General features: G+C 60.7%; 85 protein-coding genes, 13 pseudogenes and 2 riboswitches (2 of these 100 only partly in view). Of the genes and pseudogenes, 41 read left to right on the top strand and 57 right to left on the bottom strand.

Features of this window, described 5'->3' with window-relative positions; all coding sequences use genetic code 11:
- The 3 genes in view from JTY93_RS14090 to JTY93_RS14080 are tightly spaced (at most 49 nt apart) and all read right to left on the bottom strand, a layout consistent with a single transcriptional unit that may run on beyond the window.
- A protein-coding gene (locus JTY93_RS14090) for a MalY/PatB family protein (protein WP_205480120.1) crosses the window boundary here: on the bottom strand, window positions 1-902 show its 5' portion. The gene continues 247 nt to the left of window position 1, outside the view; the window shows 902 of its 1,149 coding nt (coding positions 1-902); the start codon lies at window positions 900-902; its stop codon lies beyond the left edge, outside the window.
- A 49-nt stretch (window positions 903-951) separates the two neighbouring features.
- Window positions 952-1,632 (bottom strand): Crp/Fnr family transcriptional regulator, encoded by a 681-nt coding sequence (locus JTY93_RS14085; protein WP_205480122.1) that lies wholly within the window; start codon window positions 1,630-1,632, stop codon window positions 952-954.
- Window positions 1,633-1,679: 47 nt separating this feature from the next.
- Window positions 1,680-2,567 (bottom strand): LysR family transcriptional regulator, encoded by an 888-nt coding sequence (locus JTY93_RS14080; RefSeq protein ID WP_205480124.1) that lies wholly within the window; start codon window positions 2,565-2,567, stop codon window positions 1,680-1,682.
- Between the two features lie 107 nt (window positions 2,568-2,674).
- On the opposite strand from JTY93_RS14080, the pseudogene JTY93_RS14075 reads away from it, so the two are divergent.
- A pseudogene (locus JTY93_RS14075) lies at window positions 2,675-3,542 on the top strand (DMT family transporter).
- 267 nt (window positions 3,543-3,809) lie between these two features.
- Here JTY93_RS14075 and narL read toward each other — a convergent pair.
- The 4 genes and pseudogenes from narL to JTY93_RS14055 form a co-directional block, all read right to left on the bottom strand.
- Complete coding sequence (narL, locus tag JTY93_RS14070; protein ID WP_029291304.1) at window positions 3,810-4,457, bottom strand: two-component system response regulator NarL; 648 nt, start codon at window positions 4,455-4,457, stop codon at window positions 3,810-3,812.
- Window positions 4,454-4,705, bottom strand: a pseudogene (locus JTY93_RS14065) (ATP-binding protein); the annotation flags it as partial. The gene narL and the pseudogene JTY93_RS14065, both read right to left, overlap by 4 nt.
- A pseudogene (locus JTY93_RS14060) lies at window positions 4,700-4,876 on the bottom strand (cupredoxin domain-containing protein); the annotation flags it as partial. The pseudogenes JTY93_RS14060 and JTY93_RS14065, both read right to left, overlap by 6 nt.
- Entirely contained in the window at window positions 4,877-5,407 is a 531-nt protein-coding gene (locus JTY93_RS14055) for an iron transporter (protein WP_205477074.1), read from the bottom strand. It abuts the pseudogene before it with no gap.
- A 176-nt stretch (window positions 5,408-5,583) separates the two neighbouring features.
- Between JTY93_RS14055 and JTY93_RS14050 the strand changes: the two genes are divergently transcribed.
- Window positions 5,584-5,793 (top strand): DUF3079 domain-containing protein, encoded by a 210-nt coding sequence (locus JTY93_RS14050; protein WP_205477073.1) that lies wholly within the window; start codon window positions 5,584-5,586, stop codon window positions 5,791-5,793.
- 269 nt (window positions 5,794-6,062) lie between these two features.
- On the top strand, window positions 6,063-6,275 hold the full coding sequence (locus JTY93_RS14045; RefSeq protein ID WP_205477072.1) for a PLD nuclease N-terminal domain-containing protein: 213 nt from the start codon (window positions 6,063-6,065) through the stop codon (window positions 6,273-6,275).
- 202 nt (window positions 6,276-6,477) lie between these two features.
- Here the strand turns inward: JTY93_RS14045 and JTY93_RS14040 are convergent.
- Together JTY93_RS14040 and JTY93_RS14035 are read right to left on the bottom strand one after the other, a co-directional pair.
- Window positions 6,478-7,363, bottom strand: a pseudogene (locus JTY93_RS14040) (alpha/beta hydrolase).
- A gap of 74 nt (window positions 7,364-7,437) precedes the next feature.
- A complete protein-coding gene (locus JTY93_RS14035) occupies window positions 7,438-8,607 on the bottom strand; it encodes a GGDEF domain-containing protein (protein WP_205477070.1) in 1,170 nt (389 codons plus the stop codon).
- Window positions 8,608-8,790: 183 nt separating this feature from the next.
- Here JTY93_RS14035 and JTY93_RS14030 point away from each other — a divergent pair, with 183 nt between their 5' ends.
- A complete protein-coding gene (locus tag JTY93_RS14030; RefSeq protein WP_205477069.1) occupies window positions 8,791-9,387 on the top strand; it encodes an NUDIX hydrolase in 597 nt (198 codons plus the stop codon).
- A 96-nt stretch (window positions 9,388-9,483) separates the two neighbouring features.
- On the top strand, window positions 9,484-10,071 hold the full coding sequence (locus JTY93_RS14025) for a LysE family translocator (RefSeq protein ID WP_169997791.1): 588 nt from the start codon (window positions 9,484-9,486) through the stop codon (window positions 10,069-10,071).
- Window position 10,072: 1 nt separating this feature from the next.
- On the opposite strand, the gene JTY93_RS14020 is transcribed toward JTY93_RS14025, so the two are convergent.
- The 11 genes from JTY93_RS14020 to gloB all read right to left on the bottom strand — a co-directional run bounded on the left by JTY93_RS14020 (window position 10,073) and on the right by gloB (window position 25,284).
- Window positions 10,073-10,894 (bottom strand): AraC family transcriptional regulator, encoded by an 822-nt coding sequence (locus JTY93_RS14020; protein ID WP_205477068.1) that lies wholly within the window; start codon window positions 10,892-10,894, stop codon window positions 10,073-10,075.
- A gap of 104 nt (window positions 10,895-10,998) precedes the next feature.
- Entirely contained in the window at window positions 10,999-13,467 is a 2,469-nt protein-coding gene (locus tag JTY93_RS14015) for a TonB-dependent siderophore receptor (protein WP_205477067.1), read from the bottom strand.
- Window positions 13,468-13,727: 260 nt separating this feature from the next.
- Entirely contained in the window at window positions 13,728-14,696 is a 969-nt protein-coding gene (locus JTY93_RS14010) for a FecR domain-containing protein (RefSeq protein WP_205477066.1), read from the bottom strand.
- Window positions 14,693-15,223, bottom strand: a complete 531-nt coding sequence (locus JTY93_RS14005; RefSeq protein ID WP_205477065.1) for a sigma-70 family RNA polymerase sigma factor — start codon at window positions 15,221-15,223, stop codon at window positions 14,693-14,695. The genes JTY93_RS14010 and JTY93_RS14005 overlap by 4 nt, the downstream gene beginning before the upstream one ends.
- Before the next feature lie 219 nt (window positions 15,224-15,442).
- Window positions 15,443-17,053: an ABC transporter ATP-binding protein gene (locus JTY93_RS14000; protein ID WP_029291366.1), complete on the bottom strand. Its 1,611-nt coding sequence runs from the start codon at window positions 17,051-17,053 to the stop codon at window positions 15,443-15,445.
- Window position 17,054: 1 nt separating this feature from the next.
- Complete coding sequence (locus tag JTY93_RS13995) at window positions 17,055-18,074, bottom strand: ABC transporter permease (protein WP_032861222.1); 1,020 nt, start codon at window positions 18,072-18,074, stop codon at window positions 17,055-17,057.
- 1 nt (window position 18,075) lies between these two features.
- Window positions 18,076-19,149 (bottom strand): microcin C ABC transporter permease YejB, encoded by a 1,074-nt coding sequence (locus JTY93_RS13990; protein ID WP_057436807.1) that lies wholly within the window; start codon window positions 19,147-19,149, stop codon window positions 18,076-18,078.
- Window position 19,150: 1 nt separating this feature from the next.
- The gene (locus tag JTY93_RS13985) at window positions 19,151-20,989 is read right to left on the bottom strand and encodes an extracellular solute-binding protein (RefSeq protein ID WP_205477064.1); all 1,839 of its coding nucleotides are present in this window, start codon (window positions 20,987-20,989) and stop codon (window positions 19,151-19,153) included.
- On the bottom strand, window positions 20,986-22,815 hold the full coding sequence (locus JTY93_RS13980) for an extracellular solute-binding protein (protein ID WP_205477063.1): 1,830 nt from the start codon (window positions 22,813-22,815) through the stop codon (window positions 20,986-20,988). The genes JTY93_RS13985 and JTY93_RS13980 overlap by 4 nt, the downstream gene beginning before the upstream one ends.
- 190 nt (window positions 22,816-23,005) lie before the next feature.
- On the bottom strand, window positions 23,006-24,418 hold the full coding sequence (locus JTY93_RS13975) for a lytic transglycosylase domain-containing protein (RefSeq protein WP_205477062.1): 1,413 nt from the start codon (window positions 24,416-24,418) through the stop codon (window positions 23,006-23,008).
- Window positions 24,419-24,516: 98 nt separating this feature from the next.
- A complete protein-coding gene (gloB, locus tag JTY93_RS13970; protein ID WP_205477061.1) occupies window positions 24,517-25,284 on the bottom strand; it encodes a hydroxyacylglutathione hydrolase in 768 nt (255 codons plus the stop codon).
- Between the two features lie 65 nt (window positions 25,285-25,349).
- On the opposite strand from gloB, the pseudogene JTY93_RS13965 reads away from it, so the two are divergent.
- Window positions 25,350-26,109 (top strand): annotated as a pseudogene (locus JTY93_RS13965) (class I SAM-dependent methyltransferase).
- 84 nt (window positions 26,110-26,193) lie between these two features.
- Window positions 26,194-26,646, top strand: coding sequence for a ribonuclease HI (rnhA, locus tag JTY93_RS13960; protein WP_029291380.1), 453 nt, complete (start codon window positions 26,194-26,196; stop codon window positions 26,644-26,646).
- Window positions 26,647-26,689: 43 nt separating this feature from the next.
- Here rnhA and JTY93_RS13955 read toward each other — a convergent pair whose 3' ends face one another.
- Entirely contained in the window at window positions 26,690-26,995 is a 306-nt protein-coding gene (locus tag JTY93_RS13955) for a DUF2388 domain-containing protein (RefSeq protein ID WP_205477060.1), read from the bottom strand.
- Window positions 26,996-27,194: 199 nt separating this feature from the next.
- Here JTY93_RS13955 and dnaQ point away from each other — a divergent pair, with 199 nt between their 5' ends.
- From dnaQ to JTY93_RS13940, 3 genes are all read left to right on the top strand, one after another.
- A complete protein-coding gene (dnaQ, locus tag JTY93_RS13950) occupies window positions 27,195-27,935 on the top strand; it encodes a DNA polymerase III subunit epsilon (protein ID WP_169997881.1) in 741 nt (246 codons plus the stop codon).
- 195 nt (window positions 27,936-28,130) lie between these two features.
- A complete protein-coding gene (ldcA, locus tag JTY93_RS13945; RefSeq protein WP_205477059.1) occupies window positions 28,131-30,386 on the top strand; it encodes a lysine-specific pyridoxal 5'-phosphate-dependent carboxylase LdcA in 2,256 nt (751 codons plus the stop codon).
- Window positions 30,387-30,406: 20 nt separating this feature from the next.
- Window positions 30,407-30,958, top strand: coding sequence for a GNAT family N-acetyltransferase (locus JTY93_RS13940; RefSeq protein WP_205477075.1), 552 nt, complete (start codon window positions 30,407-30,409; stop codon window positions 30,956-30,958).
- Window positions 30,959-31,168: 210 nt separating this feature from the next.
- Here JTY93_RS13940 and JTY93_RS13935 read toward each other — a convergent pair whose 3' ends face one another.
- Together JTY93_RS13935 and JTY93_RS13930 are read right to left on the bottom strand one after the other, a co-directional pair.
- Window positions 31,169-32,068, bottom strand: coding sequence for a LysR substrate-binding domain-containing protein (locus JTY93_RS13935; protein ID WP_205477058.1), 900 nt, complete (start codon window positions 32,066-32,068; stop codon window positions 31,169-31,171).
- Between the two features lie 92 nt (window positions 32,069-32,160).
- A complete protein-coding gene (locus tag JTY93_RS13930; protein ID WP_029291392.1) occupies window positions 32,161-32,385 on the bottom strand; it encodes a hypothetical protein in 225 nt (74 codons plus the stop codon).
- 227 nt (window positions 32,386-32,612) lie between these two features.
- On the opposite strand from JTY93_RS13930, the gene JTY93_RS13925 reads away from it, so the two are divergent.
- On the top strand, window positions 32,613-33,170 hold the full coding sequence (locus JTY93_RS13925; protein ID WP_205477057.1) for an NADPH-dependent FMN reductase: 558 nt from the start codon (window positions 32,613-32,615) through the stop codon (window positions 33,168-33,170).
- A gap of 84 nt (window positions 33,171-33,254) precedes the next feature.
- Here the strand turns inward: JTY93_RS13925 and JTY93_RS13920 are convergent, their stop codons facing one another.
- Together JTY93_RS13920 and JTY93_RS13915 are read right to left on the bottom strand one after the other, a co-directional pair.
- Complete coding sequence (locus tag JTY93_RS13920) at window positions 33,255-33,749, bottom strand: DUF934 domain-containing protein (protein WP_169997759.1); 495 nt, start codon at window positions 33,747-33,749, stop codon at window positions 33,255-33,257.
- Window positions 33,733-35,391: a nitrite/sulfite reductase gene (locus JTY93_RS13915; RefSeq protein ID WP_205477056.1), complete on the bottom strand. Its 1,659-nt coding sequence runs from the start codon at window positions 35,389-35,391 to the stop codon at window positions 33,733-33,735. Before JTY93_RS13915 ends, JTY93_RS13920 begins: the two co-directional genes overlap by 17 nt.
- 453 nt (window positions 35,392-35,844) lie before the next feature.
- Here JTY93_RS13915 and JTY93_RS13910 point away from each other — a divergent pair, with 453 nt between their 5' ends.
- Window positions 35,845-36,924: an ABC transporter substrate-binding protein gene (locus JTY93_RS13910; RefSeq protein WP_205477055.1), complete on the top strand. Its 1,080-nt coding sequence runs from the start codon at window positions 35,845-35,847 to the stop codon at window positions 36,922-36,924.
- 6 nt (window positions 36,925-36,930) lie between these two features.
- Here JTY93_RS13910 and JTY93_RS13905 read toward each other — a convergent pair whose 3' ends face one another.
- Window positions 36,931-37,146: a DUF2970 domain-containing protein gene (locus JTY93_RS13905; protein WP_205477054.1), complete on the bottom strand. Its 216-nt coding sequence runs from the start codon at window positions 37,144-37,146 to the stop codon at window positions 36,931-36,933.
- Between the two features lie 133 nt (window positions 37,147-37,279).
- On the opposite strand from JTY93_RS13905, the gene JTY93_RS13900 reads away from it, so the two are divergent.
- From JTY93_RS13900 to JTY93_RS13890, 3 genes are all read left to right on the top strand, one after another.
- Window positions 37,280-38,446, top strand: a complete 1,167-nt coding sequence (locus JTY93_RS13900; RefSeq protein ID WP_205518868.1) for a dermonecrotic toxin domain-containing protein — start codon at window positions 37,280-37,282, stop codon at window positions 38,444-38,446.
- A gap of 158 nt (window positions 38,447-38,604) precedes the next feature.
- Window positions 38,605-39,237, top strand: a complete 633-nt coding sequence (locus JTY93_RS13895) for a DUF6543 domain-containing protein (RefSeq protein WP_205518867.1) — start codon at window positions 38,605-38,607, stop codon at window positions 39,235-39,237.
- Window positions 39,179-44,389 (top strand): NEL-type E3 ubiquitin ligase domain-containing protein, encoded by a 5,211-nt coding sequence (locus tag JTY93_RS13890; RefSeq protein WP_205518866.1) that lies wholly within the window; start codon window positions 39,179-39,181, stop codon window positions 44,387-44,389. The genes JTY93_RS13895 and JTY93_RS13890 overlap by 59 nt, the downstream gene beginning before the upstream one ends.
- Window positions 44,390-44,657: 268 nt before the next feature.
- On the opposite strand, the gene metH is transcribed toward JTY93_RS13890, so the two are convergent.
- Window positions 44,658-48,368 carry a methionine synthase gene (gene metH, locus JTY93_RS13885; protein ID WP_205477052.1) on the bottom strand — a complete coding sequence of 1,237 codons (3,711 nt, stop codon included), beginning with the start codon at window positions 48,366-48,368 and terminating at the stop codon, window positions 44,658-44,660.
- Between the two features lie 165 nt (window positions 48,369-48,533).
- Between metH and JTY93_RS13880 the strand changes: the two genes are divergently transcribed.
- Window positions 48,534-50,825: a fatty acid cis/trans isomerase gene (locus tag JTY93_RS13880; RefSeq protein WP_205477051.1), complete on the top strand. Its 2,292-nt coding sequence runs from the start codon at window positions 48,534-48,536 to the stop codon at window positions 50,823-50,825.
- A gap of 86 nt (window positions 50,826-50,911) precedes the next feature.
- A complete protein-coding gene (gene nfuA / locus JTY93_RS13875; RefSeq protein WP_205518865.1) occupies window positions 50,912-51,496 on the top strand; it encodes a Fe-S biogenesis protein NfuA in 585 nt (194 codons plus the stop codon).
- A 330-nt stretch (window positions 51,497-51,826) separates the two neighbouring features.
- On the opposite strand, the gene cobM is transcribed toward nfuA, so the two are convergent.
- From cobM to JTY93_RS13855, 4 genes and pseudogenes are all read right to left on the bottom strand, one after another.
- Entirely contained in the window at window positions 51,827-52,573 is a 747-nt protein-coding gene (cobM, locus tag JTY93_RS13870; protein WP_205477050.1) for a precorrin-4 C(11)-methyltransferase, read from the bottom strand.
- A gap of 82 nt (window positions 52,574-52,655) precedes the next feature.
- A pseudogene (locus JTY93_RS13865) lies at window positions 52,656-53,061 on the bottom strand (cobalamin biosynthesis protein).
- Window positions 53,058-53,759 (bottom strand): CbtA family protein, encoded by a 702-nt coding sequence (locus JTY93_RS13860; RefSeq protein WP_205477048.1) that lies wholly within the window; start codon window positions 53,757-53,759, stop codon window positions 53,058-53,060. The pseudogene JTY93_RS13865 and the gene JTY93_RS13860 overlap by 4 nt, the downstream one beginning before the upstream one ends.
- Before the next feature lie 11 nt (window positions 53,760-53,770).
- On the bottom strand, window positions 53,771-53,959 hold the full coding sequence (locus JTY93_RS13855; RefSeq protein ID WP_169995310.1) for a CbtB domain-containing protein: 189 nt from the start codon (window positions 53,957-53,959) through the stop codon (window positions 53,771-53,773).
- A 95-nt stretch (window positions 53,960-54,054) separates the two neighbouring features.
- Window positions 54,055-54,257, bottom strand: a riboswitch (cobalamin riboswitch).
- Window positions 54,258-54,428: 171 nt separating this feature from the next.
- Between JTY93_RS13855 and JTY93_RS13850 the strand changes: the two genes are divergently transcribed.
- Window positions 54,429-54,722, top strand: a complete 294-nt coding sequence (locus tag JTY93_RS13850) for a M10 family metallopeptidase C-terminal domain-containing protein (RefSeq protein WP_205477047.1) — start codon at window positions 54,429-54,431, stop codon at window positions 54,720-54,722.
- 196 nt (window positions 54,723-54,918) lie between these two features.
- Here the strand turns inward: JTY93_RS13850 and JTY93_RS13845 are convergent, their stop codons facing one another.
- Window positions 54,919-55,425 (bottom strand): hypothetical protein, encoded by a 507-nt coding sequence (locus JTY93_RS13845; RefSeq protein WP_205477046.1) that lies wholly within the window; start codon window positions 55,423-55,425, stop codon window positions 54,919-54,921.
- 219 nt (window positions 55,426-55,644) lie between these two features.
- Window positions 55,645-55,845: riboswitch (cobalamin riboswitch) on the top strand.
- 93 nt (window positions 55,846-55,938) lie between these two features.
- On the opposite strand from JTY93_RS13845, the pseudogene cobW reads away from it, so the two are divergent.
- The 4 genes and pseudogenes from cobW (at window position 55,939) to JTY93_RS13825 (ending at window position 62,586) form a co-directional block, all read left to right on the top strand.
- A pseudogene (gene cobW, locus JTY93_RS13840) lies at window positions 55,939-57,001 on the top strand (cobalamin biosynthesis protein CobW).
- A gap of 3 nt (window positions 57,002-57,004) precedes the next feature.
- Window positions 57,005-60,765 (top strand): annotated as a pseudogene (gene cobN, locus JTY93_RS13835) (cobaltochelatase subunit CobN).
- Window positions 60,766-60,925: 160 nt separating this feature from the next.
- Entirely contained in the window at window positions 60,926-61,924 is a 999-nt protein-coding gene (locus JTY93_RS13830; protein WP_205477044.1) for a magnesium chelatase ATPase subunit I, read from the top strand.
- Window positions 61,925-61,956: 32 nt separating this feature from the next.
- Window positions 61,957-62,586, top strand: a pseudogene (locus JTY93_RS13825) (vWA domain-containing protein).
- A 230-nt stretch (window positions 62,587-62,816) separates the two neighbouring features.
- Here the strand turns inward: JTY93_RS13825 and JTY93_RS13820 are convergent.
- Window positions 62,817-63,765 (bottom strand): annotated as a pseudogene (locus JTY93_RS13820) (DUF1853 family protein).
- A gap of 154 nt (window positions 63,766-63,919) precedes the next feature.
- On the opposite strand from JTY93_RS13820, the gene JTY93_RS13815 reads away from it, so the two are divergent.
- The 8 genes and pseudogenes from JTY93_RS13815 (at window position 63,920) to JTY93_RS13780 (ending at window position 72,275) form a co-directional block, all read left to right on the top strand.
- Window positions 63,920-64,810 (top strand): NAD(+) kinase, encoded by an 891-nt coding sequence (locus JTY93_RS13815; RefSeq protein ID WP_205518864.1) that lies wholly within the window; start codon window positions 63,920-63,922, stop codon window positions 64,808-64,810.
- Window positions 64,807-65,782, top strand: a pseudogene (locus JTY93_RS13810) (metallophosphoesterase). Before JTY93_RS13815 ends, JTY93_RS13810 begins: the two are co-directional and overlap by 4 nt.
- Window positions 65,779-66,648 (top strand): rhomboid family intramembrane serine protease, encoded by an 870-nt coding sequence (locus tag JTY93_RS13805; RefSeq protein ID WP_205477220.1) that lies wholly within the window; start codon window positions 65,779-65,781, stop codon window positions 66,646-66,648. Before JTY93_RS13810 ends, JTY93_RS13805 begins: the two are co-directional and overlap by 4 nt.
- Before the next feature lie 30 nt (window positions 66,649-66,678).
- Window positions 66,679-66,939, top strand: a complete 261-nt coding sequence (locus JTY93_RS13800) for a YeaC family protein (protein WP_029291449.1) — start codon at window positions 66,679-66,681, stop codon at window positions 66,937-66,939.
- On the top strand, window positions 66,936-67,766 hold the full coding sequence (locus JTY93_RS13795) for a DUF2797 domain-containing protein (protein ID WP_205477221.1): 831 nt from the start codon (window positions 66,936-66,938) through the stop codon (window positions 67,764-67,766). The genes JTY93_RS13800 and JTY93_RS13795 overlap by 4 nt, the downstream gene beginning before the upstream one ends.
- Window positions 67,767-67,779: 13 nt before the next feature.
- On the top strand, window positions 67,780-70,437 hold the full coding sequence (gene pepN, locus JTY93_RS13790) for an aminopeptidase N (RefSeq protein WP_205477222.1): 2,658 nt from the start codon (window positions 67,780-67,782) through the stop codon (window positions 70,435-70,437).
- A gap of 88 nt (window positions 70,438-70,525) precedes the next feature.
- Window positions 70,526-71,632, top strand: coding sequence for a cell division protein ZapE (zapE, locus tag JTY93_RS13785; protein ID WP_205477223.1), 1,107 nt, complete (start codon window positions 70,526-70,528; stop codon window positions 71,630-71,632).
- A 151-nt stretch (window positions 71,633-71,783) separates the two neighbouring features.
- Window positions 71,784-72,275 (top strand): GNAT family N-acetyltransferase, encoded by a 492-nt coding sequence (locus JTY93_RS13780; protein WP_205477224.1) that lies wholly within the window; start codon window positions 71,784-71,786, stop codon window positions 72,273-72,275.
- A gap of 385 nt (window positions 72,276-72,660) precedes the next feature.
- Here JTY93_RS13780 and JTY93_RS13775 read toward each other — a convergent pair whose 3' ends face one another.
- The 3 genes from JTY93_RS13775 to JTY93_RS13765 all read right to left on the bottom strand — a co-directional run bounded on the left by JTY93_RS13775 (window position 72,661) and on the right by JTY93_RS13765 (window position 75,061).
- On the bottom strand, window positions 72,661-72,882 hold the full coding sequence (locus tag JTY93_RS13775; RefSeq protein WP_205477839.1) for a hypothetical protein: 222 nt from the start codon (window positions 72,880-72,882) through the stop codon (window positions 72,661-72,663).
- A gap of 150 nt (window positions 72,883-73,032) precedes the next feature.
- Window positions 73,033-74,778, bottom strand: coding sequence for a phosphoethanolamine transferase CptA (locus JTY93_RS13770; protein ID WP_205477838.1), 1,746 nt, complete (start codon window positions 74,776-74,778; stop codon window positions 73,033-73,035).
- A 133-nt stretch (window positions 74,779-74,911) separates the two neighbouring features.
- Window positions 74,912-75,061: a DUF6026 family protein gene (locus JTY93_RS13765; RefSeq protein WP_222936214.1), complete on the bottom strand. Its 150-nt coding sequence runs from the start codon at window positions 75,059-75,061 to the stop codon at window positions 74,912-74,914.
- A 279-nt stretch (window positions 75,062-75,340) separates the two neighbouring features.
- Between JTY93_RS13765 and gnd the strand changes: the two genes are divergently transcribed.
- From gnd to JTY93_RS13750, 3 genes are read left to right on the top strand one after another with little or no spacing between them, the layout of a single operon-like run.
- The gene (gnd, locus tag JTY93_RS13760) at window positions 75,341-76,321 is read left to right on the top strand and encodes a phosphogluconate dehydrogenase (NAD(+)-dependent, decarboxylating) (RefSeq protein WP_205477837.1); all 981 of its coding nucleotides are present in this window, start codon (window positions 75,341-75,343) and stop codon (window positions 76,319-76,321) included.
- Window positions 76,318-77,841, top strand: coding sequence for a glucose-6-phosphate dehydrogenase (gene zwf, locus JTY93_RS13755; protein ID WP_205477836.1), 1,524 nt, complete (start codon window positions 76,318-76,320; stop codon window positions 77,839-77,841). The genes gnd and zwf overlap by 4 nt, the downstream gene beginning before the upstream one ends.
- Window positions 77,838-78,662 carry an HAD family hydrolase gene (locus JTY93_RS13750; RefSeq protein ID WP_205477835.1) on the top strand — a complete coding sequence of 275 codons (825 nt, stop codon included), beginning with the start codon at window positions 77,838-77,840 and terminating at the stop codon, window positions 78,660-78,662. Before zwf ends, JTY93_RS13750 begins: the two co-directional genes overlap by 4 nt.
- Here JTY93_RS13750 and nhaB read toward each other — a convergent pair.
- Together nhaB and JTY93_RS13740 are read right to left on the bottom strand one after the other, a co-directional pair.
- Complete coding sequence (gene nhaB / locus JTY93_RS13745) at window positions 78,650-80,152, bottom strand: sodium/proton antiporter NhaB (protein ID WP_205477834.1); 1,503 nt, start codon at window positions 80,150-80,152, stop codon at window positions 78,650-78,652. The two genes, JTY93_RS13750 and nhaB, sit on opposite strands and share 13 nt — an antisense overlap.
- Window positions 80,153-80,368: 216 nt before the next feature.
- Entirely contained in the window at window positions 80,369-80,635 is a 267-nt protein-coding gene (locus tag JTY93_RS13740) for a hypothetical protein (protein WP_205477833.1), read from the bottom strand.
- A gap of 341 nt (window positions 80,636-80,976) precedes the next feature.
- Between JTY93_RS13740 and JTY93_RS13735 the strand changes: the two are divergent.
- Window positions 80,977-82,303 (top strand): annotated as a pseudogene (locus tag JTY93_RS13735) (sigma-54 dependent transcriptional regulator).
- Between the two features lie 77 nt (window positions 82,304-82,380).
- Here the strand turns inward: JTY93_RS13735 and fapF are convergent.
- The 7 genes from fapF to JTY93_RS13700 all read right to left on the bottom strand — a co-directional run bounded on the left by fapF (window position 82,381) and on the right by JTY93_RS13700 (window position 88,395).
- Window positions 82,381-83,682, bottom strand: coding sequence for a fibril amyloid transporter FapF (fapF, locus tag JTY93_RS13730; RefSeq protein WP_205477831.1), 1,302 nt, complete (start codon window positions 83,680-83,682; stop codon window positions 82,381-82,383).
- A gap of 49 nt (window positions 83,683-83,731) precedes the next feature.
- Entirely contained in the window at window positions 83,732-84,478 is a 747-nt protein-coding gene (fapE, locus tag JTY93_RS13725; protein ID WP_205477830.1) for a fibril amyloid subunit FapE, read from the bottom strand.
- Window positions 84,479-84,515: 37 nt separating this feature from the next.
- Window positions 84,516-85,196, bottom strand: a complete 681-nt coding sequence (fapD, locus tag JTY93_RS13720; protein ID WP_205477829.1) for a fibril amyloid maturation endopeptidase FapD — start codon at window positions 85,194-85,196, stop codon at window positions 84,516-84,518.
- A 61-nt stretch (window positions 85,197-85,257) separates the two neighbouring features.
- On the bottom strand, window positions 85,258-85,959 hold the full coding sequence (fapC, locus tag JTY93_RS30285; protein WP_511218634.1) for an amyloid-like fimbrin subunit FapC: 702 nt from the start codon (window positions 85,957-85,959) through the stop codon (window positions 85,258-85,260).
- A gap of 115 nt (window positions 85,960-86,074) precedes the next feature.
- Complete coding sequence (gene fapB, locus JTY93_RS13710) at window positions 86,075-86,623, bottom strand: fibril amyloid subunit FapB (RefSeq protein WP_169995356.1); 549 nt, start codon at window positions 86,621-86,623, stop codon at window positions 86,075-86,077.
- Window positions 86,620-87,078: a fibril amyloid chaperone protein FapA gene (gene fapA, locus JTY93_RS13705; RefSeq protein WP_205477828.1), complete on the bottom strand. Its 459-nt coding sequence runs from the start codon at window positions 87,076-87,078 to the stop codon at window positions 86,620-86,622. Before fapA ends, fapB begins: the two co-directional genes overlap by 4 nt.
- A gap of 318 nt (window positions 87,079-87,396) precedes the next feature.
- Complete coding sequence (locus tag JTY93_RS13700) at window positions 87,397-88,395, bottom strand: FecR family protein (RefSeq protein WP_205477827.1); 999 nt, start codon at window positions 88,393-88,395, stop codon at window positions 87,397-87,399.
- 151 nt (window positions 88,396-88,546) lie between these two features.
- Here JTY93_RS13700 and JTY93_RS13695 point away from each other — a divergent pair, with 151 nt between their 5' ends.
- Window positions 88,547-88,816 (top strand): PepSY domain-containing protein, encoded by a 270-nt coding sequence (locus JTY93_RS13695; RefSeq protein WP_205477826.1) that lies wholly within the window; start codon window positions 88,547-88,549, stop codon window positions 88,814-88,816.
- An 11-nt stretch (window positions 88,817-88,827) separates the two neighbouring features.
- Here JTY93_RS13695 and JTY93_RS13690 read toward each other — a convergent pair whose 3' ends face one another.
- Window positions 88,828-93,933, bottom strand: coding sequence for a DUF6543 domain-containing protein (locus JTY93_RS13690; RefSeq protein ID WP_205477825.1), 5,106 nt, complete (start codon window positions 93,931-93,933; stop codon window positions 88,828-88,830).
- A 181-nt stretch (window positions 93,934-94,114) separates the two neighbouring features.
- Here JTY93_RS13690 and JTY93_RS13685 point away from each other — a divergent pair, with 181 nt between their 5' ends.
- Window positions 94,115-95,146 carry an Ldh family oxidoreductase gene (locus JTY93_RS13685; RefSeq protein ID WP_205477824.1) on the top strand — a complete coding sequence of 344 codons (1,032 nt, stop codon included), beginning with the start codon at window positions 94,115-94,117 and terminating at the stop codon, window positions 95,144-95,146.
- 39 nt (window positions 95,147-95,185) lie between these two features.
- Here the strand turns inward: JTY93_RS13685 and JTY93_RS13680 are convergent, their stop codons facing one another.
- Window positions 95,186-95,506: an ElaB/YgaM/YqjD family protein gene (locus tag JTY93_RS13680; protein ID WP_057436701.1), complete on the bottom strand. Its 321-nt coding sequence runs from the start codon at window positions 95,504-95,506 to the stop codon at window positions 95,186-95,188.
- Window positions 95,507-95,670: 164 nt separating this feature from the next.
- Here JTY93_RS13680 and JTY93_RS13675 point away from each other — a divergent pair, with 164 nt between their 5' ends.
- A complete protein-coding gene (locus tag JTY93_RS13675) occupies window positions 95,671-95,922 on the top strand; it encodes a hypothetical protein (protein WP_205477823.1) in 252 nt (83 codons plus the stop codon).
- 72 nt (window positions 95,923-95,994) lie between these two features.
- On the opposite strand, the gene JTY93_RS13670 is transcribed toward JTY93_RS13675, so the two are convergent.
- Genes JTY93_RS13670 through JTY93_RS13660 form a run of 3 tightly spaced genes read right to left on the bottom strand, consistent with a single transcriptional unit; the run spans window position 95,995 to window position 98,452 of the window.
- Window positions 95,995-96,543 (bottom strand): GNAT family N-acetyltransferase, encoded by a 549-nt coding sequence (locus tag JTY93_RS13670; RefSeq protein ID WP_205477822.1) that lies wholly within the window; start codon window positions 96,541-96,543, stop codon window positions 95,995-95,997.
- Between the two features lie 5 nt (window positions 96,544-96,548).
- Window positions 96,549-97,016 carry an LEA/WHy family protein gene (locus tag JTY93_RS13665; RefSeq protein WP_205477821.1) on the bottom strand — a complete coding sequence of 156 codons (468 nt, stop codon included), beginning with the start codon at window positions 97,014-97,016 and terminating at the stop codon, window positions 96,549-96,551.
- Between the two features lie 8 nt (window positions 97,017-97,024).
- On the bottom strand, window positions 97,025-98,452 hold the full coding sequence (locus JTY93_RS13660) for a nucleobase:cation symporter-2 family protein (protein WP_205477820.1): 1,428 nt from the start codon (window positions 98,450-98,452) through the stop codon (window positions 97,025-97,027).
- Window positions 98,453-98,686: 234 nt separating this feature from the next.
- On the opposite strand from JTY93_RS13660, the gene JTY93_RS13655 reads away from it, so the two are divergent.
- Window positions 98,687-100,312 carry a methyl-accepting chemotaxis protein gene (locus JTY93_RS13655; protein ID WP_205477819.1) on the top strand — a complete coding sequence of 542 codons (1,626 nt, stop codon included), beginning with the start codon at window positions 98,687-98,689 and terminating at the stop codon, window positions 100,310-100,312.
- 458 nt (window positions 100,313-100,770) lie between these two features.
- Here the strand turns inward: JTY93_RS13655 and JTY93_RS13650 are convergent, their stop codons facing one another.
- The 5 genes from JTY93_RS13650 to JTY93_RS13630 all read right to left on the bottom strand — a co-directional run bounded on the left by JTY93_RS13650 (window position 100,771) and on the right by JTY93_RS13630 (window position 105,913).
- Window positions 100,771-101,748: a 2-hydroxyacid dehydrogenase gene (locus tag JTY93_RS13650; RefSeq protein ID WP_205477818.1), complete on the bottom strand. Its 978-nt coding sequence runs from the start codon at window positions 101,746-101,748 to the stop codon at window positions 100,771-100,773.
- Window positions 101,748-103,046, bottom strand: coding sequence for an MFS transporter (locus tag JTY93_RS13645; RefSeq protein ID WP_205477817.1), 1,299 nt, complete (start codon window positions 103,044-103,046; stop codon window positions 101,748-101,750). The genes JTY93_RS13650 and JTY93_RS13645 overlap by 1 nt, the downstream gene beginning before the upstream one ends.
- Before the next feature lie 60 nt (window positions 103,047-103,106).
- Complete coding sequence (locus JTY93_RS13640) at window positions 103,107-104,051, bottom strand: sugar kinase (protein WP_205477816.1); 945 nt, start codon at window positions 104,049-104,051, stop codon at window positions 103,107-103,109.
- Entirely contained in the window at window positions 104,044-104,826 is a 783-nt protein-coding gene (locus JTY93_RS13635) for a sugar phosphate isomerase/epimerase family protein (RefSeq protein WP_205477815.1), read from the bottom strand. Before JTY93_RS13635 ends, JTY93_RS13640 begins: the two co-directional genes overlap by 8 nt.
- Window positions 104,827-104,893: 67 nt before the next feature.
- Complete coding sequence (locus JTY93_RS13630; RefSeq protein ID WP_275899783.1) at window positions 104,894-105,913, bottom strand: LacI family DNA-binding transcriptional regulator; 1,020 nt, start codon at window positions 105,911-105,913, stop codon at window positions 104,894-104,896.
- 226 nt (window positions 105,914-106,139) lie between these two features.
- Between JTY93_RS13630 and JTY93_RS13625 the strand changes: the two genes are divergently transcribed.
- The 3 genes from JTY93_RS13625 (at window position 106,140) to JTY93_RS13615 (ending at window position 112,783) form a co-directional block, all read left to right on the top strand.
- Window positions 106,140-108,125, top strand: coding sequence for a hypothetical protein (locus JTY93_RS13625; RefSeq protein WP_205477814.1), 1,986 nt, complete (start codon window positions 106,140-106,142; stop codon window positions 108,123-108,125).
- Between the two features lie 184 nt (window positions 108,126-108,309).
- Window positions 108,310-110,313 (top strand): hypothetical protein, encoded by a 2,004-nt coding sequence (locus tag JTY93_RS13620; RefSeq protein ID WP_205477813.1) that lies wholly within the window; start codon window positions 108,310-108,312, stop codon window positions 110,311-110,313.
- Window positions 110,314-110,644: 331 nt separating this feature from the next.
- On the top strand, window positions 110,645-112,783 hold the full coding sequence (locus JTY93_RS13615; RefSeq protein ID WP_240344449.1) for an autotransporter outer membrane beta-barrel domain-containing protein: 2,139 nt from the start codon (window positions 110,645-110,647) through the stop codon (window positions 112,781-112,783).
- Window positions 112,784-112,842: 59 nt separating this feature from the next.
- Here JTY93_RS13615 and JTY93_RS13610 read toward each other — a convergent pair whose 3' ends face one another.
- A complete protein-coding gene (locus tag JTY93_RS13610; protein WP_205518863.1) occupies window positions 112,843-113,484 on the bottom strand; it encodes a DUF1345 domain-containing protein in 642 nt (213 codons plus the stop codon).
- 156 nt (window positions 113,485-113,640) lie between these two features.
- Window positions 113,641-115,343: pseudogene (locus JTY93_RS13605) on the bottom strand (multidrug efflux RND transporter permease subunit); it runs 1,392 nt beyond the window's last position.

The raw sequence follows: 115,343 nt of genomic DNA, 5'->3' as shown, positions 1-115,343 counted from the left end.
ACGGCATCCAGCAGGTAGTCGCGGTTGCCTTGCAGGTACGTGACCAACGCCTCCAACCATTCCCCACATTGGCTATACGCCGCCCAAGTGGCTTCCAGGCCCAACGGGCTGACGCTATCGACCATGCCGCAGCGCGCCTTGTTGAAGCGTTCGCGGATGAGCGGATCCTGGACGATGGCAAAGCAGGTCTTCAGACCAGCGACGTTGTAGGCCTTGCTGGCCGACATCAGGGTGATGGTGCGTCGCGCGATCTCTGCACTCAACGAGGCGGTAGGGATATGCCGGCGCCCGTCGAAGCACAGCTCGGCGTGGATTTCATCGGAGACAATCAGCGCACCTGTATCCAGGCAGGCGTTGGCCACGGCCAGCAATTCCTCGCGGGCAAATACCTTGCCCAGGGGGTTGTGGGGGTTGCTCAACAGCAGCGCGCCGGCACCTTTCAAGGCCTGGCGCAAGGCGGGCAGGGGGGTGAGGTATTCGCCCTGATCGCTCAGTTCGAAGGGCACTTCGATCTTCGGCAGGTTCCAGTTGCCCGCCGCATGGCGCAGCGGCGCGTAGTTGGGAGTTTGCAAAACCACCGACTGGCCCGGTTGGACAAAGGCATGCAAGGCCATGTTGAAGCCCGGCTCGACACCCGGCAGGAACAGCAACTCATCGGGCTGTACCCGCCAGGCGTATTTGTGCCACAGGTCGTTGATAATCGCCTCGCGCACTGCTGGGCGGGCGACGCTGTAGCCGAGCATCTGCTGGTCCAGGCGCGCGTGCAGGGCTTTGAGAATCGCCGGCGGGGCGGCGATGTCCATGTCGGCAATCCACATGGGCAAGACGTCTTCGGGGTAGCGGCTCCACTTGGTGCTGCCGGTGCCGAGGCGAGGGTAAATCGTGTCGAAATCAAAGCTCATGGGGGCGCTCGTGTCAGGAAGGCGGGCGAACAATGGCGTCGATTCTAAGTCAGCCGGCCTGATAGGTCATCAATTGCTCCTCGCACAGGATGCGGATCGTGCGCCGTTGCACCTCGATCAGGCCGGCGTCTACCAGCCGATGCAGAATCCGCGAAAACGTCTCCGGCTGAATCCCCAGTTTGGAGGCCACCAGACGCTTGGGCACCTGCAGCACCACATCGCCGCTTGCCTGATCGCGCTCCTGGACCAGGAAGTTGATGACCCGGCGACTGGCATTGGCCAGGCTCAGGGTATCGATGTCCTTGAGACGTTGATGCAGGTGGAGGCTCATGGTGCCGAGGATTGCCAGGCAGATCTGCGGCTGGTCCTCCAGGGCCTTGCGGTAATGATGGCCCTCGATGCTTACCAGCACGCTGTCCTTGAGCGCCGTGGCACTCACCGGGTAGGCCTTGGCCTGGCTGAACAGCAGGGCTTCGGCAAAGGTCTGGCCAGGGCGAATGACTTCCACCAGATGCTCCTGGCCTTCACCGGTGACCCGGTGCAACTTGATCTGGCCACTGACCAACAGGAAAAACCGCTCGGCAGGATCGCCCTGATGCATCAAGGTCATGTGCCCGGGCAGGCGTTTGAGATTGGCCAGGGTGCAGACGTCCTGGAAGATTTTTTCCGGCAATGGGCTGAACAGATGATGCCGGCGCAGGGTTAAAACGATGGATGGGTGGGTCAGCATGGCGTACCTCCGCTCCCCCCCATGGTAGGGCGCAAGGCTTGCCGGGCCTATGCCTCGTTGGAGGTAGACCCGAGGAGGCAGTGATCGCGCAGCAGTGCCGAAAATGCATCCCGGGCCGGATGGCAGCCTGTGTTGGCATGCCAGTAAAACCGGTTGTCGATGCGTGTCAGTTCCGCGAACTCATGGCCTTGCCAGTTGGCGCCCTGACGATATTGCTCGTAGATCCCCCGTGGTACCAGCGCGGCGCCGCTGCCGGCGCTGACACAGCCGATAATCGTACCGTAGCTGGCGATGCTGACGATTGACGCGACTTGGCCGTGGCGTGACAACCACTGCTCCAGTGCCAGGCGATACGGGCAGCCGGTCGGCCACATAAACAGGGTCAGGCCCTGCAAGTCCGTCACAGCGCGCACCGGCCCCAGGGACTTGGGAGCGATCAGCACCAGGTCTTCGCTATACAGCAGCGTGCTTTCCAGCCCAGGGCGTTGCACATCCACGGCGACAATCGCCGCATCCAGCCGATGGTGCTGGATATCATCGAGCAACTGCGACCAGGTGCCGGTGCTCAACGCCAACGACACTTGGGGATACAGCGCGTGATAGCGCGCCAGCAACTGTGGCAAGCGCCCGGTTGCACTGGACTCGATAGCGCCGATGCGCAGCCGCCCATGGGGCGCACCACCGGGGGCGACGGCACGCCGGGAGGCTTCGGTCAGGTCGAGGATTTTCGTCGCGTATTCGATAAACACTTCGCCGGCGGGGCTGATCCGCAGGCCCCGGCCTTCGCGCAGGAACAGCGCGACCCCGAGCTCCTGCTCCAGGGACTTGAGCCTTGCTGTGATATTGGACGGCACGCAATGCAGCTTTGCGGCTGCGCGGGCAATGCTGCCCAGTTCGTAGACCGTCTTGAACATACGCAGTTGGGACAGTTCCATGGTTCACCTGAAGTGAAGAGTGGGCTCAGTTTAAGTCACTTTTTTCAGGGCTTGGGTTTTCTCATACTTTTGCCAGGCCGCGCCTGTGTGCTGCCACGTCCTTGAGAATGCTCATGCCCCACGCAAAAGTTGTCCTGGCGACCCTCTTCGTCATCCTCTGCTGGGCGTATTCGCCTGTCGGCATCCATATCGCTTTGCAGGCTTATGCGCCCGATAACCTGGCGTTGCTGCGGTTTTTGATCGCCTCCGTATTCATGGCCGGTGTGGCCTGGATAAAAGGTATTTCCCGGCCCCGACTGCGGGATTTGCCTTTGTTTGCGGTGCTGGGATTGTTTGCAGTGACGCTGCACCACATCGCCCTCAATTACGGCCAGCGCGGTGTGAGTGCCGGCGCTGCCAGCGTCCTGGCGCAATCCACACCATTGTTCAGTGCGTTACTTGCCAGCACGCTGTTCAGGGAGCGGATCAGCGCCTGGCAATGGTGCTGCGTGCTCGGCGGGCTGTTCGGCGCCGGGGGTGGTGGCGGTAGGGGATCGCGGCTGGGGCGAGCTGGATGGGCATGGGGTGTTGATCCTGCTGGCGGCGGCGTCCTGGAGCCTGTATTTCGCCCTGCAAAAGCGTTACTCACAGCGCTATGACGGACTGACAATGGTGTGTTTCACCCTCTGGTCAGGTACGGCGTTGCTGCTGGTGTATCTGCCAGGATTGCCGGGGGAGTTGGCCCAGGCTTCGGTCTCGGTGAACCTGGCAGTGCTGGTGCTCGGCATCTTTCCCAGTGCGCTGGCATACCTGGCCTGGGCTTATGTACTGACGCATAGCCAGGTCAGTCGGGCAGCGATTGCGCTTTATCTCATACCGCCGGTGGCGATGCTGATGGCATGGGTGATATTGGCGCAGCGGCCTTCGGTGATGGTGATCGTGGGGACGGTTATTGTTTTGGCGAGTGTGGGGGCGTTGACGGTGAAAGTGCGCTAATGCAACGCCAGAGCGCGCAGCTGCATTCCCCTGTAGAAGCTGACTTGCCAGCGATCACCATAGGTATCTACACAATTTTGCTGCAACGCCTTAATCCAGGCAGATAGGGCTGTTGTGGCGAGCGGGCTTGCCCTCGCGCTGGGCTGCGAAGCAGCCCCAATAAGCCCGCCGCGTTTCTTCAGATAAACCGCGATAGCCGGGTTTAGGGCGGCTTCGCCGCCCAGCGCGGGGCAAGCCCGCTCGCCACAGGTAATACACAATCAAACCCTACCCAGCCTGGCGTAAATGCTCCATCGCCCACACCGCAGCCTCCACCCGCGAGCGCAACCCCAGCTTGTGCAGCAGGTTCTTCACATGCACCTTCACCGTGCCCTCGGTAATCCCCAGCTTGTGCCCGATCACCTTATTGCTGTAACCCCCGGCGATGGTCTTCAACACCTGCCGCTCGCGCTCGGTTAGTTCAACCGCGGCGTGGGGCTGGGGTGAGCGCAGGGCCTGGGCCAGCACGCGCGTCAGGCCTGGGCTGATCACCAGGGCGCCGTGCAGGGCATCGCGGATGTACTGGATCAGCAGTTCCGGCTCCATGTCCTTGAGCAAATAACCGTTGGCATCCAGGCGCAGGGCGTCGCGGATGTCGTCTTCGGCGTCGGACACGGTAAACAGCAAGACCTTGCCGCCATAGGCCATGGCGCGCAGGCGGCGCAGGGTTTCCAGGCCGTTCATTTGCGGCATGTTGTTGTCCAGCAACACCAGGTCCGGTTGCAACGATTCGATCAGCCCCAGGGCTTCCTCACCATTGCCGGCTTCGCCCACCACGTGCAGGTCATCTTCCAGTTCGAGCATCTGGCGCATGCCGTGGCGCATCATCGGGTGGTCGTCGACGAGCAGGATACCGTGGCGGTGTGGGGTGTTCATGACAGGCTACCTTGTTGTAAAGACTGCCCGAGGAATTCCGGGCGAAACAGCAAATGTACCCGCGTGCCTTGGGGCTCGCGGGCCGAAATATCCAGTTGGCCGTGCAGGCTGCGGGCGCGCTCGTCCATGATGGTCAGGCCGTGGTGTTCGCGTTGGTCCACCGGCTCGCTGAAGCCGCGGCCGTCGTCTTCAATGCTCAAACTCACGGTTTCGCCGTGCTGGCGCAGTTGCAGCCAGGCGTTCTCGGCCGGGCCTTGGCCGATGTTTTTCAACACGATCTTGAAGCGCTGGCCGGCCGGCACCTTGAGCTGCGCCGGGTTGAAGTGGCCATCCTGCAGGGTCAACTCATAGGTCGGCAAGGGCGCTGCCAGGGCCGCGCCACCGGCCAGCAGGGTGAAAAAGGCGAGGGCGCGGCGCATTCAGTAGCCGCCTTTCTTGCCAATCCCGGCGTAGACGAATTCGTAGTGCACCTCGCAACGCTCGAACCAGGGTGCGACTCCGGTTTCCTTGTCGGTATGCCGGCCCAGTGAGCCATGGCCGCTGGGTGGCATCACGCTGAAAGTCAGCTGGTACTTGCCAGGGCCCAGCAGCTTGACGTTATCGCCGTAGTGCGGCCCGTCGTTGGCCACCATGGCGTGGAAATCACCGCTGATCGGGCTCGCACTGCCTTGCTTCTGCAGGCGGAACGATACGTGGAGGTAGGGCACGAAACTGCCTTCCTGGAAGCCCTGTTGATTGTCGGCGGTGGCGCGGATATCGGCCTCCAGATGCACATCCGAATCGGCGGTGGCGCGCATCATGCCCGGAGGAGCCATCTCGATCGGTTGCAGATAGACCGCGCCGACTTCCAGGCCGGGGCACATTTGTGGCTCGCCGATCGGGTACTCTTTGGCGACGGCCGCGCCAGTCGACAACAGCAGGGCCAGTGACAGCGTGAAGGGGATACGCATGGGTGCTTCCTGGCAGGGCAAATGAGAGTTCGAGTCTAGAAAGCTTTGCTGTAAATAATAATGATTCCTGTCAAGTTTCCAGGGCTATACCCGCAACCATTCTTGACGTTGGTCAAGGCTGTGGGCGGGCGGCGGCCTTAGGATCAAATCACCGCCCACTGCCGTGGAGCCTGCTCATGGCCAAGCCATTCCCGCTAAACCCCAAACACCCCGAACGTATCTGCTGGGGCTGTGATCGTTACTGTGCGACTACTTCACTGGCCTGCGGCAACGGTGCCGACCGCACCATGCATCCGGCTGAAATGATTGGTGAGGATTGGTACCTGCATGGGGATTGGGGGATTGAGTTACCGATTGCCACAGACAAGCTGCCAGAAGCTAGCTGACTGTGGGAAGTGGGCTTGTTGTGGTTGAGGGGCGGTTTGTGGCGAGGGGGCTTGTCCCCTGCTGGGCTGCGCAGCAGCCCCAATAGCACCACCGAGGTGTGTCAGTTAAACCGAGGGTGCAGGTTTTGGGGCTGCTGCGCAGCCCAGCGAGGGACAAGCCCCTCGCCACAACAAGCGCTCTCGCCACGGGTCTGAGCAGCCTTTGGTATTTTTTCTGAACCCTCGCGTTCACCCCTGGCCCTAAGGTGTATGACCTCAGGAGGTGAACCATGCAAATCGAATACGTCTGGATGATTTTGGCCACGCTGTTGGTGTTGGTGGAGTTGTGGGCGATCAAATGTGTACTGCGCAGTGACAGCCGAGCCGAAACCAAAATGCTGTGGGTTGTGGTGATTGTCTTTGTGCCGCTGCTGGGCATGATTCTGTGGGCGGTCACCGGGCCCAAGGCGATTGCCAAGGAAAAGGCGGGCGTGATCCGGTGAGCCATCAGCGTAAAAAAACCGTTTAAATGCAAAAAGAGTTGTCCACGAAAACCGTGGGTATCTCTGTGGATAACCTTGCGTGGCCCCGGCAGCACTGGCGATTCGACCTGCGATCAATATTTGATCAGGAACCTTTGCAAGCCTTTTGGCGCGCGGCTTGCGCTTGACACGCGTCGCTCCAACCGGTGCCGGATTCAGCGCTCTACAGCAAACCCTGGAGTGCCTGGCGATAGCTGCGGCCGCCCAGGCTCAGGCTGTTGTTGTGACTGGCCCCCGGTACCAAGAGCAAGTGCTTGGGTTCTTGCGCGGCATCAAACAATTGTTGGCTGAAACGCGGTGGCACGTAGCGGTCATCCAGGCCATGCACCACCAGCAAGGGCATGTGGATATCGGCGATCTTGTCGATGGAGTCAAACTTCTGTGACAGCAACCAACGCACCGGCAGCGAGGTGTTGGCCACCGCCGCCGCGACATCGGCCAGGGAGGTAAAGGTGGACTCGATCACCAGGCCACGCACCGGTGGGGGGCCGTTGTTCGGCGGCGGCCTGCTGGCCCAGTTCGGCGGCCAGGTCGATGGCCACGGCGCCGCCCAGGGAGTGGCCGTAGATCAGGCGCTTGTTCGGGTCGGGTTGCAGCAGTTGGAAGCGCTCCCAGGCCACCCGCGCATCTTCGTAGACACTGGACTCTGATGGCAGGTCGCCCCGGCTTTGGCCAAACCCTCGATAGTCGATGGCCAGCACCGAGTAGCCCTGGGCATGCAATTGCTCGATGCGAAACAGTTGGCCGGTAAGGTTCCAGCGCACGCCGTGCAGGTAGAGGATCGCCGGCGCGTCCTTTTTCGCCGCCGGCCACCACCAGCCATGCAGGCTCTGCCCGGACTTGAAGCTGGCCGGCTTGAGCTCGAACTCCTGCACATCCCTGGGCAGGCCGCGATACCAACTGGCCGTGCCGGGCTCGATACGAAACACCAGCTCTCGCTCCTTGTGCTGCAACACATTGCACCCCACCGGCAGGCCGAGGATCAGTAGCGCCATGCACAGGAGGGGCAGCCAGCGTAGACGCAAGCGTGAGAGAAAACGTGAGGACATGGAGGTTCCAGGACAGGAGCAAAGCAGGTTTTTTACCAGATGCCTTGCCAGTGAAGGGAATATTCAGACCGCCGTCAGGGGGCGATTGCTTGCAAAGTGTTACAGGCCGTTTGTACGCGGTTGCGCCCCTGATCCTTGGCGCGATACAGCGCCTGGTCCGCCTGGGACAGCAGCCGCGACAGGTCGTGGCACGCGGCGGTGCTGGTCACCACCCCGATACTCACACTGAGGAAACCCGGGGCCAGCAGGTCCAGCTCGGCGAACCGCTGGCGGATACGTTCGGCCACCTGCACGGCGCCTCGTTCATCGGTATCGGCCAGCAGACAGGCAAACTCTTCGCCGCCGATGCGCGCAAACAGATCATGCTTGCGCAAGATCGACGAGGTCAGTTGGCTAAAGGCAATCAACGCTTGGTCGCCCATGGGGTGACCGAAACTGTCGTTAAGACGCTTGAAGTAGTCGAGGTCACACAGCAGCAATGTCACCGGCTTGCCGCGTCGCTGACTGTCAGCAAGCAGTTGCTCTCCGTGCAGCATGAACGCCCGGCGATTGCCAATGCCGGTCAACACATCGCTGAATGCGGCAGCCTTGAAGTTGAGTTCAGCGCGCTCCTTGACCATCGCCAGGGTGACGTAGGCGATGCCGATCGCGTACAGCATCGATTCGAACAACATGAACGAAAACAGCTGCACTCCGTCGTGCATCACTGCGTTCGGGTTCTTGACCTGCATACCTGGATCGACCACGGCGCGCACGCAGTAAAACGTCGTATGAAAGAGCATCAACACCATTGCTGGCAGATAGGCCACTTCCAGCTGTCGGCGATGGCGCCACAACTCCAACGCCGACAGCACGCCGTAGCTGGCGGCCACCAGCGAGTACAGGGTTACCCGGCTGGACATCGAGCCATAGAATTGCGGCACCAGGCACATCAACAGCCACAGCGCGGGGCCTGCGAGGATACCCGGCAGGTGTGGCTTGCCGTGGACGAACAGGCGCATGGCTGTCCAGTTCATGGCGGCACTGAGCAACAGCACCACATTGCCCAGCACCAGCGCGACAAAATCCATGCCCACGCCGCGCACCACGATCAATGCAGTACCGAGGGACGCCAGCAATAGCATCACCCCCAGATAGCCCAGGGTAGGCTCCCGCACGCGATGCCAGGCGTGGACGGTAAGCAGGCCCATCAGGCAGAAAACGAAGACCGCGACCATCAAGAGCGTCGGTATGTGCAGCATCATGTCCTTGACCCCGCAAGATGCACTGTCGAGATAACCCCGTCAGACACCCGCCAAAGCGGTCATCCGGTGCAGAAAGGGCGCAATTGTAGCCGGATAATGCCTATCAATGCTGGCCTAAGGACAGCTTGACGCTAGCCAGACGTCCCCGACATGCTGCGCCCCCTGCGACCAAAAGGACCTGCCATGGACAACAGCCCCGTACGCATCACTTCCGAAGAGCTGCTCTCGGACAACTGGTACCTGCTGAAAAAGTACCGCTTTGACCTGCGTCGCCGCGATGGCAGTTGGCAAGCTCAGACGCGGGAGGTGTATGACCGTGGCAACGGAGCGACCATCCTGCTGTACAACACCTTGCAGCGCACGGTGTTGCTGATTCGCCAGTTCCGTATGCCGACTTTCGTCAATGGCCATGATGGCTACCTGATCGAAACCGCGGCAGGCCTGCTGGACAACGCCAGCCCCGAGGAACGTATCCGTCTGGAAACCGAGGAAGAGACTGGCTACCGCATCGGCCCTATCGAAAAAATCTACTCGGCGTTCATGAGCCCCGGATCGGTGACCGAACGCATTCATTTCTTTATCGGTGAGTATCAACCCGGCGACCGCGTGAGCGAGGGCGGTGGGCTGGCGGAGGAAGGCGAGGATATCGACGTGCTGGAGCTGGGCTTCGACGAGGCTATCGCCATGGTTGCGCGCGGTGAGATTGTCGACGGCAAGACCATCATGCTCCTGCAATACCTGGAGCTGCGGTTGCTCAAGGCAGCCCTGGCTGGAATGTAGGAGCGGTTCCTACAGGGGCATTTTCTTCAATACCCATGGGCTACAGGAACGTAGCGTACAGGCCCTGTCCCCCTGTGATTACAAAAAGGAAGTGCAATGAGTTTGATCATGTCCATGGCCGCCTTCGCCCTGGCGACCTCTATCACCCCCGGCCCCGTCAATATCGTCGCCCTCGGCTCGGGGGCGCGCTTTGGTTTTGTGGCCAGCCAGAAACACGTGGCGGGCGCGGCGCTGGGGTTCACGTTGTTGCTGGTGTTGATCGGCCTGGGCTTGCACGAATTACTGATGCGCTGGCCGGTCCTGACCCAGGGCATCCAGTGGGGCGGGGTCGTATTCCTGCTGTACATGGCCTACAAGCTGGCGATCGATGACGGCCGGTTGAATGCACAAGATGCGGCCGTTGCGCCGTCGATGCTGTATGGCGCGGTCATGCAGTGGCTCAACCCCAAGGCCTGGCTGGCATGTGTCGCCGGTATGGGCCTGTTTGCGGCCGACGGCGAAGCCACGCGGGTCTGGCAACTGGCGGCGGTGTACCTGGTGATTTGCTATTTGTCGGTGGCGTGTTGGTCGTATGTGGGCACGTTTTTTCGGCGTTACCTGAGCAATGCGCGGGGCATGCGCCTGTTCAACCGGGCCATGGCGCTGTTGCTGGTGATCAGTGTGGCGTACCTGTTGCTGGGCTGATTCAGCCGCGATATTGCCCCGGTGTGGCTGCCAGGTGCTGCTTGAACGTGCGCTGGAAATGCGCCTGGTCGGCAAACCCTGCGGCCAGTGCCACATCGGCGATCAACTGGCCGCTGCGCAGTTGCTGGCGGGCAAACTGGATCCGCTGGTTGACCAGGAAGGCATGGGGCGTCATGCCGTAATACTGCTTGAATGCGCGGATCAGGTACGACGGCGACAATTGCGCGGCCTGGCAAATATCTTCGAGCTTCAGCGCCTCGGTGCACTGTTCGCGGATGTACTCGGCGGCGCGCTCCAGCTTGTGATTGACCTCCCGTACCACGGTTGCCGCAGGGTTCAGGCGCAATTGCACGTCACTGAAAAAACTCACCACGGCGCTGTGTTTATGCAGGTGTTCGGCCTGTTCGTCGATCAGCACGGCGTACAGTTCGAGCAGGCCGGCAAACAGCTGCGGATCATCGGTATGGGTGGTGCTGAAACGGCGAAAGTCCAACTCGCTGGCAAACCCCAACTGGTGTTGCAGGTCGGTCAGCCAGGGCGTGTCAATGTAGAGCATGTGATACGACCAGGGCTGGTCGTCGATAGGGTTGCAGGCGTGCACGTCGCCGGGGTTCATCAGCACCACGGTGCCGGCGTGGATATGGAAGGTGTCTGCGCCATGGATATACAGGCTCTGCCCGGCGGTGATCGCGCCAATCGAGAAATGGTCGTGGGCATGCCGGGTATAACAGACCTTGCGCCCATCATCGATGGTACGCGCTTCGATAAACGGCAGGCTGGCATCACGCCAGAAGCGCGGGGCGGCCAGGTCGGGCAGCGACATGATGGCAATCTCCAATGGGCCTTGTAGGGCCTCGATGATTACACATAAATACGCCGCCGACCTTATGTAGGCGCCGGCAAGCCGGCTCCTACGTTTGTGTTGGGTTAGAAGTCCCAGCGCGTGGCCAATTGCAGGCTGCGCGGTTCGCCGTAGAAACCGGTGCCGAAGTTGCCCAGGCCTGTGTAGTACTTTTTGTCGAAGGCGTTCTTCACGTTCAACGTGGTGCTCAAGTGCTCGTTGAAGCGATAGCGTGCCATCAGGTCCACCAGGTAGTAGCTGTCCTGGGTGATGCGCGCGTATTGGCCGAAGTTGACCGTGTCATTGGGGTTGGGCTGGAACACATTGCCGAAGAACTCGCTCTGCCAGTTGACCCCGGCACCGATCGTCACCTTGTCCAGAGCGCCGGGCAGGCGATAGGAGTTGAACAGGCGCACTACTTGCTGCGGCGTGGTGGTTTGCAGGACCGAGCTGTAGACGTAGTCGTCGTTGGCATCGCGGGTGTGCTGGTAGGTGTAGCCGGCCGAGACATTCCAGCCGTCGAGTACTTCGCCGGCCAGTTCAACTTCAAAGCCCTTGGTGGTGGCGCCGGCAATCGGGCGGTAGATCGAGTCGCTTTCAAAGCCCGAGACGTATTGCGCGACATTGTCCTGTTCGATACGGAACGCGGCGAAGCTGGCATTCAGGCGGCCGTCGAAAAAGGCCGCTTTGAGCCCGGCTTCGTAGGTGTCGCCTTCAATCGCGTCAAGCAGCTTGCGGTCTGCGTCCTTGCTGTTCTGCGGGCGGTAGATCTTGGTGTAGCTGCTGTACACCGACCAAATATCGTTGAGGTCGTAGACCACCCCGGCGTAGGGCGTTACCACGCCGGTCTGCTTGTAACTGGTGCGCGCATCGGTGGCGGTCGGATCGTAGAAATCCGTGGTGTCGTTGTTGCTGAAATTACTCACGCGGGTGCCGAGGATCACCGACAAGTCATCGGTAGGTTTCAGGCGGGTCGCCAGGTAGGCGCCGGTCTGGCGCTGCACGATGTCATTCTGGCCGCTGCGTGGAATGTTCGGTTTGGCGTATTCGCCACGCCAGTCATAGATGCTGCCGCCCACCGGCGGGTAGACCGAGCCGTAGACCGGCACGTCCTGTTTGGAGCGGGTCGCCATAAAGCCCATGATCAACTCATGCTCGCGGCCAAGCAGGCTGAACGGGCCGCTGAGGTTGACGTCGAGGGTGTTCTGCACCTGGTCGCCCTTGTACTTGCCCATGAACATGTACATGCCTTCGCCGGTGACCTGGTCCGGGTTGCCGCCGCTGGCGGAGGCGAGCAGGGTGTCGTGCTGGCTGCGCTTGCGGTCCAGGCTGACTTTCAGCGACCAGTCGTTGGCGAGTTTTTGCTGGACCGAGGCGAAGATCGTCTGGTTCTGGAAGTCGCGGCGGCTCCAGTCGGCGGCCGGGTTGAACGAGCGCGAGAAGTTCGTGCGATTGCCGTTGCTGAAGTACATCGGGAACCCGGTCCAACTTGCACCACGGGAGCGGGTGTCCTGCTGGTCGATACCGAAGGTCAGCAGGGTGTCGGGGGTGAGATCGGCTTCGAGGATGCCGTAGGCGATGTCCTTGGTGTTCTGGTAGTGGTCCAGGTAGGACGAGCGATCCTGATAGACCCCGACAAAACGCCCGCGCACATTGCCCGACTCGGTCAGCGGCCCGGAGATATCACCTTCGGTGCGGTAGTTGTCCCAGGAGCCCACGGTGCCGGTCACCGAGGCCTTGAATTCCTTGGTGGGCTTTTTGCGGATCAGGTTGACCGTGGCCGATGGATCGCCCGAGCCGGTCATCAGGCCCGATGAACCCTTGATGATTTCCAGGTGGTCGTACACCGCCATATCGGTGCTGGTGGTGCCGTAGTCATACACGCCGTCATAGGTGGAGTTGACGCCGTCGTATTGGAAGTTGGTGATCGGCAGGCCCCGGCTGGAGAATTCCCAGCGCTCGCTGTCGTAGTTCTGCACGCTGACGCCAGGGGCGCGGCGCAGGGTGTCGGCAATGTTGTTGGAGCCCTGGTCATCCATCTGCTGGCGGGTGATCACGGTGACCGACTGTGGGGTCTCGCGGATCGACAGTGGCAGGCCGGTGGCCGAGGCCATCGAGCCGGTGGTGTAGGAGTGGCTGTCTTCGGTGGTGGCCCCCAGCGCCATGCCGGAAATAGTGGTGGCGCCCAGTTCCAGTTCGCCGGTATTGAGCGGCGCAAGTTCCAGCACGTAGCCATTGTTGCCTTGGGGCCGGGCCTGCAGGCCGCTGCCTTGCAACAAGCGTTGTAAACCGGTGGCCGAGGTGTAGCTGCCGCTCAGGCCCGGGCTGGTCTTGCCCGCCGCCAGGCTATTGTGGCCGGCGATGAAAATCCCCGACTGTTCGGCAAAACGGTTCAACACGCTGACCAAAGATCCTGCGCCGATGCTGTAGCTGCGGGCGGTTTCCTGAGTCGACGGCGTTTCTGTCGCCTGTACGGTAAGTGGGCCCAGGCAGAGCAAGGTAGCGGTGATGGCCAGCGCCAGAGGGCGCAGCGTGAAAGCAGCGGGTTGCGACATGGAAGGTTCCCTACGGGTTCGGCGAATGTGAAAGCGTCTGTTGGGTTAACCGAACGAACGTTGAAAAGGGGAACTGGGGGAACCGATTTTTTTTGGCGGAGTTGGTGCGGTGAGAGGGCAGTCGCGCAAGCTTTTGTGGCGAGGGGGCTTGTCCCCCGCTGGGTTGCGAAGCGACCCCAAAAATGGGTCTGCTACGCAGTCCAACGGGGGACAAGCCCCCTCGCCACGACAGCCCCCACAACAGCCTGGCAGCCCGGTCATCAGGTGGGGTGGATTTTCGGTCCGACGCTGACCCACCACGGCATCACTTTGTCTACCTGGATCGGCAACGCCGCCTCCAGCAGTTGCAACGCGTGCTCGCTGTCCTTGAGGGGGAACGAACCCATCACCGGCAGATGAGCCACTGCCGGGTCGCACCCCAGGTGCCCGGGGCGGTAGCGGTTCAGTTCGCTGATCAATTGACCCAGGGGCAGGTTGTCTGCCAATAGCACGCCCCGGCTCCAGGCTTCGCGGGTGGCGGATGCCGCAACGGTGCTGCGGATCGTGCGCCGATCGAACACCGCCTGTTGCCCTGACTCGATAATGCGCAGCTTTTGGCTGTCGGCAGTACGTACTTCTACCCGGCCGTCGAAGACGTTGAGGGTGGTGTCGTGCTCGCCTTGCAGCACGCTGAAGCGGGTGCCCAGGGCACGCAGGCGGCCGTGGGTGGTGTCGACCAGGAACGGGCGCTGCAGGTCCTTGGCGGTATCGATCAGTACTTCGCCAAAACGCAGGTGCAACAAGCGTTGGTGTGCGTCGAAGCGCACGTCCATGGCGCTCAAGGCGTTGAGCCAGATATGCGTACCATCGCCGAGCAAAGCGTCGCGGATCTCACCGCTGGCTGTGGCGTAGTCGGCGCTCCAGCCGCCGACCACCCGGGGCAGGGCGGTGCCGCGCCAGGTGCCCCAGGCCAATGCCGAACCTAAACCCAGCACCAGTAGCGTCTTGAGAGTTTGCCGTCGGGTACCGCGCAGGGCCCGGCTGGCGCCGATGGGCTCGTCGGTCAGGGGCGCAAAGCGCTGGCTGACGCGCTCGACGTACCGCCAAGCCGCCTGATGCTCTGGGTTCTGTCCAAGCCATGTCTGCCAATGCTGTTGTGCCTGGTTGCCGCCCTGAGGGTCTTGCAGGCGCACATACCATAGGGCTGCCTGCTGCAAGCTGGCGTGACTGAGTTTTGCGCTGGAGTTCATTCCACCAGCAACCCGTCGAGTTCGGCTTCCAGCACCGCGCAGTGCAACAGCGCCTGGGCCATGTATTTTTTCACCATGCGCTCGCAGACCCTCAATTGCACGGCGATTTGCTTGTAGGTCAGGCCATGCAGTTGCGCCAGCAGGAAGGCGTCGCTGACCTTGCGCGGCAGGCGCGCGAGCATGGCGTCTACCTCGTACAGGGTTTCGACGATGATCGCCCGCTGTTCAGGTGATGGCTGCAGCGCTTGCGGGCGGTCGGCGAGGCTTTGCAGCCAGGCCTGCTCCAGTTGGCGGCGGCGCCAATGGTCGATGCACAGGCCCCGAGCGATGGTCGCCAGGTACGAGCGCTCGCGCACTGCATCGGCCTGCTCGGGTGGGCGTTTGAGCACGCGGATAAAAGTGTCTTGCGCCAGGTCGGCCGCATCCCAACGATTGCTCAGGCGCCGGCGCAACAGGCCGAGCAGCCAGGAGTGGTGGCTGCCATAGAGCTGACTGAATGAAGCGGGGGAAGTCGACACAATATCCAACCGGCGCAGAAGCCATGACGTGAATAGGAATTGGTCGCGATTAAATCAAAGGCCTGCGGGCAGCGCAAATGATATTGGTTTGCTTTTGCGAAAGACTTTGCCTGCAGATCTGCACAGATCAAATGTGGGAGCTGGCTTGCCTGCGATAGCGGTGTGTTGCCTGACCCACCGCTCTCGCAGCCTCGCCGGGCGAGACAGCTCCCACAGGAACCTCCTGAATCAGATGCGAGAGGTCGGCACCAGGAACGCGGCCTCCAGCAACTGCCGGGTATAGGCATGCTGGGGAGCGGCGAAGATGGTCTTGGCATCGCCCTGTTCCACCACCTGGCCTTGCTTGACCACCATCAACTGATGGCTCAGGGCTTTGACCACCGCCAGGTCGTGGCTGATAAACAGGTAGGTCAGGTTGTACTTGGCCTGCAGGTTGCGCAGCAGTTCTACCACCTGGCGCTGCACCGTGCGGTCCAGGGCCGAGGTCGGTTCATCCAGCAGGATCAGGCGTGGCTTGAGCACCAGGGCGCGGGCGATGGCGATGCGCTGGCGCTGGCCGCCGGAGAATTCGTGGGGGTAGCGGTGCCGGGTCTGCGGGTCCAGCCCCACTTCCTTGAGCGCGGCGATAATCGCTGCTTCCTGCTCCGCTGCCGTGCCGATCTTATGGATGCGCAAGCCTTCGCCGACGATCTCGCTCACGCACATGCGCGGGCTCAGGCTGCCAAACGGGTCCTGGAACACCACCTGCATTTCCCGGCGCAATGGCCGTACCTGTTGTTGGGTCAGTTGGTCCAGTTGCTGGCCTTCAAAACGGATCCCGCCCTTGCTGCCGATCAAACGCAGGATCGCCAGGCCAAGGGTGGACTTGCCGGAGCCGCTTTCGCCGACGATGCCCAGGGTCTGGCCCTGGGGCAGGCTGAAGTGGATACCGTCCACGGCCTTGACGTAATCGACGGTGCTGCGCAAGAAGCCTTTCTTGATCGGGAACCAGACCTTGAGGTCGTCGACCTCCAGCAACGGCGGGCCAATCGCGTTGCTGGCCGGCCCGCCGCTAGGTTCGGCGGCCAGCAGTTCCTGGGTGTACGGATGCTGCGGGGAACGGAACAACTCCTCACAGGACGCCTGCTCGACAATGCAGCCGCGCTGCATCACACACACGCGGTGGGCAATGCGCCGCACCAGGTTCAAGTCATGGCTGATCAGCAGCAGCGCCATGCCCAGGCGCGCCTGCAACTCCTTGAGCAGTTCGAGGATCTTCAACTGCACGGTCACGTCCAGAGCCGTGGTCGGCTCATCGGCGATCAGCAGTTCTGGCTCGTTGGCCAGGGCCATGGCGATCATCACCCGCTGGCGCTGGCCGCCGGACAATTCATGGGGCAGGGCCTTGAGGCGCTTGTGCGGCTCGGGGATGCCCACCAGCTCCAGCAGCTCCAGGGTGCGCAGGGTCGCGGCCTTGCCGGTCAGGCCCTTGTGCAGGCCCAGCACCTCGTTGATCTGCTTCTCGATGGAGTGCAGCGGGTTCAGCGAGGTCATCGGTTCCTGGAAGATCATCGCAATGCGGTTACCGCGAATCTGCCGCAAGGGTTTTTCTTTCATGGTCAAGAGATCCTGCCCGGCATACCCGATCGTGCCGGACGGATGCCGCGCCAGGGGGTAGGGCAGCAGGCGCAGGATCGAGTGGGCAGTCACCGATTTGCCGGAGCCGCTTTCGCCGACCAGGGCCAGGGTTTCACCACGGCGGATATCGAAGCTGATGTTTTCCACCACGCGCTGATGCTGCTCGCCGGTGACGAACTCGACACTGAGGTCGCGGACTTCGATCAGATTGTCCTGGTTCATCTCATTTCCTCGGGTCGAAGGCATCGCGAGCGGACTCGCCGATAAACACCAGCAAACTCAACATAATCGCCAGCACCGCAAAGGCGCTGATGCCCAGCCACGGTGCCTGCAGATTGGATTTGCCCTGGGCTACCAGCTCGCCCAGGGACGGCGAGCCGGCGGGCAGGCCGAAGCCCAGGAAGTCCAGGGCGGTCAGGGTGCCAATCGCGCCGGTAAGGATGAACGGCATAAAGGTCATGGTCGAGACCATGGCATTGGGCAGGATATGGCGGAACATGATCGCGCCGTTCTGCATACCCAAGGCGCGCGCCGCGCGTACGTATTCCAGGTTGCGTCCGCGCAGGAACTCGGCACGTACCACGTCCACCAGGCTCATCCATGAAAACAGCAGCATGATCCCCAGCAGCCACCAGAAGTTGGGCTGGACGAAGCTGGCGAGGATGATCAGCAGGTACAGCACCGGCAAACCGGACCAGATTTCCAGGAAACGCTGGCCGGCCAGATCGACCCAGCCGCCATAGAAACCCTGCAAGGCGCCGGCCGCTACGCCGATGATCGAGCTCAATACCGTGAGGGTCAGGGCAAACAGCACCGAAACCCGAAAGCCATAGATCACCCGCGCCAGCACATCCCGTCCCTGGTCATCGGTGCCCAGCAGGTTATCGGCCGACGGTGGTGCCGGTGCCGGGACTTTCAGGTCGTAGTTGATGCTCTGGTAGCTGTAGGGGATCGGCGCCCACAGCGTCCAGGCATCCTTGGCCTTGAGCAGTTCGCGGATATACGGGCTTTTGTAGTTGGCTTCCAGGGGGAATTCGCCGCCGAAGGCGGTTTCCGGGTAGCGCTTGAGCGCCGGGAAGTACCAGTCGCCGTCGTAATGCACCGCCAGCGGTTTGTCGTTGGCGATCAACTCGGCGCCCAGGCTCAGGCCAAACAGGATCAGGAACAGCCACAGCGACCACCAGCCGCGCTTGTTGGCCTTGAAACGTTCGAAGCGGCGGCGATTGAGGGGGGATAGATTCATCTCAATGCTCCCGGCTTTCGAAGTCGATGCGTGGGTCGACCAGGGTGTAGGTCAAATCACCAATCAGTTTCACCACCAGGCCCAGCAGGGTGAAGATAAACAGGGTGCCGAACACCACCGGGTAATCGCGGTTGATCGCCGCCTCAAAGCTCATCAGGCCTAGGCCGTCGAGGGAGAAGATCACTTCCACCAGCAACGAGCCGGTAAAGAAGATCCCGATAAACGCCGAAGGGAAGCCTGCGATCACCAACAGCATGGCGTTGCGGAACACGTGGCCGTAGAGCACGCGGTGATTGGTCAGGCCCTTGGCCTTGGCGGTGATCACGTACTGCTTGTTGATCTCGTCGAGAAAGCTGTTCTTGGTCAGCAATGTCATGGTGGCGAAGTTACCGATCACCAGGGCCGTGACCGGCAGCGCCAGGTGCCAGAAGTAGTCGAGGATCTTGCCGCCCCAGCTCAGTTCGTCAAAGTTGTTGGACGTCAGCCCCCGTAGCGGGAACCAGTCGAAATAACTGCCGCCGGCAAACACCACGATCAGAAGGATGGCAAACAGGAACGCCGGGATCGCATAGCCGACAATGATTGCCGAGCTGGTCCACACATCAAAGTGGCTGCCATGGCGGGTGGCCTTGGCGATCCCCAGGGGGATCGAGACCAGGTACATGATCAGGGTGCTCCATAACCCGAGGGAGATGGACACCGGCATCTTCTCCTTGATCAGGTCGATGACCTTGGCATCGCGAAAAAAGCTGTCGCCAAAATCCAGCTGGGCGTAGTTCTTGACCATGATCCACAAGCGTTCCGGCGCCGACTTGTCGAAGCCGTACATCTTCTCGATTTCCTTGATCAGCGTCGGGTCCAGGCCCTGGGCGCCGCGGTAGCTGGAACCGGCCACCGAGACTTCGGCGCCGCCACCGGCGATGCGACTGGTGGCGCCTTCAAAGCCTTCGAGCTTGGCGATCATTTGTTCCACCGGGCCGCCGGGCGCGGCCTGGATGATGACAAAGTTGATCAGCAAAATGCCGAACAGCGTCGGGATGATCAGCAGCAACCTGCGAAAAATATAAGCCAGCATGTCAGTCGCCTCCGCTCGCCGGGTCGGCGCTGGTGTCTGTAGGAGGCGTCACTGCCGGCGGTGTGTTGGGTTTGATCCACCAGGTATTGATGCCCACGTCATAACGCGGCGGCACCTTGGGATGGCCGAGGTGGTTCCAGTAGGCCACGCGGTAGGTCTTGATGTGCCAGTTGGGGATCACGTAGTAGCCAAACTGCAAGACCCGGTCCAGGGCCTTGGCGTGGGCCACCAGGCTGTTGCGTGAGTCGGCGTTGATCAACTGCTCCACCAATTCGTCGATGGCCGGGTCCTTGAGGCCGATGTAGTTGCGGCTGCCGGGGTTGTCGGCACTGCTCGATTGCCAGAATTCACGCTGCTCGTTACCGGGTGACGAAGACTGCGGGAAACTGCCGACCATCATGTCGAAATCCCGCGAGCGTACGCGGTTGACGTACTGTGAAACGTCGACCCGGCGGATCACCAGCTCGATACCCAGGTCCGCCAGGTTGCGCTTGAAGGGCAGGAGGATGCGCTCGAAGTCGGTCTGGAACAGCATGAATTCGATGCTCGCCGGTTTGCCGTTGGTGTCGACCATCTTGTCGTCGACGATGCGCCAGCCGGCTTCCTGCAGCAGTTGGTAGGCTTCGCGCTGCTGGCTGCGGATCATGCCGCTGGCATCGGTTTTCGGCGGGGCGAAGGCTTCGGTGAACGCTTGGGGCGGGATGCGGCCGCGCAGCGGTTCGAGAATCGCCAGTTCGGCGGGGCCGGGCAGGCCGGTGGCGGCCATGTCCGAGTTTTCGAAGTAACTGCGGGTGCGGGTGTAGGCACCGTTGAACAGTTGCTTGTTGCTCCATTCAAAGTCCAGCAACAGGCTGATGGCCTTGCGTACCCGCACGTCCTGGAACATCGGCTTGCGGATATTGAACACAAAGCCCTGCATCCCGGTGGGATTGCCGTTGGGCAGTTCTTCCTTGATCAGTCGACCCTCGGCGACGGCCGGCACGTTGTAGGCATTGGCCCAGTTCTTCGCCGTGGTTTCCTGCCAATAGTCGAACTGCCCGGCCTTGAGTGCTTCCAGGGCCACCGTGCTGTCACGGTAGTAATCGCTGATGCGGTAATCGAAGTTGTACAGGCCCTTGTTGATCGGCAGGTCCTTGGCCCAGTAATCCTTGACCCGCTCGTAGCGGATCGAGCGCCCCGGCTTGACCTCGGCCACCTTGTACGGGCCGCTGCCCAGGGGGATCTCCAGGCTGCTCTTGGCAAAGTCGCGCCCGACCCACCAGTGTTTGGGCAACACGGGCAATTGGCCGAGGATCAGTGGCAGTTCGCGGTTGCTGGTGTGTTTGAACTTGAACAACACCCGCAGCGGGTCTTCGGCCACCACTTCGGCGACGTCAGCGTAGTAGGTGCGGTAGATGGGGCTGCCTTGCTTGATCAGGGTTTCAAAGGTGAACACCACGTCTTCGGCGTGTACCGGATGGCCATCGTGGAAGCGCGCTTCGGGCCGCAGGTAAAAGCGTACCCAACTGTTATCGGGGGCTTTTTCGATCTTGCCAGCGATCAGGCCGTACTCGGTGATGGGCTCGTCCAGGCCTTGTTGGGCCAGGGTGTCGAAGACCAGGCCAATATTGTCGGCAGGCACGCCTTTGCTGATAAACGGGTTGAGGCTGTCGAAGCTGCCCATGGCAGACTCGCGAAAAGTCCCGCCTTTGGGCGCATCGGGATTGACGTAGTCAACGTGCTTGAAGTTGGCCGGATACTTGGGCGGCTCGTCATAGAGGGTCAAGGCATGTTGGGGAGCGGCTACAGCCTGGGTGCACAACAACAGGCCACTGATAATCGCAGTACGCAAAGCCATCATTGGGGTTTCTCCGAAGCTTTCAGCCACCACGCGCTCAGGCCCAGGCTGTAGGGCGGCGTGGTCACGAAGGCGAACCGGTTACGGTACGCCAGGCGATGATAGTTGAGATACCAATTGGGAATACTGTAGTGCTGCCACAGCAGGACCCGATCCAGGGCCCGGCCGGCGGCGATTTGTTGGTCGCGGGTCTGTGCGGCGAGCAACTGCTCCAGCAGGTGGTCGACGACAGGGTTGGCGATGCCCGCGTAATTCTTGCTGCCTTTGATCCCGGCCTGACTGGAGTGGAAGTACTGCCACTGCTCAAGGCCGGGGCTGAGGGTCTGGTTGAGCGTCATCAGGATCATGTCGAAGTCGAACTGGTCGAGGCGCTGCTTGTACTGCGCACGGTCCACGGTGCGCAAGTGCGCATCGATGCCGATGCTGCGCAGGTTTTCCACATAGGGCTGCAGGATCCGCTCCAGGTTTGGATTGACCAGCAGGATTTCGAAGCGCAGCGGCTGCCCATTGCTATCGAGCAGGCGCTGGCCGGACAGTTTCCAGCCGCCTTCGGCCAGTAGGCTGAGGGCGCGGCGCATGGCTTCGCGGGGGATACCGCGACCGTCGGTCTGCGGCAGGCTGAAGGCTTGGGTAAACAGATTGGCCGGTAGTTGTTCGCGGTAAGGCGAGAGCATCAGCCATTCATGGCCCACTGGCAGGCCGCTGGCGGAGAACTCGCTGTTGGGGTAGTAGCTCAAGGTACGTTTATAGGCGCCGCTGAACAGCGTGCGGTTGGTCCACTCGAAGTCGAACATCAGCCCCAGGGCCTCGCGCACCTTGGCCTGGCTGAAGGTAGCGCGGCGGCTGTTCATGAACAGGCCTTGGCTTTGGGTCGGGATCTGGTGGGCAATCTGTGCCTTGATCACCTCGCCGCGGTTGACCGCCGGGAAGTTGTAGCCATTGGCCCAGTTCTTGGCCTGGTGCTCGATATAGATATCGAACTCGCCAGCCTTGAACGCTTCGAAGGCCACGTCGCTGTCGCGGTAGAACTCCACCTCGACCTTGTCGTAGTTGTACAACCCGCGATTGACCGGCAGATCCTTGCCCCAATAGTCCTTGACCCGTTCGAACACCAATTGCCGGCCTGGCTGGACCTGGCTGATCCGATAGGGCCCACTGCCCAGCGGCGGCTCGAAGGTGGTGGCCTTGAAGTCGCGGTTCTTCCAGTAATGCTGGGGCAGCACCGGCAACTCGCCCAGGCGCAGGATCAGCAACGGGTTGCCCGCGCGCTTGAACACAAAACGGATGCGGTGTGGATTGAGTACATCCACCCGGGCCACTTCCTGCAGGTTGGTGCGGTATTGCGGATGGCCTTCGGTCAGTAATGTGCGATAGGAAAACGCCACATCGTCGGCGGTGATGGGCTTGCCATCATGAAAGCGCGCTTGCGGACGCAGGTTGAACACCACCCAACTGCGGTCTTCGCTGTACTCCACCGATCGGGCAATCAGGCCATAGCTGGACGTAGGTTCGTCGCCGGAAGGCGCGTACTGGCCGGTGCCGACCATCAGCGGCTCGTTGAGCTCATTGACGCCGTATTGCAGAAAGTTGGCGGTGGAGACCGGGCTTGAGCCCTTGAAGGTATAAGGGTTGAGGGTGTCAAACGTGCCAAACGCCATGACCCGCAAGGTACCGCCCTTGGGCGCTGCGGGGTTTACCCAATCGAAGTGGGTGAATTTGGCCGGGTACTTGAGCGTACCGAACTGCGCATAACCGTGGTTCTCGGTAATGGTCGCGTTCGCACAAAAGCTCAAGGCCAGACTTATTAGTAGAAGGAGGGGACGCTTCAAGTCAGAGATCCGATCCGGGCGGCTTGGGCTTTATGATCGGTACAGTAACAGCTTGTTCCACTTGGAAAAAGACTGTTGAAAAGGCCAAAAATCAATGTGGGAGCGGGCTTGCTCGCGAAAGAGGTGCGTCAGGCAAAAAATGTATCACCTGATGCACCGCTTTCGCGAGCAAGCCCGCTCCCACAAGGGGTCAGCGTGGTCCGGAAACCACCAGCATTTGCCCAGGTTTCAGCGCCTGGCCAGTGCGTGGGTTCCAACGCTTGAGATGTTGCATCTCGACGTTGAAGCGTTTGGCTACCATGTACAGCGAGTCACCTTTCTTGACCTTGTACTGCACCGGTTTCTTGCCGCCAGCCTTGGCCACCAACTTGCGGGTGTCCTGCATCACCAGGGTCTGACCGACTTTCAAGGCCTGGCCATTGAGCTTGTTCCAGCGCTGCAGGTCATGCACATCGACCTTGTTGGCCTTGGCAATCAGCGTCAGGTTATCGCCGCTCTTGACCTTGTAGCTGCGCGAACGCCCGGCCACGGCCTTGTGCTCGACTTCGTCAAACACCGGTTTTTTCGGGCGCAAGCTCAACAGTTCTTCAGGGTTCATCGAAGACAGGCTGCTGGCCAGCAATTGCGCCTTGGAGGTGGGCACCAGCAAATGCTGGGGACCGTCCAGGGTGGTGCGCTGCTTGAAGGCCGGGTTGAGCTGGAACAGTTCGTCTTCGTCGATTTCGGCCAGCGCGGCGACCCGTGAAAGGTCCATGCTTTGCTTGACTTCGACCACTTCAAAGTACGGCGTGTTGGCAATCGGGTTCAGGTTGACGCCGTAGGCCTCGGGGGCCAGCACCACCTGGGAAAGCGCCAGGAACTTGGGCACGTAGTCCTTGGTTTCCTGGGGCAGCGGCAGGTTCCAGTAGTCGGTGGGCAGGCCGAGCTTCTCGTTGCGCTCGATGGCCCGGCTGACTGTGCCTTCACCCGCGTTATAGGCCGCCAGGGCCAGCAGCCAGTCGCCGTTGAACATGTCATGCAGGCGTGTGAGGTAGTCCAGGGCGGCGGTGGTGGAGGCGGTGATGTCGCGGCGGCCATCGTAGGCGCGGGTCTGGCGCAGGTTGAAGTAGCGCCCGGTGGAGGGAATGAATTGCCACAGGCCGACTGCATCGCTGCGCGAATAGGCCATTGGGTTGTAGGCACTTTCAATCACTGGCAGCAGGGCCAGCTCCAGGGGCATGTTGCGTTCTTCAAGGCGTTCGACGATGTAGTGAATATAGAGGCTGCCGCGTTCGCCGGCGTTCTCCAGGAACGATGGGTTGCTGGCGAACCACAGGCGCTGTTGCTCGATACGCGGGTTGACGCCCACGCCATCCTGCAATTGGAACCCCTGGCGCATGCGTTCCCAGACATCCTGGGGTACCTGCGGGCTTGGCTTCTCTGAGAGCCAAAGGGGTTTTTGCTTGATCTTGGCAGCAAATACGGGTTTGGGTTGCACGGTGGATTGTGCAGCGAAATTATTGGTTTGGCAGCCCGCCAGAGTTGCGGATACGGCCACCGCAATGGCTTGAGCCAGGCGGGTCAATGCGTCTGAATGGTTGGATTTACGAATAGATGACGACATTGGCTGGAAGTTAGTTCCGGGCAAAAATGTCGGGCGATTCTAGAAAGCGCTTGGGTTCCGGTCAACCATTCAGAAATTTCGTACCAGAACCTGTTTGCTTAGAACGTATCTTTCCAAGCGCGCAAGCTAGCAAATACCTCACTCCCAGAGCGGTTATCACGGCCATTCCGCTCGTCCGCTTTTTGTTTAACGGATGTTTCAGCGGTGCGCAGAAAAGGGTTAGTCAATTTTTCCAGGGCCAGGGTCGAGGGTAATGTCATCTTGCCGCCTGCGCGCAGTTCGCTGACTTTAGCCACTCGTTCGGCTATATCGGCGTTATCCGGCTCCACTGCCTCGGCAAAGCGCAGGTTACTTTGTGTGTATTCGTGGGTGCAGTAGACCAGCGTGTCAGCGGGCAGGGCGGCCAGGCGTTCCAGGGAGTTGTACATCTGTTCTGGCGTGCCCTCGAACAAACGCCCGCAACCGGCGGCGAACAGGGTGTCGCCGCAGAACAGCAAGCCATGATGATAAAAAGCTATATGTCCCAGGGTATGTCCCGGTACGGCGAACACCTCGAGGTCCCAGCCCAGCACCTCGATACGGTCGTTATCGTTGAGCGCAACGTCACGGGCCGGGATCTTTTCGTTGGCCGGGCCATAGACCCTGGCGCCCGAGGCCTGCTTGAGCTGCTCTACACCGCCGACGTGGTCGTGATGATGGTGAGTCACCAGAATGTCGCTGAGGGTCCAGCCGGGGTGCTGCGCGAGCCACGCCAGCACGGGCGCGGCATCACCGGGGTCGACCACCGCGCAACGATGGCTGCGATGGTCTTGTAACAACCAGATGTAGTTATCGGTGAAGGCGGGCAGGGCACTGATCTGTATCATTCTTCTATTCGCCAAGCTGGACACATTGGTGCATCTTAGAACGTCTTGGCGAGTTGGAGAATGCAATGACTGATAAAGCGTTCGCCCAGGCCGATCCTGAGTGGCTGGCCTTGATCAGCGCAGCCCGTGATTGGCTGTCCGGGCCGATCGGGCAGTTTCTGCTGGAACAAGAGCGGCTTATGCTCGAAGAAGAGCTGGAACGCTTCTTTGGCGGTTACCTGGTGCATTACGGCCCTTCGGCCCAGACCCCGCCGCCCGCGCCCCAGGTGCAGCGCAATGTGCGCCTCGGTGCGCCGTTGCCGGGGGTCGAGATTGTCTGCGAAGAACAGGCCTGGCCCTTGAGCGAGCATGCCGCCGACGTGGTGGTGATGCAGCATGGCCTGGATTTCTGCCTGTCGCCCCCATGGGTTGTTGCGTGAAGCAGCCAGCGCCGTACGCCCAGGTGGGCATTTATTGATTGTTGGCATCAACCCCTGGAGTTCGTGGGGCCTGCGGCACGTGTTTGCCCAGGATGCGCTGCGTCAGGCCCGCTGCATCTCGCCCTCGCGGGTCAGCGACTGGTTGAACCTGCTGGGCTTCGCGCTGGAGAAACGCCGCTTCGGGTGCTATCGTCCGCCGCTTGCCTCGCCCAAGTGGCAGGGCCGTTTGGCTGGTTGGGAGCGCCGGGCCGGCGCATGGCAGTTGTCGGGTGGCGGTTTCTACCTGTTGGTAGCCCGCAAGATCGTAGTCGGGCTGCGGCCGGTCAGCCAGGTAAGGCGCGAGCCCATGGGCAAACTGGTGCCGATGCCCCTGGCCAAGGTCAACCGTCGCTCCAGCGAGCCATAAATCATTTTTTGGAATTCAGGTCGCAGTGTTCGACCTCGGGAGCTGCCGGTCGATTGCCGGTAACCCGCTTTGATGGATAGCGTAATGACCGATAGCGTAGAACTCTTTACCGACGGCGCCTGCAAGGGCAATCCTGGTCCTGGCGGCTGGGGCGCCTTGCTGGTGTGCAAGGGCGTGGAGAAAGAGTTGTGGGGCGGCGAAGCCAACACCACCAACAACCGCATGGAGCTGATGGGAGCCATTCGCGGCCTGGAAGAGCTCAAGCGCCGGTGCGATGTATTGCTGGTGACGGACTCGCAATACGTCATGAAGGGCATCAACGAGTGGATGGTCAACTGGAAAAAACGCGGCTGGAAAACCGCGGCCAAAGAGCCGGTGAAGAACGCCGACCTGTGGCAGTTGCTGGATGAACAGTGCAACCGCCACAACATCACCTGGAAGTGGGTACGCGGGCATATCGGCCATCCGGGCAACGAGCGGGCCGACCAGTTGGCCAATCGTGGCGTGGATGAAGTGCGTGGGTACAAGCAGAGCTGAGGTTTACCTTAGGCCACGGTCTTGAGTGTGGCAATTGCTGGCGTCACAACACCAGAATCCCGTTGGCGAGCTGCTCGTCCGTCTCGCGCAGCTCCGGCAAGGTGCGGCGGATATGCAGCAAGGCAGACTCCAGCCGCGCACCGCGTATCTCACCCCGACTGGCGACGTATGCCGCCGCGTCGTCCTTTGCCGCCAATACGATTTTGTCGTCTTTGAAACTGCTACTGGTACCCTTGGTGGCACTCATCGACAGGCTGACCAGGGCATCCGTGGTCATCACAAAGCTGGTGGCCTGAGCATTGGCGGCGCTGATCAGGCACAGGGCGAGCAAATAGTTTGGTTTGGACATGGGCGGTTATTTACGTATTGCTAAAGAGCGGCGCAGGCTACCAAGGGCCGTGATGGCAAATTGCGCAAGCTTTGCTAAATCTTGTAAAAAACTGTTGGGCGAGGGGCGTGGTGCTCCGCCATGGGGCGCTTGGGGTATAGAGCGTGTTAATATCCCGCCCCTTGAAATACACACCGTTGAGAGCTGAACCCTGATGGCCATCCGATCTGTTGTACTCGATACCGAAACCACCGGCATGCCGGTGACCGATGGCCACCGGATCATTGAAATCGGCTGTGTCGAACTGATGGGCCGTCGCCTCACGGGTCGCCATTTTCACGTGTACCTGCAACCGGACCGGGAAAGTGACGAAGGTGCCATTGGCGTCCACGGTATCACCAACGAATTCCTGGTAGGCAAGCCGCGCTTTGCGGAAGTTGCCGATGAGTTTTTCGAGTTCATCAACGGCGCGCAGCTGATCATCCATAACGCGGCGTTCGACGTTGGCTTCATTAACAACGAATTCGCCCTGATGGGCCAGACGGATCGGGCGGACATCACTCGTCACTGCACGATCCTTGATACCCTGATGATGGCCCGTGAGCGCCACCCGGGCCAGCGCAATAGCCTTGATGCCTTGTGCAAGCGCTATGGCGTCGACAACTCCGGCCGTGAGCTGCACGGCGCTTTGCTCGACTCCGAGATCCTCGCGGACGTCTACCTGACCATGACGGGCGGGCAGACCAGCCTGTCCCTGGCTGGCAACGCCTCCGATGGCAATGGCTCAGCAGAAGGCTCGGGCAACCGGCCTTCGGAAATCCGCCGTCTGCCGGCAGATCGAAAGCCCACCACCATCATCCGTGCCAGCGAGCAGGACATGGCCGAGCACGCGGCACGCATGGAAGCCATCGCCAAATCGGCGGGTGCGCCGGCGTTGTGGACCCAACTGACCCAACACTAATTGCGCTCAAAAATGTAGGAGCGGGCGTGCCCGCGATTGCGCTTTGGCAGTCAGCGCATTCGTTACTGATCCACCGCCATCGCGGGCAAGCCCGCTCCCACACACGCCCATTCCCACATTAGTTATTATCTTCATTCGCCACATTCGCTCCCAGCTTCTACCCTGAGTACATCGCCCTCAGGACGCCAAGCCCTCATGTACAAAGACCTGAAGTTCCCCATCCTGATCGTGCATCGCGACATCAAGGCCGATACCGTCGCCGGTGATCGGGTCCGGGGGATCGCCCGGGAGTTGGAACAAGAGGGTTTCAGCATCTTTTCTGCCATGGATTACGCCGAAGGCCGCCTAGTAGCCTCGACCCATCATGGCCTGGCGTGCATGCTGATCGCCGCCGAAGGTGCCGGGGAAAATACCCATTTGCTGCAGAACATGGTGGAACTGATCCGCTTGGCGCGCCTGCGTGCACCTAACCTGCCGATCTTCGCCCTGGGCGAGCAAGTTACCCTGGAAAACGCCCCGGCCGATGCCATGAGCGAGCTCAACCAACTGCGCGGCATTCTTTACCTGTTCGAAGACACCGTACCGTTCCTTGCCAGGCAGGTGGCCCGCGCGGCGCGTACCTACCTCGATGGCCTGTTGCCGCCCTTCTTCAAGGCCCTGGTGCAACACACTGCCGACTCCAATTATTCCTGGCATACCCCCGGTCACGGCGGCGGCGTTGCCTATCGTAAAAGCCCGGTGGGGCAGGCGTTTCATCAGTTCTTTGGGGAAAACACCCTGCGCTCGGACTTGTCGGTATCGGTGCCGGAACTGGGCTCGCTGCTGGATCACACCGGTCCCTTGGCGGAAGCCGAAGCCCGCGCGGCGCGCAACTTTGGCGCCGACCACACCTTTTTTGTGATCAATGGCACCTCCACGGCCAACAAGATCGTCTGGCACTCCATGGTCGGGCGTGACGACCTGGTGCTGGTGGACCGCAACTGTCACAAGTCGGTATTGCACTCGATCATCATGACCGGGGCGATCCCGCTGTACTTGTGCCCGGAGCGCAATGAGCTGGGGATCATCGGCCCCATCCCACTGACTGAGTTCAGCCGCGAGTCGATTCGCGCGAAGATCGAGGCCAGCCCCTTGACCCGTGGCCGCGAGCCCAAGGTCAAGCTGGCCGTGGTGACCAACTCGACCTATGACGGCCTGTGTTACAACGCCGAACTGATCAAGCAGCAACTGGGCAACAGTGTCGAAGTGCTGCACTTCGACGAGGCCTGGTACGCCTACGCGGCCTTCCACGAATTTTTTGCCGGGCGCTATGGCATGGGAACCTCGCGTACGCCCGACAGCCCTCTGGTATTCACCACGCACTCGACCCACAAGTTGTTGGCGGCGTTCAGCCAGGCCTCGATGATCCATGTCCAGGACGGCGGGGCGCGGCAGCTGGATCGTGACCGCTTCAATGAGGCGTTCATGATGCATATCTCTACCTCGCCGCAGTACAGCATCATCGCCTCGCTGGACGTGGCGTCGGCCATGATGGAAGGGCCCGCAGGGCGTTCGCTGCTTCAGGAAATGTTCGATGAGGCCTTGAGCTTTCGCCGGGCCCTGGCCAATTTGCGCCAGCATATCGCCGCCGATGATTGGTGGTTTTCCATCTGGCAACCGCCTTCGGTTGCGGGCATAGATCGGGTGGCGACAGCTGACTGGTTGCTGCAGCCCGAGGCCGACTGGCATGGTTTCGGGGATATCGCCGAAGATTATGTGTTGCTCGATCCGATCAAGGTCACCCTGGTGATGCCCGGTCTCACGGCGGGCGGTGCGTTAAGTGATTGCGGGATCCCGGCGGCGGTCGTCAGCAAATTCCTCTGGGAACGTGGGCTGGTGGTGGAAAAAACCGGGCTGTATTCGTTCCTGGTGTTGTTCTCCATGGGCATTACCAAAGGCAAGTGGAGTACCCTGCTCACGGAACTGCTGGAGTTCAAGCGCAGTTACGACGCCAATATCAGCCTGGCCAGTTGCCTGCCATCGGTGTTCCAGCAGGGTCCGGCGCGCTATCAGGGTCTGGGCCTGCAGGACTTGTGCGACCAGTTGCACGGTTGCTATCGCAGCAACGCCACGGCCAAGCATCTCAAACGCATGTACACGGTGTTGCCGGAAATCGCCATGAAGCCGGCCGATGCCTATGACCAACTGGTACGTGGCGAGGTCGAGGCGGTGTCCATCGATGCTTTGCCAGGACGTATCGCCGCGGTGATGCTGGTGCCTTATCCGCCGGGCATTCCGCTGATCATGCCGGGGGAGCGTTTTACCGAATCGACGCGCTCGATCATCGACTACCTGGCCTTCGCCCGGGAGTTCGATAGCAGTTTCCCAGGGTTTGTCGCCGATGTGCATGGCTTACAACACGAAGACGACGGCAACGGTCGTTGTTACACCGTCGATTGCATCAAGTGTTAAGGAAGGTTATGCAAGCTGTAATGAATCCGAAGTACCCGGGGCTCAGTGTACGAGTCGCCGACGAGGGATTTGACGCCTACGTGTGGGGCAATGATTTCAGCTTCGAGGTGGGCGTGTATGGCACGCCGGAGCTGGGCAAGCCCGTGGATCAGTGGGCGGTGGAGCAGGTCTTGCCGTACCGTAAATGCTATGGCATTGATCCCGAGGAGTTCGCCAGCTACCGCAATGCCAGCGACAGCGCGGTTTTCATGGCGTACCTGGATGATCGGCCGGTTGGCCATATCGTCGTCAGTACCAATTGGAACGGGTATGCCCATGTCGATGAACTGGCGGTGGTGCTCCCGGCCCGCCGGCATGGCGTGGCCAAGGCTTTGCTCGATGTGGCGCAATTCTGGAGCCGCAAGAAAAACCTGCCGGGGATGATGCTGGAGACGCAGAACAATAATCTGGGGGCGTGCCGGCTGTATGAACGCAGCGGCTATGTCATGGGCGGCATCGACCACCTGCGTTATCGCGGGATTGATCCGCAGACCCGTGAGGTGGCGATTTTCTGGTATCGGCTGTTCCACTGACCAGAGGCCGGTGGTGCCTATGGGGCTTACGTGGAACTTTTTGTGGCGAGGGGGCTTGTCCCCCGCTGGGCTGCGCAGCAGCCCCAATAAGACCGCCGCGATTTATCAGGCAGACCGCATCGCCAGAATTTGGGGCTGCTGCGCAGCCCAGCGGGGGACAAGCCCCCTCGCCACAACTGGCCCCCACAACGCCACAATAAGCCCTCTTATCTAGTTGATCGGGGACAACACGGCCTGTGCCTTCTGCGTGACGATTTCCAGCAATGCATTCAGCGCCGGGCTCGGGTTGCTGTCCTTGACCGTCAACCCGTACAAGCTCACCAGAATCGGCGGCGACAATGGGCAGGTATCCAACCCGGCCTCCCGCGCGCCGCTGGCGGTGAATGGATCGACCACTGCCAGCCCTTCGCCAGCCTCGACCATGCTGCGCATCATCTGGTAGGTCTGCACCCGTGTCTGGATCACCGGTAACGGCCGCAGTGCTTGCAGCTTGCTGTCCAGCAACTGACTCAACGGGTCTTGCCCCTCCAGGCCGATCATTGCCTGGCCGGCCAGTTCTTGCAGGGCGATGTATTTCTGCCGAGGCTTGAGCCAACCGTGAGGCGCCAGCAACTGCAGCTTGCCCTGGCCCAGTACGGTGCTGGTGATTTGCGGGTGCTCGGGGTCATGCAGGCTCAGGCCCAGGTCGGCCTCATGCAGCAGCAGACTTCTGACAATGTCGCGTGTCGGTTGGCTGGAGAGGTTGCAGGGCGTGTCCTGGAAGCGGCGGCGCAACAGCGCGATGCTTTGCGGCAATAGCTGGTTGGCCAGAGGGGGGGTACAGAGCGTACGCAGCGGCGCGGCGTGATGGTGCTTGAGGCTGCTGGCCAGGCGCTGTATAGGTTCGAGGGCTTCGTAGAGGTGGGCGATCTGCGCCTGCATGGCCAGGGTTTCGCGGGTGGCCTGCAACCGCCCGCGGACGCTGGCGAATAACATGAATCCCAACTGTTGTTCAGCGTCCTTGAGGGTGGCGTCCACATCGGACACAGCCAGTTGCAACCATTCGGCGGCGGTGCCGAGGTGTCCGGTCTGCAAAATGGCTTGAATCACTTCGATATGACGTAAACGCATGCATGAAGTCCATGTTCAGCAGGTAAGGGATTCACCGGGTGAATCCTAACCCAAGTCCGCTCATATGACTTCTGCCTGGAGGCGCAGCCTTATCAAACAGGCATGTTTTCAGGCTCGCGGGTCAGGGATACCTGCGACTGAACCAAAACGAACGTGTTCTCGTCGACCTTGTTGACCCGGTCGCCAATCGCCAGCTTGTAGGAAATTACCGGTTCTGAACCGTCGCCTGAGGAGGTGGACTCCTGGAATTCATGCACGGAATAAACGCGACCTTCCGCGTCACGGGCATGGAATTGTCCGACAAGTACTGCAGCCATCTGTTTAGAACCTCTGGAGAAAAACACCGATTTGCGGTTCTGTAGACCGTCATTAAGGCGGGTAGTTTACCTACATCGAAAAAATACTATTCGCTGATGTTCCGCTTATTTTTCCTACGGGTACGCCTCGGGGCAAAACAGCTGTCGATTGGGCAAAACCTGCTGGTGATAGGTCGGCGAAGGCTCTATAACTACAGATTCCTTTAGTCAGATGTCGGGAAAGCCCCATGAGCAAGGTCTATACGATTGCCGTACTGGTCGGCAGCTTGAGAAAAGAGTCGATCAACCGCAAGGTCGCCCAGGCATTGGCCCATTTGGCGCCGGCTAACCTCAAGCTCAACATCGTCGAAATCGGCGAATTGCCGCTCTATAACGAAGACCTTGATGGCGCAACGCCGCCAGCGGCCTACACCACGTTCCGCCAGCAGGTGGCGGCGGCCGATGGCGTGTTGTTCGTCACCCCTGAATACAACCGTTCGGTGCCGGCAGCCTTGAAGAATGCCATTGATGTCGGCTCGCGCCCTTACGGTCAGAGCGCCTGGAACGGCAAGCCAGGGGCGGTCATCAGTGTTTCGCCGGGGGCCATTGGCGGCTTTGGCGCCAATCATCATTTGCGCCAGTCCCTGGTGTTTCTGAACGTGCCTTGCATGCAGCAGCCGGAAGCCTACCTCGGAGGCGCGGGCAGCGCGTTCGATGAGTCGGGCACGTTGTCGGAGAAAACCAAGCCGTTCCTGCAGGCGTTTATCGATGCCTATGGCCATTGGGTCGCACAGCACAAGGGCTGACGTACACAACGGCGCCTCTCGGAGCCCATAAAAAAACCGAAACCTGCGACGCCAGGTTTCGGTTTTTTGGTTTCCCGTCAGGGCTTAGCGACGACGGAACAGCGGTAGCGGTTCATCCGTTGCGGCCTGGTACGTCACCGAAAAGTCCTTGAGACTTTCCAGCGCTTCGTACGGGTCTTTGTCGGCGCGCAAGGCGTAGGCATCGAAGCCGCAGCGACGCAGATAGAACAACTGGTCGCGCAGCACATCGCCAATCGCCCGCAATTCGCCTTTGTAACCATAACGGTCACGCAGCAGGCGCGCGTTGGAGTAGTTGCGCCCGTCGGTGAAGGCCGGGAAGTTCAGGGCGATGACTTGGAAGTGCTGCACGTCATCGCCGATTTCTTCGGCTTCTTCATCGGCGTCCAGCCATACGCCCAGGCCGCCATCGCGGGCCTTGAGGGCGTGGCCATGCTCACGCCACAGGGCCAGCGGTACGATCAGGTCGTCGCAGTTGGAGATGCCATCGAACGTCGCGTCCTTGGGCAGCAGGTGCCAGGTTTCGTCGACGACTTCGTTGTTCTTAATGATTCGCTGCATAGACGCGCTCCTTGAACAGGTCAATGCCGATGCGCTGGTAGGTGTCGATGAAGCGCTCATCTTCAGTGCGTTGTTCGACGTAGACGTCGATCAACTTGCCGATCACCTCAGGCATGGCTTCCTGGGCGAAGGATGGGCCGAGGATCTTGCCCAGGCTCGCATCGCGGCTGGCGCTGCCACCCAGGGACACTTGGTAGAATTCTTCGCCTTTCTTGTCCACCCCAAGGATGCCGATGTGGCCGACGTGGTGGTGACCACAAGCGTTCATGCAACCGGAGATGTTCAGGTCCAGTTCGCCGATATCGAACAGGTAGTCCAGGTCGTCGAAACGGCGTTGGATCGACTCGGCAATGGGAATTGACTTGGCGTTGGCCAGGGAGCAGAAGTCGCCACCCGGGCAGCAGATGATATCGGTCAGCAGGCCGATGTTCGGGGTGGCGAAACCGCTTTCGCGCAGCTCGCCCCACAGGGTGAACAGTTGGCTCTGCTCAACGTCCGCGAGGATGATGTTTTGCTCGTGGGAGGTGCGCAGTTGACCAAAGCTGTAGCGGTCGGCCAGGTCGGCGACGGCGTCCAGTTGCTTGTCGGTGATATCGCCTGGCGCCACGCCGGTCGGCTTGAGCGACAGGGTTACCGCCACATAGCCAGGCTGCTTGTGTGCCAGGGTGTTGCGAGTCCGCCAGCGGGCAAAGCCTGGGTGCTGCTGGTCGAGCGCGGCCAGTTCGGCGTCCTGGTTGCCCAGGGCCTTGTAGTCCGGGTCGACGAAGTGTTTGGCCACGCGATGTACTTCGGCTTCGGTCAGGGTGGTCTGGCCGCCGCGCAGGTGTTCCATTTCGGCGTCGACCTTCTGGGCAAATACCTCTGGGGTGAGGGCCTTGACCAGGATCTTGATGCGCGCCTTGTACTTGTTGTCACGACGGCCATAGCGGTTGTACACACGCAGGATGGCGTCGAGGTAGCTCAACAGGTCTTGCCATGGCAGGAATTCATTGATGAACGCGCCCACCACCGGGGTACGCCCCAGGCCGCCGCCCACCAGGACGCGGAAGCCCAGCTCGCCTGCGGCGTTGTACACCGGCTCCAGGCCGATGTCGTGGACTTCGATCGCAGCGCGGTCGGAAGCCGAGCCATTGATGGCGATCTTGAATTTACGCGGCAGGTAGGCAAATTCTGGGTGGAACGTGGTCCACTGGCGCACGATCTCGCACCAGGGGCGCGGGTCAATCACTTCATCGGCGGCCACGCCGGCGAACTGGTCAGTGGTCACGTTGCGCAGGCAGTTACCGCTGGTCTGAATGGCGTGCATCTGCACGGTAGCCAGTTCAGCCAGGATGTCCGGCACGTCTTCCAGGGCCGGCCAGTTGAACTGCACGTTCTGGCGGGTGCTGATGTGGGCATAGCCCTTGTCGAAGTCGCGGGCGATCTTGGCCATCATGCGCGTCTGGCGCGAAGTCAGTTGGCCGTAAGGCACGGCCACCCGTAGCATCGGCGCAAAGCGCTGAACATAAAGGCCATTTTGCAGGCGCAGAGGGCGGAACTCTTCTTCGCTCAGTTCACCTGCCAGATAGCGTCGGGTCTGATCACGGAACTGCTTGACGCGGTCCTCGATGATGCGCTGATCGTATTCGTCGTATACGTACATATAGGTCCTGTTCTCGGCAAATCTGCGCGCACGGCCGCGCACTCCCAACGGAGCCGGCGAACGATACCAGCTTGCGTTTATGCGCAAAAGTGATGTTTTAGTATATGCAAATAACCAAATGACCTAATGAGAACGGTTATCGCGATATCCACATTTGTCTTGCGGGCAATCATCGACTTTACTGTGGTCGAGTCTTAGTGCAATCAGCCATAAAACCGACAAGAGGCGATGCGATGAGCAATCCAACCAAAGCCCGTAAACCCGACAGTACCGTGGACGCCTGGGCGATTCTGTTCCTGATTATCCTGGTGGTTTCAACTGCGGTTTTCTGGGTCAGCCATCAATAAACAGCGTGGATTCCTGCGAAACTGTCCGATCTGCCGGTAAATAGCCAAGATCAAAAGGCCTATATGCCATTATCATGATCTGTCAGTTTTCGGGGTTCGGGCAGTAATGTTGAAGTTTCTCTGCGGGTGCTTGTGGTGGGTGGGAGCGACGTTCGGGACGATGGCCCAGGCCACGTCAGTGGTGTTTCTCAACCCCGGTATGTCCACTGAAACCTTCTGGGTCAGCTATGGGCAATTCATGCAGGCCGCGGCCAAGGACCTCGGCCTGGATTTGCATGTGCGCTATTCGGAGCGTGACCCGCAAAATACCCTGCTGCAGGCCCGCGAGGCGTTGCAAGGCCCGCAACGCCCGGATTACCTGGTGCTGGTCAACGAGCAATATATAGCCCCGCAGATCCTGCGCATGGCCCAGGGCAGCCAAGTGAAGCTGCTGCTCGTCAATAACGCCCTGACTCCCGACCAGATGCAGCTACTGGACGCCGGTAAGTACCCTAACTGGATGGGCAGCCTCACGACTAACGATGAGGAGGGCGGCTACCTGATGCTCAAGGAGTTGTTGCGCCAACATGGCCCTGTGCCGCCCAACGGCACCCTTGAACTGCTGGCGTTTTCCGGCGCCAAGTACACACCGACCTCGCAGGCTCGTGAGCAAGGCCTGCAGCGCGCCTTGCGCGAACACCCCGAAGTACGTCTGCGCCAGTTGGTCTATGGAGAATGGAGTCGTCAGCGCGCATTTGATCAAGCGACCCTGATGTTCAAGCGGTACCCGCAGGCCACGTTGGTCTGGTCGGCCAATGATGAAATGGCTCTCGGCGCCATGCAGGCCTTGAATGGCAGCGGGCGCACGCCTGGCAAGGACGTGTTGTTCAGCGCAATCAACAGCTCTCCTGATGTGCTTCAAGCGCGCCTGCAAGGGCGGATCAGTGCGCTGGTGGCCGGGCATTTCACCTTGGGGGGCTGGGCAATGGTCATGTTGCATGATGATGCCAAGGGTGTAGATATCCAGCGCCATGGAGGGCGCGAGCGCAAGGTTAAGCTGTTCCAGTTGATTGACGCGCGCCAAGCCCAGCGCCTGCTGGACTTGCGGGGCCGGGAGGGCGACGGCGTAGACTTTCGCGCACTTTCGGCCGTGGGCAAACCCGCTGCCTATCAGTACCCCTTCAGCCTGCAGATGGTGTTGAAGTAGCCGCGCCTAGACCCCAGCCAGATGCACCACCAGCTTGACGATGGCAAACAGGGTCAATGCAAACACCCCGGTAAATACAATCCCCAGCACCACAAAATGGCTGGGCTTGCCATGGGTAAAGTCCCGGGCGCGGTTTTTCCCGCTCTGTACGCCGAACGCGGCGGCCATCACGCTATGCAGCATCTGCCAGAAGGTCGGCGGTTTGTTGTCGGGGGCATTCATAAGTCCTCCTGTGGGGTTGGGGCACGTGGGCGGCTCCAAAGAGAATAGTCAACCCCTGGGGGAATGTGCAGACGTAGTTACCGCCGCGGTGCTCAGCCGGCGTGGTGTGCTGTGGCTTTTCCTGGAGCCCACCATGACCGACTCTCCTGCATTGCCCCCCACGCCCAGTATCCACGGGCGGCTATTGAAAACCCGCACGCCACAATGGCTGATCGACGCCACTTCCCAGCGCCGCGAGGCGCTCAAGCTCAGCGATGCTTTTGTGCCGCCAGCCTATCGGCTCGCGACCTCCGAGCAACGCCAGCAAGTGCGTGACTGCGTGGTCGCCAGCTTCACCGCGCAGACTGCCTTGGACAAGACGATGTCCGCCTTGCAGGACATAGAGACCTTCGCCCGGCCCTTACTGGTCAATGCCCTCCAAGACCAGTTCGGCGTGACCCTGGCCCCGAGGATCGAGACCTGGCTGAGCCTGCGAAAGTCACTGCAAGTGACTCACCTCAACCTCGACACGCTGACCTACGATTTTCTGAAACTGGAGCTGCTGCAAGCGGCGCTGCATAACTTTGAGGAGGCCGAGTGCGAGCAAGGGGCGTTTCACACGTCGTCGGGTTTCAAGTGGCAAGTACCGACTCGTGGCGTATCCCCCCAGAACTCATTGGTGTCTTTGCGCATGCGAGGCCTTGAAGTCCACCAGTTCATAAAAATGTGCCGCACCCTGGACATCGGAGGCCAGTACCAGCGCCATATCACCGAGTTCTTTTATCCCCGCGATACCGTCGCTCAGACCACCTTGCGCGAGCAGTTCATTGCCGGCCAAAAGACAGCGATGAGGGCGGCCGCCGAGCTGGCGCTGCTGGGCAAGGATATAACCCGCGACGACTACAACATGCTGCTGTCGGTAATCGATGGCGAGCGCTCACCGCGCATCGGCGGGCAACCGGTGTGGATCTGCGACCTGGGCCTGATGAAGCTGCGCATGACCGGCTGTGTGCTGTTTCTGGCTTTCGATGATGCCGATGTTCATTCCCCCATCCTGTACATCCCCCCACGATCCCTATACCCCCCTCAAGCGCTATGCCTCGCACGCCCAAATGCGCGAGACCCTCAAGCAGCGCCTGGCTACGCCGGGCTCGGCATCAACCCGCGTAAGCCGCCCGACGGATTACCAGCGCTTCTTCAGTCAGTTTGTCGACGCTGCCGATCACCCTCACTATTTCAGCGAGTTCACCCAGGATGCAGACGATGCCACGTTGCTCGAGAAGATCGGCTCCAACTTCGCCGGCCTGGGGCAGACGTATGAACTCATCAGCCAACTGACACCCTTTACCGTGAGCAATCTGCCGCCCATGCCGCTGGCGCCACAGGTGCCCAATCCCCAGCCCTACCTGGCGCCCTTGGCGCTGGCGTTCAAAGACCAGACGTTTGGCAGCGACAAGATCGATCTGTGGACCTACCTGTATGAACAGCATCGGCAAAAAAAGCATTGCCGATGCGGCCAGGTATGCGGTGCCCACGGCCGATGTCGATGCCAGGGTGCGCAAACAGAAACTGGCGATGCTGCTGAATGTGGGGCTGTTCGGCCTGAGCGCGGTCGCGGGGTTCGTGCCGGTGCTGGGGGAAGTGATGATGGCGGTGATGGTCGAGCAACTCTTGAGTGAGGTGATCGAGGCCGCGCAGGAGTGGACTGAAGGCGATCGCAAGGCCGCCAAGGCTCATATCATCGATCTGGCGCAAAACCTCGCCTTGATCGGGCTGACGGCGGCGGGGGGCAAAGTCCTGAGCCGGCTCAAACCTGAACCGGTGATCGAAGGCTTGGTGCCGGTACAACTGCCCAACGCACAGGTGCGCTTGTGGAAACCTGACCTGAGTCCCTACCGGCAGGCTGACAGTCTGGTTGCCGGCAGCACGCCCAATGCCTTGGGGCAATACACGGTCGGCACCCGGCATTACGTGCGTATCGATAACGGCGTTTACGAAAAGGTCTTCGACCCGCAACTCAAGAAATGGCGCATCCAGCACCCCCCACGACCCCATGGCTTATCAGCCGGTCCTGGAGCACAACGGGGCGGGCGCCTGGCGCCATCGTCATGAGTCGCCTTTGGCATGGGATCGCCTGACCCTGCTGCGGCGCCTGGGGCACATCACCGACAGCTTCGCCGATGAGACCTTGAGGGGCATTGGCGAGGTGAGCGGCGTTGACGACGACCTGCTGCGCAAGGTTCACATGGACGGTTTGCCGGTGCCTGCGGTGCTGGCCGATACCCTGGAGCAGTTCCAGGTCGATCAGCAGGTTGAAGCGCTGATTGACCGGCTACGTCGTGGTGCCGGGCTGGACAGTCACGATACCTACGCCGTGCCCTTGGCGGTCGAAATGCCCGGTTGGCCACAGGGGCGGGTCCTGGAAGTGTTTGAGCAGGCTGCTGTGAGTTCTCCTGTGATCGAGGAGCGACAGGCTCTCTCAGATCTGGGCGAACCCCAGGCGCGTCAGTTGCTCGGCACGCCGGATCGTCGACAATTGCATGGCGTGCCGCTGAGCGATGAGTGGGGAAGCGCAACCGTCAGGGTGCCGCAGCCCGAGGGGCATTCGGTGCGCTATGGCAGCCTGGGAGGCGCAGACGATGGCCGGCCCACCTTGAAAATCACCCGTGCCGAACTGCTGCAAGGCAAGCTGGCCCAGGTGGTATTGGCCGGCCTGGACGAGCAGGAAACGGCCGGCCTGCTGGGCAGCACGGAAAGTGCCGGCGCGGGGACGAGGGCACAGCAGTTCAATGAGCGCCTGGCCGAGCATGCCCTGCAACGACAGCAGGCCTTGTTCGACGCGCTGTTGCATGCCAAGGGCCCGCACAGGCCTGATACAGGGCTGTTAGCGCGGCGGTTTCCCACGCTGTCCGGCCGGGGCCTTAAGGAGGTGTTGGAACGCGCCAGCCCCGAGGAACTGACAAACCTGCATCACCACGCCCGCCTGAGTAGCCGCCTGGGTCACCTGGCCCGTATCGGTGTGCAACAAGGCCGCGTGAACCGCGCGATCAGTGGGCTGCATCGCGAAAGGCTCGCCAGCCCTGACAGTGATCGCCTGGCCTTGCATGGCCTGGAACGCCTGCCGGGTTGGCCGCAAGGTCTGCGGCTTGAGCTGCGCCTGAACAGTCATCGTGGCCCCCTGGTGGACAGCATCGGCGATGCAGACGCCGCAGTGCGCCGCTACCTGGTCAAGCACGATGATCGCTTCCAGGCCTTTGATGCTGCAGGCAACGTGCTCGATAGCGGATCCGCGCCGGGGCGCAACTTCTTCCAATCGATCCTCGCGGCGTTACCCGATGACACCCGTCAGGCCTTGGCGCTGACGGGGCAGGGCGCGGACCTGCAGCAGATGCTGGCGACCTATGCCAGGCGCCATCGACAGGTGGTCGCCGAGCAGATCCTGAAGCTGCGCGCCCCCAGGTCGCGGCCCTCGATACGCCTGCAGAGCGGGCGCCTGGGCTATGCGTTGTCCGGCCGCGGTCAGTTGCTGGGCATGGATGAGCATTTGGTCGCCCAGGCCCGTAATGCCTACCCCAATATCGCTGATGATGAGGTCCAGGAGTTTATCGAGGCCCGCCGACTCGACGGCGACAGCGAGCAGAAAATCGCCTTGCTGTTTGCCAACCGCCAGCGCGAGCTGACGGCCTTGCGTGCGACGCTTGAGCCGTGGGCGGGGGACGATGCCTCGCGCCTGAGCGCGGTGAATGATGTCATTGACTGTTGGCGCCAAGGCTTTGATCGGAACCGCGCTCCCCACGCCACACTGAATCTGCGCGCAGAAGAGGTGCTGCCTGAGTGGGACGCGGATTTTTCCCATGTGCAAACCCTGAACCTGTCGGGGGCCAGATTACTGGCCCAGGAGCCCACGCAGTTACTCAAGCCGTTTGCTCATGTGCAGCAGTTGGAGCTATACGTGAGCCCCAGCCAGCTGGGGGCTGTGACCCAACGCCTGGCGGACGTTTCAGGCCTGACGGCGGTCTCGATCACCGGCCCGGCGCTGACCTACACCCCGCAAGTGCTGCAGCCACTTGAGCGCATGACCGGGCTCAAGCAACTGTCCCTGACCGGCAGCCTGACCGTCCTGGACCTCAGCGGTCTGACGTCATTACGCCGCTTGAGCATATCCGGCACGCTGTCCACCTGGCCTGAAGGGCTCTTGGCACTCGAACACCTGGAATTTGTGGATTTCAGCGGGACGCCGCTACGCAACGTGCCGAGCGAGATGTTTGTCGGGCACCAACGCTTGTGGCGCGGCTTGCACATGAATTGGGCGGAATACGACGCCCATGATTTTATGCGGGTGTATGACTACCTGCACGACAACCCGGCCCATCTGGTGGATGAGCAGCGCCTGGTGCAGAGCTATTGCGAGGGCGCCTTGGCCCATTTGAAAGGTGGCGACCGGGGCTTTGTCGATCAGGTCCTCGGCGGTTTCAAGACCCAGGGCCTGACCGCGCGTCAACGGTTGGATCGGGTCAATACGGTGCGCGAGGAATACGCTCAACTGGTCGAGGTGCTGGAGCAATGGTCGGATCACGAGTCCAGTGTCGGCAGGGTGGAGGTGGAACGCCAGGTGGCCACTGAAAAGCTCCTGGATTGCTGGCGCCACGGCCTGTCGTCGCGCCTGGTCGCCGACGCCGAGTTGCCTGCCACGGCCACGCACCTCGACCTGTCAGGCGCCAGTCTGGTCGATTTGCCACGGTTGCCGGCCACAGCTTTCAGCCATGTCCGCAGCTTGGACCTGAGTGATATCGGCGTCTCGTTGGAAGGCATCAATGGCTGGATCGGCCAGTTCGCCCAGCTCGACACATTGAGCCTGGCCCGAAACAACCTGATCGAGCTGCCGTCGGCGCTGGCGCAGACCCCGTCCCTGCGCCACTTGGACCTTTCCCATAACTGGCTGGTGGTCAGCCCGGCGATACAGGCACAGTTAAGCCAACTGACGGAGCTGGTGTCGCTGCGCTTGCCGTACAACCCGATCCGCAGCCTGGATGTCAGTGCACTGCGTGGCCTGCGAACCCTGGATCTGAGCCACAGTGCGCTCGATGAGTGGCCGCAAGGGGTGTTGGAGTTGCCGTCCTTGCAACGCCTGGATCTGAGCCACAGCGCCGTGACAGGCATCCCCGAGGCGGCATTGAGCGGGCATGACTGGTTGCTGCTCAATACCCACCTGCGAGGTTGTCGCCTCGACATGGCGACACGCGCCCAAGCACGACTATTTGCGCGCCGTTACCCGACAACCACCCTGCAAGCGCCTTTGGGCATTCCCCGAGAGCTCCTTGCCCAAGGCCTGACGGGGGGCAAGCCCGAATATTTTCCCGAAGATGCCTTGCGCCGTCCTGAGCTGCTGGTTGCGCTGCCCACGGTATCCGCTGCCCAGACGCCGTTGCCGCCAATCGCCCGCTTGCAACGCCTGGTCCCGGCCCTGGATGACTTGCAGGCGGCGGCTCGCATCGACGAGCTGGGCGAACATGGCCTGGATGCGCAGCAGATCCACGCCCGCCTGGATGAATGGGAAGCGCAATACGCGCAATGGGTGCCGCTGCTCAACGACTGGATGGATGTTCACGGCTACCTGGACGGCAGCTGGGTCAGTGCCCTGGATCGCCGCCGGGCGGCCGATCGTCTGTTGGAGAGTTGGCGTCACACCCTGCGCGCCATACCGCTTGCACCTGGCCTGGACGGCACACAGGTGCTGGACTTTTCCGAGCTTTCGCTGGGGGATCTGCCCAGGCTGCCCAATTATTTTGCCCATGTCACCGAACTGAACCTGAGCCGTACCCGGCTCACCGCCCAAGGCTCGAATGAGTTTCTGCGGGCCTTTACCCATGTGCGTACATTAACCCTCAGCCACAACGGTTTGAGCGCCATACCCGATGCCCTCGCTGAGTTTCGGGCATTGCGGCGCCTGGATATGGCGAGCAATGAACTGCAGACGGCTGCACAACTGTCGGCCCTGCGCGAACTGGAATGGCTGGATCTGAGCGGGAACCTGTTGACCGAGGTGGAGCTAGGTGGTCTGGCCCGGCTGGACACGCTGTATCTGCAGCACAACCTGTTGGACGATTGGCCAATGGCGGTCCTGGAAATGCCACGCCTGCGCACTCTGGACTTGCAAGACAACTGGATCGAGACCCTGCCGGCAGCGGCACTCGAACCCCAGCATCGACAACTGCTGGCGGGGACCGATCTGTCACGCAACCGCCTTGAGCAACCGGCCTGCGAGCGCCTGCAGGTCTATCTGGCCCAGACCGGCAACGGCCTGGGTTTTTCCGCCGAGCAGCTCGACGTCATGATCCGCGGCTACCGGGAGCGCGATGAGTTGGCGGCTTTCGACTCTCCGGATTACTCCCTCAATCATCCTGACATCGAAACGCCCCAGGAGCAGAAGGCGCGCTGGTTTGCCGGTGTCGCACCGTATTCGTCAAAACACCGCCTGTGGAATCAACTGTTCGCCCAGGAAGGCAGCACGGATTTTTTCTTCATGCTCTCGCAGTTGCGCAATACCGAGGACTTTCTTGAGGCGCCGGCGGACCTGACGCAGCGGGTGTGGACGCTGCTGGAGGCGATGGATAAAAAGCCGTCCTTGCGCCGCGATCTGTTTGCCCGGGCCACGGCGTTGATGCCCGAGGTGACGTGTGGAGATGGCCGAATCCTGATGTTCAACGAGCTTGAAACCCGGGTTCTGGAGTTCCAAGCACTGAACCTCGCCGAACAGGGGCAGGACGGCGCCAGGCTGTTGAAATTTGCCCGCAGCATGCTACGTCTGGAGGCCGTGGAGGAGATTGCCCAGACCACTATCGACAACCGTCCGGACATTGACCCAGCGGAGATTCGCCTGGCCTTGCGCATTGGACTTGCGCAGCGCCTGGACCTGCCCCGGCAACCTTTTGGCATGTTGTATGGCGAGCTGTCGGAAGTGACCCCAGCCGACCTGGAAAGCGCTTCTGCCACGGTGCTGGAGCGTGAGCGCACCCCGGCGTTCGAGGAAAAACTGGTGGGGCTGGAGTACTGGCTCAATTATCTGAAACACAAGTACGCCGCTGACTTTTCGGCGTTGGCCCATGAAGTGGAGCAAAAGGCCGAAGCCTTGGAGGAACGCTATCCCGACAGCGGATCGGACTACTTGCGCGATTATGCCGAGTTGGGGGCTTGGAGCGAGGAGCACCGCAAAGCCTTGGCGATTCGCCTGACCCGGCAGGAGCGCCAGGCGTTGAATCTCTGAGCGGCCATTCCTGTGGTGAGGGGGCTTCTGTTGTGGTGAGGGGACTTCTGTGGCGAGGGGGCTTGTCCCCCGTTGGGCTGCGCAGCAGCCCCAATGAGATCACCGAGGTGTGTCAGGTCAACCGAGGGTGCAGGTTTTGGGGCTGCTGCGCAGCCCAACGGGGGACAAGCCCCCTCGCCACAGAAGCCCCACTCTCACAGGAAGCTCCATTCTGAAAGCAAGCCCCCATTCCCACAGGGTGAATACTGCCGGTCCTTGCAGCAGTTTCTCAGTTGTCGTATCCCAGGTTCGGTGCCAGCCAGCGTTCGGTCACGGCCAGGTCCTGCGCCTTGCGCGCGGTGTAGCTGGTCACCTGATCCTTGTCGATCTTGCCCACGGCAAAGTACTGCGCCTGCGGGTGGGCGAAGTACCAGCCGCTGACCGCTGCCGCCGGGAACATCGCGTAGTGCTCGGTGAGGAACACCCCGCTACGACCAGCGTGCATTTCGCGGGCCTCGGGGTCCAGGAGCTGGAACAATTGGGCCTTCTCGGTGTGATCCGGGCACGCCGGGTAGCCCGGAGCAGGGCGGATGCCGCTGTATTGCTCTTTGATCAGCGCCTCGTTGTCCAGCTCTTCATCCTTGGCGTAGCCCCAGTAGTCTTTACGCACCTGTTGGTGCAGCCACTCGGCACAGGCCTCGGCCAGGCGGTCGGCCAGGGCCTTGACCATGATCGAGTTGTAGTCGTCGCCCGCATCCTGGTAAGCCTTGGCCACTTCCTCGGCGCCGATGCCGGCGGTGGTGATAAACCCACCGATATAGTCGGTCACGCCGCTGTCCTTGGGCGCAACAAAGTCGGCCAGGGAGAAGTTCGGCTTGCCATCGGTCTTGATGATCTGCTGGCGCAGGTGATGCAGCTTGGCAAGCGGCTGGCCGTCGTCGCCGTAGACCTCCAAGTCGTCGTCCTGCACCTGGTTGGTCGGCCAGAAACCGAACACGGCGCGAGCACTGATGAGTTTTTCGTCGATCAACTTCTTGAGCATTTCCTGGGCGTCGGCGTACAGCGCGGTGGCGGCTTCACCCACTACTTCATCGGTAAGGATGCGCGGGAACTTGCCGGCCAGGTCCCAGGAGATAAAGAACGGCGTCCAGTCGATGTACTCGGCCAGGACCTTGAGGTCGATATTGTCCAGCACCTTGGCCCCGGTAAAGGTCGGCACTACCGGGGTGTAGGTGCTCCAGTCGAACTGTGGCTTCTTGGCGATGGCCGCCGCGTAGCTCAGGCGCTCGGTGCGGGCGCTGCGGTTGGACGTGCGCTCACGCACGTCGATGTATTCCAGGCGGGTCTTCTCGACAAACCCGGCCTTGAGTTCCTTGGACAGCAACTGAGTCGCCACGCCCACTGCGCGGGAGGCATCGGTGACGTAGATCACTGCGTCGTTGCTGTACTTGGGCTCGATCTTCACCGCCGTGTGCGCCTTGGAGGTGGTGGCGCCACCGATCATCAAGGGCAGGTGGAAATTCTGGCGCTGCATCTCGCGGGCCACGTGCACCATTTCATCCAGGGACGGCGTGATCAGCCCGGACAGGCCGATGATGTCGCACTTCTGTTCCTTGGCCACTTGCAGAATTTTCTCGGCCGGGACCATCACGCCCAGGTCGACAATGTCGTAGCCGTTGCAACCCAGAACCACGCCGACAATGTTCTTGCCGATGTCGTGCACGTCGCCCTTGACCGTGGCCATGAGGATCTTGCCCTTGGCTTCCGGCTTGTCGCCCTTTTCCAGTTCGATAAATGGAATCAAGTGGGCCACGGCCTGCTTCATCACCCGCGCGGATTTCACCACCTGGGGCAGGAACATTTTGCCGGCGCCGAACAGGTCGCCGACGATGTTCATGCCGGACATCAGCGGGCCTTCGATCACCTCGATCGGGCGTGCGAAGGACAGCCGCGATTCTTCGGTATCTTCAACGATATGGGTGGTGATGCCCTTGACCAGCGCGTGTTCCAGGCGCTTGTTGACGTCCCAGCCACGCCACTCCTCGGTCTCGGCTTCCTTGACGCTGCCATCGCCCTTGTACTTGTCGGCGATGGCGAGGAGGGCGTCGGTGCCTTCCGGGGTGCGGTTGAGCACCACGTCTTCGACGGCGTCACGCAGTTCGGCGGGAATCTGGTCGTAGATTTCCAACTGGCCGGCGTTGACGATGCCCATGGTCAAGCCGTTGCGGATCGCATACAGCAGGAACACCGAGTGGATCGCCTCGCGCACCGGGTTGTTGCCCCGGAACGAGAACGACACGTTGGACACGCCGCCGGAGGTCAGTGCGTACGGCAGCTCATCGCGGATGTAGGCGCAAGCGTTGATAAAGTCCACGGCATAGTTGTTGTGCTCTTCGATGCCGGTCGCCACGGCGAAGATGTTCGGGTCGAAGATGATGTCTTGCGGCGGGAAGCCCACTTCATTGACCAGAATGTCGTAGGAGCGCTTGCAGATCTCTTTTTTGCGCGCCTCGGTGTCGGCCTGGCCGGCTTCGTCGAACGCCATCACCACCACCGCCGCGCCGTAGCGCTTGCACAGTTTGGCGTGATGGATGAACTGCTCGACGCCTTCCTTCATGCTGATGGAGTTGACGATGCCCTTGCCCTGGATGCACTTGAGGCCGGCCTCGATCACTTCCCACTTGGAGGAGTCGATCATGATCGGTACCCGGGAGATATCCGGCTCGCCGGCAATCAGATTGAGGAAGGTCACCATGGCCTTCTTCGAATCGAGCATGCCCTCGTCCATGTTGATATCGATCACCTGGGCGCCGGCTTCCACCTGTTGCAGGGCGACTTCCAGGGCTTCGGTGTAGTTGTCTTCGCGAATCAGCCGGGCGAACTTGGCCGAGCCGGTAATGTTGGTACGCTCGCCGACGTTGACGAACAACGACTGGCGATCGATGGTGAACGGTTCCAGGCCCGACAGGCGGCAGGCCTTGGGGATGTCCGGGATCGGGCGCGGCGCATAGCCGGCCACGGCCTTGGCGATGGCCTCGATATGCCCAGGCGTGGTGCCGCAGCAGCCGCCGACGATATTGAGGAAACCGCTCTGGGCAAACTCTTCGATGACCTTGGCGGTTTGCGAGGGCAGTTCGTCGTACTCGCCGAATTCGTTGGGCAGGCCGGCGTTGGGGTGGGCAGACACGTAGGTGTCGGCCTTGTTCGACAGCTCTTCAAGGTACGGCCGCAACTCACTGGCGCCCAGGGCGCAGTTCAAACCCACGGAAATCGGCTTGGCGTGGGCGATGGAGTTCCAGAACGCCTCGGTGGTCTGGCCCGACAGGGTGCGCCCGGACGCGTCGGTGATGGTGCCGGAAATCATGATCGGCAGCTCGACGCCAAGCTCTTCATACACGCCCTGCACGGCGAAGATCGCCGCCTTGGCGTTGAGGGTGTCGAAGATGGTTTCGATGAGGATCATGTCCGCACCGCCTTCGATCAGGCCTTTGGTGGCCTCGGTGTAGTTCTCCACCAGTTCATCGAAGGTCACGTTGCGGTAGCCGGGGTTGTTCACGTCGGGCGACAGCGAGCAGGTGCGGCTGGTCGGGCCGAGCACGCCGGCGACAAAGCGCGGCTTGTCCGGGGTTTCCAGGGTCTTGGCGTCGGCGACCTTACGCGCCAGGCGCGCGCCTTCCAGGTTCAGCTCATAGGCCAGCGCCTCCATGCCGTAGTCGGCCTGGGACACCTGGGTGGCGTTGAAGGTGTTGGTTTCGAGGATATCGGCGCCGGCATCCAGGTACGCCTTCTCGATCCCGCCGATCACGTCCGGGCGAGTCAGGATCAGCAGGTCGTTGTTGCCCTTGACGTCGCTCGGCCAGTCGGCGAAGCGTTTGCCACGGTAGTCCTCTTCCTCCAGCTTGTAGCTCTGGATCATCGTGCCCATACCGCCATCGAGGATCAGGATGCGTTCCTTGAGGGCTTGCTGGAGGGCTTGCAGGCGAGTGCTACGATCGGACATGGGACTACTCTAATCAGGCATTACGGAGGGCGTGGATCATAGCAAACCTGTGCGCTTTTAGAGCATGCCAGGGTTTTGCATGAATATCGCTCATGTTGATGGGGTGCCGACATCGGTAGAATCGCAGCAATTTTTCAGCGCACGCATTGAATCGGGACCGGATACATGTCACTTCGCCTCATTACCAGCGCCGCCTTGGCGCTGGTCGCCTGTATCGCACAGGCCAACGGACCCGCCCCGGCGATTTCCTATACCCGCGACATTCAACCGATCTTCACCGAGAAATGCGTGGCTTGCCATGCCTGCTATGACTCTGCCTGCCAGCTCAACCTGGGCAGTGGCGAAGGCGCGGCACGCGGCGCAAGCAAAGCGCCGGTGTATGACGGCGAGCGCAGCCAGGCGGCGCAGCCGACCCGGTTGTTTTATGACGCCTTTGGCAAGGCCGCCTGGCAACGCCAGGGCTTTGCCTCGGTACTGGATGCCCAGGGCACCCAGGCTGCGATGATGGCGCGCATGCTGGAGCTGGGCCATAACACCCCCTTGGCACCCAATGCCAAGTTGCCCGATGACATTGTGCTGGGCCTGAACCGCCAGAACATGTGCCCGCTGCCGGGGGAGTTCGACGCCTACGCAGGCGCGCACCCCAAGGAAGGCATGCCCCTGGCCGTCACTGGGCTGACCGACCAGCAATACCAGACCCTGCAACGCTGGCTCGCGTCCGGCGCGCCGATTGATGAGCAAGGCCTGGCGCCCAATGCCCAGGAAGCCTTGCAGGTGCAGCAATGGGAAAACCTGCTGAACCAGCCCGGTGCCCGCGAAAGCCTGGTGGCGCGCTGGTTGTTCGAGCATTTGTTCCTTGCCCATATCTATTTCGAAGGCGGTGAGCCGGGGCATTACTTCCAATGGGTGCGCTCGCGTACGCCCAGCGGCCAGCCGATCGACCTGATCAACACCCGTCGCCCCAATGACGACCCGGGCACCCAGGTGTACTACCGCCTGTGGCCGGTACAAGGGGTGATCGTGCACAAGACCCACATTACCTACCCGTTCAGCGCGGCGAAGATGGCGCGGATCAAGTCGCTGTTCTATAGCGGCGACTGGCAGGTCACGGCGCTGCCGGGCTACGGCCCTGGCCGCCGGGCCAACCCGTTCGAAACCTTCGAGGCGATCCCGGCCAAGGCGCGTTACCAGTTCATGCTCGATAACGCTGAATACTTCGTACGTACCTTTATCCGCGGGCCAGTGTGCCGTGGGCAGATCGCCACGGACGTGATCCGCGACAACTTCTGGACCCTGTTCCAGGACCCGGACCACGACCTGTACATCACCGATGCGCGTTATCGCGGCCAGGCTACGCCGTTGCTGGCGATGCCGGGGCAGAACGATGATGTCGGCAGTGTGTTGAGCCTGTGGCTGGCCTATCGCGACAAGCGCAATGAATACGAGGCCCTGCGTCGCGATAACTACGCGCACTTGCCGGCGCCAGGTTGGTCCACCCTGTGGGCCGGTAACGACAATGCGTTGCTGAGCATTTTCCGCCATTTCGACAGCGCCTCGGTGACCAAGGGCCTGATTGGCGAGGTGCCGCAGACGATGTGGCTGTTCGATTTCCCGTTGCTTGAGCGCACCTATTACCAGTTGGCGGTCAATTTCGACGTGTTCGGCAATGTCTCGCACCAGGCCCAGACCCGCCTGTACTTTGACCTGATCCGCAATGGCGCCGAGCAGAACTTCCTGCGCCTGATGCCTGCAGACTCGCGGGATGGGTTCCTCGATGACTGGTACCAGAACAGCGGTAAGGTCAAGTTGTGGCTGGACTATGAAGCTATCGACAACGACAAGCCAACCGGCCTGAGGCTGGATGAGAAGGACCCCAAGCGCGACTTTGCCAACCAATTGCTCGCCCGTTATGGCGGTTTGAATGCCAGCCCCGACCCGATCAACCGCTGTATCAGCGCCTACTGCTCGCGCCCCGGTATCGATCCGCAACTGCGCGATGCCGAGCAGAGCCTCAGTCGCCTGGTTTCCAGACCGGCGGCCGGGTTGAAGGTGATCGAGCAACTGCCGGAAGCCACCTTGCTGCGTATCCAGACCCGCAGCGGCCAGCGCGAGGTCTACAGCCTGCTGCGCAACCGTGCCCACAGCAACGTGGCGTTCATGCTGGGCGAGGCCTATCGCTATCAGCCGGGCCTGGATACCTTGACGATCTACCCAGGTGTGCTCAGCAGCTACCCCAACTTCATCTTCAACGTGCCGGCCGAGGATGTACCAGAGTTCGTCGAAGACATGGAGTTGGCCAGGGATACCAAGCGCTTTGAGCGGATTGTCGAGCGCTGGGGCATTCGCCGCAGTCACCCGCAGTTCTGGGAGTACTTCCACGACATGTCGCAATACCTGCACGAAACCACGCCGGCGGAAGAGGGTGTGCTGGATATGAACCGCTACGAGAACCTGTAGATGTGGATTTGCCTGACAAAAATACTAGGACTTTGTGCCGTCGCGGCGATTGGCGTAAACTGCCGCCAAGCCTGTGAGGAGTTCCCATGACTGCCATAACCATTACCGACGCCGCCCACGATTATCTGGCCGATCTGCTATCTAAGCAGAACACCCCGGGCATCGGCATCCGCGTCTTCATTACCCAGCCTGGCACCCAGTACGCAGAGACGTGCATTGCCTACTGCAAGCCGGGGGAAGAGAAGCCTGAAGACACCGCCCTGGGGCTCAAGAGCTTCACCGCGTATATCGATGCCTTCAGCGAAGCCTTCCCTGACGACGCCGTGGTCGACTACGCCACGGACCGCATGGGGGGCCAACTGACCATCAAGGCGCCTAACGCCAAGGTGCCGAACGTCAATGCCGACAGCCCGGTCAACGAGCGCATCAATTACTACCTGCAAACCGAGATCAATCCGGGCCTGGCCAGCCATGGCGGGCAGGTCAGCCTGATCGACGTGGTGGATGACGGTATCGCCGTCCTCAAGTTCGGTGGCGGCTGCCAGGGCTGCGGCCAGGCTGACGTGACCTTGCGTGAAGGTATCGAGCGTACACTGCTGGAGCGGATTCCCGAGCTCAAGGGCGTACGTGACGTGACCGACCATACGCAGAAAGAAAACGCCTACTACTAAGGCGTTCGCTGCAAACAAAAACGGCGCCCGTGAGCGCCGTTTTTTATTGATTTAAATTAATGAGTTGCACGAGCTATCTAACAAAGAGAATCAACTGTGGGAGCTGGCTTGCCTGCGATGACGGTGCGCCAGGCGACTTATCTATCGACTGTTTCACCGCTATCGCAGCATCGGTATCTACACAACTTTGCCGCAACACCTAAATCCAGGCAGATAGCGCAGTTGTGGCAAGCCCGCTCGCCACGGAGGAGTTCGTCAGTTTCTGAAAGTTGTGTAGATACCTATGGCTATCGCAGGCAAGCCAGCTCCCACACAGTGTCTTGCGCGGTGTCAGGGCCGGTAGAGGTGGGCGTGGCCTGCACGATACAATGAGGATTCGCTAAAGCTGTCACTGGCCAACACCCGTCCCACCACAATCAGCGCGGTGCGCCTGAAACCCTTCGCCGCGACTTTTTCGACAATATCCGCCAAGGTGCCAATCGCCCAATCCTGATCCGGCCAAGTCGCCCGGTGCACCACGGCTATTGGGCAGTCTGCACCGTAATGGGGTAACAGTTCGCTGACGATCTTCTGCAGATGATTGACCCCCAAGTGCACCGCCATGGTCGTGCCATGGCTGGCCAGGCTGTCGAAGGCTTCACCCGCCGGCATCGTGGTTTTATCGGCATAGCGGGTCAGGATCACGCTTTGGGCGATATCCGGCAGGGTCAACTCGGTCTCCAGCAAGGCTGCACAAGCGGCCACCGCCGTGACGCCTGGAATGATCTGGAAGGCAATCCCCAACTCGCGCAAACGGCGGATTTGCTCGCCAATGGCCCCATACAGGCTCGGGTCGCCTGAATGTACCCGCGCCACGTCCTGGCCTTTTTCATGGGCGTCCTTGATCAGGTCAATGATCTGCTCCAGGTGCAATTCGGCGCTGTTGACCACTTTTTCAGCCTGATGGCCTTCGAGCACAGCGGCGGGTACCAGGGAGCCGGCATAGATAATCACCGGGCAACTGCGGATCAGCCGCTGGCCCTTGACGGTAATCAGTTCCGGATCGCCGGGGCCGGCGCCGATGAAGTAGACGGTCATGGGGACATTCCTGTGAAAAAGCGGGTGAGGCGGGCTGTAGATGAAGACCGCTCATGATCAGGGTGGGGGGATTATCGGGAATTCATCCGGCACACGCCAATGCAAAGGTGGCTTGCGGGCTCTTTTTGGCGCGGGATCAGCAGCCGGGCGGGGCGCTGGGCCAGGCGTTCGGCCAGCGCCAGGGCGGCGCTTTCGGCGATGCCGTAGCAGCCGGTGTGGGCAAAGGCGACAGCGGACCGGTGACTCAGTTGCGCCGCGTGGCTCGCCAGGTGCTCGGCACTGAAAAACTGTAGCGGTAAACCCAGGTCGGCTGCCAGCGCCAGTAATCCGGGCTCATTCTGCTTGCGGTCGATACTGGCCAGCGCGGTGATTTGGCGAGGGTTGATGCCCGCGCCAGCCAAGGCCGCATTGAACAGCGCCGATAACGCCTCGACGCTGCAACCGCTCTGGCAACCCAGGCCGACCACCAGGGTCGGCGTAGTGTTCATGCCGAGTACTGATCGTCGCGATTACGCCGGAACCACCAGGCGCTGATCAGGCCCAGGGCCAGCCAGAACGCGACGTTGGTCAACTGCGACGCGATCTTGAACTGCGCTTCCAGGGCTTCTGGGGCGAGCATCGAGTGCACTTGCGGTTGTGGTGCGCCGATCACATGGGGCACGGCCAGGATCGCGATGCCAAGGATCTTCAGCAGCCAGTTGCGGCCAAACACGATCAGCGCAATGCCGGCGGCGGTGGAGGCTGCGGTGCCGATCCACCAGACCTGCCGTTGCGCCAGGTCCGCCGCAGCGGTGCCGGGCAGTTCCGGGGGCAGGCCAAGGGTCGGCGCCAAGACAAAGGTCGCATAGCCGGCCAGGCCCCAGAGCAAGCCCTGGGCGGTGCGGGTCGGGGCACGCAGGGTGTAGAGGCCGGCGAGCATCAGCGCAAAACCTACGGCGACCACCAGGTTAGCGCCGGTGTTAGACAGCACGCGCTGCCAGCCATCTTCCGGCTCCCAGGCTTGGGCGTCGTGGCTGTGGGCCGCAGCGCCAGGCGCATGCTCATGCGCCTGGGTCGCGACCGGGGCGTTTTCGAAGGTTTCCGCCTGCAGAATCAGCGGCGCCACCCAGAAACTTTGCAGCAGGGTCAGTAACAGGGCGGCCAGCAGGCCGCTGAAACCTGCGGTTTGCGCAATTCGCTTGATCATGGCAGCAGGTCTCAATGGCACGGGAAGGCGGCGCTGTGGCGCGTATCGTGGGCGGCGTTGTGGACGGCCTCGATATGCGAAAATCCGGCGAAATACACCAGGCACGCGCCGAGGATCGACGCACCGATGGCGGCGGTCAGGCGTTGGCTCAGGGTGGCGGTGTGGCTGGCGGAGTGCGAGGTGCTGCTGATGATCGACATGGCGCGTCCCTTTCGAGTGTCAGGGTGGTACGAGCGCATGAAAACCCCGCGAGCCAGGCACGCAGGGTTCTGAACAGCGCCCGCCCACCGCGGGTTTGTTATCTGATTTTCGGGCCGGTCTCCGGGCTTGCGAGGGACACTGGGTCATAAAAGCATCGCCTTCCCATGCCGCTAGGCACAGTGGATCTGATACTTCGCTCGCTTACCGTTGCGGGGGCAGCACCGGACTGTCATGCAGGCATGGGTCACCGGTTTCCCGTTTCACCCTGTGAAGGGCACCTGAAACAAGATGTGTAGGAGAGCATGGCCAGGGTGATTCCGTCAATTGAGCGAGTGCACACGCGCAGAAAAGTGCTGAGTTCGATGCCCGGTTCATAAAAAAAATATGAACAGATATTCGTCTGTTGCCGAAATATAAAAAAATATCTTCTGAGCATATATGTAACTGCACCGGTTCTAGGCGCGATAGTTGGGTGGTGTCGCGCGCAAACGGTTTGCTAGCGTCGCTTCAAGAACTAATAGCGACAAGATCGACATTTCGACCCTGCTGAGCAAAGCCGGAATCGACAAACTGACGTTCGTCCGCAAACTGTCTGGCAAAGCGGGTGAGACCTTTCTGGACTACAACCGCAGCAAAAATCAGTCGACATTGGCCATCGACCTGACGGGGAAGGGGTGTTTCGACTTTTTCGTCAGAAGTCATGGCCCGATCAATCCGCCCGATCTCATCACCAAGGCTGCGGGCGCACAGCACTACACCTGACGAATTGAGATCCAGGGCAGTGAGCAAGGCCGCTGGTCGCGCGCCTTGCCCGTTGTACATGCACTGCGCGATCCGTTCTCCAACCCTATCCTGTCTGGTTTTATGGGGTTGGTATTCCCCTGCAAGGGATGTTTGCAGTTTCGTCAGGCCTATCGATTGCTGGTGGGACAGGTGCCTGGCTGATCAGGTTTTATCCTTAGGATACAAATCTGATTCTAGGCTTGTTAGGCAGCCTGTTGATCAGGGAGTCAAGGTTGGCATGATCGAACCTTTGGTCTTGCAATCCTCGCCCATCCCAAGTGAAACCAACTCCGATATCCAACTCGTTAAGCAGGCGAGAACGGTTGAGAAGTTCCTTGGCAACTGCTGACGCGTGTGTAGAAAAGGTTCGAGTGGTAGGCAGCAGGCCGGCGGCTTCTTTCAATTCATTGAAGTTAACGTACTTGTCACCGGCCCCTGCTGCGTACTCATTAAAATGGTTCTTCACCTCTTGGAGTAGACGCTTGTTGCTGTAGGACGAAGGAGAGCGCACTTGAGATGATGCCCTCGGTGTCGCACGCGTTGTGCGATTGCTGCCGCTGGTGTCATCCGTCCATTGGTTCTGGGCAGTGTCGGTTTTAGCGGGGATTTGCTGGTTGCGGTTGTCGCCCAGCGTGAGGGGCGGGGTGTAGATGCTATTGGGTTGAAGTATTGAAAGTGTCATGACAGATCCTCGAATGTATTGCTGTATTGGGCGCTCACCGCAATTGCACTCCTGTAGCAGTGCCGACAGGGCTGCAACTGGACGAGCCGATAGGTGTGTGGCGCTCGCAACAAATCCGTTCCTCGTCGAGATGCGCAAAGTCATACAGAGTTTTAATCCAAGCTGGCGGGTAAATTATTGATCTCGGCTTGCCGACATTGACCCGCTCACTGGCACTGCGTAGCCTTGCGCCTTCGAGGTTCTTCGGCCCAGGTCGAAGCTAAGAAGGGAACGCGGTCGATGCCGCGGCTGCCCCCGCAACTGTAAAGGGTTCATCTGACTGCCACGCCACTGCCTGAACAGGCGGGAAGGCGCAGTCAGCGCCAGCCACAAGGCCGGCAAGCCCCAAGCCAGGAGACCTGCCTCGCAACCGATTTTCCAATTCAACCGGGCGGGGTGATCCGGTGACGAAATCTGCCGCTGCGCGCCGTCGCAGGGCCTATCGTCCCGTATGCCCGCCCCAAAGGGCATCCGATGAAAACACTGGCCAAACTCCCCGTCACTATCGTCACCGGCTTTCTGGGTTCGGGCAAAACCACCTTGCTGCGCCATATGCTGGACAACGCCCAGGGCCGCCGCATTGCCGTGATCGTCAACGAATTCGGCGAACTGGGCATCGATGGCGAGATCCTCAAGCAGTGCTCCATCGGTTGTACCGAGGAAGAAGCCAACGGTCGGGTCTATGAGCTGGCCAACGGCTGCCTGTGCTGCACCGTGCAGGAAGAGTTCTTCCCGGTGATGCGTGAACTGGTGGCGCGCCGTGGCGACTTGGACCATATCCTCATCGAAACCTCCGGCCTGGCCCTGCCCAAGCCTTTGGTGCAGGCCTTCCAGTGGCCGGAAATCCGCAGCGCCTGCACGGTAGACGCGGTGATCACCGTGGTCGACAGCCCGGCCGTGGCTGCCGGCACCTTTGCCGCGTTCCCGGACCAGGTCGACGCCCAGCGCAAGCTGGATCCCAACCTGGACCACGAATCGCCACTGCACGAGCTGTTTGCCGACCAACTGGCCAGCGCCGACCTGGTGATCCTCAACAAAACCGACCTGATCAGCGCCGAAGACCTGGCCCGTGTACGCCTGGAAGTGGCCGAAGAACTGCCGCCCGCGGTGAAAATCGTCGAAGCCAGCAGCGGCCGTCTGCCCCCTGGACGTGTTGATTGGCCTGGGCGCGGGTTCCGAGGAGCATATCGACGGGCGCCATAGCCATCACGATCACCACCACGAAGGTGAAGACGATCACGACCATGATGCGTTTGATTCCATCTCCATCGACCTGCCCCAGGCGGATGAAGCGCTGCTGCTCGACGCCCTGACCCAATTGGTGGTGCAGCACGGCATCCTGCGGGTCAAAGGCTTCGCCGCGATCCCCAACAAACCGATGCGCCTGCTGATCCAGGGCGTGGGTACGCGCTTCGACAAGCACTTTGACCGCGCCTGGGGGGCTGATGAAGCACGCATCACGCGCCTGGTGCTGATCGGCCAGGACCTGGACGCAGCGGGCCTCGAAGCGCAATTGCGCGCCGCCCTTAGCGTTTAACCCATGCATCTGCTCAGGACCCAGCCCGGTGGTTTCGTCTCCGATGACAACATCGCCGACCTTGGACAAACTCCCGCCGAGCTGGTGATCCTGTGCAGCGGTGATTCCAGCCTGGCGCTATTGGCCGAAGCGGCCCAGCAACTGCCCGACGACTATCCGAGCCTGCGCCTGGCCAACCCGATGCAGGTGCAGAACCACGCGTCGGTGGACCTGTATGTGGACGAAGTGCTGCGCCACGCCAAGGTCATCCTGATATCCCTGCATGGTGGCATTGGCTATTGGCGCTACGGTATCCAGCGCCTGGTGGAATTGGCCGAGCAGGGCGTGCAGTTGATCCTGGTGCCGGGGGATGACCGTCCCGATCCCGAACTCAGTGGCCTGAGCACCGTGGATGCGCCAGCGCGTGACCGCCTGTGGCACTTTTTGCGCCAGGGTGGACTGGGGAATGCACTGGATTTCTATCGCTGCCTGGCCAGCAGCTATCTGGAGCGCGATTACGCCTGGGGCGAGCCGCAAACCCTGCCGCGCACCGCGATTTATCATCCGCACAAGGCCAATGCGCGCCTGAATGACTGGCAGGCAGACTGGAACGCCGCATGGCCGGTGGCGGCGGTGCTGTTCTACCGCTCGCACTTGCAGGCGGCCAATACCGCTTTTATCGATGTGTTCTGCCAGCGCCTGCAGGCCGCGGGCCTCAACCCGCTGCCAATGGCGGTGGCCAGTTTGAAAGAGCCCGGCTGCCTGACGGTGGTCGAGGATCTGCTGGACGAGGTGGGGGCAGCGGTGATTCTCAACACCACCGGCTTTGCCCAATCCAGCCCCGAAGCGCCCCATCTGCGCCCGTTCCGCCGCAATATCCCGGTGATTCAGGCCATCTGCGCCCAGGACAACCAGCCCGGCTGGGAAGCCAGCGAGCAAGGCCTGGGCCCGCGCGACCTGGCCATGCACATCGCCTTGCCAGAACTGGACGGGCGGATCATCAGCCGCCCCATCAGCTTCAAGGACCTGGCTTGGCGCAGCGAGCGCAGTCAGTCGGATGTGGTGTGCTATCGCGCCGCGCCCGAGCGCATGGATTTCGTGGCCGAGCTGGCACGGCGCTGGGTCGAGCTGGCACGGGTGCCGAATGCTGATAAACGCATCGCCCTGATCCTCGCCAACTACCCGACCCGCGACGGGCGCATTGGCAACGGTGTGGGCCTGGATACCCCGGCCGCCGCCTTGAATATCCTGCGCGCTCTGCAAGCGGAGGGTTATCCGCTGCCATCCACCTTGCCAGACAGCGGCACGGCCTTGATCCACGAGCTGCTCGGCGGTGTGACCAACGATCTGGACAGCCTCGACCTGCGCCCCTGCCACCAAAGCCTGGGCCTGGACGATTACCAGGCGATGTTCAATCGCTTGCCCGAGGCCAACCGCCAGGCCGTGTTGGCACGCTGGGGCTCGCCCCATAACGATCCGATGTGCCGTGACGGGCGCATGATGATCGCCGGCCTGCGCCTGGGCCTGACCTTTGTCGGCATCCAGCCTGCACGGGGATACCAGGTGGATGCCAGCGCGGTTTACCACGACCCGGACCTGGTGCCGCCCCACGCTTACCTGGCGTTCTATTTCTGGTTGCGCAACACCTACGGCGCCCACGCTGTCATTCATGTGGGCAAGCACGGCAATCTGGAGTGGCTGCCGGGCAAGGGCGTCGGGTTGTCCGAAAACTGCTGGCCGGATGCGCTGCTGGGGCCGCTGCCCAATATCTATCCGTTTATCGTCAACGACCCGGGCGAGGGGGCTCAGGCCAAGCGCCGCACCCAGGCCGTGATCATCGACCATTTGATGCCGCCGTTGACCCGCGCCGAGACCTATGGCCCGCTGCGCAACCTGGAGCTGTTGGCGGACGAGTATTACGAAGCGCAATTACTCGACCCACGACGCGCCCTGGAGCTACAAAAGGACATCCTCAAGCTGGTACGCGAAACCCGCATCGACCAAGAGCTTGAGCTGGATAAGGAAGCCGACGCCGCCGTCTGGCTGCCGCGCCTGGATACCTACCTGTGCGACTTGAAGGAATCGCAGATCCGCGACGGCCTGCATATTTTTGGTGAATCGCCCGAAGGTCGCCTGCGTATCGACACCTTGTTGGCCCTGCTGCGCATCCCGCGTGGCGATGGGCGCGGCCCGCAATCGAGCCTGCTGCGCGTGTTGGCCAAGGCTTTTGAACTGGGCTTTGACCCGCTGGATTGCGCCCTGGCCGAACCCTGGACCGGGCGCCGTCCCGAGGTGTTGCAGAAGATCGACGACCAGTTGTGGCGCACCGCCGGCGATACCCGTGAGCGCCTGGAGTTGTATGCGGCGCGGCTGATCGAACAGGCGCTGGAAGGGCCGCTTGAGCAGCTTGAGGAGCCGGGTTGGGAAGATGTGAAATCGGTGATCGAAAGCCTGCGCATCGTCGTCGCGCCGCGCCTGGATGCCTGCGGTCCGGCAGAAATGCGCGGCTTGCTGGATGCCCTGGGCGGTCGCTTCGTGCCGGCCGGCCCCAGTGGTGCGCCGAGCCGTGGGCGCCTTGATGTACTGCCGACGGGGCGTAACTTTTTACCGTCGATGTGCGCAATTTGCCGACCACCACCGCCTGGCGGATCGGCTTCCAGTCCGCAGACCTGATGCTTGAGCGGCACCTGCAGGACCATGGCGACCATTTGCGCCAACTCGGGCTTTCGGTGTGGGGCACCGCGACCATGCGTACCGGCGGTGACGATATTGCCCAGGCCATGGCGCTGATGGGCGTGCGACCGGTGTGGGCCACAGGCAGCCAGCGGGTCGATGACTTTGAAATCCTGCCCATCAGCTTGCTCGACCGCCCGCGAGTTGACGTCACGTTGCGGGTGTCCGGTTTCTTCCGTGATGCCTTCGCCAACCTGATCCGGCTGTTCGATGCCGCCGTGCAGGCGGTAGCGGCGCTGGATGAGCCGGACGACATGAACCCCCTGGCAGCCAAGGTACGCAGCGAGCGTGATGCGCTGCTCAAGTCTGGCCTGGATGAGGAGGCAGCGGCCAAGCAGGCTGGCTGGCGTATCTTCGGCGCCAAGCCCGGTGCCTATGGCGCGGGCGTACAGGGCGCAATTGACGGTCGTCTATGGCAAAGCCGCGAAGACCTGGCCGAGGTCTACCTCAATTGGGGCGGCTACGCCTATGGCGGTGCCGATGAGGGCACCGCCGCTCGCGAACAGTTCGCCCAGCGCCTGAGCCAAGTGCAGGCGGTGTTGCAGAACCAGGACAACCGCGAGCACGACCTGCTCGACTCCAATGACTACTATCAATTCCAGGGTGGCATGCTCGCCGCCGTGGAAACCCTCAGTGGCGCCAAGGCGGCCAGCTACCATGGCGACCATAGCCAGCCGGACTTGCCGAAGATTCGCACGCTGAAGGAAGAGCTGAATCGGGTGATCCGTTCCCGCGCGGCCAATCCCAAGTGGATCGAAGGGGTCAAGCGCCATGGCTATAAAGGTGCGTTCGAGATGGCGGCAACGGTGGACAATTTGTTCGCCTTCGACGCTACCACCGCGCTGATCGACGATCATCAATATGCATTGCTGGCCGATGCCTATCTGCTCGACCCCGACACCCGGGCGTTTGTGCAACAGCACAACCCCGATGCCCTGCGTGACATGACCGAGCGTATGCTCGAAGCCCAGCAGCGCGGCATGTGGCAGGAGCCGGGGGCGTACCGCGAGGCATTGGAAAACCTGCTGCTGGACATAGAAGAAGACACCTGATGCTGATCGTATGCCGTGATGCTCAGTGTCACTGTAGGAGCGAGCTTGCTCGCGAAAAACCCAAGGGCAACGCGCTCATCAATACTCGCGTCAACGTTGACTATTTTCGCGAGCAAGCTCGCTCCTACAGGGGCGCGACAGAAATCATCGAGATATCAGTATGACTGACACCCCGCATTTTCCACTGTCGGCTGTAGTCGGCGCCGACGACCTGAAGCTTGCGCTATGCCTGGCCGCCATCGACCCGAAGATCGGCGGCGTGCTGATCGAAGGCCCGCGTGGCATGGCCAAGTCCACCCTGGCCCGCGGCCTGGCGGATCTGTTGGCCAGCGGGCAGTTTGTCACCTTGCCCTTGGGCGCCACTGAAGAAAGGCTGGTGGGCACCCTGGACCTGGACGCGGCCTTGGCCGAAGGCCGTGCGCAGTTTTCCCCGGGCGTGCTGGCCAAGGCTGATGGCGGCGTGTTGTATGTGGACGAAGTCAACCTGCTGCCCGATCACCTGGTGGACCTGCTGCTCGACGTCGCCGCCAGTGGCACCAACCTGATCGAGCGCGACGGCATTTCCCACCGGCATCCGGCGCGTTTTGTGCTGATCGGCACGATGAACCCGGAAGAGGGCGAATTGCGCCCGCAACTGCTCGACCGCTTTGGCTTCAATGTGGCGTTGAGCGGGCAGACCCTGCCGGCCGAGCGTGGGCAGATCATCCGCCGCCGCCTGGATTTCGACAGCGACCCAGCAGCCTTCTGTGCGCAGTGGGCCGAACAACAAGCGGCGTTGCGCGAACGCTGCACCCAGGCCCGTGCGCGCCTGGACAGCATCGCCCTGGATGATCAGACCCTGGCGCAGATTAGCCAGCGCTGTTTTGCCGCCGGGGTCGATGGCCTGCGTGCCGATCTGGTGTGGTTGCGCGGGGCGCGGGCCCATGCCGCGTGGCGTGGTGCCGTGGCCATCGCTGAAGAAGATATAGAGGCTGTGGCCGAATTTGCCCTGCGTCACCGTCGCCAGGAACACTCTTCGCCTGCGAGCATGCCCGATCAGGGCCAGGCGCCCCAGCCTTCAGATAACTCGCCAGGCCAAGGCCAGTGGGGCGATATGCCCGCGCCTGCGTTGCCCATGGGCGCTCGCCGAGAGGTGCCGGCCTGGCCCAAAAAGCCCTAGGCATCCGCCCCCCGATCTGACACGGGGGGTGGATGCCCGCCCCAAAGCCGGGCGATTGGACAGGGGGCCGGCAGGGTAAGGCGCGTAGCGCGCAGCAGGGGCGTGGTCAACTGGCCGGGCACCTTGCTGGCGGGCAGGCCGCAGTCCCGCGAAGACTTGCGCTTTCACCTGCGCAGCCGCTCGGCCCATGAGTTATGGCTGGTCATTGTCGATGCCTCGGCTTCCACGCGGCGCCACCAGGCGTTGAGCGATGCCAAGGGCTTGCTGGCGCAGGTGTTTGACGATGCCTATCGGCAACGGGCACGGCTGGCGTTGTTGACGGCCTGCGGGCAGGTGCCGAACTGGCAGGTCCAAGGCTTGAAAGCGGCGAAGGGCCTGGGCCGTTGGCTGGATGGACTGGGGGGCGGGTGGCGGGACGCCGTTTGCTCGCTGCATTGACCGAGGCCGGGCATTGGCTGGTAGCACGGCGCAAGCGGCATCCGGCTGAACAGCAGCGATTACTGGTGATTACCGATGGCCGGTTGAAAGATATCGGCGCATTGCCAGTGCTGCAGTGCCAGGGCTTGCTGGTGGATATCGAACGTGGGCCGATACGCTTGGGGCGGGCCCGGGAGCTAGCTGCGGGGTTGTGCGTGGATTATCGGCATATTGATGGTTTGTAGGGCTTCTGTGGCGAGCGGGCTTGTCGGAACGCCGCATCGCCCGCGCTGGGCTGCGAAGCAGCCCCAAAACACCCGCCGCGTTTCTTCAGATAAACCGCGATGTCCGGGTTTAGGGCTGCTTCGCAGCCCAGCGCGGGGCAAGCCCGCTCGCCACAGGGGAGGTCGTCAATGTCTGAAAATTGTGTAGATACCGATGCTGCGATGAGGCCCTCAAATCCCCCACCGGAATATCAGCCCGCCCCCGGCACATTCGGCCAAAGATCCGCCACCAGAAACAGCCGCTCCGCTTCCTCCCACTCCTCGCCGTTCTGAATCATCCGCACCAACAACTGCGCTGGCGCCATCGGATCAAGGTCGGCAAGCCAGCATTGCATCTGCTCTGCCGTCCACACGTCCTCTGCCGGGTAATGCGCCGGCGCGAGCCAGGCGTGACGGGGCAGGGGTTGCCAGCGCCCCGTCTGGCTGTTGCGGATAAAGTCCGGCCAGTCGCGCTGATGCAACCAGCGCCCGCGCAAGTGCTGGGGATGGGCGCCGAGGGGCGCCGCCGCCTCACCGGGCCAGGGGGTACAACAAGTAACCGCCCAGCCACAGATGGGCATCGAACTGCTGGATATCCAGGGCCGCCAGCACCTCCCGGCTTTCGGCTCTGGCCGAGATGGGCAGTTGATGATCAGCCAGGTGCGCCAACTTGCGGTCGAGGCGGTCGTGACAACCTGGGCCGAGCCATTGCGCGGGATCACGACCGTCACCGTCTTGCGGGCCCAGGTAGAGCTTGATCGCCAGTTCCAGGTGATGCACGCCGTCACGATCGCGCAGCAGCATATCCAGCTCACCCAAGGTATGCCCAGCCTGGCGAATCGGCAGGTTGGCCGCCAGCAATTGCACGCCTGGGGCGTGTCGCACGGCAAACTGCCACAGACGTTCGTAATACAGGCCCAGGCGGCGGGTGCGGGCGAGGCTCAGCCAATGCTGCAGGGCGCTGCTGTCCTGGTCCAACTGCCTGAGCCATTGCTCCAGAGCAGCAGGCCGCTGCACCCACTCGCTGCCGGCCAGGGGGGTGGCGTTGGGGCCAGGGGGTCTGTTCCAGCATCGGCGGGGCGAGGATGACCCACGCCAGGTCCGCACCTCGGGATGACGCAATTGACGGGGCAGGTAGTGCAGGTCGGGAAACGGATTCATGGTCCGAGCATAGCTGTTTCCTACTCGCCCGGCACCGCGCAGGACGTTGAGAACGGTTGTCGTCTGGGCCTTGCGGCGACAAAGGATTTTGTCTAATGCGGCCTTTCGCCCATAATCGTTCTTTTTCGCCACACCCAAACCCTGCAGGAGCCCCATGGAGCAATTTCGCAATATCGGCATCATCGGTCGCCTGGGCAGTACCCAGGTTCTGGACACCGTCCGCCGGCTGAAAAAGTTTCTGCTTGAGCGCCACCTGCATGTGATCCTCGAAGACACCATCGCCGAGATTCTGCCGGGCCACGGCCTGCAGACCTCGTCGCGCAAAATGCTCGGTGAAGTCTGCGACATGGTAATCGTGGTCGGCGGCGACGGTAGCCTGCTGGGCGCCGCCCGGGCCTGGCGCGGCATAACGTGCCGGTGCTGGGGATCAACCGGGGCAGCCTGGGGGTTCCTCACCGATATCCGCCCCGATGACCTGGAAGTCGAAGTGGCCAAGGTGCTGGACGGCCATTACTTGGTGGAAAACCGCTTCCTGCTGCAAGCCGAAGTGCGCCGCCATGGCGAAGCCATCGGCCAGGGCGATGCCCTCAACGACGTGGTGCTGCACCCTGGCAAATCGACACGGATGATCGAGTTCGAGCTGTATATCGACGGCCAGTTCGTCTGCAGCCAGAAGGCCGACGGTCTGATCGTCGCGACGCCCACCGGTTCCACGGCCTACGCGCTGTCGGCGGGCGGGCCGATCATGCATCCCAAGCTCGATGCCATTGTGATCGTGCCGATGTACCCCCATATGTTGTCGAGCCGGCCGATTGTGGTCGATGGCAACAGTGAGCTGAAAATCGTGGTCTCCAAAGACATGCAGATCTACCCGCAAGTCTCCTGTGACGGGCAGAACCACTTTACCTGCGCCCCCGGTGACACCATCACTGTGAGCAAAAAGGCGCAGAAGTTGCGGTTGATCCATCCGCTGGATCACAACTACTACGAAGTGTGCCGCACCAAGCTGGGCTGGGGCAGCCGCTTGGGGGGTGGAGGCGACTGATGCTCGATCCCGCGCGTAGCTACGACCTGATTGGTGACGTGCACGGTTGCGCTCATACCCTTGAGCACCTGCTCGACCAGATGGGTTACCACAAGCAGGGTGGCACCTGGCGCCATCCGTCACGCATGGCGGTGTTCCTCGGCGATATCATCGACCGTGGGCCACGGATCCGCGAGGCACTGCATATCGTCCACGACATGGTCGAAGCCGGCCAGGCGTTGTGCATCATGGGTAACCATGAGTTCAACGCCCTGGGCTGGAGCACCCTGGCGCCGCCCGGCAGTGGCAAGCAGTACGTGCGTGAACATTCGCCACGCCATGAGCGGCTGATCCACGAGACCCTGACCCAGTTCGAACATCATCCGGGCGACTGGCATGACTTCCTCGGCTGGTTCTACGACATGCCGTTGTTTGTCGATGCCGGGCGTTTTCGTGTGGTGCATGCCTGCTGGGATTCGGGATTGATCGAGCCGCTGCGCAGACAATTCCCCGACGGATGCATTGACGAGCACTTCCTGCAGGCGGCAGCGGTGCCTGGCAGTTTTGCCTGCAACGCCTTCGACCGCCTGCTGCGCGGCACCGATATGCGCCTGCCGGACGGCCTGACGCTGACCGGCGGCGACGGCCTGACCCGTTCGTTCTTCCGCACCAAGTTCTGGGAGGACGACCCGAAGACCTACGGCGACATCGTGTTCCAGCCTGACGCCTTGCCCGACCCGGTGGCGCGTACGCCTTTGTCCTCGACTGAGAAAAAACTCCCTGCTGCGCTATGGCGTCGATGAGCCGCTGTTGTTCGTCGGCCACTATTGGCGCAGCGGTAAACCGGCGCCGATCCGCCCGAACCTGGCCTGCCTGGACTACAGCGCGGTGCTCTACGGCAAGCTGGTGGCCTATCGACTGGATCAGGAAACCCGCCTCGACCCGAACAAGTTCGTGTGGGTCGATGTCGAGCGTCCCGAGGTGATTTCATGAGTACCGTCGCAGTATTGCGCTTGCCCCTGAGCGTCGACCTGGGTGGCTTCGTCAAACTGTTGCAGCGCATGCAGGTGCCCCATCGCGTCAGCGAAGAGGCCGGCGAGCAGGTGTTGTGGGTACCGGACGCGATCAGCGAGGACGTGCGCAGCCTGTATCAACGCTTTCCCGCTGGCGACCCGGACCAGCAACTGGACATTCCTCAGGAACCGGCAGCCAAGCGCCCCGGTTTTCTCCAGCAATTGCGCCATAGTCCGTTGACCGCTGGTGTGTTGCTGCTGAGCCTGATCGTCGGTGCTGTCACGATGCTTGGTGACAACCTGCAAGCCATGAGTTGGCTGACGTTCCTGAATTTCCACGTGGCCGGCGAATACTTGTACTTCACTCCCCTGGCCGACAGCCTGGCGGCGGGGCAGTGGTGGAGGTTGGTGACGCCGATGCTGATCCACTTCGGCATACTCCACCTGGCGATGAATGGCATGTGGTACTGGGAGCTGGGGCGGCGGATCGAGTCGCGCCAGGGCAGTATCAACCTGCTGGGCCTGACGTTGCTGTTCAGCCTGGCCTCCAACTACGCGCAATACACCTTTGGCGGCCCCGGCCTGTTTGGCGGTTTGTCCGGCGTGCTGTACGGCCTGTTGGGCCATTGCTGGATCTATCAGTTGCTCGCGCCCAACCCCGCGTATCGCCTGCCCCGTGGGGTGCTGGTGATGATGCTGGTGTGGCTGGTGCTTTGCCTGTCGGGCCTGGTGTCGATGATCGGTTTCGGCGAAATCGCCAATGCGGCCCATGTCGGCGGCCTGGTGGTGGGTTGCATCACCGGTTTGCTCGGCGGGTTGTACAGCCGCCATAAACGTAACGCTTGAATCTCTGCCCATTCTTTAAGGAAGAGTCTTATGTCCTCTTTTGCTGAAATGATCGAAAACATCACGCCGGATATCTACCAGAGCCTCAAGCTCGCCGTGGAAATCGGCAAATGGTCCGATGGCCGCAAGCTCACCGCCGAACAGCGTGAACTGTCCCTGCAGGCGATGATCGCCTGGGAGCTGCAAAACCTGCCGGAAGACCAGCGCACCGGCTACATGGGCCCGCAGGAATGCCAGTCCAAATCGACCCCGGTGGAAAACATCCTGTTCAAGTCGGATGCCATCCATTGATTGAGATTGGCCGTGGTGCAGTCAGCAAGATGTCGGTGCAACTGGGTTCGCCGACGGTTCAATACGCCTTTCGCCTGGGTGATACAGAGGTGCCGGTCAACCCGTTGATTGGCACTCACATACGCCTGGAATACCTCGGTGCGATCCATTGCACCCATTGCGGACGCAAGACCAAGACCAGTTTCAGCCAGGGCTATTGCTACCCGTGCATGACCAAGCTGGCCCAGTGCGACCTGTGCATCATGAGCCCCGAGCGCTGCCATTTCGATGCCGGCACTTGCCGCGACCCGGCCTGGGGCGAAAAATTCTGCATGACCGACCATGTGGTGTACCTGGCGAACTCGTCAGGGATCAAGGTCGGCATCACCCGCGCCACCCAGTTGCCTACGCGCTGGCTGGACCAGGGGGCAAGTCAGGCGTTGCCGATCATGCGCGTGGCTACGCGCCAGCAATCTGGCTTTGTCGAGGATGTGCTGCGCAGCCAGGTCGCCGACAAGACCAACTGGCGCGCCTTGCTCAAGGGCGATGCGGTGTCGGTGGATCTCAAGCAGGTGCGCGACGAGTTGTTCGTCTCCTGCGCCGACGGCCTGCTGCAATTGCAGGAACGCTTTGGCCTGCAGGCCATCCAACCGGTTAGCGATATCGAGCCCCTCGAAATCCGCTACCCGGTGGAGCAATATCCGGCCAAGATCGTCAGCTTCAACCTGGACAAGAACCCGATTGCCGAAGGCACGCTGCTGGGGGTCAAGGGCCAATACCTGATCTTCGATACCGGCGTTATCAATATTCGTAAATACACGGCTTACCAGCTCGCCGTGCATCAGTAGAAGGATTTCACGCATGCGCACCGAACAACCGAAGATGATCTACCTGAAGGACTATCAGGCGCCCGAGTACCTGATCGACGAGACCCACCTGACCTTCGAGTTGTTCGAGGACCATAGCCTGGTCCACGCGCAGCTGGTGATGCGCCGCAATCCCGAGCGCGGCGCCGGCCTGCCGCCGCTGGTGCTGGACGGCCAGCAACTGGAACTGCTGAGCGTCGCCCTGGGCGACCAGGAGCTGAGCGCCGCCGACTACCAGTTGAGCGACAGCCACCTGACATTGCAGCCAATCAGCGACAGCTTCACTGTCGACACCAGCGTGCGCATCCACCCGCAAACCAATACCGCCCTGGAAGGCCTGTACAAGTCCGGCGGCATGTTCTGCACCCAATGCGAGGCCGAGGGCTTTCGCAAGATCACCTACTACCTGGATCGCCCGGACGTGATGAGCACGTTCACCACCACGGTGATCGCCGAGCAGCACAGCTATCCGGTGCTGCTGTCCAACGGCAACCCGATTGCCAGCGGCCCAGGCGAAGACGGTCGGCACTGGGCAACCTGGGAGGACCCGTTCAAGAAGCCGGCCTACCTGTTCGCCCTGGTGGCCGGTGACCTGTGGTGTGTCGAAGACACCTTCACCACCATGAGCCAGCGCACCGTCGCACTGCGTATTTATGTCGAGCCGGAAAATATCGACAAGTGCCAGCACGCCATGAACAGCTTGAAGAAGTCCATGCGCTGGGATGAAGAGGTCTACGGTCGCGAATACGACCTGGATATCTTCATGATCGTGGCCGTGAACGACTTCAATATGGGCGCCATGGAAAACAAGGGCCTGAATATCTTCAACTCCAGCGCGGTGCTGGCCCGCGCCGAGACCGCGACCGACGCCGCGCACCAGCGGGTCGAAGCGATTGTCGCCCATGAATACTTCCACAACTGGTCGGGCAACCGCGTGACCTGCCGCGACTGGTTCCAACTGTCGCTCAAGGAAGGCTTCACCGTATTCCGTGATTCGCATTTTTCTGCGGACATGAACTCGGCCACCGTCAAGCGTATCCAGGATGTGGCCTACCTGCGCACTCACCAATTCGCTGAAGATGCAGGACCCATGGCCCACGCCGTGCGCCCGGATAGCTTTATCGAGATTTCCAACTTCTACACCCTGACCGTGTACGAAAAGGGTTCGGAAGTGGTCGGCATGATCCACACCTTGCTCGGCGCCGAAGGTTTCCGCAAAGGCAGCGACCTGTACTTTGAGCGCCACGACGGCCAGGCCGTGACTTGCGATGACTTTATCAAGGCCATGGAAGACGCCAACGGCGCCGACCTGACCCAGTTCAAGCGCTGGTACAGCCAGGCCGGTACGCCACGTCTGGCGGTGAGCGAGTCCTACGACACCGCAGCCAAGACCTACAGCCTGACCTTCCGTCAGAGCTGCCCGCAAACCCCGGATAATGTGGAAAAGCTGCCGTTCGTGATTCCGGTGGCCCTGGGCCTGCTGGACGCCGATGGGGCTGATTTACCGCTGCGCCTGGCCGGTGAAGCCGCCGCGCAGGGCACTTCGCGGGTGTTGTCGGTGACTGAGGCCGAGCAGACGTTCACCTTCGTTGATATCGCCGCGCAGCCATTGCCGTCGCTGTTGCGTGGTTTCTCCGCGCCGGTGAAGTTGAGCTTCCCCTACACCCGTGACCAGTTGATGTTCCTGATGCAACACGACAGCGACGGGTTCAACCGCTGGGAGGCGGGCCAGCAACTGGCAGTGCAGGTATTGCAGGACCTGATCGGCCAACACCAGCAGGGCCAGGCCCTGGTGCTGGATCAGCGGCTGGTCAATGCACTGCGCAGCGTGTTGAGCGACGAGAGCCTGGACCAGGCCATGGTTGCGGAAATGTTGTCGTTGCCGGGTGAAGCCTACCTCACCGAAATCAGTGAAGTGGCAGACGTTGATGCGATCCATGCTGCTCGCGAATTTGCGCGCAAGCAGTTGGCCGACCAGCTGTTCGAAGGCCTGTGGCTGCGCTACCAGGCCAACCGCGATCTTTCGCGCAACACGCCTTACGTGGCGTCGGCCGAGCACTTCGCCCGCCGTGCCCTGCAGAACATCGCGCTGTCGTACCTGATGCTCAGTGGCAAGCCCGAAGTGCTGGCCGCGACCCTGGAACAGTTCGACGCGTGCGACAACATGACCGAGCGCCTGACCGCATTGGCGGTACTGGTCAACTCGCCGTTCGAGGCCGAGAAGGCCAAGGCCCTGCAAGTGTTTGCCGAGAACTTCAAGGACAACCCACTGGTCATGGACCAGTGGTTCAGCGTCCAGGCCGCTAGCGTATTGCCGAACGGGCTGGCGCGGGTCAAGGCGCTGATGCAGCACCCGGCGTTCAATATCAAGAACCCGAACAAGGTGCGTGCGCTGGTTGGCGCCTTCGCCGGGCAGAACCTGATCAATTTCCACGCGGCCGATGGTTCGGGCTATCGCTTCCTGGCTGACCTGGTCATCGAGCTGAATGCCTTCAACCCGCAGATTGCCTCGCGGCAGTTGGCGCCGCTGACCCGCTGGCGTAAATACGACAGCGCCCGCCAGGCGCTGATGAAGGCTGAACTGGAGCGCATCCGCGGTTCGGGCGAGCTGTCCAGCGATGTGTTCGAGGTGGTCAGCAAAAGCCTTGCATAGGGCTGACTGTCCAGCAGGGGCTGCCGGCAAGCCCCCTTGCCACAAACAAACCCCTCTCCACAGATGAGCTCTCTGGCCATGGAACGGTATGATTTTTGATTCACCCCTGGCCGCGTACCAGCAGGCCCTGCATGAGGGTTTTGTCGCCGACGATGCCCAGCGCCATGCCGTGCAAATCTTGCAGGATTGCCATGAGGCCTTGCATCAGGGCACCCATGGTCCTGTGGCCGGTGTTTATCTCTGGGGGCCGGTGGGCCGTGGGAAAACCTGGCTGATGGATCAGTTCTACCAGAGCTTGCGAGTGCCTGCGCGGCGTCAGCACTTTCATCACTTCATGGGCTGGGTCCACCAGCGCTCGTTCCAACTGACCGGTACCCCCGACCCCTTGCAGGCCCTGGCCCGTGAGTTGGCCGGGGAGGTGCGGGTGCTGTGTTTTGACGAACTATTCGTCAATGACATCGGCGATGCGATCATCCTCGGGCGTTTGTTCCAGGTGATGTTCGACGAAGGGGTGGTGATGGTCTGCACCTCCAATCAACCGCCGGAGCAGCTCTACGCCGACGGTTTCAATCGGGACCGCTTCATTCCGGCCATCGAGGCTATCAAGGCCCATATGCAGGTGGTGGCGGTAGCGGGCAGTGAAGATCATCGCCTGCACCCAGGCACCGCTGAGCAGCGCTACTGGGTCGATGAGCCCCAGGCACTGGCACAGGTATTTGAGCGGTTGAGCTCGGGACAAGCCTGCAGCGATGCACCGGTGGTCGTGGGCTCGCGCAGCATTGCCACAGTGAAATCCTCTGCCACGGTGCTGTGGTGTCGCTATGCCGATGTGTGCGAGCAACCGTTGGCGGCCATGGATTTCATGCAGCTGTGCGATCGTTACAGCGCCATATTGCTCGGCGAAGTCCCCAGTTTGAGCGCTCAGCAGCGTCCTGGACGGATTGCCCGCGGCACCGAGGACGGCGCCCAGCGCGTGGAGGCGGGGGATCGTGAGTTGCCGCAATTGTCTGTGCATGACGACGGCGTGCGACGCTTCATTGCCCTGGTCGATGAGTGCTACGACCGCAAGGTGCCGTTGTACATCGAAGCCAAAGTGCCTCTGGTGTCGCTGTACACCGAGGGTTATCTGGAGTTTGCCTTTCGACGGACCCTCAGTCGCTTGCAAGAAATGCAGCTACAGCGCTTCGGCAGATAATGGCTTTGAGCCACCTTTTGTCGATTGCAAGTGTGATAGCGCTTTCCTGCACAAACCTGTAGTTAATCTCCTTCATCTATGGCCGACAGCCCGCTTACAATCGAGGTTTTGCGGGGAGGTGATCCCTGCCTAACTGTTATCGAGGAAGGAAATGGAAGCCGCAGAAATACTGGTGTTGCAAGCCAGCTACAGCAATCCTGTGCAGGCCGAGGCCATTGGCCTGTTACTCAATCACTACGCACAAGACCCCATGGGCGGGGGCAAAGCCCTGTCCGCCGATCTGCTGGAGCAACTGCCGGCTGAATTGGCCAAGCGTGCCCATGCATTCAGCGTGCTGGCCTTTGTCGGTGGTGAGCCGGCCGGGCTGGTGAACTGCTTTGAAGGGTTCTCGACCTTCGCCTGCCGCCCGTTGGTCAACGTGCATGATGTGGTGGTCATGGAGCAGTTTCGTGGCCTGGGCCTGAGCCAGAAAATGCTGCAAAAGGTCGAGGAAATCGCCCGTCAACGCGGCTGCTGCAAGATCACCCTCGAAGTGCTGGAAGGTAATCCCGTGGCTCAGGCGTCGTACCGCAAGTTTGGTTTTGATGACTCGGTATTCGACCCGGCCCATGGCCGCATGCTGTTCTGGAGCAAGGCGCTTTAAAGCCGTATCTACGCGAGTCGCTCTTCTGGGGGGCATAATCGTCGAAGTGTACGCGTACCCTTGTGGGAGCGGGCTTGCTCGCGAATGCGCTGTATCAGTCAACCTATCCATCACTGACCCACCGCATTCGCGAGCAAGCCCACTCCCACAGGGGAATGCAGTTCCGCACTCTGGTTTTGCTGTTGCTCTGCTTTTGATCTTGATTTCAGGCGCCCCGTCAAACCACGATGGCCGATCGCGGCGGGCAGCGAGTGACCCGCAGTGGCCGTAACCGCAGCAACGCAGATGTACACATACCAAGAAGATAGTTGTGTAGATACTCATGCTGTAATGAGGGGACAAGCCCTCACCACAAGCAGGTCACCAGCGGGGCACGAGTGGCGCATCAGCTCTTGGGTTGCTCGCTGTCCCGCGCCTGCTCGGCGGAGCCGCCTTCAGCGCCCTTGGCATCGGTCGCAGCAGTCTGCTCAGCATCGCCGTGGGTTTGCTTCTGGATGAAGCTGAAGTTGTTGAAGTGCTCCTTCACGCGTTCCGCACCACCTTCGGCGAAGGCTCCGGCCGAGGTCAGACCCAGCACGCCGGCGAGCATCAAGGTTGAAAGTTTCATCGCATGTATTCCCATTAAAAGTGATCGGTATCTGCACCGTCCCTGATCAGATTTATGGGAATAGTCTGTAGGAAGCTTATTAAATGAGAATTAACGTCAAGAACATCCAAAGTTAACCACCCGGTTAACTTTGGACGGGTTGGGGGGCGTTTACTTCAGCACCACATTCGTGGGGGCGGCAATCACCTTGGGCTTGATCAGGCTGAAGTCGATCAAGGCCTTTTGCGGACGCTGGTAGGGATCGCCAATCAGCAATGGCCGTGGCTTGAAGCTATCGCTGACCAGGCTGCGGCTGCGGTCCAGTTCGTCGAAGCTCAGGCCGGCAAGGTCGGCCCAGGTGTGAATCAGCTGCGAGCTGCTGTAGGGCCGTTGTACATCGCCTTGCATATTCCAGTCGTGGGTAGCACGCCACTTCGGCGAGGCCCAGGTCATGAAGGGAATGGTGTACATCGGCGCCGTCGGCTTGCCCTCGTTGCGGCCCAGGGTTTCGTGGCCCGCCGAGTCGAACACATCCTCGCCATGGTCGGACAGGTACAGCAGGAAACCGTTGGGGTCGGTCTTGGCGTAGTCCTTGATCAGGCTCGACACCACGAAGTCGTTATAGCGCACCGCGTTGTCATAGCTGTTGTAGGTGGGCAACTGGTCGTCACTCACCCCATCCGGCACGCCCTGGCGGTCGCTAAAGGTGTCGAAGCTCGGCGGGTAGCGGTACTGATAGCTCATGTGGGTGCCCAGCAGGTGTACCACGATCAGCTTGCGCTCGGCCTTGTCGGCGAGGGCCTTGGAGAACGGCTCCAGTACGTCGCCATCGTACTGGCGGGCGTTCTGGTTGCGGTTGTTATTGAGGTACACCTGCTCGTCGGCCTGCTCCGAGAACGTGGTGAGCATGGTGTTGCGCTTGGTCATGGTCTGCTGGTTCGTGATCCAGAACGTCTTGTAGCCAGCCTGTTTCATCATGCTGACGATGGATGGGGTCTTGAGGTACAGGTCCGGGTGGTCTTCGTCGGCAAAGGTCAGCACCTGTTGCAGCGCCTCGATGGTGTAGGGGCGCGGGGTGATGACGTTGTCGAACACGTCCAGTTGGTCACGCAGCTTGTCCAGCTCCGGGGTGGTCTTGCGTGGGTAGCCGTAGAGGCTCATGCGCTGGCGGTTGGTGGACTCGCCGATCACCAGTACCAGGGTCGACGGCTGGCCGGCCATGCTGTCCTTGAAGTTGCTCAGGGGCGGGATCTTGCTGACGTTGTCGAGCATGCCCTGCATGTTGTTCAACTGCTGGGTATAGCGACGATAAGCGACGATCATCTGCCACGGCACCGCAGGTTCGACACGGGTTTCGAAACCATCGATGGCCCGCTCCAGGGTGTCGTTGGTAGCGATCTGCTTGACCAGCGGATAACCGACAATCGCCAGTACAATGGCGGTCGCCGCGATCATCGCCCGACCCATGGGCAAGTAGACCGGGCGCACGCGGGTCCAGAGGAAGATGGCCAAGGCCGTGTGGGCAATAAAGGCCAGCACGATCCACCAGGCAAAATATTGGGTTGCGTACTCGCCGGCTTCAGAGATGTTCGACTCGAACATGATGAAGATGACGCTCTGGGAAAATTCCTGCTGATAAATAAAGAAATAGCCCAGGCTGGCCATGGAACAGGCCCACAAGACCACGCCGATCAACGCGGCCAGCAGTCTGGCGCGACGCGGGAATAGCAGCATGGGCGCCAACCACAGCGCGCTCATGAAGAACGCCTGGCGGAACCCACTGAAGCCGGAGGTGCCGGTCAATTGGATCAGTAGCTGGGTAATACCCGAGAAATACCAGAAAAACAGGAACATCCAGCCAAGGCCGGCCCAATCAAACCCCGTCGCAGACTTCGTGCTGCGTTTGAACATCGCCATGCAGCGCTCCAACCCAATAATTGCCACCGCCCATGGGTGAGACGGCGTTCTGGCGAAGGATTATCGGGAAGGGCTGGTGAAAACTTTGTGAGTTGGATCTGAGGTGGCGATCATTGTAGGCGCCGGCAAAAGCTCAGCAGGTGATGGCTTGATTCGTGAGCTGGGCCTGCAACTGCGCACGCAGACGGATCACTTCCTGCTGCAACTGTTCACGTTCGTCTTTCAACTGGCGCAATTCGTCGCGGCGGACGGTGACGTAAAGGGTTTGTGGCGGGCGTGTGATCTGTGCAGTGCGCATTGCTTACCTCGCAAATAGCCGGTGTATCGCGGTGCCAGGGGGCTTGAGTCGAGGCCCTTGGCAGGAGTCAGGGGCGATTCTGATTTCTTTTTTGGCTCAAGGGAACTTTTTTATTTTTCGGGGTCGTTGTGACTTTTCAGCCAGTGATGGTGAAACGATGGCCTGTTTTTGTGATGAAACTAGTGCGATTGGCGCCGGACTAATTCGTGATTGCGCTATAAACTGTGTCACACATTTTTTATTTGTAGTTGGGAGCATCAATACATGCAACTGGGGATTATCGGACTAGGCCGCATGGGCGGGAATATTGCGCGCCGCTTGATGCTCAATGGGCATACCACCGTGGTCTACGACCGCAATGAAGCATTCGTCAAAGGCTTGAGTGAAGAGGGCGCGACCGGCGTTGCGGATCTCGCCGCCCTGGTCGCTGGCCTGCAAAAGCCGCGGGCTGTCTGGGTCATGTTGCCGGCGGGCGAACCCACCGAAACCACGATCAACGACCTGAGCCAACTGATGGAACCCGGCGATGTGATCATCGACGGCGGCAACACCTTCTATAAGGATGACGTGCGTCGCGGCAAGGCCCTGGCGGAAAAGGGCCTGCACTACATCGACGTCGGCACCTCCGGTGGCGTCTGGGGCCTGGAACGTGGCTACTGCATGATGATTGGCGGCGACGCCGAGACCGTCAAGCACCTGGACCCGATCTTCGCCACCCTTGCCCCAGGCCTGGGCGACATCCCGCGGACCAAGGACCGTAAAGCGACCGACGACCGTGCCGAGCGCGGTTACATCCATGCAGGCCCTGCCGGTTCCGGGCATTTCGTGAAGATGATCCACAACGGCATCGAGTACGGGATGATGCAGGCGTTTGCCGAAGGGTTTGACATCCTCAAGACCAAGAACTCGGAAAACCTGCCAGAAGAACAGCGGTTTGACCTTAACGTGGCAGATATCGCCGAAGTCTGGCGTCGCGGCAGCGTAGTATCTTCCTGGCTGCTGGACCTGACCGCCGATGCCCTGGCGACCGACCCCAAGCTCGACGGTTACTCCGGTTCCGTGGCCGACAGCGGCGAAGGGCGCTGGACCATCGAAGCCGCCATGGAACAATCGGTGCCGGTGCCGGTATTGTCCAACTCGTTGTTCGCCCGCTTCCGCTCGCGCCAGCAAAGCACCTACGGTGACAAGCTGCTGTCGGCCATGCGCTTTGGCTTCGGCGGCCATGTGGAGACTTCCAAAAAATGACGGCCAACGGCAAGAAACCCAAGGCCGAGCCCGCTCCACCCACTACCTTGTTCCTGTTCGGCGCCCATGGCGACTTGGTCAAGCGCCTGCTGATGCCGGCGCTGTACAACCTCAGTCGCGATGGCTTGCTGGGTGAGGGCCTGCGGATTGTCGGGGTGGATCACAACGCGATCAGCGATGTCGACTTCGCCAAGAAACTCGAAGACTTCATCCGCACCGAAGCCGCGAGCAAGGTCAAGGGCAATGCCGAACATGCACTGGACCCGCAGTTGTGGGCCCAGTTGGCCAAGGGCATCAGCTACGTGCAGGGCGATTTTCTCGATGATGGCACCTATGCCGACATCGCCAGCAAAATCGCTGATAGCGGCACCGGCAATGCGGTGTTCTACCTGGCCACTGCGCCACGCTTCTTCAGTGAAGTGGTGCAGCGCCTGGGCCGGGCCAACCTGCTGGAGGAGAGCCCCGAGGCTTTCCGCCGCGTGGTGATCGAAAAGCCGTTCGGCTCCGACCTGGCCACCGCCGAGGCGTTGAACGCCTGCCTGCTCAAGGTCATGAGCGAAAAGCAGATCTACCGCATCGACCATTACCTGGGCAAGGAAACGGTACAGAACATCTTGATCAGCCGTTTCTCCAACGTGCTGTTCGAAGCGTTCTGGAACAACCACTACATTGACCACGTGCAGATCACCGCCGCGGAAACCGTCGGGGTCGAAACCCGGGGCAGTTTCTTCGAAAACACGGGCACCCTGCGCGATATGGTGCCCAACCACCTGTTCCAGCTGCTGGCGATGATTGCCATGGAACCGCCGGCGGCGTTTGGCGCCGACGCGGTACGTGGCGAGAAGGCCAAGGTGATTGGTGCTGTGCGCCCCTGGTCGCTGGAAGATGCACGGGCCAACTCGGTGCGCGGCCAATACACCGCCGGTGAGATCGGTGGCAAGGCGCTGCCGGGCTATCGGCAGGAGGCCAACGTAGCCCCGGACAGCAGTACCGAGACCTTCGTGGCACTGAAGGTGATGATCGATAACTGGCGTTGGGTCGGCGTGCCGTTCTACCTGCGTACCGGCAAACGCATGAGCGTGCGCGACACCGAGATTGTGATCTGCTTCAAACCGGCACCGTATGCGCAGTTCCGTGACACCGAAGTCGACGAACTCAAGCCAACGTACCTGAAGATCCAGATCCAGCCCAATGAAGGCATGTGGTTCGACCTGCTGGCGAAAAAGCCCGGGCCGACCCTGGACATGGCCAACATCCAGTTGGGCTTTGCCTACAAGGACTTCTTCGAAATGCAGCCCTCCACCGGCTACGAAACCCTCATCTACGACTGCCTGACCGGTGACCAGACGCTGTTCCAGCGCGCGGACAACATCGAAAACGGCTGGCGTGCGGTACAACCGTTTCTCGATGCGTGGAAAGAAGACGACGGGATCCAGGCCTACAAGGCTGGCGAAGACGGCCCGGCGGCGGCAGATGCGTTGCTGGCCCGTGATGGCCGCGCCTGGCATCGCCTCGGATGAGTGCAGACGCGATTCAACCCATCCGTTTTTTGTTGTGTGATATGGACGGCACTTTGTTGTTGCCCGATCACAGCCTGAGCCAGCGCACCATTGATGCGGTGCGGGCGCTGCGCGAGGCCGGGGTGTTTTTCAGCCTGGCCACCGGGCGACCGCCCAGGGCCATGCTGCAGCAGATCGAAGCCCTGGGCGTCGATGTGCCCACGGCAGGGTTCAACGGCGGCACCCTGGTCAACCCTGACGGCAGCATCCTGGTTGCCCACCACTTGCCCGCAGAGGCGGCGCTGATCACCTTGGCGTTGCTGGGCGAGCAGCCGGAGGTGGAAATCTGGGTGTTTGCCGAGGGCGACTGGTTGCTACGCGATGCAACGGGCCCCATGGTGCCTCGGGAGCAGCAGGGCCTGGGCTATGCGCCGGTGGTGGTGGAGAGTTTTGAGCCGGTCCTGGGGCGGATCGACAAGATCGTCGCCGCCAGCGCCAATGCCCAGTTGTTGATTGAGCTGGAGGCGCAGTTGCAGCCCAAGGTCGCAGGCCTGGCCCAGGTGTCGCGTTCACAGCCGGTCTATCTCGATATCACGGCGATGCAGGCCAACAAGGGCGATGCCCTGAAAACCCTGGCCGCGCATCTTGGCGTGGCGCTGGAGCACACAGCGGCCATTGGCGACGGCGGCAATGACCCGGCGATGTTTCAAGTGGCCGGGTTATCGATTGCCATGGGCCAGGCCGAAGAGGCGGTCAAGCGTCAGGCCGATGTGGTCACCGCCAGCAATCTCGAGGACGGCGCAGCCCAGGCTATTGAACGGTTTATCCTTCACAGCCAATAGCTGACCGCGTACCAGCCCAGCACGCCCATCACCACGGTGTACGGTAGCGCCATCCACACCATGCGCCCGTAGGACAGGCGGATCAGCGGCGCAATCGCCGAGGTCAGCAAAAACAGGAAGGCCGCCTGACCGTTGGGTGTCGCTACGCTGGGCAGGTTGGTGCCGGTATTGATTGCAATGGCCAGGGTCTCGAAATGCTCGCGGCTCATATGGCCGGACACAAACGCCTGCTTGACCTCGGTGATGTAGATCGTTGCGACAAACACGTTATCGCTGATCGCGGACAGCAGGCCGTTGGCAATGAACAGCATGCCCGGCTGTTGTTCGGCGGGCAGTGCCAACACCCATTGGATCAATGGGGTGAACAACTGCTGATCATGAATCACAGCGACCACGGCGAAAAACACCACCAGCAACGCGGTAAAGGGCAGGGCGTCCTTGAAGGCATTGCCGATGCGGTGCTCTTCGGTAATCCCGGTAAAGGCGGTGATCAGTACGATCACCAGCAGTCCGATCAAGCCAACCTCGGCGATATGAAAGGCCAGGCCGGCGATTAGGATCATTGCTGCCAGGCCTTGGACAATCAGTGCCGCACGTTGGCGCGGGGTGCGTTCGGCGTTGTCTTCGCGGGCGTAGTTGGCCAGCACCTGACGCACGTTGTCCGGCAGTAGGGTGCCGTAGCCAAACCAGCGCAGCTTTTCCAGCAGTACGCAGGTCATCAGGCCGGCTACCAGCACCGGTAACGATACCGGGGCAACGCGTTGGAAGAACTCGCTGAAATTCCAGCCCATCTCATGGCCGATCAACAGGTTCTGGGGTTCACCCACCAGCGTGCACACGCCACCCAGGGCGGTGCCGACGGCGCCGTGCATCAACAGGCTGCGCAGGAAAGCGCGAAATTGCTCAAGGTCGGCGTGGTGCAAGGTGGGCAGGTGGCGGTCGTCGCTGTACTCGCTGTCCTGGCGTGGATCATTGCCTGAGGCCACGCGGTGATACACCGAATAGAAGCCCACGGCGGCACTGATAATGACCGCAGTGACCGTCAAGGCATCGAGAAAGGCTGAAAGAAAGGCCGACAAAAAGCAGAACATCAGCCCCAGTAGCGCCTTAGAGCGTACGCCCAGCAGCAGGCGCGAAAACAGGAACAGCAGCAAATCCTTCATAAAATAGATGCCGGCCACCATAAACATCAGCAGCAGAATCACCGGAAAGTTATGCAGCAGCTCGTCGTACAGCGCCTGGGGCGTGGTCATGCGCAGCAACAGTGCCTGGACCATCAACAGCCCACCGGGCATCAACGGATAACAGTGCAACGCCATGGCCAGGGTGAAAATGAACTCGGCCACCAGCAGCCAGCCAGCCGCAACCGGGCCAAAAGCCCAGAGCACCAGGGGGTTGATGATGAGGAAAGCGAGGATGCTGGCCTTGTACCAACGGGGCGAGTGCCCAAGGAAGTTATGGGCGAAGGCCTGGGCCATTGAACCGGACATGGGGTGCTCCTGGGGGCGAGAAGCGCGCAAAGTGCCCGATGCTCGCAGGAAGATCAAGCGGTCATGGCATGGCAGCCATATAAAGAAGGGAGATACTTAAGTGTTAGGCACGCAAAACCCGTGGCGGGAGTCGAACTCACCCGCCACGGGTTTAATAGTCTTAACAAGTTGCAGCCAATATAAGAAGCGACGGCATGTCGCAGTGGCTGCCTTAACTTACTTGGGCATTGCCCAGGACTGAAGTTGATAACCTTCGCCATCGAGTTCGGCGCGGGCTTGCAGCAGCAGGGTTTCCAATTGTTTTGGATCGGAATAAGTGCTGCAAGGAATTTGTTTGCGCCCGATGCGTTTCTCGGTGCAGTCGATCACGGTCAGGCTCAGTTCGCCAGTGCCGTCTTGTGGGGCCCAGGCCACGCAGTGAAAAGGTTGGAAAGCACGGTCTGCGATCAAAAGAGCTTCGTTGATACGGAGCGGGGCGTTCATGGGGTCTTCTCTCTAAGTGCCCAATCAAAAGATGTGCCGTCGGTTGGGCTTACCGTTCGGCTAGTACCTGTACTGATGCACGATGACGGGGTACGGGTCACATGTTAGAACAACAAAATTCAACTTTTCGTGATTAACGTCATGTAAGGCGCGATTTTGAAAGGTGAATGAAAGATTGAAGTAGCGCTCGCCGGGGGGGCTGATCGCTAAACGCTGTATCGGTGATGGTTTTATCGCGAAACGATACAAGGGTAGCGTCAAGATCTTGCTAGGGTTATGAGCAGCTTGCCCAAACTGTTGTTTCTAAATAACTTTAATGATTTTGACGCCAAGGAATAGTCATGGTTGTTACACCAGCCCTGCGTCGCTTGCTTGTGGTCGATCCCTGTGACGACTGCCACCAGTTATTGCCTGGTTTGCGGGCGGCTGGCTGGGATGTAGACAGTTGCGCCCTGGATGCATTGGGGGGATCGTACCTGTGATGTGGGGCTGTTGCGGCTCCTGCCCATGCACCTTGAGCGACCTGAGGCGGTCAAGGAGTTGATCAGTCGCAGTGGTACCGAATGGATTGCGGTGCTTAGCCCCGAAATGCTGCGTCTGCAGAACGTCGGCGACTTTGTCTGCGAATGGTTTTTTGACTTCCACACCTTGCCCTTCGATGTGTCACGGGTGCAAGTGACCCTGGGCCGCGCCTTTGGCATGGCACGCCTGCGGGGTAAAGGCACCGCCCACGTGAACGAGCTGGAGCATGAGTTGCTGGGTGACAGCCGGCCAATCCGTGAGCTGCGCAAACTGTTGGCCAAACTGGCCCCCACCGAATCGCCGATTCTGATCCGTGGCGACAGCGGCACCGGCAAGGAATTGGTGGCCAAGACCTTGCATCGCCAATCCCAGCGCCACGCCAAGCCGTTTGTGGCGATCAATTGTGGCGCGATCCCAGAACACTTGATCCAGTCCGAACTGTTTGGCCATGAAAAGGGCGCATTCACCGGCGCCCACCAACGCAAGATCGGGCGTATCGAAGCGGCCAATGGCGGCACCCTGTTCCTCGATGAAATCGGCGACCTGCCCATGGAGTTGCAGGCCAACCTGTTGCGCTTTCTCCAGGAAAAAACACATCGAGCGGGTGGGCGGTAGCCAACCGATCCCGGTGGATGTGCGGGTGCTGGCCGCGACTCACGTCGACCTGGAGGCCGCCATCGAGAGGGGGCTTTCCGCGAGGACTTGTACTACCGGCTCAATGTGCTGCAAGTGATTACCGCGCCGTTACGGGAGCGGCATGGCGATGTCGGCATGCTGGCCAACCATTTTTCCAGGTTCTACAGCCAGGAAACCGGGCGCCGTCCGCGCAGCTTTAGCGAGGACGCGCTGATCGCCATGAGCAAGCATGGTTGGCCGGGCAATGTGCGCGAATTGGCCAATCGGGTGCGGCGTGGCCTGGTACTGGCCGAAGGCCGGCAAATCGAAGCAGCCGACCTTGGCTTGCAAAGCCAGCAGGCTATCGTTCTACCCATGGCCACACTGGAAGACTACAAGCACCGCGCTGAACGCCAGGCGCTGTGCGATGTGCTGAACCGGCACAGTGACAACCTGAGTGTCGCCGCCCGTGTGCTGGGGGTTTCCCGACCCACGTTCTACCGGTTGCTGCACAAACACCAAATCCGCTAGGGCGGGTAAAAAAGCCCCGCCGCGACCCTTATCGCGGCGGGGCTTTTCCTTTTCTACTGCAGGGGAGCGCAGCGGTTTTAGAAGTAGTACGGGAATTTCAGGCTGAAGGTAAAGTCTGGTGCGTCATCCGTCATACCGATCGCCAGGTTGGGCACGATGGTCAGGTTTTCACTGGCGGCGATGGTCATGCCGACGTTGAAATAGCCTGCGTTAGCGTCGCTGGAAACAATCGACTGCCAGTCGCGGCCGTCAGGCTTGAGCTTGCTCTTGCGCTGGATCAGGTCGGACACTGAGAACGACATACTCATGCGCTCGTTCAAGGCAAACGCCACACCCACGCCGAACTGGAAGCTGTCGCCCAGGCGGACCTTACCTCCGAGCTTTTGGTTGACGTCGCTGCTGATGTCATCAAACGACTCTTCGAGGTTGTGGGTGTAGGACACCGAACCAAACAGCACAGCCGGATCGAAGGTCTTGACCAAGGAGATCCCTGGGGTGATCGACCACACGCCGTTGCCGGTGGGCAGGCTCTCCGGTACATACAGGTTGTCGTTGGCCGTCGAGCGCAACAGTTTGATTCCGAAAGGCTCTTTGCCGGTCGGGGCCTTGACCCTTACCGAAACCACGGCATCCGGCATCGTCGGCGATTCGTCGAGGAACTTGTAGGCGATCCCGAAGTTGACGTCGCCGATCGTCGGGTCCCGGCTCACGGTCTCTTCGGAAGTGGCCTGCGGGTCGCCGCCACTGGCACCGCCAGACTGATAGGTCGACTCGCGGTATATCACCGGTACGTTCACATCAAACTGCCAACGGTTGTCGAGGTTGTAGCGGCCGGTCAAGTCCAGGGTCCAGTTATCGGCCTTGATCCGGTCGAGGTTGATATTGCCCAGAAAGATCGAATCCAGTGCGAGGAAACCATTGAGGGTCAACTGGCGGGCGTCGTATCGCGCGTAACTGATGCCGGTTTCAAAACTGAACTTGCCGTTGCCGAAAAAGCCGCTGGCTTCGTTATACAAGTTGCTCACGCTTTGCGCCGGCGCCGAATCATCCTTGAGCGATTGGCCATAGGAACTGCCGCCGGCCGCACCGCCCTTGGTGTCTTTGGCGCCGCTGGCGGCCACCGTGCTGCCGCTTTGCTTGAAGTCTGCCGGCGACTTGGCCAGGCGTTTGGGCGCGGGTACAGCGGGTTGGTCTTCCACCTGGCGCACCCGTTGCTCGAGGACGGCCAGGGCTTTTTGTTGGACTTCGTAGCGCTGCTTGAGCTCCAGCAGTTCTTGTTTGAGGGTGTCGATATCCGCGTCTGGCGCTGCGTACAACATACTCGCGGGCAAGAGCGTACTTAAACAGACAACGGCACGTAGTGATAACGATCGGTGCATGAAGTAAGCCGTCCTTTTCTAATGCGTAAGTGTCGAGGGTCAGCGTAGTTCAATAACCGAGTGTGCGTAGGCCCTTGAGTTGATCCAGATTGCAGTTCAGTGCCCCGGCGCTCAGGCCATTGCTGCCAAGCGCGACATTGAGCTGGGTCATGTTGTTGACGAAGTTGCTGTTGCCTTGCAAAACCGTGCCTTGCAGCACGTTGCCGCCGCCGATCTGCTGCAGCGCATTGCCCTGATTGTTGTGGGCCGCGATGGCCATTTGCACGCCGCCATTGTTGGCGGACACACTGACCCGCCCGGCTGCACTGTCTGTTGTAAAGGAGCCACCCGCCATCAACGCATGCCCTGATTGCGAGACGTTGGCCGGTGACAGGCCGTTTTCACTGACATTGATCCCAACGTTGTTATACGCCGTGTTGCCATCGCCGGCGGCACGTACGGTCTGGGTCACACCCTGGCCGCTGCCCAGCCCGGCGCCACCGATCACGCTGCCGGTGCCCGGGTCACGGTTAGTGCCGTTACCCACCGATCCGGTGGACTGCACATAGAATTGCGGAGTGATCGTCGATGAGTCGATGTGCATGTTGGCGCTCACCGTACTCGTGTCGCCCGCCGCATTGGTCCAGGTGGTGCTCATGACAATGCCGAAACTGACAATGCGCCCCGGCATCACGAAGCGGCCGCGCAGTTCAGCCAGTTCCGCGTCGTTCATTTCAATGGGCTTGAACGCCGAGGCGGCATAAGCCGGCATCGAGGCTGCCAGGCACAGGGCCGTGAGCCAACGGGAAGTGTTCATCATCTGCTCCTAGGGCGTCCTGCCCCTTATGGCGCTTCTAGAAGAAGTCGCTCTGGATGAAACCGAAGTCCATCAGCTCGGCGTCGCCCACGGGCCGGAACTCGTTCATTTTGGTCTTGGCGGTCAACGGCGTAGGGGGATCAAGCAGGGCGTTGGTCTTGTCATAGCCTTCACCGAGTACGGCGAACACGATGCCATTCCAGCCTGCGACGAAGTCATCCCGCGAAAGGCGTTTGTTGCCCAGGACCGGATCGCCGATATAGACCCAGCCTTTTTCGGCGCGCTGCATCACCACGAAGTGCTTGTAGCCACGGATCTCCAGCAGCACCACCACAGGGATCTTCACGGTCAGCAAGGTGTCGGGGCCGATCTTGTAGCCCCTGGCGCGCATGCCGATGCTTTCCAGGTAGCGCTTCATGTCCAGCATGGAAAAGCCCTGGGTGCGCACCAGATCCTGGTCAGCGTTGATCAGCATGCCCTTGATGACATGTGCTTCATCGACGTCCAGCCAATAGGCCTGGCGCAGGATGGTGGCGAGTGCCGCGGCACCGCAGCTGAAATCGGTTTTCTGTTCCACCAGGTTGGCGAACCGGCGCTCGCGGATGCTCTCGACCTTCTTGAAGATCACTGCACCGCCGGGCATGGCGGAAATCGCCATTTGCCCTGCCCAGGACGGGCCGGTGAGCAATAACAGGAGGCAAAGGGTCGCGAGGCGCATGATCTATGACCTGTTGGACACTGGAAATAAAGAAGGGCCTTGTTGCCAAGGCCCTTTTGTATCAGAACGCCAGTTTGCTGCCGCCACCCGCTGCGCATTGGGTGCAGCCGCTGCCCAGGGTGAGGGTGTTGCTTTGTTGGTTGCCTGAACCCGCCGCCACGTTCACGCCGATGTTGCCGGACGCGTTGTTGGCGGAGTTGAGCAGGCCTGCGTTGTTGACCACATACTGAGGGTTGTAGCTGTATTTGGAGGACGCTTCGTTGAGGAAGTGGTTATCCAGGGACACTTGCTCGGTGTTCGAGGCAGCCGCGACGTTTTTGCCGTCAGCTGTCACGATCGCCAGGTTGTTTTTCTGCTGGTTGCCTTGACCGGCCGCCACGTTCACGCCCACGTTGCCGGAGCTGTTGTTGGCCGAGTTAACCAGTGAAGCGTTGTTTTGCGTGCCTTTGTTAATGAACTTGTTGTCTTTGCTTTCTTGATAGATATCAGCTACGGCAAAGACGCTGGCCGCATCATCAGCGCTACTGGTGATGGCAGCAGCGTTGTCTTGCTGGTTGCCGGAACCGGCTGCGATGTTAGCGCCCAGGTTGCCTTTGCTGTTGCTCAGCGAGCCGTTGGCCCCTGCATTGTTGAGGGTCTTGGTGTCTTCGAACTTGTTGTCCTTGCTCACTTGAGTATCAGTCACAACCGCAGCCACAGTGCCGGTGGGCACAGAGGGTGTTGTCCATTTTTCGGCAGGACCTGCCTGTGCAGCAACAGCCATGAGCGCAGCCAGAGCGAAAACCAGTGGTTTGAGAGCCATTGTAGGTTTCATGGTGTATCTCCTTGCTTCTAGTTGGTTAAGTGTTGGTACGGTCTAAAAAACACCTATCAAGGGATTACTTGATAGTGACACCGAGGGTGTTAGCCATTCGGTTCCCCACCCCTGCACTCTGATTCACCTGTACCACTCCACGGCTGCCGGTGAAGGCCTGGTCGCTGGTAACGACCTGGCGGCTGCCAGTGGTAGAGGGGGATCGTGAGTCTGGTAACAGCGTCATGTTCTGTTGCGACAGGACGCTGTCATCGATGCTTTGCGGACCTGTGCTGATCCGCACCGCATTGATCATCTGATTGTTGGCCCCGGCCGACTGGTTGACGCCCAGGATGCCGTTGCCGTTGCTAAATGAGCTGCCCTGAATCGCCGCGCTGGCGTTAAGGGCGGGATCAACCTTGCCGTCGAGTTTCTGGATAAGCGCGTCGCTGGCCTGGCCACCGAGGCTGACCGCGCGGCTGTTGATCTGCTGTTGTTGATTGCCGGCGGCTTGGTTGACTGACAGCACACCGGTGTATTGCTTGCCGGCGTTGTCGATCAGCGCCTGGTTGCTGCTATCGGCCATGGCCGCCGAACAACCGATTACGGTGAGGAACAGCCACGAACGGTTCATTGCTGGACCCCCATCATCGCGCCGATGTTGTTCAACGGCGCCAGGCCGCGCTCGATCGAGCCGCTGATCTGCCCGCCCAGGGTGTTGCCGCTGGCATGTCCGGCCGCCGCACCGGCGCCCAGGCCAGCGGAGTTGCTGCCCAGGATATTGCTCAAGCCGGGAAGGTCGCCGTTAGGCAGGATGGCGCGGGTGATGGTCGAGCCGCTGCTGACCCCCGCAAAATCGTTGTCGCTGAGTTCGCCGCCGGTAGCGCGCAGGATCTGTTGGCTGGGGTTGGCGTTGGCGGTGGATGGGTACGGGTCTTTGCCAAAGGAGGGCCGACCGACCATAAACCCCTGCACATTACGGCCCGTCACGATGATGCCGTCCTCGGCAGAGGCGGGCAGGCTCACGCTGGCACTGAGTACACAGCTAATCAGCAGCAGGCCTATGAAGCCTTGATTGAGAGTTGCCACGGCATCATTCCTTGTTTTGTGACGCTGACCCTAAACAGCGCTGTAAGGAATAGAGCAGAAGCTGTGCCGCTTTTTATATGTTCCAGCTTTTCAATGGCTTGGGATTTATGGCGGGGTGGAGGTGGCGTGGGGTGTATCAGGCATGAAACAGGATGCCGGCGGATGACCAGCGCCTTGCAGGGGGAAGGGGGTGTTTCAGCAAAGCAACACTATTGATGACGAATCGATGAATCCGCAGCCACAGGGCGGTTGCGCGGCGTTGAGTGTTTCAAAAGTGGACACAGCGGCGCGAGCAACACCCCGGGCAGAGCGTGCTGCTCAGATCTTGGGCGCTTTGCGCGGTATGGAGTTGAGCACGGTGTTGCCATCCTGGTTCTGGGTCAGATAGACCGGCAGTACCTTGGGCAGTGAGGCCACCAGATGGCTGACTTCATGGATGTCGTAGATCCCGCCAATACGGATATTGCCGGTCCCGGTATCGGCCAACATCACCGGTTTGCTCAGGTAGCGGTTGATCAGGGGCAAGGCATCCACCAGCGCCAGGTTATCGAGGATCAACTTGCCCGTGCGCCAGGCCAGTGCCGGATCCTGGGCAGAGAACGCCTGGACCTGCGGCTGCGCGTCACCGCGGTTGTAACTGGCCTGCATCCCGGGCGTGAGATTCAACCCGCTGTGGCTGGCATCGCTGGAGATCTTCACCGAGCCTTCCAGCAGCATGACCCGCACCCGATCGTCATACTTCCAGACGTTGAACTGGGTGCCTGTCACACGGATCTGCCCGGCGCCGGCGCGCACCACAAAGGGGTGTTCGCGGTCATGGCTGATCTTGAAGAATGCTTCGCCCTTTTTCAGGGTGGCCCGACGTTCGTCTTTATAGTTGCTGTAGACCAACTCGGTGCCCAGGTTCAGCTCCACGACGCTGCCATCGTCCAGCGTCACCTGGCGCAGGCCGTTTTCGGCATCGTAATGCTCATAGGAGCTGGGCAGCCAACCGGCCTCCCAGCCAGCGAAGGCGGCGAGGGGCAGGGCCACTAACGAGATGGCCGCCGCCACGGCATAGTTGCGCCAGCGACTGGGCGGCGGGGCCAACGCAACCGGCGGGGACGGTTGGCCAGTGCGTGGCAGATGGTCGGCCACATCCCAGATTTCCAGCATGGCGGCATATTCGAAGGCATGCAGGGGGTGTGCATCGTGCCACTGTTCGAAAGCCTGCCGCTCGGCCTCTGTGCAATCAAAAGCGTGCAGGCGCATGCACCAATGCGCGGCGGCATCGGTGACTGCATCATATTCGGCTTCTGAAAGGGGCTGTTGGGTCATTGGTGCTTCCTGATTTCCTACATTCTAACCTTCCCGGCAGGGTGCCGAGAACAGCCATCATGGCGAATGAGCATCAATGTGGAACTAATTCGGCCGGCAAACACCCTAAAAATCTGGATCTGTAAGTCATTCTCTATAACGGAGTAAGAAAATGCTGAAGAAAACCCTCACTGCCATGCTTGCCACTGCCACCTTGCTCGGCGCCGGCGCCGCCTTGGCCGATAAGCCAGGAGCGGGCTGGATCCCCATCGAGAAGGCCATTGAGACCGCCAAGACCAAGGCCGGCTACATCGAGCTCTACGGTATCGAAGCCGATAACGACGGCTACTGGGAAGGCAAGGGCCGCAAGTCTGATGGCAGCGTCTACGAGTTCCGTATCGATGGCGCCTCTGGCAACGTTCTGCGTGACCAGAAAGACTGATCCCAAGCCGGTCAGCCCACCGACGCCTTTCGAGTGGAAGGCGTCGGGTCCAACTGGCGTCCCAGGTTGGTAATCAGGAACGCCACCGAGTCGGCATTATCCAGGATAGTGTCGACTCGTTTGTTTAGATCGGTCATGAATATGCCTCTGGCGTTACTCAGGTCTACGCCGCCGGTGGTGCGCAGGATCTGGTCCCTGATGTATTCGGTTTCAGGTGTCGAGCCGAAGTCTCTCCAGACGTTGCCCGCGACGTCCACGTACTTGAACAATTGGCTGACGGGCGTCCTGCGCGAATACCCCGTGGTTTGCCGATTTTTCTGGTAAGCGGCCAACTCTCGCCCGGCCTGGGTCAGTGTCTCGATCAGATCGGAAAACGGCATCACCGAGTCCAGGTACGCTGCATCGGCCGTCGTGGCCACCAGATGGCTCAACTCGTGAATCAACAGCGTGGCCCGCGCATGGGCCTCCCGGTCGAAGTAGTCGGTCAGGCGATTGTCGTAGTCGCTGAAGGGCGGGGCAAAAAAGTGCTCAGTCAAAAAGATCCGCCGGTCCGGATCTTTGTCGATGGTGAAGCCCCAGTTGTTCTGTGGGTCGATTCGATGGGAACCCACCACGAACCGTTTCGAATCGTGTGCATACAGGCTGGGGTCCAGCAGGCCGGCGAGAATCTGGTCGACGACGCGATACAGCTTTTGCACCAGGGCCGGGGCAATCTCTTGAGGCCCGTGGTCCGGGTTGATATCGATCCCGAAGAAGCTGTTGACGAAGCGATGTATGCGGGTCACCGGCGCAATGCCTGGCGCCAGTAACGCCAGGTTGAGCTTGCAGTTCTGCACATAAAACGTTGCCAGGTCGATGGCTTCCACGATCATCCTCGCCCGCTCGGGATACAGCTGGCGAATCGCGCTCATTCCCACCGCTTCGATGTTCATGCTGGTGCGCGCCGAGGCGCTGACATCTGCCCGGTCCTGCAGGCGGCCAAAGGCCTGGCCATAGCGCGCGATCTTTTGACGGGTGTCGAGGAGCCATTGCCCCGCGCTGTCGCGATAGACAAACGGGCCATGGTTAGCGGCCGTCTTGATCCGCCAGGACGTACCGAGACTCTCTACCCGGTAGACCTTGCCCGCCAGTGCAACGTACGGCACGCCTTTATGCTGATAAGTCCCGTTGAATGTATTGAGCGTCATATCGCTCAATGCCACATCGTTTACTTCGCTGGGCGCAAGTAGGGTGCGTTGCGGGGCGGTGAGGTCCAGTGTCGACCAATTGGCCGACGGCTGCGTCGGCGCGACAGGGGGGGGCTGCCCCGGGTCGAAGATCAAAGCTTTGGCGTCCTGCAAGGCCTGGCCGAGCGCGGCCATTTGCGCCAGCCCATCGATGAACTTCTGCAAGGCCAGGCCCCAGTGATGGTCCTGCAAGGCCTCTGCGGACTCGGTGAACAGTGAAATGCTTTGCCAGATGGCCCACGGCAGGGCCAGTTTACCGGGCAGCAGGCCCATCACCCGGCCAACAGAGCCACTGAGCACCTGAGTGACGGCTTGCCACTCGGACTCAGCCCCTCGGATCAATTGGCTGCCCAGCAGGTTGAGGAGCAACTGACGGTTATCGTCGAACAGGCGGCACAGCAGGTTGCCCCGGATCGGATTGAATCCCAGGGTGATCTCCGACGTTGTTCCTTGCGAACTGGCCAATAGGTTTCGATAGGTGGCGTCCTGGGGCGCGGCCAGCCGCCTGAGCACCCAGCCTTGCAGGGCGCCTGGAGTGATCAGGGCTTGCACGAACTGCGCCTCGCTTTCGAACTCGCGCAAGCTCAAGGTTGGGTGATAGGGCGCGTACAACACCTGCGGCCCCTCGCGCCCGGCGCTGATCAGGTACAGCCCCAGGGCCGGGGCCAGGGAAGCCCCGGCGGTAGCGAGCAATTCCAGTGGCCTGACCTGGGCCGTGGTGCCTGGCACCAGCGCACGGGCCACCGCGTCGGGCATGTCGAATGCCTGTTGCAGCAGCTCGAAACCCACATCCGACAGGCGCTCCTGCAACTTGAGGGCATGGGCGTGTTGCAACAGTTGCCAGGGCAACTGCTGGCTGAAATCCTGCAAGCGCTGTGCGACACCGGCTGCGCCCGCGGACAGTTTTTGATTCAGGTACCCGCGATAGTCGCTCTGGATATTCAATTGCGTCAGCATCTGGCGCACCACGGTTTGCGTCAGGCCGGCGGCCAGGGACACCACCTCAAATTCGGCCGCCTGCGCACTAGTGGGGCCCATGGCGAAATCCAGCAGGCTTTGGCGCCGTCCTGCCAGCGCCAGCCTGGGCACAATCTCGACGCCCGTGGCATAGGTTGAGTAATCGACGAGCATGTCGTTCAGGCGGTTCTCCACATGTTGACGCAAAGAATCAAGCTCGTAGAGATAGTCCCGGCCGTGCAAGGTATGGATGCGATATTGCTCCAGTATCTCGGCCTGGCGCCGTTGCTCCCTGGGCGGCGCTGCGCCCAGCCGGTTGTGCAGGGAGTGCCGTAGCTCTGCCAGGCGTGCGATGTCCATCGCGCGCTGCAGGTTATTGGCGGGGACTTCGCTGCGCAGTTGTCCCAGAGCCTGGGTCAGCGACGAGGCTTGGGCCTTGAGCGTCAGGGTGTGTTGGCGTTGGGCAAGGTAATGCTCGATCCAGGATTGCTGGCATTGCTGCAATGCGGGCTTGGTCATCAACTGCAACGGCCCCAACTCATAACGTCGATGGGGGATGTACTGCAAGGCCGAGAGGTTTTCCATCAGGCCCAGGCGCTGGGTCGGGCTGCGTAGCCGTTGAGCCAAGACCTCGCGCAAGTCGCTGATCGAAGCGAAGGCTTCCACCCCTGCAGCCGGCGTCCACAGCAGCGCATGCCCGGAGTGGTAATGATCGAGGCCGCCGCGCTCAGTGAGCACAAAACAGTGGGTCAGTCGCAGCAGGCTGGTCTGGCCTGTGGGCAACACTGACACTGTGAATGCTTGTGGGGTGAAGCCTTTCAACACAGGATCCTGTCCGCGCACTGTGTTGTCCGGATCCAGCATCGTTTGCAGGATCTGGATATCGCGCTCATCAAGGGTCTTATCCAGCCCTCTGAGCCGTGCCTCCTCAAGAATCCCCACGGACATGCTGTGCGCCAGCTTGGGGATCAAGGCCTCGAGGCCCGCACGGGGGATTTGCGCGACTGGCTGCAGGCTCAGACCGGCTAGCCACTGCGTGACCATCCTATTGAGGCGGACAATGTCCAGCTCCGGTCTTTTCGTGGCCTGGCCGCGAGTCCGTGGTCCATATACCCCGTATTGCGCAGTGTCAGGGATGGCCTGTGCCTGGTTCAGCAGGCGGGCGACACAGTGCACCAACAGGCTCTGGCTGGACTGTGGCGTGCGCCACTCTTGGGCGTCGGCATTGCCAGCGTAGCGATTGATAAAAAGGTCTTGTGGGTTGAGCGCGGCCACCTCAGAGGCGGGGAAAGTGGCATGCAACTGCTCGCTGATGACGCGCTCCAGGCTGGGAACCTGCGCTATCAGGGTGTCCAACGCATGGCTGACGCTGTGCAATCGCCGGTGGGTCAGGCGGGCCTTTTCCGCTGGCACCGACGGCGCGCAAGGATGGGTGCTCCAGCGTCCCTTGGCGTCCAGTGCCCGTAACCGGTGGTCGAGCATCGCGCGGATATCCAGGCCGTAATCCAGCATGGCGTAGGCATTGACCGTACCCTGGTTGCGTCGGTACAGGTCCAGGCAGTATTCGAGGTTTTGCTGCTGTTTGCCGATGACCGTTTCCAACAAGGTGCTGAATACCGGCCCAGTGAACGGCACCGAGCTGAACTGCGGGTTTTCAAATCCGACAAACCGTGCCCGCTCTTCCAGTGACAAAAAACCGAAGAAATCATCCTCATGCCCCTGCGCCACGGCCATTGCCTTGAGCGTGGCCTGCAAGTCGTGCTCGTCCTTGAGCACTTGCCAACCTCTGGACTGGGTGTAGAGGTAGGCGTCGGGATGAGTGACCACCAGCGTGCTGGCCAGCTCAACATAGTAAGAGGTGTGCTCCCACAGGCGGACTTTTTCAGTCAACGGCCCGTGCTCGCGTTCGACGGGCTGGTAGAGCGCGTTCAGTTGCTGCCACTGTTCGGGAGTGAAGATCTCCTGCTGACGCTTGAGCAGTAAGTCGACCCTGGATTTATCGCTCATGGCCTGGGCAAAGTATTCGCGCCTGGACCACCCGGCGTAAACATCGGTGTTCCAGTAAGTGAGCAGTGAGTTGTTCAGATACAGGCGCAGTTGATCGGACGCTTGCTGGATGCCATCGTCCCAGCGACTGAGGTCGTGCGCCTGGGGGTTGGTGCCTGAGGGCGACAATATCTCGGGGTTGGTGTAGACCCGGCGCAGCCCCACGGGCCAGGCTTGCTGGCGGTGGAACAGCAGTAACGCATCACGCAACAACAGGGCATTTACCCATTTTTCCTGGTCGGTGGATGATGAAACCCGCGCGTAAAAAAACACATGGGTCTTGCGCTGGTCCACGCTCGGGAAGGGCTTGCGCAAGGTGCTGGCCAACAACTGGTCCAGCAGGGTTGCCACCAATGGCAGCTTGCTCAACTCATTGAGCAGGGTCTGGACGTTGCGGTTTTGGCCACGTTCGATACAAGCCTGCTGTTCATCAAATACGTTGCCCGTTATCAATTGCCGGCTGAGGCTGGCGCCGGGGTTGAAGTCCAGGTCTATGCGATCGTCCAGGGCCAGGAAGTGCAGGAGTTCGCCCCGTTGTGCATCGTCCAGCAGGCGTTTTTCCAGGGTGTCGAGCAGTTGCCCGGCATCACTGAATTTCTCCAGCCCGGTTTGCGGGCCGTAGAAAAACACTGGGGTGTAGGAGTCTTCGGAACTCATCATGAAGGCGCCGGCCAATTCGACCGGCTCGTGCCCCGGCAAGTTGATCAACAACCGTTCGGCAATCATTGGCGGGGTTTGCGCCTTGCGTGCATCGGCATCGACAAAAAACAGGTTGCGCAGGAATTCCCGATCCTTTTCGGTAATGCCGCGCTGTCGCTCACGCTCGTTCAAACGCTTGATCACCCGTAACGCTTCGGGGAAAAAATAGGGCAGAGGCTGGTCGTCCATGATCGTTTATGTACTGGCTGAGGGAGGGCAAAGCCTACGAATACCGATGGGCGCAGCGGCGCTAAATAAATAGGTTGCGAACCTGCGCAGGTGTTGACAGCCTGGTCGCCGGGCGTTGTTTAATCAGTGCGTTGAGTCCAGCAGGCTGTAGCCCCCTCCAATAACAATTCAGGAGCTTCAGATGTCAGCCACGCCCGTTTGCGCAGTAACTACATCAATGGCCTTCAGCGAACTGGTGGCCCTGCTCACACATATCTTCATCCGCCATGGCACCTCGGCCGAAGTCGCCGCGGTGCTGGCCGATAACTGCGCCCGTGCCGAGCGCGATGGTGCACACAGCCATGGGGTCTTTCGCATTCCTGGCTACGTCTCGACGTTAAATAGCGGCTGGGTCGATGGCAGGGCCGTGCCACAGGTCGAGGATGTTGCCTCGGGTTTTGTCCGCGTCGATGCCGGCAACGGTTTTGCCCAGCCAGCCCTGGCGGCGGCGCGCTCGCTGTTGGTGGAAAAGGCCCGTAGCGCCGGAATTGCGGTCTTGGCCATTCGCAACTCCCATCATTTTGCGGCGCTCTGGCCCGATGTCGAACCCTTCGCCGAAGAGGGCCTGGTAGCACTCAGCGTGGTCAACAGTATGACCTGCGTGGTGCCATACGGTGCGGATCGCCCCTTGTTCGGCACCAATCCCATCGCGTTCGCCGCGCCCCGCGCCGATGGGCCGCCGATTGTGTTTGACCTGGCCACCAGCGCCATTGCCCACGGCGACGTGCAGATCGCCGCACGCAAGGGCGAGCGCGTGCCGCCTGGCACCGGTGTCGACAGTCTGGGCCAGCCGACCCAGGATCCACGGGCGATCCTTGAAGGTGGCGCGTTGCTTCCATTCGGCGGGCACAAGGGCTCGGCATTGTCGATGATGGTTGAACTGTTGGCGGCAGCATTGACGGGGGGCAATTTTTCCTTTGAGTTCGACTGGTCCAACCACCCGGGTGCCAAGACCCCCTGGACCGGCCAATTGCTGATCGTCATCGACCCCAGTAAAAACGCCGGCCAAGGCTTCGCCGAGCGCAGCCAGGAACTGGTGCGTCAGATGCATGCTGCAGGGTTAAGGCGTTTGCCGGGCGACCGTCGTCATCGGGCGCGGGCCAAGTCTGAGGAGCAGGGGATTATCATCGACGGGGAAGAACTGGAGCAGTTGCGCGCGTTGGCCCAAGCATAATCACCGGCGCGGACGACGCCGCGCCAGTGATGACCGTTATCAGTTGCGACGGCCCAGCAACAGCCCGACCACCAGGCCGAAACCGGCCGAGATCGCAACCGTCTGCCAAGGGTGGCCACCGATATAGGTTTCGGTGGCATCGACCACCGGCTTGCTGCGTTCACGCACGTTGGACACCGAGTCCAGGGCCTGCTTGAGCTTGATCGCGACCTGCTCGCGCAGGGTTTCACCTTCTTCTCCCACCAGCGACGCGCTGCTTTTGAGCAGCTTGTCCGATTCTTCGATCAGGGCCTGGAGTTCGCTGAACGCCTGGTCCTTGATTTGCTCTTCGACAGCTTGGGCGGCGGTTTTACGGGCCATTGAGTAGCTCCTTGCGGGGTAAGTGGGCAGTGAACAATGGAGTCTTGCAGTTGGGTAAAAGTTGCAGTTTTTTTTGCTGGCCGTCAGCACAGCGCAAAATCCGAATTCGGACCTTTCGACCTACAGTGTAAGATGTCACCTATTTGTGCAGCAGGTAATTCCACATGAGCTTCAATCTGGCCAACAAGCCCCTTGCCGAGCGCGCTGCGCTTGAAGATGAAAAGTCCCGTCTGTACGACTTGTGGCAAAGCAACCTGGGCAAAGCCAAGGGCGAAGGCGCCCGGCTGTTTGGCGAACGCTCCAAACGCAAGGGCAAATGGGCTGAATGGGTGCGTGCGGAGCTGGATGGCATGTCGCCACCGGAGTTTGCCAACATGGTGCGCAGTGAAGTCAACCGACTGATGGCGGCCAAGTAGGGGCCGGCGATTGCGGTAGTTCAGTCACTACATGTGCTGGCTGGTATACCGCTATCGCGGGCAAGCCCGCTCCTACAGGGATTGTTCCATCCATTCTTCGCGGGTGATTTCCCAAATGTCCTTGGGAAAAACCCCCGCCACGAATTGCCCTTCTTCCGTACGGATCAAGCGCATCCCGGTTTTTTCCGAAATCCTGCGCGAGCCCACGTTCGGCGCGGCCTTGGGCACCCGCAGCAGTGGGCGCCCGAGCACCTTGAACCAATACTCGGTCACCGCCGCACTGGCTTCGCTCATTAACCCCTGTCCTTGCCATTGCGGCCCCAGCCAGAATCCGCGGTTGTTATCCTCCTCGTCCATCAAACTGGCGTTGCCGATCAGTTGCGCCGGTGCTTGGCGTAGGCGAATCGACCAATGCCATTCACGGCCCGCCGCCATGGCCGGCAAGGCCATATCCTCCAGATAACGGCGGGCGCCATCGGCCGGGTAGGGCCAGGGCACCAAGGCATTGAGGTAACGCACCACCTCCCAGTGGGCAAACTGCTGTTGCACGCCCTCGGCGTCGTCCAGGGTCAGCGGCTGCAGAATCAAGCGTTCGGTGTACAGGGTGGGCAAGGTAGCCATGGGGTTTACCACGTCACTGTGTTGGGCAGGTCCAGGGTCCCGCGATCGACAAAACGCAGGGTGCCAAACAACCCGCCGGCCAGCTTGCCGCGCAGCACATACGGCAGGTTGTTCAAGCTCTGGGTCTGGCTCAGGCCCAGGGTCTGGCGCAGCACGGAAAACGCCGAAACGCTGACCGGGACTGTCAGCACCGTCTCGGAAAAACGCGGGATGGATCCCTGCTGATCGCTGACCCCGGCCGCCAGTGGCCGCCCATTGACCTCCAGGTCCAGGGCCACGCCGTTGTAGTCGATCGTTGTTTCGTTGGGGTTCTGCACCCGCAACTTGACCGCAAACCTCACTTCCAGGTCCTGGCTTTGCAACGGCTCGATCCCCACCACATTGATATGCAGCGCGTCACGGTTGGGGAACAGGGCGCAGGCGCTCAGGCTGAGCAATACCAGGGAGAGGGTCAGGCCGATCAATCTGCGCATAAGGGGTCCTATTTCGTCGGGGCCGGGTCCTGCATCACTTTGAGGGTGGAGGCTTCCGGATCAAATTCATCTTCTTGCAGTTCTATGAACTCTTCCGGCAGGAAGATGTTCAGCAGGATCGCACAGAATGCACCGACGGTAATCGGCGACTCGAAGATGTTATGCAGGGCCTTGGGCAACTCGCGCAGCACTTCCGGTACCGCCGCCACGCCCAGGCCCATGCCCAGGGAGATCGCCACGATCAGCACATTGCGTCGATGCAGCCCGGCCTCGGCGAGGATCTTGATCCCGGCCACCGCTACCGTGCCGAACATGATCAGCGTCGCGCCACCCAGCACCGGCTTGGGCATCAATTGCAAGACCGCGCCAATCATCGGGAACAGACCGAGCAACACCAGCAGGCCGGCAATGAAATACGCCACGTAGCGGCTGGCGACGCCAGTCAACTGGATCACGCCGTTGTTCTGGGCGAAGGTCACCATCGGCAGGCTATTGAAGGTGGCGGCCATCACCGAGTTCAGGCCATCGGCCAGCAGGCCGGACTTGATGCGTTTGATGTACAGCGGGCCCTTGACCGGCTGCTGGGAAATCATCGAGTTGGCTGTCAGATCACCGGCCGCCTCCAGTGGGGAAATCAGGAAGATCACCGCCACTGGAATAAACGCCACCCAGTCAAACGAGAACCCGTACTTGAATGGTACGGGCACACTCACCAGCGGCACTTGCGGCAAGGCTGCCAGGTCGACCCGCCCCAGCCACCAGGCCACGACAAATCCCAGGGTCAGGCCGATGACAATCGAGCCCAGACGCAGGAACGGATTATTGAAACGGTTGAGCACCACGATGGTCAGCAACACCAGGGCCGCAAGCCCCATGTTGCTGGCCGCGCCCAAGTCGGCGGCGCCGTAGCCGCCAGCCATATCGGTGACGGCGACCTTGATCAGCGATAAGCCCATCAAAGTGATGATGGTGCCGGTCACCACCGGGGTGATCAGTTTGCGCAATTTACCGATGAACTGGCTGAGCACCACTTCGATAAACGCCGCAAAGAAGCAGATCCCAAAGATCGTCGACAGGATCTCATCGGTGCCGCCGCCCCGGGCCTTGACCATGAAACCGGCACTGAGAATCACGCTGATAAAGGAAAAGCTGGTGCCTTGCAGGCACAGCAAGCCCGAGCCCACCGGGCCGAAGCGCCGCGCCTGGACAAAGGTGCCCAGGCCCGAGACAAACAGGGCCATGCTGACCAGGTACGGCACTTCGCTTTCCAGGCCCAATACGCCGCCGACGATCAGGGTCGGGGTGATGATCCCCACAAAGCTGGCGAGCACGTGCTGCAGGGCGGCAAAAATCGCCGCTGTGAAGTGCGGACGGTCTTCCAGACCATAGATCAGGTCTGATTTATAGCGGGGGCGGGGGGCTTGAGCGTCAGACAAAATACGTGCTCGGGTCAGAAAATGGACGCGCAGGATGCCAGAAAGCGCCCGCTGTCAAAAGTGTGAAAATATATTTCTACGATCCGTGCAAAAAGCCTCAAGCCTGCCGATATCTTTTATAGGCCCACATCTCCCTTATAACAGTGGCGCCGAACAGCCATCTGTGTGCGTTGACGCACAGTGACCGTGTCGCGGCAAGGACGCTCGCAGCCATCCCTTTTTGAGAGCTTTCCTATGTCCCTCCGTAATTTGAATATCGCACCTCGGGCGTTTCTCGGTTTTGCGTTTATTGCGTTGCTTGTGATTGTTCTGGGGGTGTTTGCTGTCAATCGCATGACGTTGATTCGCCAGGCCGCGCTGGATATGGGCGCCAACCAACTGCCGAGTGTCGGTTATCTGGCCAATATGACCGAGAACGTGTTGCGCCTGCGCATTCTGTCTTTCCGTGTTCTGGTCAATCGTGAACCGGCCGCCCTGCAAGATGCCCAAACGCGTATCGGGGTTTTGGTCGATAAGGCCCGCCAAGCCCAGGCAGGCTATGCCGCGCTGCCGGCCGGCGCCGAAGAGGCGGCGTTGTACAAAACCTTTGCGGCCACGCTGGATAACTACCTCAAAGCCCAGGCGCAAATGCTTGAGCTGTCCCAGCAAAACAAGGTCGAGGAGATGCGCGCCCTGATCAACAGTCGGATCAAGGACGGCACCGATCAGATGGGCGAGCAACTGAACAAGCTGATTGCGATCAATGCCGCCAATGCCAAACAGGCCGGTGAAGACGCCGGGCGCAGCTATAGCGATGCGATCACAGGGATTATCGTGGTGTCGGTGGTCGCGGCGCTGATGACCGTATTGCTCGCCTGGCTGCTGACCCGCAGCATTGTCACGCCCCTGCGCAAGGCGGTGGCGGCCGCCGAGACCATCTCCAGTGGTGATCTGAGCAAAGTCATCGAGGACGACGGCCAGGATGAACCGGCCCGCCTGATCGGCGCCCTGGCTAGCATGCAGAACAACCTGCGCCAGACCATCCAGCACATCGCGGGCTCTGCCACACAATTGGCCTCGGCTGCCGAAGAGCTGAGCGCAGTCACCGAGGAAGCCTCCAAGGGCTTGCAACAGCAGAATAATGAGATCGACCAGGCCGCCACGGCGGTCAATGAAATGACCGCCGCCGTGGAAGAAGTGGCGCGCAACGCGGTGTCGACCTCCGAGGCCTCGACCCAGTCGAACCAGGCCGCGCGGGAAGGGCGCGACCGTGTGGTGGAAACCGTGGGCGCGATCCAGACCATGACCCACGACGTGCAGAACACCTCGGTGTTGATCGAAGGCCTGGCCACCCAGGGCCGCGATATCGGCAAGGTGCTGGACGTGATTCGTGCGATTGCCGAGCAAACCAACCTGCTGGCCCTCAACGCGGCCATCGAAGCTGCACGCGCCGGTGAAGCCGGACGCGGGTTTGCCGTGGTGGCCGATGAAGTGCGCGCCCTGGCCCATCGCACCCAGCAGTCGACCCAGGAGATCGAGAAGATGGTGGCCGGGATCCAGAACGGCACGGGTGAAGCGGTGCAGTCCATGCAGCAGAGCAACCAGCGCACTCAAAGCACCCTGGAAATGGCCCGCGCCGCGGGTGTGGCGCTGGAGCAGATCACCCAGTCCATCAGCCTGATCAACGAGCGCAACCTGGTGATCGCCAGCGCCTCTGAAGAGCAGGCCCAGGTCTCGCGGGAAGTGGACCGCAACCTGGTGAACATCCGCGACCTGGCTACCCAGTCGGCGGCCGGTGCCAACCAGACCAGCGCTGCCAGCCATGAACTGTCGCGCCTGGCGGTGGACTTGAACGCCATGGTGGCAAGCTTCGTGATCTAACTGCTGGTGTGGAAGGGGGGCTGCGGTAGCAGCCCTAAAACCAGCCGCCTCGGTATACCTGGCAGAACATGGTGAGATTATTGGGGCTGCTTGCCCCCCCTTGTGGCGAGGGGGCTTGCCGGAACGCCGTATCGCCCCCGTTGGGCTGCGGTAGCAGCCCCAAAACCAGCCACCTCGGTGTACCTGGCAGAACATGGTGAGGTTATTGGGGCTGCTTGCCCCCCCCTGTGGCGAGGGGGCTTGTCCCCCGTTGGGCTGCGGCAGCAGCCCCAAAACCAGTCACCGCGGTGTACCTGGCAGAATAGAGTGAGGCTGTTAGGGCGGCTTCGCCACCCAGCGCGGGGCGAGCCCGCTCGCCACAGACAAGCCCTATCACCAATCAGGCCCTATCACCAATCAAGCTTTCTCACCAATCAGGCCCTATCTCCAATCAGGCTCTCTCAGCACTCAGGCCAGGCTCAGCGCTTCCAGGCGCCGGTGTTCACCAGGTTTATCGGGCGTTCGCCGGCCAGTGCTGCCAGCAGGTTGTCCACCGCGCATTTGGCCATGGCTTCGCGCGTTTCATGGGTGGCAGAGCCGATGTGCGGCGTTGCCACCACATTGTTCAAACGCAGTAACGGCGAGTCATGGTTCAACGGCTCACGCTCGAACACATCCAGACCCGCAGCGCGAATCGTACGCTGTTGCAGGGCTTCGACCAGTGCCGCTTCGTCCACCACTTTGCCCCGGGAGATATTGATGAAAATCGTCTCCGGGCCCATAAGCGCGAACTCCTTGGCGCCAATCAACCCCTGAGTCTGGGCAGTCAGCGGCAGTGTCAGGCACACAAAGTCGGCTTGCTGCAGCAGATCGGGCAGGCTGCGGTATTGCGCGCCAAACCGTTGTTCCACCGCAGGCTTGGGCGAATGGCTGTGGTAGATCACCGGCATGCCAAAGCCAAAATGCCCCCGTTGGGCCAGCGCTTCACCAATGCGCCCCATGCCAATGATGCCCAGGGTCTTGCCATGTACATCGCTGCCAAAGTGCAGCGGGCCGATGTTCTGGTTCCAGTTGCCGGCACGCACCATGTTCGCCAACTCCACCACGCGTCGGGCGGTGGCGAGGATCAGCGCAAAACCGGTGTCGGCGGTGGTTTCGGTGAGTACATCAGGGGTGTTGCTCAGCAGGATGCCGCGCTGGGTCAGGTAGTCGATGTCGTAGTTATCAACGCCCACCGAAACACTGGCCACCGCTTCCAGCTGCGGTGCCATGTCCAGCAGGGTCGCATCCAGGCGCAGGCTTGCCCCCAGCAAGCCATGGGCGCCGGGCAAGGCATCACGCAACTGTGCCAGGCCTGTGGGGTCGAGGGTTTCGATCAGCGTCACCTGGGCCGCCTCATGCAGGCGAGCCATCAGCGGCGCGGAGAGTTTCTTGTACAGCACGACATGTTTTTTCATCAGGTTCTTACCTTCAAATCCAGGGAGTGCAACGGTGCTGCCGGGGAGGGGGCACGAGCACCGGTCTTGAGAAAAATCGTCAGCACTACCGACAGCAGCAATGCGCCGCTCATCAGCAGGTACGATGCGCCCGGCGAGCCGGTGCTGCTGTTGAGGTAGCCCACCAGATAAGAGCCGCCAAACGAACCGAGCGCGCCCATGCTGTTGATCAAGGCCATGGCGCCACCGGCGACGTTGGCCGGAAGGATTTCCGGGACGATGGCAAAAAACGGCCCATAGGGCGCGTACATGCACGCACCGGCGATCACCAATAGGGTGTAGGACCACCAGAAATGTTCAGCACCCAACAGGTAGGAACCGTAGAAGGCGATGGAGGCGATCAACAGCGGCGGCCACACAAAGCGTTTGCGTTTTTGCAGCTTGTCCGAGCCCCAGGATACCGCCAGCATGCCGATCACCGCCGCCAGGTACGGCAGCGCCGAGAGCCAGCCGGCTTCGACCATGTCCATCTGCAGGCCGGCCTTGAGGATCGATGGCAACCACAACACGAACCCGTAGACCCCAATGCTCCAGCAAAAAAACTGCAGCGCCAGGATGATCACCTTGGGCGAGCGGAAGGCTTCGGCATAGTTCTTCACCGCCTTGAGCCCGACCTGTTCGGCGGCCAGGGCGGTTTCCAGGTCGTGTTTCTCGCCGGCGCTCAGCCACTTGGCGTCCGCTGGGCGCTCATCGGCCAGGCGCCACCAGATAAAGGCCCAGAACACCGCCGGCAGGCCTTCGACGATAAACATCCAGCGCCAGCTGTAATGCTGCACCAGGTAACCCGACACCACCGACATCCACAACATGGTCACCGGGTTGCCGAGGATCAGAAAGGTATTGGCCCGCGAGCGTTCGGCGCGGGTGAACCAGTGGCACAGGTACACCAGCATCGCCGGCATCACCGCGGCCTCGACCACCCCGAGCAAAAAGCGGATGGCGATCAACATGTAGGCGTTGGACACAATGCCGGTCAACGTGGCCAGGCCGCCCCAGAGGATCAGGCTGACGAAGATCAGTTTCTTTACGCTGCGCCGTTGGGCGTAGATCGCGCCCGGCACTTGGAAGAAAAAGTAGCCAAGGAAGAACAATGCGCCGAGCAGTGAAGACATGCCCGGGGTAATCATCAGGTCTTCGGCCATCCCGGAGGCGGCGGCAAAGCCGTAGTTGGCGCGGTCCAGGTACGCCAGGCTGTAGGTGATGAAGACGATGGGCATGATGTACCACCAACGGCGGGTGGCGAGTTTCAGGTTATTCATGGGGTTGCTCCTGAGCTTGTTGTAGTTGTGGCAACAGGTAACGGTGTTTCGCGCCGGGGGTCAGCCGGCTTTTTGCAGGGCTGGCAGGTCGGCGCGCAGCGGCAGGCCTTCCATATCGCCACGGCTCTGTACCGCGCGGCTGCCGATCCAGTTGGCGCGCTGCACTGCCTGGGTAAAACTGAGGTTTTCCAAAAGGGCGCTGATCAGGCCGACCGCAAAGCCATCGCCGGCGCCGACGGTGTCCACGACCTTGGCCACGGGCACGGCGGCGACAAAGCCCTGGTCCAAGTGGTTGCGGTAATAGGCGCCGTGAGGGCCGAGCTTGATCGCCACGGCTTCGACACCCTGGTCGAGGTAGAAGGCGGCAATGTCCGCAGGGTCTTCGAAGCCGGTCAGCAGGCGACCTTCGCTCAAGCCCGGCAATACCCAATGGGCCAGGCTGGCCAGGGCATTGATTTCGCGGATCATTTTTTGCTCGCTGGGCCATAGCGAGGGGCGCAGGTTAGGGTCGAAGGACACACTGCGGCCCGCTGCGCGCATCTGGCTCATCAACTGGCGCGACAGCTCGGCGGCGGTGTCTGACAACGCCGGCACAATGCCGGTGGCGTGCAGATGCCGCGCTTGCAGCAGCTCAGGCGTAATCACGGCGCCGGACAGGTGACTGGCCGCCGAGCCACGGCGAAAATACTCGACCTTCGGATCGGCGCCGCTCTCTTCCCGGGACTTGAGCTGGAAACCGGTGGGGTGCGCGTGATCGACCGCCACATGCCGGCAATCCAGGCCTTCGCGCTCAAGGGTCTGGACCACAAAACGGCCTAATGAATCATCGCCGACCCGGCTCAACCAGGCCACATTGAAACCCAGGCGCGACAAGCCAATTGCCACGTTGCTGTCGGCGCCGGCGATCCGTTTGTGAAACTGGCCGACCTGGGCCAGGTCGCCGGTTTGCTCGGCGACGAACATCGCCATGGTCTCGCCAAACGACAGGATATCGATCTCAGACATGGGCATTCTCCACACGCGGTTGGCCAAGGACGCTGAGGGTGGTCACCTGCTGTGCAGTAACCTGCAGCAGGTCGTCGCCTTGCAGTGGGAATTCCACCGCGCGGCTGATTCCTTGGGGCATCAGCCCCAGCAATTGTTCCCACTGATGCAGGTCGGCGGCGCCCGGCGGCAGCGCCACCAACTTGCCGTCGGCGCACCGGGCCACCGCCTTGCAATGCAGGTAATCGACATGCCGCCCCAGCAGGCGTGCGGCGGTCTGGGGCGATTGGTCCTGCCAGTGCCAGTTGCCGATATCGAAGGTCATCTTCACCGGCACGCTCAGGCGTTCGGCTTCATCGAAAAAGCGTTGCATCGGCTCGATGCGCCCACCGTGCAGGGTCTGGTCGTTTTCCACCAGCAAGCGCACCGGGTGGCGGTTGAGCAGGGCGCTGAGGCTGTGCAGGTCGTTGGTGTCGGTGAAGTAACCGAGCGAGACCTTCAACCAGCGCGCACCGAAGGTCTGGGCTCGGTCCAGGGTGGCGGCCAGTTCGTTGTTCGCTTGTGCACGGCCGGCCACCCACAGTTCCAGGGGCGAGGAAAACACGCACTCCAGGTCCTGCTCAGCGGCAGCCTGGGCCAGTGCGCTGGGTTGTTCGGTGGTCAGCAGTTCTTCACGCCATTCAATGCGTGTGGCGCCGGCAGCGGCCAGCAGCTCGACGAAGCTCAATTGGCCGCGCTGGCGAACTAGGCCTGCGCCGTAGCTGGAAAGGCTGATGGAAACGGGATATTTGTGCATTGTTATTGATCTCTGAAACCGGTTTCATTTTTAGGCAAAAAAAGCCCACCCATGTCGGCAGCGACGCCTATATCGGGTGGGTGGAACCTCGCACGATAAGCTGCGGAGCGAAATCCACGGCGTGGGTTGGCGAAGTATCTCCACGCAAGCGCTTGAGCAGGCACTCGAAGGCGCTGGCGCCAATAGCTTCGGTGGGCTGGGCGAGGGCGGTGATGCCGCTACCGACCAACGGGAACCAATCCAGATCATCGAGGGCAATCACCCCCACGTCTTCGAACAGACGGCAACCCAATTCACGCAACGCCCGAGTACAGGCCAGCGCGGCGACGCCGTTGGCACAGAACAGCGCTTTGGGGCCTGGCTTGGGGGCGGCCAGAAACGCCTGCAAACCGCGGTTCAAGTCTGGGTCAATTTCCAGCACGCTACCGCGTAACGCTGGGCGGCGGCTGATTTCGGCCTGGAAACTGTCCAGGCGCTCCACCCGCGAACTGGTGCCATCCGCTGTTTCGCTGACCAGCAAGATGTCCCGATAACCCTGTTGCTCCAGGTGTTCCAGGGCCATGCGTACGGCCAGAGGGTTATCCAGCCCCACCAGATCGCTGTGCAATGCCTCCACCTTACGGTCTACCAGCACCAGCGGCATTTCCCGCTGCAACTCCAGCAGTTGCTCAAGGTGATGGCCAAGGGTATTCACGATCAAACCTTCGATGTTGTACGCACGCAGCGCCGCCAGGTGCTGGCGCTCCTGCTCGTCATCGCGGTCGGTGTTGCACACCACCAGGCTGTAGCCGTGTTGCCGGCAGGCGGTTTCCACACCATGCATCACGGCAATGGAATAGGGGTTGCGGATATCGGCCACCAGCATGCCGATCAGGCGCGTGCGCCCACGCTTGAGGCCCCGGGCCATCTGGTTGGGGCGGTAACCCAACTCATCGATGGCTTGCTCGATACGCAGGGCGATGGTGTCGGAGAGCAGGGCGCGGTCATCGCCGATAAAGCGCGACACGCTGGCCTTGGACACACCGGCACGTTCGGCTACATCAAGCATGGTCACGCGGCTGCGCTGGGCGGCAGAGAATGAAGTCACGGTAGCGGGCCTTTCTTATTTTGGAATAGACGGTTCATGAATCTATTTGAAACCGGTTTCAGAAAACACCAGCCATGCTCGATAGTCAAGGGCCGCGAAGGCAAATCGCTGAGGCGCCATAGGATGAAATCCGACGAGTGGAGTGCCTTACCTGTTAGTTCTGACAGTATCCGATGGGCCGATTCCGGCGTTTAATTCCTTCAAAACCACCCTGAGGGAAGGCCACATGTCCAGACTGAAAACACCATGCTTGGCACCGACTGCAACGGCCCGCACCGTAAAAAAAATTACGATGCTCGACGAGTTTGACGAAATCGTCGGTGTCGACCCAAGCGATCCCCAAGGCTTGATTCCTCTGGCTGTGTCGCTGCAACCCCTGGAGTGCCGTATCCCTCAGTGGATTCCGGGCCCGTCACCAACAAGGACCCATATCCTCAAACTGTGGTGGAGAATTCAGGGCATTGATGTCGAAGCGAGTTCGCAGTCATTTACCGGCCCATTGAATCCAGCCGATTTCCCTTATTCGCTGTATATCCCAGTGGATTTCATGCGGGAAATTGACGCGGTGGTGGAGGTGTCTTACGAGGTGGTCACCGAAGATGGGACGTCCATTCGTTCTGCGCCCCGCACCCTCACCGTCGACAATAACCCGCCGAGGTTTCAGCACCCGGATGACAAGGGACGGTTCGTGGATCCGTCGATAGAACTGACGGGTATTACCGAGGCGGTACTGGCGACCCACCCTTTTATCGAAGTGCTATTACCGAACTACATCGGTCGTGCTGAACGTGACCTAGCAGGGTGGTACCTGGATGACGATACCCCGCCTTTTCCTTCGATTCAGAAAGGCATTCAGGAGTTTCCCACGATCAGTGAGCCGCTGATCCTCAGAATTCCTGCGGATGATTTCCGCACATTGCCCAACGGTACGGCCTACCTGCAATACCGCCTCTATGATCGAGCCGGAAATTTCACTGTTTTCAGTGCGCCGATGGACTTTCAGGTCAACCTGATGCCTTCCCCGGTCAATTTGCTACCACCGCAAATTCGCCCGCCGGCTTACAACGACTTTCTGATCAAGCGCGATGATGCCAGGGCGAGTGTTGCCGCCGTGATTCAAAGCCAGTACACCGGCTTTGCACCGGGCGACAGTGTGGTGATGATCTGGGATGGCCGTCGAGTACTTCCTCCTCAGCCAATCACGCATTTTCCGTTTGCAGTGGAAATCCCTTGGGATGTTTTACGCGGTACCGCGCCATTGGCACTTATGGAAGTGCCGGTCCAGTACGAAATACATCGCCCAGGTCGGCCACCTTTTCCATCGCCATTGAGCTTTATTTGGGTCAACTTGACGATCGCCGGACAAGACCATATCAATGCGCCAGCATTGCGCAACGATACATTGCCCTTGGTCGATGTCTTTGGCAAAGGATCGGGCTTACATAACGAGCTTGATTTTCGTGATCGGGAGTTGGGCGCTGAAGTGTGGGTCAGATTGTATCAAGACCCACAGCCCGGCGAGCGCCTTGAGCTGTACTGGAACGGTGTTGGCCCGGTTGCTCATTATGTTGTGCAAGCGGGTGATGTAACCGATCAGCCTGTTCAATTCACTGATGTTTCGGGCAGCGTGATTGTCGACGGTGGCAACAATCCTGGGATTCCCGTTTATTACACCACTAGTAATGGCGTCAACGAACAACATTCGCCGGAAACGCTAGTTAATGTTCATGTTGCGCCACTTGTAAAGTTTGACGCGCCATTGATCGAGCACACTTTGCATGGCCCGGCACGCTACCTTACTTGTGAGTCAAAGCCTTCGATCTGTCATGGTGTCTATTGGTTCATACGTGCGGACTCACGTTATCTGCCTGGGGATGAAATTGAGTTTTTCTGGCAAGGGTTTTTAAGTAACGCTTGGGAAGATCCTATTGATGGCACGGATTTCAACTCAACCGTTTCACTGAATGCCGATGATATAGCCAATGGTTTGAGTATCAGAGTTTGGCCATGGGAAACAAAGATAGAACCTATGCGTAACTTTGCGTCGGCCACCGCTGAGTTCTTTGTCCGGCGCGGTGGGGCGCTGATTGGTGACTCTGTGGTCGGTCGAGTGCGCATTGATCGGGTATTTCCCGGTAGCGGGAAGATTTGCCAGCCTGGCGATGCGGGTTTTTGTGATGGTTCTCTAGAGGGGTGCAACGACGACAGTTGATCTGGTTCCGCCACTTAACATAGTCAGTGCAAAAGCAGGTGCTCTGGCAAGTACCTGCCGTGGGAAAGATCTGTCTCTAATTACCGTATTAAGTGGTGAAGTAATTCGAATGCGAAAGAATAATTGTTGTAGGCGCAAGTACGCTTGATGCAATGTTTTGGCACTTAACTGAAGGGTAAAGATCATGAAAAAGATTTATCCAGTGGTAAGTAAAAGATCCGTAACTGCTGACCCTATTGAAATTGTTTTGCCTGCTCCTGAAATTGTGGGGCTGGTAGACCCTGTGGCGCACCCTGGGTTGATAAGTAGAGCGGTAGCGGACCAGGATTTTCTGGAAGTGCGGGCTGCTCTCTGGATTCCCACTCCCACCGACCCTGCCGCGCCGGATGTCCTGGATGTTCACATTAACGATATCGGGGGCTTCCAGTCCGGGCGTATCAGCAGTGAGCCCGTTTTTTTTAACCCTCCTTTTCCCACGCACTACATCATACGAATCGCTAGAAGATTTCTGACCGAAGGCGAGCATCACATCAGCTATCGTGTCGTTCAAAGCTCGCTAAATGACGCGGGATCATTTCAAGCGCCGCTGATCATCGACCGTACCGCGCCTTATGACAGCGTTCCAGACGGCCCGCGCCGGTTGACGCTCCCCGCAGGGTGGCCGGGCAGTATCACCCAGCCTTATATGGACGCGAACCCTGGCGGCATTCTGTTCGGTATACCCGACTATATGGCCGAAGGTGCACAGCCAACTGATCGGTGGTTGTTGTATGAGGGAAATAGCGACTCGGCAGAACCCATCGCCGAAGGCCCCGTATTCCCTGATCGGCAAGTGCGATTCACCCAAGCCCTTGCCGACTTGGGGGATGGCCTCAGAAAGCTGGTGTACCGTCTTGTGGACGCTGCGGGCAATCGCAGTGAACCCTCCTTCGAGTTGCCCATTACGGTTAGCCTGAACCCTGCGCCTACACTTGGTCAGGCGGGTGTCAGGGATGCCATCTCGCTGATTGGGGTGGGGGATCGCCTGATCGATCGGGCCGATACCGCCGCCTCCTCAGGGATGTTTGTCATTATTCCTAGCTACGTTGATGCAGATCGCACAGCAGACGCGTTCTTAGTGCGTCTGACGACTGCCAATGGCGTTCGGGAGATTGGCCCTTACCCGCTGGGCGGATCGCCGTTCCCCTATAACTTCCATATCGACTTTCCAACACTCGTTGCCCTGTACGGGACCAGCACCGGCGCGATTAATCTGCGGGTGGAGTATGCGGTCCGCCGCCACGGCGTATTGCACTGGGTGCCAGCCCCGACCGATATTGAACTTGAGTTGGAAGTGGGCGGCCCGATCAATCCCTGGGAGCCGGACCTGGTAAACCCCAACTTGCCCTTACCCGTATTGACGGGTCGAGGTTCGGGGCTGACCAACGAGCTCAATGAACTCGACGCAGAAAAGGATGCCGACGTGGTAGTGCGCCTGTGGAGCGCTATGCCGCTACCCTCGGCGCATCCATTTTACATTGACCTGTTTTACATGAACGATCTGGTCGATAGCGCGTTTGTCGACAACGTCGGCGCGATGCCTGGTGATGAAATACCTATGGTCCTTGCGTGGCCTTACATCCGCAGGCACTCCAACAACCTGATCCCGCTGCGCTATGACATCCGCCTCGCGTCAACACACAACCGTGTTTCATCGCCCAACCAGACGATTAACGTCACTGCGAATGTGATTTCGCTCCGGGCACCTGAAGTGGTCGACGCATCGTCCGCAGTTCCTGGCGTCGTGCCCGGCCAAATCGGGTGTAAAGCAGTACCGGCACCCAACCGTATCCTTCAGGTCTTCGTACCGCCCAGTGAGCACTTTGAGCCAGGGATGATCGTCAATGTGGATTGGGTAGGTTGCAGCGATGACGATGGTGCTGTGCCTATTCCTGGTGCGACAGGAACCTTTCCATTCGGGCCGCTGAACTTCCAGCAAACGCAGGTCGGTTTCAACGTGCCGGTGGGCCCTTATGACACCTACGTAAAGCCGATCAATCAAGCCAGCTTCTCTATGGGGTCGGCAAAAATATCCTACAGGATCAGTATTATTGGGATCCCAACACCCGTGGAGTCTGCGGAGGCGATCTACTGGGTACGCGGTGTGATTCCGGGCCCAGCTTACTGCGACGGTTCGCCGTGGCCCTAGTCGTTAGACCGTGAATGGAAAAAGAGGAGCTTGGCTCCTCTTTTTTTTTCCTACGGTTAGCAAATATTTGTTCGAACAATACTTAAAGATAAATCCTACATACCTGTACTCCGTGCTTACCTAACCTGCGCCCCTCATGGCTTGGACCCATCTCACGTGGTGCCGGTCAATTCGTTCCCTGCGGGGAAGGTTCTTTACGGGTATACATGCATTGAGTATCAACACTGTTTTTAAAAAACACCCTCTGGTAATTGCTCTTCAGGTGCCAACTGCCAGTTTCCTGATGCTGGGCTCCTTTTTGGCTCACGCAACTACCACCCTTCATCCTGGCATGGAACGCACCATTCAATCCGGTACCAGGATCGACGACTGGGTCATTGACAGCAATGCGCACCTGATCTCCAACGGGGCGGAGCTGAAACAGTCAAGAGTAACGGCTGGCAACCTGACGCTGAATGCGGGTACCAAGGCCCAGGATATCTACGCCAGCCAGGGATCGCAGATCAACCTGAACGGTGCCACGGTAGAGGCTAGAAGCTCCTCTCGATATGCGATCAACCTGCAAGGCAGCCAGATGCAGGTCAATGCCAGCAGCGTCATTAACAAGAATGGCATTGGTATTGTCGCTGCACGCAACTTCACGGGCAGTAACGGGTCCAGCGTGAGCGTTTTCAACAGCCTAGTACAGGGCTCGACGGAAGGTGCACGTACCACCTCTTTCAGCCAGATCAACTTCGTTGGTTCAGATGTTGTTGCCACTGACGAAAATGGTCTCGGTGTACTGCTGTTAGGCGGTGATGTCACTGCCTCGGCGAGCCGAATCACAGGTGGCGAAAATGGCGTGCGCCTATCGTATGAATCGCCGACGTTGAATGCCAGCAACCTGATGCTGGACGGGTCCCATGTCGAAGGTCGCAACGGCGCAGCCTTGTTGGTCGCGGGTGCCGCAGCTGATATTCAGGTGCTCAATGGTTCGACCTTGACCGGCGGCAACGGCAATATCCTGGAAGTCACCGGTGGCGCCACCGCCAACATGAACGTTGACCGCAGCGTCCTGGTGGGCGACGTGGTTGCCGAGGATGGCAGCAGCGCCAAGGTGCAGCTCAACAACGGCTCCTGGTTGACCGGCCAGTTGAAAAACGTTGCCGAGTTGAGCGTGAACGATGCCTCCAACTGGGTGCTGGTGGGCGACAGCAATGTCGACGCCTTGAAGATGGGCGGCGGCGCCGTGCACTTCGGCGGGGCGGATGAGTTCTACCAATTGAACGTAAAGAGCCTGGAAGGCGAGGGCACGTTCATCATGCACACCGACTTTTCCACCCACCAGACCGATTTCCTCAACGTCGAGGGCAAGGCCGAGGGCAGTCATAGCCTGCTGCTGGCCGCCACCGGCTCGGAAATGGCCCGCGGCGAGCCGATCAAGGTTGTGCAGACCGAAGGCGGCAATGCGCACTTTTCCCTGCTGGGTGACACGGTGGACGTCGGTGCCTTTGCCTATGGCTTGAAGCAGGAGGGTACCGACTGGTTGCTCGACCCGACCCGTCGCGGCACCAGCACCAGCGCCCACTCGGTACTCGCCCTGTTCAACAGCGCGCCGACCGTGTTGTACGGCGAGATGAGCATCCTGCGTACGCGCATGGGTGAATTGCGCTTCAGTGAAGGGGCTGGCAACGGCCTGTGGATGCGCAGCTACGGCAATAAATTCGACGTAGCGAGCAACAAGAACGGCGCGGGCTACAAGCAGGTCCAGAAGGGCTTCACCATCGGTGCCGACGCGCCGTTGTCCAGCGGTGATGGTCAGTGGATTGCCGGCGTGATGGGCGGCCACAGCACCTCGGACCTGAGCCTGACCCGAGGCAGCAGTGGTGAGGTCAAGAGTTACTATGTGGGCGGTTACGCCACCTGGCTGGACGCTGAAAGTGGTTTGTACTTCGATGGTGTGGCCAAGCTCAACCGCTTGCACACTGACAACGACGTGACCATGAGCGATGGTAAAAAAGCCAAGGGAAGCTACTCGCAAAACGCCGTGGGTGCATCGGCCGAGTTCGGTCGCCACATCAAGCTGGATAACGATTTCTTCGTTGAACCGTATGGCCAGTTGTCGGCAACGATCACCCAGGCGCAGAGCTATGAGCTGTCCAATGGCCTGAAGGCCAAAGGTGATCGCTCCAGCAGCGTGGTCGGCAAGGTGGGTGTGACGGCTGGCAAGAACATCCAGCTGGAAAGTGGCGGTGTACTGCAGCCCTACCTGCGTACTGCCGTGGCCCATGAGTTTGATCAGAGCAACAAGGTGTTTATCAACGGTCAAAGCTTCAACAATGATCTGTCCGGTTCGCGGGTGGAATTGGCCGCCGGTGTGGCCATGTCGGTTTCGCAGAACGTCAAGGTACATGCAGACTTTGAAACCAGCCAAGGCAAGAAAATCGACCAGCCCTGGGGTGTCAACTTCGGTATTCGTTACGACTTCTAAGACACCCGCTCAAGAAAAAGGAAGCTTCGGCTTCCTTTTTTTGTGGGCGCTCTTGGCGGTTAACCGAACAGTCCGGCGGCAATATTGATCGAGAACCCCAGGATCGCCGTGTTGAACAGGAACCCGATCAACGATTGCCCCAGTACCACCTTGCGCATGGCGCGGGTGGCGACGCCCACATCCGAGGTCTGCACGGCGACGCCGATGGTGAAAGAGAAGTACAGGAAATCCCAGTAGTTGGGCGTCAGCGGCCCCTCGGCAAAACGCAGCGCCGGCTCCTTGCCTTCCCAGGTGTAGTAGAGGCGGGCGTAGTGCACGCTGAAAATCACCCCGATCAGCAACCACGAACCAATCACCGTCACGCCGGTAAAACCGTAGTGCAGCAGGCGTTCGGCGGTGTCCAGGTGTTTAGTGCCGGCCAGGCCAAAAGCGATGGTCGCCAGGCTCGCAATCGCGGCAATACACACCATGAACAGCACCAGGCCGGCGTTCTCATCCTCGATTTCGGCGATCCGCTTGACGTCTTCGGCCTTGGCCCGGATGGTCAGGCGCAGCATCAGGACCAGGTAAGTCCAGACTCCGGCGTTCCAGCCGATGAGGATTTTGGTGAGGATCGAATCGAAGGGCGCGAGGATGCTGATTGCCAGGCCCAGGACGGCGGCGGCGGAAAGGCGAGGGTGGGTTCGGGCGAGAAAGGGCATGGTGCTCACAAATACAGGTGTGGTGAGCAACCATAGCCTATTCCCGTAGGAGCCGGCTTGCCGGCGAAAATCATCAACGATAACGCGGTTATCCTGATGCCCCCGGAGCGTTCTCTGGTTTTTCGCCGGCAAGCCGGCTCCTACAGGGTGGTGCGATCAATCTTTACGTTTGCGTACCAGTTTCATCACCACCACAAAGAACACCGGCACAAACACCACTGCCAATGTCGCGGTGATCATCCCGCCGATCACCCCGGTGCCGATCGCCTGCTGGCTCGCCGAACTGGCACCGGTGGCAATCGCCAATGGCACCACGCCGAGAATAAACGCCAGCGAGGTCATGATGATCGGGCGCAGACGCAAGCGGGCCGCTTTCAATGTCGCATCGATCAGGTCTTCACCCTGGTCATACAGCTCCTTGGCAAACTCGATGATCAGAATCGCGTTTTTCGCCGACAGGCCGATGATGGTGATCAGGCCGACCTTGAAGAACACATCGTTGGGCATGCCGCGCAGCGACTACCGCCATCACCGCGCCCAATACCCCCCAACGGCACCACCAGCAACACCGAGGTGGGGATCGACCAGCTTTCATACAGCGCCGCCAGGCACAGGAACACCACTAGCAGCGACAGCATCAACAGCAGCGGCGCCTGGGAACCCGACAAGCGTTCCTGCAGCGACAAACCGGTCCATTCCTGTCCCAGACCCGCCGGCAGTTGGCTGACCAGGCGCTGGATTTCCTCCATCGCCTCGCCGGTGCTGTGGCCCGGTGAGGCCTCGCCGGAAATGGCGATGGCCGGGTAGCCGTTGTAACGGGTCAACTGCGCCGGGCCCTGCACCCAACGTGCTTCGACAAACGCCGACAACGGCACCATCTTTCCGGCGTCGTTGCGCACATGGATCTTCATCAGGTCTTCGACCTGGCTGCGTTGATCACCTTCGGCCTGTACCACCACCCGCTGCATGCGGCCCTGGTTGGGGAAGTCATTGATATAGGCCGAGCCAATGGCCGAGGACAGGATATTGCCCACATCGGCAAACGACACGCCCAAGGCATTCGCGCGCTTGCGGTCCACTTCAAGCTGCACTTGTGGCGCTTCGGCCAAGGCACTTTCGCGCACGTTGGCCAGGATCGGGCTTTTTTCCGCCGCCGTCAGCAACTCGGTACGCGCCGCCATCAACGCGGCATGCCCCACGCCACCACGGTCCTGCAGACGGAACTCAAAGCCGCTGGACGTACCCAAGCCGTCCACCGGTGGCGGCAGCACGGCATAGGCCATCGCATCCTTGAGCTCGGTAAAGGCCATGTTGGCACGATCGGCAATCGAGGCTGCCGAATCGTCGCTACTTCGCTCGGACCAATCCTTGAGCGTGGTAAACGCCAGCGCCGCGTTTTGCCCGGCGCCGGAGAAGCTGAAACCCATGATCATCGTCGTATCGCCGACGCCTGGCTCGGTGGCGTTATGCGCCTCGATCTGCTCAGCTACCAGTACCGTACGGTTTTTGCTCGCGCCTGGTGGCAGCTGGATATCGGTGATGGTGTAGCCCTGGTCTTCCACCGGCAGGAACGAAGCGGGCAGGCGGCTGAACAGCAACCCCATGCCCACCAGCAATACCAGATAGATCAGCAAGTAGCGGCCGCTGCGCTTGAGGGCATAGGCCACCCAACCTTCGTAGCGGTCGGTCAGTTGCTCGAAGCGGCGGTTGAACCAGCCAAAGAACCCGCCCTTGGCGTGATGCTCGCCCTTGGCAATCGGCTTGAGCAACGTGGCGCACAGGGCCGGGGTCAACGACAGGGCGAGGAACGCTGAGAACAGGATCGAGGTGGCCATCGACAGCGAGAACTGCTGGTAAAT

It is taken from the genome of Pseudomonas hygromyciniae (assembly GCF_016925675.1).
In the GTDB taxonomy this organism is placed as follows: domain Bacteria; phylum Pseudomonadota; class Gammaproteobacteria; order Pseudomonadales; family Pseudomonadaceae; genus Aquipseudomonas; species Aquipseudomonas hygromyciniae.
The sequence above is the reverse complement of the archived record's forward strand: the minus strand, read 5'-3'. Positions and strand labels throughout refer to the sequence as shown.

What these genes read in the sequence shown, in the direction of transcription:
- JTY93_RS14085 (WP_205480122.1), bottom strand. Translation starts at nt 1,632, where the DNA reads ATGCTGACCCACCCATCCATCGTTTTAACCCTGCGCCGGCATCATCTG.
- JTY93_RS14080 (WP_205480124.1), bottom strand. Translation starts at nt 2,567, where the DNA reads ATGGAACTGTCCCAACTGCGTATGTTCAAGACGGTCTACGAACTGGGC.
- narL (WP_029291304.1), bottom strand. Translation starts at nt 4,457, where the DNA reads ATGAACACCCCACACCGCCACGGTATCCTGCTCGTCGACGACCACCCG.
- JTY93_RS14055 (WP_205477074.1), bottom strand. Translation starts at nt 5,407, where the DNA reads ATGCGTATCCCCTTCACGCTGTCACTGGCCCTGCTGTTGTCGACTGGC.
- JTY93_RS14050 (WP_205477073.1), top strand. Translation starts at nt 5,584, where the DNA reads ATGGCCAAGCCATTCCCGCTAAACCCCAAACACCCCGAACGTATCTGC.
- JTY93_RS14045 (WP_205477072.1), top strand. Translation starts at nt 6,063, where the DNA reads ATGCAAATCGAATACGTCTGGATGATTTTGGCCACGCTGTTGGTGTTG.
- JTY93_RS14035 (WP_205477070.1), bottom strand. Translation starts at nt 8,607, where the DNA reads ATGATGCTGCACATACCGACGCTCTTGATGGTCGCGGTCTTCGTTTTC.
- JTY93_RS14030 (WP_205477069.1), top strand. Translation starts at nt 8,791, where the DNA reads ATGGACAACAGCCCCGTACGCATCACTTCCGAAGAGCTGCTCTCGGAC.
- JTY93_RS14025 (WP_169997791.1), top strand. Translation starts at nt 9,484, where the DNA reads ATGAGTTTGATCATGTCCATGGCCGCCTTCGCCCTGGCGACCTCTATC.
- JTY93_RS14020 (WP_205477068.1), bottom strand. Translation starts at nt 10,894, where the DNA reads ATGTCGCTGCCCGACCTGGCCGCCCCGCGCTTCTGGCGTGATGCCAGC.
- JTY93_RS14015 (WP_205477067.1), bottom strand. Translation starts at nt 13,467, where the DNA reads ATGTCGCAACCCGCTGCTTTCACGCTGCGCCCTCTGGCGCTGGCCATC.
- JTY93_RS14010 (WP_205477066.1), bottom strand. Translation starts at nt 14,696, where the DNA reads ATGAACTCCAGCGCAAAACTCAGTCACGCCAGCTTGCAGCAGGCAGCC.
- JTY93_RS14000 (WP_029291366.1), bottom strand. Translation starts at nt 17,053, where the DNA reads ATGAACCAGGACAATCTGATCGAAGTCCGCGACCTCAGTGTCGAGTTC.
- JTY93_RS13995 (WP_032861222.1), bottom strand. Translation starts at nt 18,074, where the DNA reads ATGAATCTATCCCCCCTCAATCGCCGCCGCTTCGAACGTTTCAAGGCC.
- JTY93_RS13990 (WP_057436807.1), bottom strand. Translation starts at nt 19,149, where the DNA reads ATGCTGGCTTATATTTTTCGCAGGTTGCTGCTGATCATCCCGACGCTG.
- JTY93_RS13985 (WP_205477064.1), bottom strand. Translation starts at nt 20,989, where the DNA reads ATGATGGCTTTGCGTACTGCGATTATCAGTGGCCTGTTGTTGTGCACC.
- JTY93_RS13975 (WP_205477062.1), bottom strand. Translation starts at nt 24,418, where the DNA reads ATGTCGTCATCTATTCGTAAATCCAACCATTCAGACGCATTGACCCGC.
- gloB (WP_205477061.1), bottom strand. Translation starts at nt 25,284, where the DNA reads ATGATACAGATCAGTGCCCTGCCCGCCTTCACCGATAACTACATCTGG.
- rnhA (WP_029291380.1), top strand. Translation starts at nt 26,194, where the DNA reads ATGACCGATAGCGTAGAACTCTTTACCGACGGCGCCTGCAAGGGCAAT.
- JTY93_RS13955 (WP_205477060.1), bottom strand. Translation starts at nt 26,995, where the DNA reads ATGTCCAAACCAAACTATTTGCTCGCCCTGTGCCTGATCAGCGCCGCC.
- ldcA (WP_205477059.1), top strand. Translation starts at nt 28,131, where the DNA reads ATGTACAAAGACCTGAAGTTCCCCATCCTGATCGTGCATCGCGACATC.
- JTY93_RS13940 (WP_205477075.1), top strand. Translation starts at nt 30,407, where the DNA reads ATGAATCCGAAGTACCCGGGGCTCAGTGTACGAGTCGCCGACGAGGGA.
- JTY93_RS13935 (WP_205477058.1), bottom strand. Translation starts at nt 32,068, where the DNA reads ATGCGTTTACGTCATATCGAAGTGATTCAAGCCATTTTGCAGACCGGA.
- JTY93_RS13930 (WP_029291392.1), bottom strand. Translation starts at nt 32,385, where the DNA reads ATGGCTGCAGTACTTGTCGGACAATTCCATGCCCGTGACGCGGAAGGT.
- JTY93_RS13925 (WP_205477057.1), top strand. Translation starts at nt 32,613, where the DNA reads ATGAGCAAGGTCTATACGATTGCCGTACTGGTCGGCAGCTTGAGAAAA.
- JTY93_RS13920 (WP_169997759.1), bottom strand. Translation starts at nt 33,749, where the DNA reads ATGCAGCGAATCATTAAGAACAACGAAGTCGTCGACGAAACCTGGCAC.
- JTY93_RS13915 (WP_205477056.1), bottom strand. Translation starts at nt 35,391, where the DNA reads ATGTACGTATACGACGAATACGATCAGCGCATCATCGAGGACCGCGTC.
- JTY93_RS13910 (WP_205477055.1), top strand. Translation starts at nt 35,845, where the DNA reads ATGTTGAAGTTTCTCTGCGGGTGCTTGTGGTGGGTGGGAGCGACGTTC.
- JTY93_RS13905 (WP_205477054.1), bottom strand. Translation starts at nt 37,146, where the DNA reads ATGAATGCCCCCGACAACAAACCGCCGACCTTCTGGCAGATGCTGCAT.
- JTY93_RS13900 (WP_205518868.1), top strand. Translation starts at nt 37,280, where the DNA reads ATGACCGACTCTCCTGCATTGCCCCCCACGCCCAGTATCCACGGGCGG.
- JTY93_RS13895 (WP_205518867.1), top strand. Translation starts at nt 38,605, where the DNA reads ATGAACAGCATCGGCAAAAAAAGCATTGCCGATGCGGCCAGGTATGCG.
- JTY93_RS13890 (WP_205518866.1), top strand. Translation starts at nt 39,179, where the DNA reads ATGGCTTATCAGCCGGTCCTGGAGCACAACGGGGCGGGCGCCTGGCGC.
- metH (WP_205477052.1), bottom strand. Translation starts at nt 48,368, where the DNA reads ATGTCCGATCGTAGCACTCGCCTGCAAGCCCTCCAGCAAGCCCTCAAG.
- JTY93_RS13880 (WP_205477051.1), top strand. Translation starts at nt 48,534, where the DNA reads ATGTCACTTCGCCTCATTACCAGCGCCGCCTTGGCGCTGGTCGCCTGT.
- nfuA (WP_205518865.1), top strand. Translation starts at nt 50,912, where the DNA reads ATGACTGCCATAACCATTACCGACGCCGCCCACGATTATCTGGCCGAT.
- cobM (WP_205477050.1), bottom strand. Translation starts at nt 52,573, where the DNA reads ATGACCGTCTACTTCATCGGCGCCGGCCCCGGCGATCCGGAACTGATT.
- JTY93_RS13860 (WP_205477048.1), bottom strand. Translation starts at nt 53,759, where the DNA reads ATGATCAAGCGAATTGCGCAAACCGCAGGTTTCAGCGGCCTGCTGGCC.
- JTY93_RS13855 (WP_169995310.1), bottom strand. Translation starts at nt 53,959, where the DNA reads ATGTCGATCATCAGCAGCACCTCGCACTCCGCCAGCCACACCGCCACC.
- JTY93_RS13845 (WP_205477046.1), bottom strand. Translation starts at nt 55,425, where the DNA reads ATGACACTTTCAATACTTCAACCCAATAGCATCTACACCCCGCCCCTC.
- JTY93_RS13830 (WP_205477044.1), top strand. Translation starts at nt 60,926, where the DNA reads ATGACTGACACCCCGCATTTTCCACTGTCGGCTGTAGTCGGCGCCGAC.
- JTY93_RS13815 (WP_205518864.1), top strand. Translation starts at nt 63,920, where the DNA reads ATGGAGCAATTTCGCAATATCGGCATCATCGGTCGCCTGGGCAGTACC.
- JTY93_RS13805 (WP_205477220.1), top strand. Translation starts at nt 65,779, where the DNA reads ATGAGTACCGTCGCAGTATTGCGCTTGCCCCTGAGCGTCGACCTGGGT.
- JTY93_RS13800 (WP_029291449.1), top strand. Translation starts at nt 66,679, where the DNA reads ATGTCCTCTTTTGCTGAAATGATCGAAAACATCACGCCGGATATCTAC.
- pepN (WP_205477222.1), top strand. Translation starts at nt 67,780, where the DNA reads ATGCGCACCGAACAACCGAAGATGATCTACCTGAAGGACTATCAGGCG.
- zapE (WP_205477223.1), top strand. Translation starts at nt 70,526, where the DNA reads ATGATTTTTGATTCACCCCTGGCCGCGTACCAGCAGGCCCTGCATGAG.
- JTY93_RS13780 (WP_205477224.1), top strand. Translation starts at nt 71,784, where the DNA reads ATGGAAGCCGCAGAAATACTGGTGTTGCAAGCCAGCTACAGCAATCCT.
- JTY93_RS13775 (WP_205477839.1), bottom strand. Translation starts at nt 72,882, where the DNA reads ATGAAACTTTCAACCTTGATGCTCGCCGGCGTGCTGGGTCTGACCTCG.
- JTY93_RS13770 (WP_205477838.1), bottom strand. Translation starts at nt 74,778, where the DNA reads ATGGCGATGTTCAAACGCAGCACGAAGTCTGCGACGGGGTTTGATTGG.
- gnd (WP_205477837.1), top strand. Translation starts at nt 75,341, where the DNA reads ATGCAACTGGGGATTATCGGACTAGGCCGCATGGGCGGGAATATTGCG.
- zwf (WP_205477836.1), top strand. Translation starts at nt 76,318, where the DNA reads ATGACGGCCAACGGCAAGAAACCCAAGGCCGAGCCCGCTCCACCCACT.
- JTY93_RS13750 (WP_205477835.1), top strand. Translation starts at nt 77,838, where the DNA reads ATGAGTGCAGACGCGATTCAACCCATCCGTTTTTTGTTGTGTGATATG.
- nhaB (WP_205477834.1), bottom strand. Translation starts at nt 80,152, where the DNA reads ATGTCCGGTTCAATGGCCCAGGCCTTCGCCCATAACTTCCTTGGGCAC.
- JTY93_RS13740 (WP_205477833.1), bottom strand. Translation starts at nt 80,635, where the DNA reads ATGAACGCCCCGCTCCGTATCAACGAAGCTCTTTTGATCGCAGACCGT.
- fapF (WP_205477831.1), bottom strand. Translation starts at nt 83,682, where the DNA reads ATGCACCGATCGTTATCACTACGTGCCGTTGTCTGTTTAAGTACGCTC.
- fapE (WP_205477830.1), bottom strand. Translation starts at nt 84,478, where the DNA reads ATGAACACTTCCCGTTGGCTCACGGCCCTGTGCCTGGCAGCCTCGATG.
- fapD (WP_205477829.1), bottom strand. Translation starts at nt 85,196, where the DNA reads ATGCGCCTCGCGACCCTTTGCCTCCTGTTATTGCTCACCGGCCCGTCC.
- fapC (WP_511218634.1), bottom strand. Translation starts at nt 85,959, where the DNA reads ATGGCTGTTGCTGCACAGGCAGGTCCTGCCGAAAAATGGACAACACCC.
- fapB (WP_169995356.1), bottom strand. Translation starts at nt 86,623, where the DNA reads ATGAACCGTTCGTGGCTGTTCCTCACCGTAATCGGTTGTTCGGCGGCC.
- JTY93_RS13700 (WP_205477827.1), bottom strand. Translation starts at nt 88,395, where the DNA reads ATGACCCAACAGCCCCTTTCAGAAGCCGAATATGATGCAGTCACCGAT.
- JTY93_RS13695 (WP_205477826.1), top strand. Translation starts at nt 88,547, where the DNA reads ATGCTGAAGAAAACCCTCACTGCCATGCTTGCCACTGCCACCTTGCTC.
- JTY93_RS13690 (WP_205477825.1), bottom strand. Translation starts at nt 93,933, where the DNA reads ATGGACGACCAGCCTCTGCCCTATTTTTTCCCCGAAGCGTTACGGGTG.
- JTY93_RS13685 (WP_205477824.1), top strand. Translation starts at nt 94,115, where the DNA reads ATGTCAGCCACGCCCGTTTGCGCAGTAACTACATCAATGGCCTTCAGC.
- JTY93_RS13680 (WP_057436701.1), bottom strand. Translation starts at nt 95,506, where the DNA reads ATGGCCCGTAAAACCGCCGCCCAAGCTGTCGAAGAGCAAATCAAGGAC.
- JTY93_RS13675 (WP_205477823.1), top strand. Translation starts at nt 95,671, where the DNA reads ATGAGCTTCAATCTGGCCAACAAGCCCCTTGCCGAGCGCGCTGCGCTT.
- JTY93_RS13670 (WP_205477822.1), bottom strand. Translation starts at nt 96,543, where the DNA reads ATGGCTACCTTGCCCACCCTGTACACCGAACGCTTGATTCTGCAGCCG.
- JTY93_RS13665 (WP_205477821.1), bottom strand. Translation starts at nt 97,016, where the DNA reads ATGCGCAGATTGATCGGCCTGACCCTCTCCCTGGTATTGCTCAGCCTG.
- JTY93_RS13655 (WP_205477819.1), top strand. Translation starts at nt 98,687, where the DNA reads ATGTCCCTCCGTAATTTGAATATCGCACCTCGGGCGTTTCTCGGTTTT.
- JTY93_RS13650 (WP_205477818.1), bottom strand. Translation starts at nt 101,748, where the DNA reads ATGAAAAAACATGTCGTGCTGTACAAGAAACTCTCCGCGCCGCTGATG.
- JTY93_RS13645 (WP_205477817.1), bottom strand. Translation starts at nt 103,046, where the DNA reads ATGAATAACCTGAAACTCGCCACCCGCCGTTGGTGGTACATCATGCCC.
- JTY93_RS13640 (WP_205477816.1), bottom strand. Translation starts at nt 104,051, where the DNA reads ATGTCTGAGATCGATATCCTGTCGTTTGGCGAGACCATGGCGATGTTC.
- JTY93_RS13635 (WP_205477815.1), bottom strand. Translation starts at nt 104,826, where the DNA reads ATGCACAAATATCCCGTTTCCATCAGCCTTTCCAGCTACGGCGCAGGC.
- JTY93_RS13625 (WP_205477814.1), top strand. Translation starts at nt 106,140, where the DNA reads ATGTCCAGACTGAAAACACCATGCTTGGCACCGACTGCAACGGCCCGC.
- JTY93_RS13620 (WP_205477813.1), top strand. Translation starts at nt 108,310, where the DNA reads ATGAAAAAGATTTATCCAGTGGTAAGTAAAAGATCCGTAACTGCTGAC.
- JTY93_RS13615 (WP_240344449.1), top strand. Translation starts at nt 110,645, where the DNA reads ATGGAACGCACCATTCAATCCGGTACCAGGATCGACGACTGGGTCATT.
- JTY93_RS13610 (WP_205518863.1), bottom strand. Translation starts at nt 113,484, where the DNA reads ATGCCCTTTCTCGCCCGAACCCACCCTCGCCTTTCCGCCGCCGCCGTC.